109 protein-coding genes and 1 riboswitch (1 of these 110 cut by a window edge) are annotated in these 115343 nt (G+C 50.0%); of the genes, 44 read left to right on the top strand and 65 right to left on the bottom strand.

Annotated elements, in window-relative coordinates; genetic code table 11:
- Positions 1-182, bottom strand: partial view of a transcriptional repressor LexA gene (gene lexA / locus GA520_RS01565; RefSeq protein WP_240910103.1) — the beginning only. Its footprint begins 478 nt before the window's first position; the window shows 182 of its 660 coding nt (coding positions 1-182); it begins with the start codon at positions 180-182; its stop codon lies off the left edge, out of view.
- A gap of 218 nt (positions 183-400) precedes the next feature.
- On the opposite strand from lexA, the gene GA520_RS01560 reads away from it, so the two are divergent.
- Positions 401-904: a ferritin family protein gene (locus GA520_RS01560; RefSeq protein WP_163337270.1), complete on the top strand. Its 504-nt coding sequence runs from the start codon at positions 401-403 to the stop codon at positions 902-904.
- 95 nt (positions 905-999) lie between these two features.
- Positions 1000-1218 (top strand): amphi-Trp domain-containing protein, encoded by a 219-nt coding sequence (locus tag GA520_RS01555; RefSeq protein WP_163337269.1) that lies wholly within the window; start codon positions 1000-1002, stop codon positions 1216-1218.
- Positions 1219-1302: 84 nt separating this feature from the next.
- On the opposite strand, the gene GA520_RS01550 is transcribed toward GA520_RS01555, so the two are convergent.
- Positions 1303-1437 carry a hypothetical protein gene (locus GA520_RS01550; protein ID WP_255494319.1) on the bottom strand — a complete coding sequence of 45 codons (135 nt, stop codon included), beginning with the start codon at positions 1435-1437 and terminating at the stop codon, positions 1303-1305.
- Between the two features lie 157 nt (positions 1438-1594).
- On the opposite strand from GA520_RS01550, the gene GA520_RS01545 reads away from it, so the two are divergent.
- The 4 genes from GA520_RS01545 to GA520_RS01530 all read left to right on the top strand — a co-directional run bounded on the left by GA520_RS01545 (position 1595) and on the right by GA520_RS01530 (position 5729).
- Entirely contained in the window at positions 1595-2245 is a 651-nt protein-coding gene (locus GA520_RS01545) for a hypothetical protein (RefSeq protein WP_163337268.1), read from the top strand.
- A 268-nt stretch (positions 2246-2513) separates the two neighbouring features.
- Positions 2514-3902, top strand: a complete 1389-nt coding sequence (locus GA520_RS01540) for a sensor histidine kinase (RefSeq protein WP_163337267.1) — start codon at positions 2514-2516, stop codon at positions 3900-3902.
- A complete protein-coding gene (locus GA520_RS01535; RefSeq protein WP_163337266.1) occupies positions 3895-4548 on the top strand; it encodes a response regulator in 654 nt (217 codons plus the stop codon). Before GA520_RS01540 ends, GA520_RS01535 begins: the two co-directional genes overlap by 8 nt.
- Positions 4549-4700: 152 nt before the next feature.
- A complete protein-coding gene (locus GA520_RS01530; protein ID WP_163337265.1) occupies positions 4701-5729 on the top strand; it encodes an ethylbenzene dehydrogenase-related protein in 1029 nt (342 codons plus the stop codon).
- Between the two features lie 226 nt (positions 5730-5955).
- Here the strand turns inward: GA520_RS01530 and GA520_RS01525 are convergent, their stop codons facing one another.
- Positions 5956-6888 (bottom strand): DUF1566 domain-containing protein, encoded by a 933-nt coding sequence (locus tag GA520_RS01525; protein WP_240910102.1) that lies wholly within the window; start codon positions 6886-6888, stop codon positions 5956-5958.
- A 163-nt stretch (positions 6889-7051) separates the two neighbouring features.
- Between GA520_RS01525 and glgX the strand changes: the two genes are divergently transcribed.
- From glgX to GA520_RS01490, 7 genes are all read left to right on the top strand, one after another.
- Positions 7052-9193, top strand: coding sequence for a glycogen debranching protein GlgX (gene glgX, locus GA520_RS01520; protein WP_163337263.1), 2142 nt, complete (start codon positions 7052-7054; stop codon positions 9191-9193).
- 1 nt (position 9194) lies between these two features.
- On the top strand, positions 9195-9551 hold the full coding sequence (locus GA520_RS01515; protein ID WP_163337262.1) for a hypothetical protein: 357 nt from the start codon (positions 9195-9197) through the stop codon (positions 9549-9551).
- Positions 9552-9645: 94 nt separating this feature from the next.
- A complete protein-coding gene (locus GA520_RS01510) occupies positions 9646-10206 on the top strand; it encodes a GDSL-type esterase/lipase family protein (RefSeq protein WP_163337261.1) in 561 nt (186 codons plus the stop codon).
- A gap of 148 nt (positions 10207-10354) precedes the next feature.
- Positions 10355-11137: a DNA-binding protein gene (locus GA520_RS01505; RefSeq protein ID WP_163337260.1), complete on the top strand. Its 783-nt coding sequence runs from the start codon at positions 10355-10357 to the stop codon at positions 11135-11137.
- An 8-nt stretch (positions 11138-11145) separates the two neighbouring features.
- Positions 11146-12081 (top strand): ketopantoate reductase family protein, encoded by a 936-nt coding sequence (locus GA520_RS01500; protein ID WP_163337259.1) that lies wholly within the window; start codon positions 11146-11148, stop codon positions 12079-12081.
- Between the two features lie 7 nt (positions 12082-12088).
- Positions 12089-12682, top strand: a complete 594-nt coding sequence (locus tag GA520_RS01495) for a hypothetical protein (protein WP_163337258.1) — start codon at positions 12089-12091, stop codon at positions 12680-12682.
- An 18-nt stretch (positions 12683-12700) separates the two neighbouring features.
- On the top strand, positions 12701-13129 hold the full coding sequence (locus GA520_RS01490) for an NUDIX hydrolase (protein WP_163337257.1): 429 nt from the start codon (positions 12701-12703) through the stop codon (positions 13127-13129).
- Positions 13130-13288: 159 nt separating this feature from the next.
- On the opposite strand, the gene typA is transcribed toward GA520_RS01490, so the two are convergent.
- The gene (gene typA / locus GA520_RS01485) at positions 13289-15088 is read right to left on the bottom strand and encodes a translational GTPase TypA (protein WP_163337256.1); all 1800 of its coding nucleotides are present in this window, start codon (positions 15086-15088) and stop codon (positions 13289-13291) included.
- Between the two features lie 226 nt (positions 15089-15314).
- Positions 15315-16661: a DEAD/DEAH box helicase gene (locus GA520_RS01480; RefSeq protein ID WP_240910101.1), complete on the bottom strand. Its 1347-nt coding sequence runs from the start codon at positions 16659-16661 to the stop codon at positions 15315-15317.
- Positions 16662-16951: 290 nt separating this feature from the next.
- Between GA520_RS01480 and GA520_RS01475 the strand changes: the two genes are divergently transcribed.
- Positions 16952-17551: a hypothetical protein gene (locus tag GA520_RS01475; protein ID WP_163337254.1), complete on the top strand. Its 600-nt coding sequence runs from the start codon at positions 16952-16954 to the stop codon at positions 17549-17551.
- Between the two features lie 281 nt (positions 17552-17832).
- Entirely contained in the window at positions 17833-18234 is a 402-nt protein-coding gene (locus tag GA520_RS01470) for a hypothetical protein (protein WP_163337253.1), read from the top strand.
- A 63-nt stretch (positions 18235-18297) separates the two neighbouring features.
- Here GA520_RS01470 and GA520_RS01465 read toward each other — a convergent pair whose 3' ends face one another.
- From GA520_RS01465 to GA520_RS01400, 14 genes are all read right to left on the bottom strand, one after another.
- Positions 18298-18843: a DUF2058 domain-containing protein gene (locus GA520_RS01465; RefSeq protein WP_163337252.1), complete on the bottom strand. Its 546-nt coding sequence runs from the start codon at positions 18841-18843 to the stop codon at positions 18298-18300.
- A gap of 134 nt (positions 18844-18977) precedes the next feature.
- A complete protein-coding gene (locus tag GA520_RS01460; protein ID WP_163337251.1) occupies positions 18978-20387 on the bottom strand; it encodes a pyridoxal-dependent decarboxylase in 1410 nt (469 codons plus the stop codon).
- A 151-nt stretch (positions 20388-20538) separates the two neighbouring features.
- Positions 20539-21051 (bottom strand): iron-sulfur cluster assembly scaffold protein, encoded by a 513-nt coding sequence (locus GA520_RS01455; RefSeq protein WP_163337250.1) that lies wholly within the window; start codon positions 21049-21051, stop codon positions 20539-20541.
- Between the two features lie 212 nt (positions 21052-21263).
- Positions 21264-21713, bottom strand: a complete 450-nt coding sequence (locus GA520_RS01450; RefSeq protein ID WP_240910100.1) for an iron-sulfur cluster assembly scaffold protein — start codon at positions 21711-21713, stop codon at positions 21264-21266.
- A 43-nt stretch (positions 21714-21756) separates the two neighbouring features.
- Positions 21757-22116, bottom strand: coding sequence for a NifB/NifX family molybdenum-iron cluster-binding protein (locus GA520_RS01445; protein ID WP_163337249.1), 360 nt, complete (start codon positions 22114-22116; stop codon positions 21757-21759).
- Between the two features lie 191 nt (positions 22117-22307).
- Positions 22308-22688 carry a NifB/NifX family molybdenum-iron cluster-binding protein gene (locus GA520_RS01440; protein WP_163337248.1) on the bottom strand — a complete coding sequence of 127 codons (381 nt, stop codon included), beginning with the start codon at positions 22686-22688 and terminating at the stop codon, positions 22308-22310.
- 190 nt (positions 22689-22878) lie between these two features.
- Positions 22879-23784 carry a 4Fe-4S binding protein gene (locus GA520_RS01435; protein ID WP_163337247.1) on the bottom strand — a complete coding sequence of 302 codons (906 nt, stop codon included), beginning with the start codon at positions 23782-23784 and terminating at the stop codon, positions 22879-22881.
- 9 nt (positions 23785-23793) lie between these two features.
- On the bottom strand, positions 23794-24633 hold the full coding sequence (locus GA520_RS01430; protein ID WP_163337246.1) for an ATP-binding protein: 840 nt from the start codon (positions 24631-24633) through the stop codon (positions 23794-23796).
- A 26-nt stretch (positions 24634-24659) separates the two neighbouring features.
- A complete protein-coding gene (locus GA520_RS01425) occupies positions 24660-25037 on the bottom strand; it encodes a hypothetical protein (protein WP_163337245.1) in 378 nt (125 codons plus the stop codon).
- 192 nt (positions 25038-25229) lie between these two features.
- The gene (locus GA520_RS01420) at positions 25230-25646 is read right to left on the bottom strand and encodes a NifB/NifX family molybdenum-iron cluster-binding protein (protein WP_163337244.1); all 417 of its coding nucleotides are present in this window, start codon (positions 25644-25646) and stop codon (positions 25230-25232) included.
- A gap of 239 nt (positions 25647-25885) precedes the next feature.
- On the bottom strand, positions 25886-27259 hold the full coding sequence (locus GA520_RS01415; protein ID WP_240910109.1) for a sigma 54-interacting transcriptional regulator: 1374 nt from the start codon (positions 27257-27259) through the stop codon (positions 25886-25888).
- Between the two features lie 112 nt (positions 27260-27371).
- Positions 27372-28067, bottom strand: coding sequence for an arylesterase (locus GA520_RS01410; protein WP_240910099.1), 696 nt, complete (start codon positions 28065-28067; stop codon positions 27372-27374).
- Positions 28060-30552: an ABC transporter permease gene (locus GA520_RS01405; protein WP_163337243.1), complete on the bottom strand. Its 2493-nt coding sequence runs from the start codon at positions 30550-30552 to the stop codon at positions 28060-28062. Before GA520_RS01405 ends, GA520_RS01410 begins: the two co-directional genes overlap by 8 nt.
- Positions 30552-31241: an ABC transporter ATP-binding protein gene (locus GA520_RS01400; RefSeq protein ID WP_163337242.1), complete on the bottom strand. Its 690-nt coding sequence runs from the start codon at positions 31239-31241 to the stop codon at positions 30552-30554. The genes GA520_RS01405 and GA520_RS01400 overlap by 1 nt, the downstream gene beginning before the upstream one ends.
- A gap of 195 nt (positions 31242-31436) precedes the next feature.
- Here GA520_RS01400 and GA520_RS01395 point away from each other — a divergent pair, with 195 nt between their 5' ends.
- The 4 genes from GA520_RS01395 to GA520_RS01380 are packed head-to-tail and all read left to right on the top strand — an operon-like array spanning position 31437 to position 35689.
- Positions 31437-33230: an ABC transporter ATP-binding protein gene (locus GA520_RS01395; RefSeq protein WP_163337241.1), complete on the top strand. Its 1794-nt coding sequence runs from the start codon at positions 31437-31439 to the stop codon at positions 33228-33230.
- Positions 33227-35047, top strand: a complete 1821-nt coding sequence (locus GA520_RS01390) for an ABC transporter ATP-binding protein (RefSeq protein WP_163337240.1) — start codon at positions 33227-33229, stop codon at positions 35045-35047. Before GA520_RS01395 ends, GA520_RS01390 begins: the two co-directional genes overlap by 4 nt.
- The gene (locus tag GA520_RS01385) at positions 35037-35432 is read left to right on the top strand and encodes a HEAT repeat domain-containing protein (protein WP_163337239.1); all 396 of its coding nucleotides are present in this window, start codon (positions 35037-35039) and stop codon (positions 35430-35432) included. Before GA520_RS01390 ends, GA520_RS01385 begins: the two co-directional genes overlap by 11 nt.
- The gene (locus GA520_RS01380; protein WP_163337238.1) at positions 35429-35689 is read left to right on the top strand and encodes a hypothetical protein; all 261 of its coding nucleotides are present in this window, start codon (positions 35429-35431) and stop codon (positions 35687-35689) included. Before GA520_RS01385 ends, GA520_RS01380 begins: the two co-directional genes overlap by 4 nt.
- On the opposite strand, the gene GA520_RS01375 is transcribed toward GA520_RS01380, so the two are convergent.
- Positions 35673-37223, bottom strand: a complete 1551-nt coding sequence (locus GA520_RS01375) for a GGDEF domain-containing protein (RefSeq protein ID WP_163337237.1) — start codon at positions 37221-37223, stop codon at positions 35673-35675. The two genes, GA520_RS01380 and GA520_RS01375, sit on opposite strands and share 17 nt — an antisense overlap.
- Positions 37224-37488: 265 nt before the next feature.
- On the opposite strand from GA520_RS01375, the gene GA520_RS01370 reads away from it, so the two are divergent.
- Together GA520_RS01370 and GA520_RS01365 are read left to right on the top strand one after the other, a co-directional pair.
- Positions 37489-38232, top strand: coding sequence for a UPF0149 family protein (locus tag GA520_RS01370; RefSeq protein ID WP_163337236.1), 744 nt, complete (start codon positions 37489-37491; stop codon positions 38230-38232).
- Positions 38233-38238: 6 nt separating this feature from the next.
- Entirely contained in the window at positions 38239-40728 is a 2490-nt protein-coding gene (locus GA520_RS01365; protein WP_163337235.1) for a helix-turn-helix domain-containing protein, read from the top strand.
- Positions 40729-40766: 38 nt separating this feature from the next.
- On the opposite strand, the gene GA520_RS01360 is transcribed toward GA520_RS01365, so the two are convergent.
- Positions 40767-41873, bottom strand: a complete 1107-nt coding sequence (locus tag GA520_RS01360; RefSeq protein WP_205749225.1) for a Xaa-Pro peptidase family protein — start codon at positions 41871-41873, stop codon at positions 40767-40769.
- 140 nt (positions 41874-42013) lie between these two features.
- On the opposite strand from GA520_RS01360, the gene GA520_RS01355 reads away from it, so the two are divergent.
- Complete coding sequence (locus GA520_RS01355) at positions 42014-42412, top strand: PaaI family thioesterase (protein WP_163337234.1); 399 nt, start codon at positions 42014-42016, stop codon at positions 42410-42412.
- Between the two features lie 40 nt (positions 42413-42452).
- On the opposite strand, the gene GA520_RS01350 is transcribed toward GA520_RS01355, so the two are convergent.
- Both GA520_RS01350 and GA520_RS01345 read right to left on the bottom strand, forming a co-directional pair.
- Complete coding sequence (locus GA520_RS01350) at positions 42453-42908, bottom strand: hypothetical protein (RefSeq protein ID WP_163337233.1); 456 nt, start codon at positions 42906-42908, stop codon at positions 42453-42455.
- Between the two features lie 52 nt (positions 42909-42960).
- Entirely contained in the window at positions 42961-43542 is a 582-nt protein-coding gene (locus GA520_RS01345; protein ID WP_163337232.1) for a DJ-1/PfpI family protein, read from the bottom strand.
- 171 nt (positions 43543-43713) lie between these two features.
- On the opposite strand from GA520_RS01345, the gene rd reads away from it, so the two are divergent.
- Together rd and GA520_RS01335 are read left to right on the top strand one after the other, a co-directional pair.
- Entirely contained in the window at positions 43714-43875 is a 162-nt protein-coding gene (gene rd / locus GA520_RS01340) for a rubredoxin (RefSeq protein WP_163337231.1), read from the top strand.
- Between the two features lie 33 nt (positions 43876-43908).
- Positions 43909-44880: an NUDIX domain-containing protein gene (locus tag GA520_RS01335; RefSeq protein WP_163337230.1), complete on the top strand. Its 972-nt coding sequence runs from the start codon at positions 43909-43911 to the stop codon at positions 44878-44880.
- Between the two features lie 23 nt (positions 44881-44903).
- Here the strand turns inward: GA520_RS01335 and GA520_RS01330 are convergent, their stop codons facing one another.
- From GA520_RS01330 to GA520_RS01320, 3 genes are all read right to left on the bottom strand, one after another.
- Positions 44904-45440: a hypothetical protein gene (locus GA520_RS01330; protein WP_163337229.1), complete on the bottom strand. Its 537-nt coding sequence runs from the start codon at positions 45438-45440 to the stop codon at positions 44904-44906.
- 119 nt (positions 45441-45559) lie between these two features.
- A complete protein-coding gene (locus GA520_RS01325; protein WP_205749224.1) occupies positions 45560-46387 on the bottom strand; it encodes a hypothetical protein in 828 nt (275 codons plus the stop codon).
- 169 nt (positions 46388-46556) lie between these two features.
- A complete protein-coding gene (locus GA520_RS01320) occupies positions 46557-47036 on the bottom strand; it encodes a putative molybdenum carrier protein (protein WP_163337228.1) in 480 nt (159 codons plus the stop codon).
- A gap of 158 nt (positions 47037-47194) precedes the next feature.
- Here GA520_RS01320 and GA520_RS01315 point away from each other — a divergent pair, with 158 nt between their 5' ends.
- The 4 genes from GA520_RS01315 to GA520_RS01300 all read left to right on the top strand — a co-directional run bounded on the left by GA520_RS01315 (position 47195) and on the right by GA520_RS01300 (position 49621).
- Positions 47195-47953, top strand: a complete 759-nt coding sequence (locus GA520_RS01315; protein WP_163337227.1) for an NAD-dependent deacylase — start codon at positions 47195-47197, stop codon at positions 47951-47953.
- Between the two features lie 208 nt (positions 47954-48161).
- A complete protein-coding gene (locus GA520_RS01310; RefSeq protein WP_163337226.1) occupies positions 48162-48470 on the top strand; it encodes a hypothetical protein in 309 nt (102 codons plus the stop codon).
- Between the two features lie 12 nt (positions 48471-48482).
- Positions 48483-49418, top strand: coding sequence for a P-loop NTPase (locus GA520_RS01305; protein WP_163337225.1), 936 nt, complete (start codon positions 48483-48485; stop codon positions 49416-49418).
- Complete coding sequence (locus tag GA520_RS01300) at positions 49415-49621, top strand: SlyX family protein (protein ID WP_163337224.1); 207 nt, start codon at positions 49415-49417, stop codon at positions 49619-49621. Before GA520_RS01305 ends, GA520_RS01300 begins: the two co-directional genes overlap by 4 nt.
- Before the next feature lie 8 nt (positions 49622-49629).
- On the opposite strand, the gene GA520_RS01295 is transcribed toward GA520_RS01300, so the two are convergent.
- Positions 49630-50166 carry a nitroreductase family protein gene (locus tag GA520_RS01295; RefSeq protein ID WP_163337223.1) on the bottom strand — a complete coding sequence of 179 codons (537 nt, stop codon included), beginning with the start codon at positions 50164-50166 and terminating at the stop codon, positions 49630-49632.
- Between the two features lie 306 nt (positions 50167-50472).
- On the opposite strand from GA520_RS01295, the gene GA520_RS01290 reads away from it, so the two are divergent.
- A complete protein-coding gene (locus GA520_RS01290; RefSeq protein ID WP_163337222.1) occupies positions 50473-51336 on the top strand; it encodes a YitT family protein in 864 nt (287 codons plus the stop codon).
- Positions 51337-51398: 62 nt separating this feature from the next.
- On the opposite strand, the gene lpdA is transcribed toward GA520_RS01290, so the two are convergent.
- The 8 genes from lpdA to pspF form a co-directional block, all read right to left on the bottom strand.
- Positions 51399-52811: a dihydrolipoyl dehydrogenase gene (gene lpdA / locus GA520_RS01285; RefSeq protein ID WP_163337221.1), complete on the bottom strand. Its 1413-nt coding sequence runs from the start codon at positions 52809-52811 to the stop codon at positions 51399-51401.
- Between the two features lie 124 nt (positions 52812-52935).
- Entirely contained in the window at positions 52936-54231 is a 1296-nt protein-coding gene (locus tag GA520_RS01280; protein WP_163337220.1) for a 2-oxo acid dehydrogenase subunit E2, read from the bottom strand.
- A gap of 12 nt (positions 54232-54243) precedes the next feature.
- The gene (gene aceE, locus GA520_RS01275) at positions 54244-56901 is read right to left on the bottom strand and encodes a pyruvate dehydrogenase (acetyl-transferring), homodimeric type (RefSeq protein ID WP_163337219.1); all 2658 of its coding nucleotides are present in this window, start codon (positions 56899-56901) and stop codon (positions 54244-54246) included.
- Between the two features lie 183 nt (positions 56902-57084).
- Positions 57085-58149, bottom strand: a complete 1065-nt coding sequence (locus GA520_RS01270) for a hypothetical protein (protein ID WP_163337218.1) — start codon at positions 58147-58149, stop codon at positions 57085-57087.
- The gene (locus tag GA520_RS01265) at positions 58149-59909 is read right to left on the bottom strand and encodes a c-type cytochrome (RefSeq protein ID WP_163337217.1); all 1761 of its coding nucleotides are present in this window, start codon (positions 59907-59909) and stop codon (positions 58149-58151) included. The genes GA520_RS01270 and GA520_RS01265 overlap by 1 nt, the downstream gene beginning before the upstream one ends.
- Positions 59910-60045: 136 nt before the next feature.
- Entirely contained in the window at positions 60046-61008 is a 963-nt protein-coding gene (gene murB, locus GA520_RS01260; protein WP_163337216.1) for a UDP-N-acetylmuramate dehydrogenase, read from the bottom strand.
- A 33-nt stretch (positions 61009-61041) separates the two neighbouring features.
- On the bottom strand, positions 61042-61452 hold the full coding sequence (locus tag GA520_RS01255; protein WP_163337215.1) for an iron-sulfur cluster assembly scaffold protein: 411 nt from the start codon (positions 61450-61452) through the stop codon (positions 61042-61044).
- 125 nt (positions 61453-61577) lie between these two features.
- Positions 61578-62597: a phage shock protein operon transcriptional activator gene (pspF, locus tag GA520_RS01250; protein WP_163337214.1), complete on the bottom strand. Its 1020-nt coding sequence runs from the start codon at positions 62595-62597 to the stop codon at positions 61578-61580.
- Between the two features lie 208 nt (positions 62598-62805).
- Here pspF and pspA point away from each other — a divergent pair, with 208 nt between their 5' ends.
- The 4 genes from pspA to GA520_RS01230 all read left to right on the top strand — a co-directional run bounded on the left by pspA (position 62806) and on the right by GA520_RS01230 (position 66130).
- The gene (gene pspA, locus GA520_RS01245; protein ID WP_163337213.1) at positions 62806-63486 is read left to right on the top strand and encodes a phage shock protein PspA; all 681 of its coding nucleotides are present in this window, start codon (positions 62806-62808) and stop codon (positions 63484-63486) included.
- Between the two features lie 36 nt (positions 63487-63522).
- Positions 63523-63777: a phage-shock protein gene (locus GA520_RS01240; RefSeq protein ID WP_163337212.1), complete on the top strand. Its 255-nt coding sequence runs from the start codon at positions 63523-63525 to the stop codon at positions 63775-63777.
- Positions 63770-64147, top strand: a complete 378-nt coding sequence (gene pspC / locus GA520_RS01235) for an envelope stress response membrane protein PspC (RefSeq protein ID WP_163337211.1) — start codon at positions 63770-63772, stop codon at positions 64145-64147. The genes GA520_RS01240 and pspC overlap by 8 nt, the downstream gene beginning before the upstream one ends.
- 287 nt (positions 64148-64434) lie before the next feature.
- Positions 64435-64623: riboswitch (cobalamin riboswitch) on the bottom strand.
- 244 nt (positions 64624-64867) lie between these two features.
- Positions 64868-66130, top strand: coding sequence for a CsgG/HfaB family protein (locus GA520_RS01230; RefSeq protein ID WP_163337210.1), 1263 nt, complete (start codon positions 64868-64870; stop codon positions 66128-66130).
- Between the two features lie 31 nt (positions 66131-66161).
- On the opposite strand, the gene GA520_RS01225 is transcribed toward GA520_RS01230, so the two are convergent.
- The 5 genes from GA520_RS01225 to GA520_RS01205 form a co-directional block, all read right to left on the bottom strand.
- On the bottom strand, positions 66162-66695 hold the full coding sequence (locus GA520_RS01225) for a CsgG/HfaB family protein (protein ID WP_163337209.1): 534 nt from the start codon (positions 66693-66695) through the stop codon (positions 66162-66164).
- Positions 66696-66705: 10 nt separating this feature from the next.
- Positions 66706-68649, bottom strand: coding sequence for a redoxin domain-containing protein (locus GA520_RS01220; RefSeq protein ID WP_163337208.1), 1944 nt, complete (start codon positions 68647-68649; stop codon positions 66706-66708).
- 94 nt (positions 68650-68743) lie between these two features.
- Positions 68744-70621, bottom strand: a complete 1878-nt coding sequence (locus GA520_RS01215) for a serine/threonine-protein kinase (RefSeq protein ID WP_163337207.1) — start codon at positions 70619-70621, stop codon at positions 68744-68746.
- Positions 70618-71550, bottom strand: coding sequence for a serine protease (locus GA520_RS01210; RefSeq protein WP_163337206.1), 933 nt, complete (start codon positions 71548-71550; stop codon positions 70618-70620). The genes GA520_RS01215 and GA520_RS01210 overlap by 4 nt, the downstream gene beginning before the upstream one ends.
- 17 nt (positions 71551-71567) lie before the next feature.
- Positions 71568-72302 (bottom strand): Stp1/IreP family PP2C-type Ser/Thr phosphatase, encoded by a 735-nt coding sequence (locus tag GA520_RS01205; protein ID WP_163337205.1) that lies wholly within the window; start codon positions 72300-72302, stop codon positions 71568-71570.
- Positions 72303-72439: 137 nt separating this feature from the next.
- Between GA520_RS01205 and GA520_RS01200 the strand changes: the two genes are divergently transcribed.
- Positions 72440-73336 carry an FHA domain-containing protein gene (locus tag GA520_RS01200; RefSeq protein ID WP_163337204.1) on the top strand — a complete coding sequence of 299 codons (897 nt, stop codon included), beginning with the start codon at positions 72440-72442 and terminating at the stop codon, positions 73334-73336.
- A gap of 27 nt (positions 73337-73363) precedes the next feature.
- On the opposite strand, the gene GA520_RS01195 is transcribed toward GA520_RS01200, so the two are convergent.
- From GA520_RS01195 to GA520_RS01090, 22 genes are all read right to left on the bottom strand, one after another.
- A complete protein-coding gene (locus GA520_RS01195; RefSeq protein WP_163337203.1) occupies positions 73364-74134 on the bottom strand; it encodes a hypothetical protein in 771 nt (256 codons plus the stop codon).
- Between the two features lie 21 nt (positions 74135-74155).
- Complete coding sequence (locus GA520_RS01190; protein ID WP_163337202.1) at positions 74156-74935, bottom strand: hypothetical protein; 780 nt, start codon at positions 74933-74935, stop codon at positions 74156-74158.
- 23 nt (positions 74936-74958) lie between these two features.
- The gene (locus GA520_RS01185) at positions 74959-76428 is read right to left on the bottom strand and encodes a transglycosylase SLT domain-containing protein (RefSeq protein WP_163337201.1); all 1470 of its coding nucleotides are present in this window, start codon (positions 76426-76428) and stop codon (positions 74959-74961) included.
- A 51-nt stretch (positions 76429-76479) separates the two neighbouring features.
- Entirely contained in the window at positions 76480-76896 is a 417-nt protein-coding gene (locus GA520_RS01180; RefSeq protein WP_205749223.1) for a DUF4150 domain-containing protein, read from the bottom strand.
- Between the two features lie 77 nt (positions 76897-76973).
- Complete coding sequence (locus GA520_RS01175) at positions 76974-77855, bottom strand: DUF3540 domain-containing protein (protein WP_163337200.1); 882 nt, start codon at positions 77853-77855, stop codon at positions 76974-76976.
- Entirely contained in the window at positions 77852-79687 is a 1836-nt protein-coding gene (locus GA520_RS01170; RefSeq protein WP_163337199.1) for a pentapeptide repeat-containing protein, read from the bottom strand. Before GA520_RS01170 ends, GA520_RS01175 begins: the two co-directional genes overlap by 4 nt.
- On the bottom strand, positions 79684-81915 hold the full coding sequence (locus GA520_RS01165; protein ID WP_163337198.1) for a DUF2169 domain-containing protein: 2232 nt from the start codon (positions 81913-81915) through the stop codon (positions 79684-79686). The genes GA520_RS01170 and GA520_RS01165 overlap by 4 nt, the downstream gene beginning before the upstream one ends.
- Before the next feature lie 58 nt (positions 81916-81973).
- Positions 81974-84193 (bottom strand): type VI secretion system Vgr family protein, encoded by a 2220-nt coding sequence (locus GA520_RS01160; RefSeq protein ID WP_163337197.1) that lies wholly within the window; start codon positions 84191-84193, stop codon positions 81974-81976.
- Complete coding sequence (gene tssH / locus GA520_RS01155) at positions 84193-86832, bottom strand: type VI secretion system ATPase TssH (RefSeq protein WP_163337196.1); 2640 nt, start codon at positions 86830-86832, stop codon at positions 84193-84195. The genes GA520_RS01160 and tssH overlap by 1 nt, the downstream gene beginning before the upstream one ends.
- 91 nt (positions 86833-86923) lie before the next feature.
- On the bottom strand, positions 86924-87949 hold the full coding sequence (gene tssG, locus GA520_RS01150) for a type VI secretion system baseplate subunit TssG (RefSeq protein WP_163337195.1): 1026 nt from the start codon (positions 87947-87949) through the stop codon (positions 86924-86926).
- Positions 87913-89646, bottom strand: a complete 1734-nt coding sequence (gene tssF / locus GA520_RS01145; protein ID WP_163337194.1) for a type VI secretion system baseplate subunit TssF — start codon at positions 89644-89646, stop codon at positions 87913-87915. The genes tssG and tssF overlap by 37 nt, the downstream gene beginning before the upstream one ends.
- Before the next feature lie 6 nt (positions 89647-89652).
- Complete coding sequence (gene tssE, locus GA520_RS01140; RefSeq protein WP_163337193.1) at positions 89653-90063, bottom strand: type VI secretion system baseplate subunit TssE; 411 nt, start codon at positions 90061-90063, stop codon at positions 89653-89655.
- A gap of 19 nt (positions 90064-90082) precedes the next feature.
- Positions 90083-90574 carry a type VI secretion system tube protein TssD gene (gene tssD, locus GA520_RS01135; RefSeq protein ID WP_163337192.1) on the bottom strand — a complete coding sequence of 164 codons (492 nt, stop codon included), beginning with the start codon at positions 90572-90574 and terminating at the stop codon, positions 90083-90085.
- Positions 90575-90701: 127 nt separating this feature from the next.
- Positions 90702-92186 (bottom strand): type VI secretion system contractile sheath large subunit, encoded by a 1485-nt coding sequence (gene tssC / locus GA520_RS01130; protein WP_163337191.1) that lies wholly within the window; start codon positions 92184-92186, stop codon positions 90702-90704.
- A 15-nt stretch (positions 92187-92201) separates the two neighbouring features.
- Positions 92202-92696 carry a type VI secretion system contractile sheath small subunit gene (gene tssB, locus GA520_RS01125; protein WP_163337190.1) on the bottom strand — a complete coding sequence of 165 codons (495 nt, stop codon included), beginning with the start codon at positions 92694-92696 and terminating at the stop codon, positions 92202-92204.
- A gap of 52 nt (positions 92697-92748) precedes the next feature.
- Positions 92749-94398, bottom strand: a complete 1650-nt coding sequence (gene tssA, locus GA520_RS01120) for a type VI secretion system protein TssA (protein ID WP_163337189.1) — start codon at positions 94396-94398, stop codon at positions 92749-92751.
- A gap of 2 nt (positions 94399-94400) precedes the next feature.
- Positions 94401-98171: a type VI secretion protein IcmF/TssM N-terminal domain-containing protein gene (locus GA520_RS01115; protein WP_163337188.1), complete on the bottom strand. Its 3771-nt coding sequence runs from the start codon at positions 98169-98171 to the stop codon at positions 94401-94403.
- Complete coding sequence (locus GA520_RS01110) at positions 98171-98845, bottom strand: DotU family type IV/VI secretion system protein (protein WP_163337187.1); 675 nt, start codon at positions 98843-98845, stop codon at positions 98171-98173. Before GA520_RS01110 ends, GA520_RS01115 begins: the two co-directional genes overlap by 1 nt.
- A gap of 2 nt (positions 98846-98847) precedes the next feature.
- On the bottom strand, positions 98848-100233 hold the full coding sequence (tssK, locus tag GA520_RS01105; RefSeq protein ID WP_163337186.1) for a type VI secretion system baseplate subunit TssK: 1386 nt from the start codon (positions 100231-100233) through the stop codon (positions 98848-98850).
- Between the two features lie 9 nt (positions 100234-100242).
- Positions 100243-100773 carry a type VI secretion system lipoprotein TssJ gene (gene tssJ, locus GA520_RS01100; RefSeq protein WP_163337185.1) on the bottom strand — a complete coding sequence of 177 codons (531 nt, stop codon included), beginning with the start codon at positions 100771-100773 and terminating at the stop codon, positions 100243-100245.
- Complete coding sequence (locus GA520_RS01095) at positions 100770-101513, bottom strand: hypothetical protein (RefSeq protein WP_163337184.1); 744 nt, start codon at positions 101511-101513, stop codon at positions 100770-100772. Before GA520_RS01095 ends, tssJ begins: the two co-directional genes overlap by 4 nt.
- Positions 101514-101515: 2 nt before the next feature.
- The gene (locus tag GA520_RS01090; RefSeq protein ID WP_163337183.1) at positions 101516-103615 is read right to left on the bottom strand and encodes a hypothetical protein; all 2100 of its coding nucleotides are present in this window, start codon (positions 103613-103615) and stop codon (positions 101516-101518) included.
- Between the two features lie 354 nt (positions 103616-103969).
- Between GA520_RS01090 and GA520_RS01085 the strand changes: the two genes are divergently transcribed.
- The 10 genes from GA520_RS01085 (at position 103970) to GA520_RS01040 (ending at position 112282) form a co-directional block, all read left to right on the top strand.
- On the top strand, positions 103970-104494 hold the full coding sequence (locus tag GA520_RS01085; protein WP_163337182.1) for a hypothetical protein: 525 nt from the start codon (positions 103970-103972) through the stop codon (positions 104492-104494).
- A 211-nt stretch (positions 104495-104705) separates the two neighbouring features.
- Complete coding sequence (cbiM, locus tag GA520_RS01080) at positions 104706-105308, top strand: cobalt transporter CbiM (protein ID WP_163337181.1); 603 nt, start codon at positions 104706-104708, stop codon at positions 105306-105308.
- Positions 105305-105907, top strand: coding sequence for a hypothetical protein (locus tag GA520_RS01075; protein ID WP_163337180.1), 603 nt, complete (start codon positions 105305-105307; stop codon positions 105905-105907). Before cbiM ends, GA520_RS01075 begins: the two co-directional genes overlap by 4 nt.
- Complete coding sequence (locus tag GA520_RS01070) at positions 105904-106677, top strand: DUF4198 domain-containing protein (protein WP_163337179.1); 774 nt, start codon at positions 105904-105906, stop codon at positions 106675-106677. Before GA520_RS01075 ends, GA520_RS01070 begins: the two co-directional genes overlap by 4 nt.
- Entirely contained in the window at positions 106674-107423 is a 750-nt protein-coding gene (gene cbiQ / locus GA520_RS01065) for a cobalt ECF transporter T component CbiQ (RefSeq protein ID WP_163337178.1), read from the top strand. Before GA520_RS01070 ends, cbiQ begins: the two co-directional genes overlap by 4 nt.
- A gap of 12 nt (positions 107424-107435) precedes the next feature.
- A complete protein-coding gene (locus GA520_RS01060; RefSeq protein ID WP_163337177.1) occupies positions 107436-108170 on the top strand; it encodes an energy-coupling factor ABC transporter ATP-binding protein in 735 nt (244 codons plus the stop codon).
- 161 nt (positions 108171-108331) lie between these two features.
- On the top strand, positions 108332-109558 hold the full coding sequence (locus tag GA520_RS01055) for an ABC transporter substrate-binding protein (RefSeq protein ID WP_163337176.1): 1227 nt from the start codon (positions 108332-108334) through the stop codon (positions 109556-109558).
- Positions 109558-110475 carry an ABC transporter permease gene (locus tag GA520_RS01050; RefSeq protein WP_163337175.1) on the top strand — a complete coding sequence of 306 codons (918 nt, stop codon included), beginning with the start codon at positions 109558-109560 and terminating at the stop codon, positions 110473-110475. The genes GA520_RS01055 and GA520_RS01050 overlap by 1 nt, the downstream gene beginning before the upstream one ends.
- The gene (locus GA520_RS01045) at positions 110472-111263 is read left to right on the top strand and encodes an ABC transporter permease (RefSeq protein WP_163337174.1); all 792 of its coding nucleotides are present in this window, start codon (positions 110472-110474) and stop codon (positions 111261-111263) included. Before GA520_RS01050 ends, GA520_RS01045 begins: the two co-directional genes overlap by 4 nt.
- Positions 111263-112282, top strand: a complete 1020-nt coding sequence (locus GA520_RS01040) for an ABC transporter ATP-binding protein (protein ID WP_163337173.1) — start codon at positions 111263-111265, stop codon at positions 112280-112282. Before GA520_RS01045 ends, GA520_RS01040 begins: the two co-directional genes overlap by 1 nt.
- A gap of 18 nt (positions 112283-112300) precedes the next feature.
- Here GA520_RS01040 and GA520_RS01035 read toward each other — a convergent pair whose 3' ends face one another.
- The 3 genes from GA520_RS01035 to sbtA form a co-directional block, all read right to left on the bottom strand.
- A complete protein-coding gene (locus GA520_RS01035; RefSeq protein WP_163337172.1) occupies positions 112301-113164 on the bottom strand; it encodes a transposase in 864 nt (287 codons plus the stop codon).
- A 91-nt stretch (positions 113165-113255) separates the two neighbouring features.
- A complete protein-coding gene (sbtM, locus tag GA520_RS01030) occupies positions 113256-114812 on the bottom strand; it encodes a thio(seleno)oxazole modification radical SAM maturase SbtM (RefSeq protein ID WP_163337171.1) in 1557 nt (518 codons plus the stop codon).
- A 145-nt stretch (positions 114813-114957) separates the two neighbouring features.
- Positions 114958-115290, bottom strand: a complete 333-nt coding sequence (sbtA, locus tag GA520_RS01025; protein WP_163337170.1) for an SbtA family thio(seleno)oxazole RiPP natural product precursor — start codon at positions 115288-115290, stop codon at positions 114958-114960.
- Between the last annotated feature and the right edge of the window lie 53 nt (positions 115291-115343).

Below are 115343 nucleotides of genomic sequence, written 5' to 3'. Positions count from 1 at the left end.
GATCGACTATACCTCCCTTCCCGTGCCAGGAGTCCCTTACCTTCAAGCTGATGTATGAGCTGAGCCACGGCATTATGACTCACCCCCAGGTCGGCAGCAGCCTGCCGTAAACTCGGTGTTTTGCCCAATTCCCGGATTTTACTCTCCAGATAATCGTACAGTTTCCTTTGCTTATCCGTCATGTCCACACGACATCCTCCTTGAATGTAAATGTACATTTACCTTAATTGTACAAACACCCCGCTATTTGTCAATATACATTCCGACCACTTCTTTCCGTTTATCCCCTCTTCCTTGCGATAACCGGATAAAAACACTGTAATTCATGGAAAAATTAGGTATTCTGAAGAGAGTTGCCGCACACACTCCACTATCAACTATTCCCACGCTCGGATGCGCTATGTTCAGAATCAAAGATATTATTAATATTGCAGTACAAATCGAAAAAAACGGTGAGGACTCCTACCGGCAGGCAAGCGACCATGTCACCGACCCTGAGGTGCGGGAAATGCTCCTCTGGATGGCGGAAGAAGAGAAGAAACACAGACAGTGGTTTGAGTCGTTCGAGGACAATACCGAGATTGCCCCTGAACATGAAGAACTTGAGGCCATGGGACGCTCGCTACTGCAGGACATGATCGCCAACGAAACGTTTTCACTGGATCAGGACCGGCTCAACAACACGGACACCCTTAGCGAACTCTTTACTCAATCTAAAGCTTTTGAAGAAGACACCATACTTTTTTATGAGTTTCTGAAAGGGCTGATCGACGACCCGGAAGCCAACACCCGGATGAACCTTATTATTGCTGAAGAAAAAAAGCATTCCGAACGTCTCGACAATCTGGCCAGGACATATTGCCGACCTGCAGCCTGCACAAACGACACCCCGAACGGTAACTGACAAAACCGGGCATGGCCCTCTGGCGTGCACCCAAAAAGAGTTGAGATTACCTTGCTCCATGAACCCAGAACACCCATTATCCAAGGGAGGAAACAATGAAGGAAGAACGGGATATTGAAAAAACCTATGCCAATAAGGATTTCGTCGCAAAATTACGACGACTCGCCGATGCCATCGAGAATGGGAAAAAATTCGAGATCCAGATTGCCGGGGAAAGAATTTATGTGCCGGTACGGGCTGAGTTCACAATCGAGCACGAAAGAGAAGGCGCTGAAGAAGAGATCGAATTTCAGATTAAGTGGAAAAATGATTAATTATGGACACATATAATAAAGTCACCCATTAACCCTTGACGACTTGACAAGTCAAGGGTTAATGGTGCGGTCACAGCAGGGTCACTAATACGCTGCTGCACTTTTCAGGTAATAGACGGCTTCAGCAAGGCCAATCTTTCCATCACCATTTTGGTCCTGGACTGTTGTTGAGGGTGTCAAAACACCACCACGCAAAGGGAGCCCCACCGCAAAGTTCATTAATAAACTCAACAAACAAATAAATTCTTTGGTTCTTCGTAAAAACGAACTTATGCTACGTTCACGGTCAGATTTATCTACATGTTGTACAAGCTAGAATCAAAGTTAGAAACCTGAATGAAATGATGGGGAGACAGTCCCCATCCTGGTATTGCCATTGCTGTTGACGGCCTGTCTTGGCCGGATTCCCGAACCGGTCGATTACAAATTCTCGCAACAGCAGAAGATGCAGTCGGCCCATCACTGGCAGGTTCTCGCCGCAGATGTTGCGAACCGCGTCAACAATGAGCTGATTGTAAATGATTATCTGAAAGCCGCTGTTTTCGTGAGAGAGAGCTGTGGCGATGAGGACACTCCCTGCAAACCGAATGCAACCAGCAGTTTTGAAGAAGCGTTTCGCGATCTTCTCATAACAAACCTGGTGAATCTCGGGGTACCGGTACTCATTAGAGGTGGTGATGATGCCATCACGGTCAATTACAAGGTCCAGCTTGTCCATCACCGCGCCACACGTCTTTCAACCATGAAACCGGGCCTGATTACAGCTCATGCGACATTTATCACCGTGTTTCGTAACATTCCACATGAGTTGAAGACCATCGCTTCGGCAGCAACACTCGATCTCGCTAATCAAAACCTGGTGAGTAGTGGCCACAATGAGGTGATCATATCTACCTCAATAGTCAAAAACGGTAAGTACTTCTACCGTGGCTCAGACCTGTATTACATCAACGATAATGACTCCTTCCACTATCAAACAACCAGTCCCCGAGCATTATCCCTCCCTTTTGACACTCCGGATTCATAAAAATATCTGGGAAGGCAGACACTTCACCCCAAGAGTGCCCGGCAATAGACCCAACTTCGACAAGCTTAAAGCAGCTCAGCAGAAACTCTGAAAAGCGCCATAAGTAACGTTCAAAGAAATAGTATTAATTTGAAAGAATAATGCTTAGTTTCCTGATATTAAGATATTATCTCTTGAATTGCAGATACCCAGAACACAGATTTTGGAAAATAAAAGCTGCTACAATCATAACCATAATAGCTATAAACCGATTACTGCAGGATCATACATGGTCTGGAATTTTATACTTTATTTGTTGTACGGTCTTGCCTTTTTCACTTTGGGTGTCGCCATCCTGTCAAGAGACACCCGGCTGAGTGAACTTGGGATCGCAAGAATCCTTTGGTTACTCGCAGTCTTTGGTATTGTTCACGGTTTTCACGAATGGCTGGAATTACTCGAACAACTCAATCCTGATGTCATTTCGCCTGCTTTTTTCCTGCTCCGCCTTTTGTTGGTGAGTTCATCTTTTCTCTTTTTGCTCTACTTCGGGATATTTCTGAATTTAATATCCTTATACGGAGATCACGCCCTTAAGACTACTCCCGATATTACCAAAGTCATAATCGGCGCAGCTGCTCTGGCCCTGATACTACTGGCTATCTTTTTTGATTTTGGCAGTGGAACCGACATTAACATCAGGCGAATGGTTGGATTTCCTGGCGGATTGCTGTCCGGTATTGGCCTGATTATATATTCACGAACAGTGCGGACCTTCTCAAGAAAAGTAGCAGCAAATTTTATTTTTGCCGGTGGGTTCATGATCTGTTACGCAGTATTTACAGGAATCATTCCTTCCGATTATGTCATTCCGGCATTTAATACCAAAATAATCATGTTAAGAGGGGGAAGTGCTTTCTTGATTATGTTCTTTACCATAAAAGCCCTTTCTGTATTCAGCCTTGAACAGAGAAAACTCATAGATGAACAACTGCAGCGCTTTGCCCAGTCAGAAAAACTGACTTCAATGGGGATATTGGCGGCCGGAATTGCCCATGAAATCAATAATCCTCTCACGAATGCTTCACTGAACCTTGAAATGCTCAAGGATCTGGTTAGCGGGGAAGAAAAAGTCGACAAGAAGCTGGAATCAATAGACCGCAACATCTTACGAGCCTCTACCATCGCAAAGGAGTTGCTTCACTTTTCAAGAGAAAAAGAAACATCCTTTGAACCTGTAAACCTTAACGAGGTGATCAGGAGCAGTAATAACCTGATCAAAAACCAAAGGTTGAGTTCCATCATTCACCTGCAACTCAACCAAGTCCCTGATATTATGGGTATCCCCCATAAGCTTGAAGAGGTGTTTATCAACCTCCTGATGAACAGCATTGATGCCTGTGAGGAGGGAGACTTCATTGAAATTGAAACTTCGCACCACTTAAACCAGGTAACCGCGGAGATTACAGACACCGGTCATGGCATACAAGCCGATCATATCAAGCAGGTATTTGACCCCTTCTTTACGAACAAGGGAATTGGCAAAGGCACAGGCCTCGGCCTTTCAGTGTGTTACAATATAGTAAAACAGCATCACGGAGACATTTCATTAGTCAGTAGTCAGCATGGCGGTGCGGTTGTAACCATTACATTACCAGTGGCGGGAAATCATGAGTGAAACTATTTATGTCATCGATGATGATGATGACCTGCGTGAGAGCATTACTGAGATTCTTGAAGGCAATGGCTTCAAGGTGAGCTCTTTTGAGAACGCGGAAGCTGCACTTCAGGGAGTCACATCTCAAACCATTTCTTTGGCTATTGTTGACAACATGATGCCAGGCATGGGTGGCATGGCTTTCATCCCGGTCCTGAAAAAAGAACATCCACATGTGAAGATTATTATGATCACCGCTTTTTCGACAGTTGATAATGCTGTCACCGCAATGAGGAGTGGTGCAGATGATTATCTGGCCAAACCTTTTAAGAGAGATGACCTCCTCGTCACTGTACGGCGTAACCTTGAAGAACTCAAATTCGAACAACAGATTGCAGGACCGGGAATGGATGATGCTCTTGCCTGCCTGTCTAACCAGATCAGAAGACAGATTTTAGCCCTATTAGCCAGTAACGGCAGGATGAGATTTATGGATATAACACGCCATCTGAAAATCAGTGATCACACAAAGGTAAATTTTCATCTTAAAAATCTCAAAACGAACGGTCTTGTCTCCCAAGACAGAGTAAAAATCTACAGCCTCACACCGCAGGGCGATAAAATGGTTGATTGCCTTTCGTTACTGTCCCGAAAAATTCCCCATTAAATGAAGCATGTAGGTCCGGGTTGTGAACTCTGCTTCACAGAACAGGCCTGTTTGTGAGCAAGCTTTATCTGGAGATATTGTATTCATACTCCTACAGTGAAATTGTACCAATAAATAGCATAGAGAACGTTCATCTTATACTGGAGGAGATTATGAAACACCTAGGAATTCTTACAGTTGCGGGGATGGTTGCTTTAGCCACTTCAGCCATAGCTGCCGATCAGACACTTGTAAGCACCAAGTCTGGTTCTGCGATAGTCCTTGATGGTAAGGCAGACAAGGTCTGGCAGGATGCAAAAGGGATTACGGTGAAAGTTGATGAGCTTCCATATGAACCTAATAACGGTTACAAAGGAATGCAGGAAACTGATGTTACAATCAAATCACTCTATGATGACAAATATGTCTACTTCCTCTTGACCTACAAAGATCCAACGAAAAGCCTGGAACGTTTCCCATGGGTTAAACAGGCGGATGGGAGCTGGAAGAAACTATCAAACAAAGACGATACCGGACATGACAATACATATTACGAAGACAAGTTTGCTATGTTCTGGAATATTAGCACCAAAGGATTCGAAGAGGACGGCTGCATGATCGCCTGTCACCTCAATGAACCCGGAGATACTTCAGCTGGTCGAAAATATACCGAGTCAGCAGATCAGACCATCGATATGTGGCATGCAAAATATGTTCGCTCTTTACCGATGGGAATGTTTGATGATCAGTATATTGACAACAATACTGACCCCAAAAAAAATAAAGGATGGGGTAGAAAAGGAGATACCGGAAAAGGCGGTTACAAGAATAACGATAACGCCGACAAGTCCAGACCGGCTTTTATGAATCTTAACCCAACTGCGGATGAATTATATTATGTAATTCCTAGCAAAAAGGTTCCGTTTGTTGATAACTTCAAAGCTGGAGATGTCGTACCAGGTATCAGTATTGCGCCAATGATGGGTGGCCGCGCAGATATTCTTTCACGAAATGAATATAAAGACGGAGTATGGACACTCGAGGTAATGCGTGCATTGAAGACTGAGGGCGAAAATGCCGAAACTCAGGATATCCAGTTCACCGACAAGTCAAAGAGTTACCCGTTTGGTATCGCTGTGTTCGACAACTCTCAGATCAACCATCTTTTCCATACTGAAACGCTCGAATTAAAGTTCAAGTAAATCAAATTCAATTTAAACGGTGTACAGTATTGGGCAGATCTCGTTAGGCATGCGAGATCTGCCTTTTTTAATATTCCGGCTTTATCCCAGGGACAAGATGTAGCCCCCATTCCCTATCGATCTTTCGATGCGCAGGAAACATCCATACCCGCAACATTCCCTTATCCATTTCATTGGCATTACAAATCATCAAATGCAATTCCAGGGTAATTTACTAAATCATGTATCAAACAGAACGCACCAGACGTGCAAATCCGCCGGGGATAGTTCCCGATGACCAGAAGGCCCGTCCCTGCTTGTAATCAACAAACCAATAGCCGCCCGGTTTACGCTGGGCAGAGACAAAGATAAACGGCTGTTTTTTGGAAAAGCACGGGTGAAGATGTACACCTTTGTCGTTCTCCGTGGTCTCCATGAGTGACATGGCCTCTTCAATAGTGGGCAGACGCCAGTCGCTGTAACCATGCAGCCCCTGGTCGTTCAACTCAGAGAGAGACCTCTGGATTTTACGAATTGAGTTAATATCAAGACCGTCTCTTTGCCACATAAGACCAGTTCTCAGGTCTACCACCGTTTCTTCACTATGCCCATTGACTAAGCAGTTATCAAACCGACCATCAGGGTTGTGTTCGGTATCAAAAAAATTCCACTTGCGGATAAGCTCAGCAACCTCCTCTTCCTGCACATAACTGTGTTCCGAAGGAAGAGTTACTGGTTCCCCCATAAATGAAGCTGTATCCATACCAGGCAGGGACGGACCCATATCCTCGTTCTCGTCCTCTTCGACCACAGGTACCACAAGTTCTGAGTCCCCGCCGTCCAGAACGTTTTGAATCAGCCAGTCACGTATCTGGCTGTTAATGCCAAACGTCTGCTCAAAGCGGGCGGCCCAGCCCTGCTCAGCCACACAGTCTTCCACCATTTTCTTGGGTGCCTTGATCTCTGCCATTACTTTGGCATGTTTTACACCCCGCTCCATCAAATATAATTTCGGGTCACCGTCCCAATGATCGACATAGAAGTAGTATACCCGTTCATCATTGTTACGAACCCGCTCGCGCCCGCCCCACGACTCAAACGTACCGAAAGTAAGCTCCGGACACATCTCCCAGTCGATTGGACTAATGACCTTATCTCCTACTTTTACCTTGTGAAACATCCCCATAAATCACCTCGTTAGTCTTGGATGAGACCAAAATTCTTTCCTTTTGTGGCCAGTGCCGCTGTTAATGTATACTTTGTCTGTACGAATGCGCAGGCGCCTCATACGACCGAAATACCACATTGTAGTCTTAATTAAATATAATAATCATTATTAGATAATGTCCAAAGAAAAACTCCCATGCCCGATCAAAAGAGGGCACCCCCTCCCTCTTGGTGTTACTGACCATCAAGAGGGCCTGAACTTCGCTCTCTTTTCCCGCCATGCCGACCAAGTGATCCTGGTAATCGAGTGGCCGGAAAAAACCGGGATCAGGTCATTTCACAGCCATGAAATCCCCTTGCATCCAGAGCACAACAGAACCGGTGATATCTGGCATATATTGCTGGAAACCTGCGACATGGATATCACCTACGGCTATCGAATTTACGTGCAGGATAAAACGAGCGAACCCGGCACTATCTCAGCTCCTCAAAGCATCTTAATAGATCCATTCAGTCAATCCCTTACGCCCAGAAAGTGGGGAGAGGCAGCTGACTATGGCCGACGACCCTGTTGCCGTATCGCCAGAGACACGTTCAACTGGAGAGAAGACCGTCCCTTGAAAATATCCTTAAGTGACACGGTCATCTACGAACTCCATGTTCGTGGCTTTACCAGACAGGACACGCAACTCACATCATCACCGGGAACATACAAGGCACTAACCGAAAAAATCCCGTACCTTCAGGAACTCGGCATCACCGCCGTCGAGTTAATGCCGGTCACCGAATTTGACGAAAACGATAATGTTTTCCGAAATCCTCATACCGGTGAGACCCTCAAAAATTACTGGGGATATAATCCCGTCTCCTTTTTTGCCTTAAAATCAGGCTACGCTCACGACCCATCGAACCATATCAATGAATTTAAGGAGATGGTCTATTCATTTCACCAGGCTGGTATTGAGGTGTTTCTCGATATTGTCTACAATCATACAGGAGAAGGCGGATACGACGGCACAACGTCAAGCTTTCGCGGTATTGATAATTCCATCTACTATCTTCTTGACCCGACCAACAGGGAATACCTCAATTTTTCCGGTTGCGGCAACACCCTGAACTGTAACCATCCGGTGGTAAGGAACCTGATAATCGAATCCCTTCGGTACTGGGTAACGGTAATGCATATTGATGGTTTCCGATTCGATCTCGCCTCTATACTCGGACGTGACAAAACAGGTAACGTCCTCTCCAATCCTCCCATGATAGAGCTTATTGCGGAAGACCCGGTTCTCCGGGACACTAAGATAATCGCCGAAGCCTGGGATGCAGCCGGACTCTACCAGGTAGGTTCTTTCTCGACGGACTCCCGCTGGGGCGAGTGGAACGGCAGGTTCCGGGATGATGTAAGGGCGTTCATGGCCGGCCATAACGACACGGTAACCAAACTTGCAACACGTATGGCTGGCAGCTCAGACCTGTACCAGGCGTCCCAGAGGTCCCCTCTTTCCTCCATCAACCTGCTCACCAGTCACGACGGTTTCACCTTGTACGACCTGGTCAGTTACAACATCAAACATAATCTGGATAACGGTGAGAACAATCGCGACGGGGACAATCACAACCTGAGTTGGAACAGCGGTCATGAAGGAATTCCGGCACCCACCAAGGTGGAACAATTGCGTCATCGAAGAATCCGTTCGATGTTTACCATCCTGATGCTCTCCCAGGGAATTCCCATGATAACAGCCGGAGATGAGCTGGGACGAAGCCAGAGAGGCAACAACAATGCCTGGTGCCAGGATAATGAGACCAGTTGGCTCGATTGGCGGCTCCTGGAAAAAAATGCGGAGCAGCTTTCATTCTTCCGGTTTGTCATCAACCTGCGCAGAAAACATCAGTTATTCCGACGGGATGACTTTTTTCACCTGGGTAGAAAGAATGACAACGGTATACAGAAACAGGAAATTTCCTGGCAGTACCTCATACCGGGACAACAAAACTGGGAAAAGGAGACCCGGGGACTGGGAGTGCTCCTCCACGGTGAAACAGATGACAGCTTCCGAGACGACGATTTCTTCATAATGATCAATGGCCATAAAGAACGTTCTCTTTCCTTTACCCTTCCGCCGGTCCCTGGAAAAGACACAAACGGGCTGTGGCACCTCATCATCAACACAGCCGGTACAACCCTTCCAGACATTCTACCGGCTGAAGAAAAAAACTCCTTAAAAAGCCAGACCCGGTACACAGTTGCTCCTTTTGGGGTTACAGTGCTTCAGTCAGTGTCGATCCCAGCCCCAACATCTTTACGAGGGTAAGATGAAGCCGGAACGCCTGGTCGAGATATTTCTTCAATGCTGGTCAATTAAGAGCAGCACCAGATACCTTGAAGGTAACCCGGCACGCGGGCAATGTTCGGTGACGGCCTTGGTTATCCACAAATATTTTGGTGGTGAGATTCTCAAAACCAAAACCACAGAAGGTCCTCATTTTTATAACCGTATCAACGGTCGACGCTATGATATAACAGCAAGCCAGTTCGACAATCCGGTGACATACAGCGATCATGAATCAACACGGGATGAAACAATGAAGGATACCAGTCCGGACCAGTATCATTGTCTGGAAAAAGCCTTTCTCCACACCATCCGGAAAGAGGATCACAAAAATGAGTAAAAGCTTTTGCATCCCTCCTTTCCTATGATAGTATTCAGGGAATATATTTTATAAAGAACCTCATTTTATTACACTAATCCGACCAGCTGTCATCATGTTCACACCTTCACCCGACTATGTTCAGCACTTCGCCAACAGGGATTTTCTCCTGCTCGGTGATTCACTGATCGCCGACAACGACTGGCAACCCCGGATGCCGCAATTCACGTTACACAACCTCGGAGTTCCCGGGGCCAACACACGTGACCTTCTCATGTCCTTACCAGGACTAAAGCACCAGTTTTCCCAAGCTGGTATTATCATGGTCATGACCGGCATAAACGATCTCGCTGTCGGCAATTACCGTTTTACTGAGAATCTGAAAAAAATTGTGGTCACCCTCTCCCACGAGTATCCTTCTGCTGAATTACTCGTAAACAGCCTGCTGCCCATCCAGGTTCCACATTTAGGGCTGAGTGCCATCCCGCTGATCAACGATACCATTGCCGGCATCTGCCGTTTAACCGGCAGTTGTTATGTGGATATTTTCAGCAGGTTTCAACAGGCTGAAGGCGAATTGTTCCAAAATGACGGTATCCACCTCTCCACCAAGGGATATGAACTCTGGGCGCGGACAGTTCTCGAGCATATTGCCTTTCTTGTCGAAGATGATTAACCTGTGGGCGGTTTCACGTCTGCTTTTTTTATGAACATTTTGTCAAAACCACGCAAAACGTCGCTTAATCAGTCATATAGCATTTAGCCAACCTGACGATTTGTTCAAGAAAAAGTGGGGCGCACTGCTCAAATAAACAGGAGATATCATGCTTAAAAAACCACTCTTTCAACTTGCAGTTACTACTTTTTTTACTCTCTCCGCTGTCTCTATGGCCCAAGCCGGCTCTATAACCGGAACTGTGCTTGAAACAATGAACAGTGGCGGATACACTTATATACTTGTCGACAGCACTACCGCAAAACAGTGGGTTGCAATTCCCGAAACCACGATTGACACGGGAGCCCGCGTCACCTACCTCGAGGGTATGAAGATGCAGAATTTCCATTCCAAATCCCTTGATCGCACCTTCCCCACTATCATCTTCTCGGAAGGATTGAGTGACAAACCCGCCAAGGCAGCCCCTCAACAGGCAGCAGCCAGCAAAGACAACTCCTTTGCAGCAGCCGTCGCCCAGGAACAACAAACCGCTTCACTACCTCAACAACAACCCATGCTGGAACAGTCAACCGCCGGCAGCGCCGGGGCAATTGTACCATTCACCGACCTTACGGTAGATAAAGCCTCAGGTGACAACAGCTATACAGTCGAAGAAATTTTCTCAAAAGCAAAGGATCTTAACGGTAAAAAGGTTCGGATTCGCGGTCAGGTCGTCAAATTCAGCCCGAATATCATGGGCAAGAACTGGATTCATATCCAGGACGGCACCGGCAACCCTATGAAAAACAGCCATGATCTGGTAGTAACATCTGCAGATACCGTTGAAGACGGCAACATTATAATCGTCAGCGGCATTCTCGCCGCCGACAAGGATTTCGGCGCCGGGTATAAATACGAAGTTATTGTAGAAAACGCTGCCGTCGAACGCTAGGAGACGAAATGCACACCCTTGTCGTCGGTCCGGGAGCTCTCGGATCCCTGTTGATATCCCAACTCGGCAGAACAGATACCGAAAACAACCGGTATACCCTTATTGATCATAACAGCGAACGGGCTGCCGAACTGACTGCCAGAGGAATTCACTATTCCTTTCATGATGAGGAGGCTGTTATAACGGTAGAGGCTTCTTCAAACCCGAAACAGGTCGACCGGGCCGATGTCATCATTCTGTGCGTTAAATCCTATGATATTGAGGACTGCCTGAAATTCTGCGGCCCACTGCTCACCGAAAAAACCCTGCTTATATTTATGCAGAACGGCATTGCCCACCTGGATGTACAGCACCTTACCGGCAAAGCCGCCGCAGCCTATGGTACGACAACAGAGGGGGCAAACCTTTTAGGGCCAGGCAAAGTGAAACACGCCGGAAAAGGATTGACTCAGCTCGGTTTTTTACAGGAATCATCTCCGCAAGCGGCTCAGGCACTTGAAAAGGTTGCACAATTATTTAATCAGGCAGGATTGGCCACCAAGATACGCGACGACATCCTCTCCCGCTTGTGGACCAAGCTGCTTGTCAACACCGGTATCAACGGACTCACCGCGACACTTGACTGCACCAATGGTGAACTCCTGACCCTGCCGGGTGTGCAGGACAGAATGACGATCCTGGTCCACGAGGCTATGGCCGTCGCCCGCGCCTCCGCAATACCGGTGCCGGAAGATGCCCTTGAGATCACTAAAGGGGTCTGTGCCAAAACCCATGCAAATATATCGTCAATGCTTCAGGACGTGCGCGCCGGAAGGCGGACTGAAATCGAAGCAATAAACGGTGCTGTTATCAAGACGGCAAAGAAATTCAACATTGCAACACCTCAAAACATACGGCTGGTTGAAGAGGTCAGGAAAATCGAACAGACATTTGTTTCGTCGTAAGCAGAATATGACTTTTCATCAACAGATACGTCCGCACGAGATAGGTTTTGATCTCGATGGTGTCATAGCTGATACCGCCGCCGCATTTATCCGAATCGCCTGCGAACAGTACAACTATTGTTCCTTTTCCCTGGAAGACATCACCTCCTTTGAGCTGGAAGGCTGTATCGACATGCCCGTTGATCTGGTCGATTCTATTTTCAAGGGCATCATTGCCGACTCACTGGCCGCCGGCCTGCAACCTATGCAGGGTGCCATGGATGTTCTCACCGACCTGTCAGAACACCACCCGATAACAATCATCACAGCCCGACATCTCAGGCAGCCGGTAGTTGATTGGCTGGCCAAATATTTCCCCCGTGATGTCAGCCGCCATTTCAACCTTATCGCCACCAGTGACCATGACGATAAGCTGAGGTACATACAGGACCGGAAGCTCAAATATTTCGTCGACGACCGGGCCGAAACCTGCAAGATGCTCGCAGATGGTAATATCACCGCACTGGTCTACTCCCACCCATGGAACCGCAACGGCCACGGCCTGCCGGTTGTTAACAACTGGCAGGAAATAAGGGAACTGCTGCTCCTTGATAAATTATAAGCGCATCCACAACTTACAATGAAATGCCCCCATTGCAATAAGACGGTCCAGGTTTACAGAAACCCGACACCTACGGTCGACATCATCATCGAAGTGAACGACAAAATAGTGCTGATAGAAAGAAGCAACCCGCCGTATGGCTGGGCTTTGCCAGGAGGGTTTGTCGATTACGGCGAATCATATGAAACTGCAGCGGTACGCGAAGCAGAAGAAGAAACGGGGATGAAGGTGCGCAACCTGCGACAGTTCCACACCTATTCGGATCCTGATCGAGACGAAAGACAACACACGGCCTCAACAGTTTTCATCGGCCAGGCTGAGGGTGAGCCGGTCGGGGGAGACGATGCCGCCCGGGCACAGCTCTTCACCGAGGAAACACTCCCCAAGCTTGCCTTCGACCATGATCGCATCCTGGCAGATTATTACCAGGCTAAGCAAGAGTCTTAAGAAGGTAAAACGTTACAAGGCCCGAACCCACGGACCCATACAGCATCAGTCAGGGAATACAATCACTGCCGAATTTTCGGGAGATCAGGAAGAAGGTCCCGATCCCCACCAATCCGGATATCAACACAAAAAGAATATCCGTCATATTTTATTCATCCCTTAGATTTTCACCCGCACACCGGTCTTTTTCCTCAAACGTATCGACTTTGGTGTCACCTCTACCAATTCATCATCATTGATGTAGGCGATACACTCTTCCAGCGACATAACTGTGGGTGGGGTCAGGACCACCGCCTCATCCGAACCGGAGGCACGCATATTTGTTAGTTTCTTCCCTTTTGCAGGATTGACAACCATATCAACAGCACGGGCATTCTCGCCGACTATCTGCCCCATATACAGCGGCTCCCCGGCTCCGATGAACAGCTTACCTCGATCCTGCAGGTTGAAAAGGGCGTAAGCCACAGAGGTACACGGCTCCTTTACCACCAGCACACCGTTCACCCTGTTGACAATATCTCCTGCATGTGGACCATACTCAGCAAACACATAACTCATCATGCCAAGTCCCTTGGTATCGGTCATAAACTCGGAGCGGTAACCGAGAAGCCCACGGGTCGGAATCTTGAAAACCATCCGCACCATGCCGTTTTCGGTACCCATCTCTTCCAAGGTACCTTTCAGTTTGCCCAGTTTCTCAATAACCGGCCCCTGATACTGTTCATCTACATCTACAGTAAGCTCTTCATACGGTTCCTGCAACTTACCATCCACCTCTTTCATGATAACCTGGGGACGGGTGACCTGGAACTCGTACTGCTCTCGGCGCATTTTCTCAATAAGGATAGAGAGATGCAGCTCTCCCCTTCCGGAAACCTTAAAACCGACAGCATCGGTGAGTGGTTCGTATTGCAGGGCCACATCCGCCAGGATCTCGCGCTTCAGTCGTTCCTCAATATGACGCGAGGTTACAAACTTGCCCTCCTTGCCGGAAAACGGGGAGTCGTTCGGAATGAAATTCATGGAGATAGTGGGCGGGTCAATGGTAATGAGCGGCAGCGGCTTGGGATCATCCGCATCGGTAAAGGTCACGCCGACAGTTACATCCTCCATACCGGCAATGGCCACGATCTCGCCTACATTTGCCACATCCACGGCGACCTTCTCATCGCGCTCAAAGCGGAAAATTTTGGAGATACGGATAGGCTTCACCGAACCGTCCCGTCTGGCGACAGCAATGGGCTGGTTAATCGCCATCGCACCATTTACCACCTTACCGATGCCAAGACGACCGAGATATGGTGAGTAATCGATAGTACCAACTTGCATCTGCAACGGTGCGGCCGGGTCACCGACAGGTGCCGGGGTATGATCGATGATCATTTGCGAGATATGATCCATATTCGACTCATCGGTGATAGGATCATCTGCATTCATAAGACTTATACCCTGCTTGGCAGAGGCGAAAACAACAGGAAAATCGAGAACATCATCCGGAGCATTTAGCTTAACAAATAGATCAAACACCTGATCCACCACCCAGTCGCACCGTGCAGCCGGTTTGTCGATCTTGTTTATTACCACGATGACCGGCAGGTTGTTTTCCAATGCCTTCTTGAGCACAAAATAGGTCTGCGGCATCGGCCCTTCCTGGGCATCGACCAGCAACAGGGCACCGTCAGCCATACGCAAGACACGTTCCACCTGGCCACCAAAATCGGCATGACCGGGTGTGTCGATAATATTTATCCAGTGATCGCCATAGGTGTAGGAACCGTTTTTCGAGGTGATGGTAATGCCACGCTCCCTCTCAAGATCCATCGAGTCCATCAGCCTCTCGGAAACCTGCTGATTCTCACGGTACATACCGGAGGACTTGAAAAGCTGATCGACCAGGGTTGTTTTACCGTGATCGACGTGGGCAATAATTGCGACATTACGAATTTTACTCTGTTCCATTCTCTTCCTCGACAGACCGGAAACGATCTGATAGCCGGACGGACGCAACAGGTCACGACCGACAGTAATTTATTGGTTTCTGTCCGAAAACTGGCAGATATTCACCGACAGGGACATCACTTTAAGTGAAAAACTTCATATAATACCACAGACACAAAGATTGAGCAAACTATTCCGCTATAAAAGATCATCGTCCCGCCCGGATCATACTGACATTCCGTCTTTTTTACATATCGCTCAAGACCCTCTGGCGGATATTGGCAGATCTCTTCAGTGTATTGATTGAGTCATCCACATAATCATATACCTTTGGTCGTTTACCTTCTGCGGGTCGCATGATGCGCCCGATAACCTGAAGCAGTCTGCCTTCAAAGGTGATTGGCGTTGTCAGGAAAAGAGTGGAAAGTCCATGACAGTCAAACCCTTCAGAAATAAGTTGCAGGGTTGCCACAAGGACCTGCAGGTCACCCCGCTGTACGGCAGCGACAATCTCTGCCCTCTTCTCTGGCGGGATCTGCCCTGTCAGCAATTCAACCTTAATCCCTCGATCAGTCAGGAGTTTCAAAAATATTTCGCAATGTCCAACGCGGTCCGATACCACCAGAGAGGTTCCCGCCGTCCCGTCTGCTGCGACAGCAGCAATATCGGACACGATCTGCATGTTCCGTCCTTCATGCCTGGTCAGCGCCTTTATCAAGGCCTGGTAATCACCACGATACCCATAGCTAAATGACGTTTCCCTACGAATGAGCTCCGGCTTCAGGACGGCACCTGTCGCCTGCAGTTCTCCCTGGTCCACCTTGTGTATCCTGTCTCCCATAAAATAGTAGATCAGCCGGGTAAAACCGTCATCTTTCCTGAACGCGGTGGCCGACAAACCAAGCAGGTAATAGCAATCAAATCTGGAAACCACATCGGTAAATAAGGTAGCAGGAACCCGGTGACATTCATCAACCACCAGGTGTCCAAAATGCGGCACAAGTTCCTCCACCCTTTTACGAACGGTATTTACGATACCGACCGTGAAGGGCTTGACCTCAAAGTGACCGTCCCCGATCAATCCTGTTTCACAATCGAGAAATTCAGCTGCACGCTCCCGCCATTGATAGAGGAGCTCCTTGGTATGCACTACAACCAGCGTCGGCTGTCTTCGGGCAGCGATTGCGGCTAGCGCCATCACCGTTTTGCCACTGCCGGTGCCCGCCTCCAGCACCCCAAAAGAGCGCTTCACCGTCAGATCGAGAGCAACCCTCTGATAAGGCCGCAACTCTCCCTTGAATGGTATATCGAGTTCAGCAAGTTTACGCCGTTTATCTATTATTTCCGGATCACTGTCTGTAAACTCACGACATAGTAGCACCGCCTGGTTGGAAAACCCCCGAGGAAACCGCAGACCACCTACAACCGGCTCATAATATTTCAGGGTAGGCTTCAGCTTCTTACCAATCCACCGTCCGTATTTCTTTGCAGACAGGTACTGTGGATTATCTATGGTCAGCATCTTTTTCAACTCCTGCTCCAGATCGAGTTCTATTCCTTCCAACAGGCAATCTGCAGCAACTGTCATTTTCATTAGTCGGGCTCCCTGAGTGTTTTCCATCTGGCAATACTGCAATAATCAATACTCCCGGTACCTCTCGGCGCTACTCATCCAAACGTCTGGAAATCGGAGATATTCAAGAAACAGCTTCTAGACACAATATACTGATAATCCGTGATAAAAAGCAACATTACTCCACATTACCGATCACCTTTCAACAGGCCTGAAGTTCGGCCCGGAGAGCTTTTATGGCTTGCGCTTTACTGCGCCAATCGGTATTACTATCCCGTAATTTTTTCAGGTTCAGCAAAAGGATAATCACAATGAAACGGCTACTCTTCTTACTTCTGACTCTTGGTACATTTTTTACCACAAACTTGCAGGCAGGTGATCCGATCACCATGAGCCTTCCCCAGTCTGTAATCTCCGAGGCAATCGCCGCGACCCTGCCGCTCAAGGTTGATGCCACCTCAAAAACATTACAGGGATCCATCACCATCCTTGACATCAGCGAAATAAAGCTCACGGATGACCACCTTGCGTGCAGGCTGCACCTGGCAGGAAACCAGCTGCAGTTCCTGACCGAGGTGGCCGGTCACGAAATTCGCCTCAAGGTCGGTTCAGTCGAAATCGACTTCAAGGCCAACTCGGAAATGCGGTTTGATCCGAAACAACAAACCCTTTTTATCAAGCCGGTTATTGAAGAGGTTAAATCGAGTAAAGATGTCAGTGGTGGCGATATTGGTCATGCCCTTGTCTCCCTGCTGAACGCCAAGGAATTCCCGGTTAACATGCAGGATATCGACCCGATTATTGCCCGTACCGGTGCCAAGACCCTGACTATCAGCACTAAGATCGTAGATATACGTGCCAAAAAGGGGCGTCTCAAGCTCTACCTGGAGCCTAAAATCACTACCGACTGATCCCTGCTCAAACTATCCAGAAGCGCCATCATTTCTTTTCCGGGATGATGGCGTTTTTTTTTTGGGGACAACCAGCCTGCCACAGACAAACCCCTGATCACTATGCAATGGGAAATTTTTGCAACCTGAAAGGGAACTCATTGCACATCAGTGCGCTACCGTTGCCTGCTAACATCCTGAATTATTGTACTGCCCACACCCGGCACGGTAATTGCTACTCCAGGTTATTCGCAATTTTCAGAACAGCTGGAAACAAGCTGTACAACTTCAACAGGTGTGACATGAGTGATGCACATAAAAAATGCTGCCATTATCTGGGCACAGAGATCAGCCGCAAATGGTGGAGCCGATATAAGGAATCTCAATTCCTCCAATGCGGTATCGGGGATTTCTGGTTCGAAGATCATGCCTTGATGTTTCAGCGGTATAAAAAAGAAAAACCGATCGAGATCTGCTATGACGAGATCTTCCACATCCGCATTGGCAAGTGGCATTCACGACGCTGGGGAAGCGGAGCTCCGGTTGTAAAAATAGACTGGAATCATGGAGACATGGTGCTCAGCTCAGGTTTTATTTTCTCCAGGGACGGTCTTGAAACCGTCGGCATTCTCCAGAAACTGGAAGCTGCCTCAAAAAAACATCGTAAACCTGCGCTGGATTATATGCATGCGGAACCAGCCTGACCCGAATTTCTCATGAGTGCTGTATCGATTTGAGTACCAGAAAAATCCAGGCTCGGCACTTTTCTACCACATGAGATCATCAGGGACTTCGTAGTCAGCGTACGGGTCGTCTTCATCACCTTCGGTTTTCGGTTTCGACTCGGCAAGCTGCACGACAACTGCCGCATCTATCTGCTGAAGCTTCCGAATGACCTCTGCAGGGCAGATCTCATATTGATTGTTGAGACGAACAATACCCACCCGGCCCGCTTCAAGCTGGTCTATATACTCCTGATCAACAAACAGCCGAAAGATCTTCTTATTATCGACAAAACGGTAAGCGATGCCTTTATCGTTTTTGGGTAATCTGGTCGTCTCAATTATCTGCCGGATTGTACCATCCTGTTCCCGCTTTCTGAGCTTCTGCTCGCGTTCCAGGTTGAGTTGGCGGGCACGCTCCTTTTTCTTTGCCAGGGCCTGTTCCGCCAGGATTTTATTCTCGTCGACCGGGGGTTGCTTCTTCTTCCCACTCTTCTTCCGATTCTGGTGTTTGGACTTTTTCGTCTTATCCACCTGTTTTTTATCGACCAATCCCAGCTTTAACAGCTGATCCTGAAACGAACCGCCCATTGTCTCTCTCCCGGATTCCTACTGATTCTTCTTTTCAAGTACCACAATTAGTGAGATGCATTTACACATATTGTAACGGAACACTCACATCCTTAACAACCACTTCTTATCCCGATTGAGGAAAAAAAACACCTTCAGCTGACTGCTTCCAGCTGCCTGCCTTCTTCTACCAGGTCCGAGAAAAATCGGTCAATATCTCTACGCCCGACCGAGGTATTGGTAAGTAACAACCTCAAGGCCAGTATGTCTTTTATATAGGCGATCCCGACCAGACTTTTCCCCTTGTGATACAACCTGGTACGCAACTCCTCATTGAAGGTATTGGCATCCCCGAAATCTCCCGTGTAACGAAAGCAGATATTAAAAGACACCCTGGGACTCACCAGTTCCAGCTCAGGTATCTTTGCGACACACTGCTCTGCATACCGGCATAAATCAAGGTACGACTCCAACCGTTCTGCAAGGCCTTCCTGCCCGTAATATTTCCAGTCCAAAAACCATTTCAGGCTATCGACACGTCTCCCGCACTGAAGAGATACGGAGCCTAGATCACGAACATCGTTTTCAGCCGTATCCCGAAAAAGATAGCTACCATCCCCTCCGGCAAGAACATCCACAAACACCCGATTACTTTTGTTAACGAGTAGAAAGTTGCACATAAGCGAGGAGCCAAGCATTTTATGAAAATCACAGGTAAAGGAATCGGCCTGCTTCAGGCCCGGCACATACTTTTCTCGTAACCGCTCACTCATAATCACACCACCGCCCCAGGCACCGTCAACATGCAGCCAGAATCCGTACTTCTCTCGCAGGACCAGCAACGGCACAATAGCATCATATGCCCCGCGAACAGTAGTTCCCGCAGTTGCTGCCACAAAGAACGGAACCCCACCCTCCGAATGCACCCGGGCTATTGCCGATTCCAATGCCTCGTTCTCCATCTCGCCTCTATCATTAACCGCGACCTTGATCAGCCTGTCGGTCCCGATACCGAGGATGTTGGCCGCTTTGTCCATGGAGTAGTGTGCCTCCTCATTGACAAACCCATAAAGCGGCGACTGACCAAAAAGACCGGACAACTTTGTGCCTGCAGCAGCCCTGTTCCGGGCACACATCATGGCTATCATGTTGGCATTTGACGAACCGGTGGTCATCTGCCCTTCACCATCGTCAAACCCAACCAGTTGCAGCATCTGCCGGATCATGAAATTTTCCAGCACTGTGGATACCGGCGCTGACTCGTAGGTGCAGGCCGAGGTGTTGGACATCGCCACCACCATCTCTCCCAACATGGACGGTAGATTGGCTCCGGCCCACATGCGATTGACAAATGATGGCTGGGACGTTTTCACCCCATATCTGAGATATTGCTCTATCCAGGTAAAAACACTCTCCCAGTCTCCCCGGCAATCGTCTCTGTCCAACCTCAACAGATCGTATAGCTCGGAGGGTGACCGGTACTCAACAAAAGGACCTTCGCCACGGTCGTCATAGTATTTCCCGAGAACTGAAAAAAGCCTCTCAATTACCTCTTTATCCTTCATATATCCCCATCAATGGTGAATTCAATTTGATTTCAGGACACTTAATGCAGAATTCACCCTTTTTACAAGAAAAATTTGTCGCGGATATAGCTGAGGATATCTCAGGCCCAGATCAATACCCACCATCACCCCAAGGCCTGGAAACACAGAATTAATTATCGTATTGAAGATGTGGAGAATGCCCACCGGCAGAAATAAATAACGAAGATTTCATTGATTTTCTGGCAACAATCGTTCTATCGCCACTACCACTATGGACAGCGGCTGCCTTGTGCAGAGCCGCCAACGCGTGAATCGCACATTTTTCAACCTCCAGCCCGTTTTTGCCTAAACGGTTTATGATATCGGAGACGGTTATTTTCAACAACTCACTGCTGCTTTTTCCTATTGCCATGTTCGCCACACAAGAGCCGCATAACCGCACATCAGTTTCACCATCGGTCATATAGGTTGCTCTCTCCACCACCCCATGGTGGAATTTAAGATATATTTCCATTACATAACCACACTCATCGGCTATACATGACGCGGCATCAGCATCCACCATTCTCTCATTATACTGAGAACATCGTAAATGCTGAAATGCTTCGTCGGCGAACTTCTGGTCCGCATCATTAATTACCTGTTTTCTGATCCTGTCGATCAGAATCCCTATGTCATCCATTTAGCCCCCTCAAGTTAAATGTAAAAAAAATTATATCGCAACTTGAGGGCAGAATCCAAGGGAAACAGAAAAAAAATCAACTTCCCCCGGAGCATCCTTAAATATCTTTAGTTAAAGATAAATATTATTTATTATAAAAAAAAGACTGTGTTTTTTTAAAAAAACCACAGCCCCTGACGAACAGATTGCCTTATAACAGGTATTTACGATCCCTATTGTTTAGCAACTGATTGCACCATGTACTCATTTACAGCTTCATGAAGTGTCTCAATTGCCAAAAAAGCGCAATGGGCATCATCTTCAGGGAAGGTGCCAAGGGCCTCAAGCACATCCTGCCCTTCAAGTTCAAATACCGATTCAACTTTCTTCCCTATTGCCAGTTCCACTGCAAAAGAACCGCATAATCCACTTGAAGCACAGCCAGTGGTGACGAAAGCACCGTCCACGATGTGCCCATCCTTAATTCTGAGTGTCATCTCAATCGTGTCACCGCATCCTCCGGTCACTCGCGCAGTCCCGTCGGGATTTTCAAGTCGCCCATGAAACTTTGGGTTTCTCCAGCGATCGAAGCCTTTCGGGCCATAAGCATTTTTTGCTTCGGTAAATATTTTTTCCTGCAGGTTGTCGACGTAATCGTTAAATTCCTTTTCCGACATTGCCATTGTACTCTCACTCCATTCTTATCAATTTTCCGCTGCGGTGTGATTACCAGTGACCGTCCTTATTTGGTGCTTCACTATAGGCCAGATCCCCTGCCATCAGTGACTCGACCGCCTCTCTGACGGTCCCGGTTACATCCTGAACCACCTTGACGCCTCCCGCCTCCAAAGTTTTGAAAGCATTAGGTCCGCAATAACCCGTCATCAGGACTTCCGCTCCTTTCCTGCTGACGGCTGTTGCCGCCTGGATTCCGGCACCTTTGAATGCCTGGATATTTTTCTGGTTATCCAACGCCTCATACTTCATTGTTTCGGTATCAACGATCATAATGTACGGCGCCCTGCCAAAACGTGGATCAACCGGACCGTTGATGTCCTGCCCTGAGGCAGTTACTGCAACCTTCATATCTATTCTCCCAGCGTCCCGACTAGAAAATTCAGAGCCGGAGCGTTCTATATTCCATGATTATTCCATCAACTCAGACAGTGCCGTATTCGATATTCTGAAGGCACATCAGAAGCATATTGTATCTACGGCCAAACACTGCCGAAAGCGGCACTGGCTGAGCAGGCCTTTGATATAATGAGAATTTCGGGTTAATTCCCGCCACCACCGCAAACCTGATCATCTGAAATCATCGGCGTTTTGCCAGCGAGCATATCTTCAACCACCGGACCGATCTCAGGCTGTACCGCATCGTGATACACATCGATACCAACCTGTTTAAAGCCCATGAGCGGACGCATACCGATACCACCGACAACGAGCTTGTTGACATTATGGCTGGCCAGCAGTTGCACCGGCACCATACAGCCACCCTGTGCGTGGGGAGCATTTACAATAGTGGACACTTCTAATATCTGACCGTTTTCAACGTCAACCAACGTAAACACATCACAGTGACCAAAGTGTCCTGCACGCTTTCCTTCGAGTCCACCTTCACCTTCAGATGGAATTGCAATTCGTTCAGTTGTCATTTCTAAACCTCTTTTGATTTTATTATATGAGCGTAACAAGCCCGGTTAGGAGCGTATCGGGGAATTGCCATTTTGACTCTGATCGAGGCAATTGCAGAAAATTTAGCACAGCCATACAATTGATATTGCGAGCACAAATTTTCGGCAAATAACGAAGAGATGGGTCAAAAGGGCTTTCTCCGACTCGCTCCTAGATGATCACTTTTGAAAAGTCTTTGATCCCCAGGGGATTGAGAAAACTGCTCTCCACTATCTTCTGCCACACCGTAGCAATCTGCCTCGAGACGTCTGCCCCGGAGTCATATTCAATAACGCTTTTGCCCTCAACCATCGCCTGAACAAAGACCGGATCAAAGGAAATACGTCCCAATAACTGAAGATTTCGCTCTTTGGCATTTCGTTCAATCTGCGCAGTCATCTCCAGGTTGAGGTCAAATTTATTTACCAGCACCATCCCCGGCACCCGGAAATGAACTGCCAACTCAACCAGTCGTTCCATATCATGGATTCCGGAGAGTGTCGGTTCAACCACCATAACCAGCACAGTTGCACCACCAATTGCCGCAATCACCGGACAGCCAATACCTGGAGGCCCATCGGTCAGGATCAGGTTAAGCCCCTCATCTTCTGCCAGGTCTTTGGCCTGCTTCCGAACCAGACTGACCAGTTTTCCAGAGTTTTCCTCGGCTATACCCAACCGGGCATGAACCATTGGCCCGTTTTTTGTTGTGGAGCGAAACCATTCCCCGCATTTTTTTGTTGGAAAATCTATTGCCTGTTCAGGACAAAGATCGACACAGACCCCACACCCTTCGCAGCTGATATCATCCACCACATAGTCTTCTGATATTGCCCCAAATCTGCATAATTCACGACACCTGCCACATTCAACACAACGATCCGTATTGATAACGGCAATGCCTCCCCCCATAAATTCAGTGGTCTGCTGAACCTGCGGTTGTAAAAGCAAATGCAAATCTGCGGCATCAACATCCGCATCACAGATCACACTTTTTTTCGAAAGCTTGGTAAAAGCTGCAGTAATACTGGTTTTCCCGGTGCCACCCTTACCACTGACTACAACAATTTCTCTCATGGTTTCTCCTCAGCACTCGGCCAGCATTTCAATTTTTCGGTACAACCCTGCAAAACTCTTACGCCAGTCAGGGTTGATATCAGCCAACATATTTCCCCTGGAGTAGGCTTCTGCGATTTTCCTGTCAAACTGGATCTCAAGCAGAATCGGTATGCCCTCTTTCTGTGCATACTTATGCACTTTATCCGTGCCAAGATCGGACCGATTAATTACCAGCCCGCAAGGAATTTTCAGCAACTTGACCGCCTCAACAGCAAGTTGCAGATCATGCAGGCCAAAAGGTGTCGGCTCGGTGACAAGAAGTACAAAGTCGGCGTTGTTCATGGCCGCAATAACCGGACACGACGTCCCCGGTGGAGCATCGATAATGACAGCTCCTTGTTCATGCGCATGGTTTCGTACCGCTTTTATCAAAGGCGGGGACATCGCCTCACCAACACGTAACCGGCCGTGTCCGAAATCCACCGTTCCACACTTGCCAAGTTCCACCTGGCCAAGTTCACGTCGACCTTCAGCAATGGCCTGTTCGGGACAAACCTCAACACAACCACCACACCCATGACACAATTCCGGAAAGGTAAGTACGGTTTCACCCACCAATGTAATCGCACTGTATCGGCAGATCTCTGCGCATTTGTTGCAGTATGAACACTTTTCACTATCCACCTCGGGCACCATTGCATAGGCCGGTTCAGTGAACTCAATTTCCGGATTCAGGAATAAATGTGCATTCGGTTCTTCCACATCACAGTCGAGCAGCTGGACTTTCTCATCAAGACTGTATGCCATATTGGTGGCCACCGTGGTTTTACCGGTGCCTCCCTTACCGCTGGCAACACTGACTATCATTTTCTTCTCCTTAAACCGGGAACAAATCAACCCCAGATTACATGATAATGGGCAATAAGCTTTTCCGCCGACTCTCCATCCGGCGGACTGGGTAACTGCATAAGTACCCCAAGACCCTCTGTCTTTTCGTGAAAATCATTTTCGGATGAAGTACTTACGAGGGCCGTATTAACAAAAGGGTATTGTTGCGCAATACGAACCACCAGATCCAGTCCGCCCATATCAGCCAGTTGTTGGTCAACAGCCACAATCTGGATCGAATCTGTGGATACACGTTGTAAAACCGCCTCACCGGATTCATCCCGATGCAGGACGGCATTTTTTTTCTTCAAGGCCGCTTCAAACTCCTGGAACCTCGCGCCTCCACCTGCCAGTACAATCTGCAAATCCTGTCTGTCACTCATTAGAACTCCATCTTTTTATTTATCCAGGAGTGTGTCGTAAAATTACCATTTTCACTCACACCAAGGCATTGCCAGGAAATTGAACGGAACCATAGAACTGAAATTGCGAGCCTCAATTTCCTGATAATAACGCCGAGTTGGGGCTAAAGGGTTTTCTCCGACGGGCTATCAGTTCTCATCCTAAAACGACCTCTATTCTTCAGCCCGTTTTCCCTCTCGCAGGTCAACAAGTCCCCTGCCGCCTCTATACCAATCGATCCGGCCACAACGATTATTACCGCAGCAACCAGGCATCCGATAGGATTCTATGGTGTATCCCTGTGCATACACTTGCAGGACCGGATCCACCATTCCCGCAATAAATGGAATCAGGCGGATACCACTGTCTTCCACTACACTGGCGGGTCCTTTGGAAATGGCACCACAAATAAGTTCACCAATACCCTTTTCCTGCAACAGGTTAACAAAATCGCGGATTCTCGTGGGTGAACAGGGCAATAATTCGCGTGATACGGATTCGCACCCTCTAATTTCAACAACAAGAAGCATCCTTGCCGCATCAAAAACAGGTGATATGCGATCGCCCCAGACAGTTACTCCAACTTTCATCACTTTTCCTCCACGTTTACCAGAAGAGGAAAAGCAATTGTTGTGCCACTAAGTGAGCAGGAAAGGACTGGCAGATTTACACTTGAAATATCAGAAGATTACGAGATCAATGACCCAAAAACAGAGAAATGTAGACTGGAAGACAGTGTCGCGATATCGCGACCAAATGAGAAACAACAGTCGCACACAGTCGCATTCTTGCGACACTGCGATTGATTTAATGAACCAGGAACAATTGATCAGCGAACTGACCTGCCGTCCTGTTCCGGCAGGATAATGCCAAGTTTTTTCAGCTTTCTATAAAGAGTTGATTTATGCATGCCAAGATCGACAGCTGCAGCCTGTCGGTTGTTTCTGTTTCGCATCAAGGCCTCCAGGATTGCCGTTTCCTCTATGGAACGAACAACCCCGCCAAGTGTCTCGCCTCCTGCAGCCGAGATGGAGTTCAATGAGCTGGCATTTTGCGGACCTTTCAAAAGTGAAGGTGGCAGGTGCTCTGGCCTGATACTGGATTCCCCGCATAAGACAAAAGCATGCTCGATAATATTCTCCAGCTCCCTGATGTTCCCCGGATAATCATGGGAGAGTAACAACGCCATCGCCTCCGGTACCACACCCTCAATATTCTTGCCGGACTTAATATTCATCTTCTCCACAAAACGGTTGGTGAGCAGCACAATATCTTCCATCCGTTCGCGCAGGGGAGGCAAAACTAACCGGACGATATTGATCCGGTAAAAGAGATCCCGGCGAAACTGGCCCGACTCCACCATCTCTTCAAGGTTCCTGTGGGTTGCAGCGATAATGCGAACATCAGTCATTCTTTTCTCTACCGAGCCAAGGGGTTGAAACTCACATTCCTCCAGGACGCGGAGCAACCGCACCTGGAAGGCTGGGCTTGTATCCCCTATCTCATCGAGCAAAATCGTCCCACCGGCGGCAGCCTCAAACAGACCTGGCTTGTCCTTATCCGCACCGGTGAAGGCACCGGCCACATAGCCGAACAGCTCCGACTCAAGCAGATTGTCCGGCAACGCTCCACAGTTAATACCGGTAAAACTCTTGTCAGCCCTGTTTGAAAGAGAGTGTATGGTTCGAGCGAACAACTCCTTGCCGGTGCCGGTTTCACCATCAAGGAGCACCGTGCTGTCACTCTCCGCCACCTGGGGCAGGATTTTGAGCATATTGTTCATCACCTTACTGCGACTCACAATATCACGTACCTGGTACTGACCGGCCAGTTCCCTCCGCAACTCCTCTACAAGACGCTGATCGCGAAATGTCTCAACCCCACCGAGCACCTCTCCATGCTCATCTTTGAGCAATGCTGTTGAAACCGATATCGGCACGCGCTCCTGGCTGCCGGTAATTATATAGGTGGACGATGAGATAAGCGACCGTCCTTCCTGCATCGTTTTTTTCAGGGCACAGCTCGCCTCACACATGTTGGAGCGAAAGACCTCCCAACAGTAGCGGCCTACGGCCTCATCCCTGCCTATTCCGGTTATCTCTTCCGCTGCCCGGTTAAATGACATGATACGCCAGTTATGATCGACGGTGAAAACACCATCCGAGATACTGTCCAGGATTATTTCCTGGGCAAAATCGGCAATAGTGCCACCGGCTGCGTTATCTTTTCCCGAACTTTTTTTCTTCACACTCAGTGCAGCCCCCTCGGCACTTCACGATACAAATGAATATTTTACTGTTTAACAAAACTGCAATCTACCTGGAATTACGTTTCTTTTCCAGCCGGTCAATGGCCACTATCACATGTGGGTAAAGATTCTCCACAATCCGTTTATACCCCTCATGATTTGGGTGGAGACCGTCATCCAGATTCAACTCGGCAACCGTAGCAACATCCTGCAAAAAAAACTCCATAAACGGATAATCGAACTTTTCGGCCACATCCGGATACACCATGTTAAATGCGGAGGTATAGTCCTCTCCAAGGTTCCAGACCATCAGCATACCGGTCAGTACGACCTCGACATCCGCTTGCTGTAATTTCCGAAGGATTTTTTCCAGATTTTTTTGCAGAAGTTCAACATCCTGCCCCCTTAACCCGTCATTGGCACCGGTCTCAAGGATAACAATGTCCGGTTTCATGGTTAGTATCCAGTCAATCCGGCTCAAGGTACCGCTGGAGGTCTCCCCGCTCACCCCCGAATTCACCACCTGATAATTCCTGCCGTCTTTTTTCAACCTCTCAGCTAAAAGAGCGGGAAATGCCTGAGCTTCATCAAGCCCCAAGCCGGCCGTCAGGCTGTCACCCACAGCCACAATAAGCCCTGCTGTTTCTTCTTGAACAACGGATTCTGCTTTCTTTTGCTCCCCATTGTCGCATCCGCCTGTAAAAATGCCGCCCAGGACTAAAGAGAGACAGACCAACAGCCATAATCCATGTTTTTTATTCAACACTCTGCTCCCGTAAAAAAGATGCAGGTTTCTGGCGTATGATATTCACACAGCCAGCCGTCCCGACCACACTCACCACCACCAGAGTGGCAACGGCAAGCAGGAGGGAAGATACCCAGTGACTGTCATAGCCGATATCAAAGAAATAGGTACAAATGCCCCAGCCACCTATCTGGGCCAACACTATTCCCAAAAAAACACTGACCAGACCGAGGATAAGGTTTTCCGTTAAGAATACGGATAAAACAAATCTCGCCCCCCCGCCAAGGATCTTATAATAAACCGCTTCGCGCAACCTGGCAAACCGGGTAGCAACAATCGAACTCATCAGGATCAGCGCACCAGCACTCATGGAAAAGAGGGCGAGAAAGTTAATAACTCTCGCAAGTTTCTCCATGATACTTCCTATTTCAGAAGCGGCCCGGGCCATATTAATGAGGCTCACATTGGGATATTTACTCACAATCTCACTTTGCATCTTGCCAATTGAGGTCTCTTTTGCATGTAAAGCACCAAAAAATGTCTTCGGTGCTTTATCCAACACCCGTGTCGGAAAAACAAAATAGAAGAAGGGATACAACATGGAGCGATTACGGCTGCGGATGCTGGTGACTTCCGCCGTCAGTTCAACTCCCTGGATATTGAATTCCAACAGATCCCCTTTCTCCATATCCCCCATCTCAGCAACGCTATCAAGGATCGATACCGGCACCGGCGCATCTGCCCCCCTGACATCGCCAAACAGGCTATTCCCTTCTTCAAGCACTTCATCCTGGAGCAGATCATCGCGATAGGTCATGTTGAACTCCCTGCTCAAGCTGTCCCGAAAACGTTTTTTCTCTCCCCCCTTCACCCGCTCCCCATTGATTGCCTTCAGCCGTGCCCGGATAATCGGGTGTAACTCCAGCTCACCTCCGACCAAAACACGAACCCCGTCACGCTGTTCATCCTGGATATCAACCAGGAAAACATTGGGGGCATCGTCCGGATACGATTCGACAAACGTGGCCTGCAGATTGTACCGGACGAGAAAAATAACAAGCAGGATGGCGAGTGCTGAGGAGAGCGTTACGATGACGGCGCCGGACCTGTTTCCCGTACGCAACAAACTCCTGAGCGCCAGGCGCACCAGCAGCGGTCCATTATCAAGACGACGTAACAGGGTAAATAATAGATGGGTAAACAGTGCAACCACGACTATCAGCCCACCTGCACCGACCAGGAAATAGAGCCCGGATCGCACATCCTTCAACTGGCCGACAACCAGAACAGCTAAGAGAATCAGGCCGATAGCCATAAAGAAGTAGTACCCCATACCCTTGTGAACTGATTCAGCAGTCTTCCGGAAGATCCCGTTGGGCTTTATCCCTCGCAACCGGTACAGGGGGAGAAACGTAAAGAAGAGGGTAGCCAGCAACCCGAGACCGAGCCCCATGGTGATATCCGCCAGGGACAACCCTGTCAGTGATTCTGCCCCGACAAGGTCGCCGACAACAAGGGGCAACCCAAATTTCAGGGCAACCCCAAGACCTATGCCCAAAAGGCTACCCAAAAAGCCGAAGAACAAGACAAGCGCTCCGTAATGAACCAAGAGGAAACGTGAAGATCCCCCAAGGGTCCTGACAATAGCCAGGCTTTTCTCCCGCTGGTTCAATAAAGCGGAAAGAGAACTCTGCATACCCGCACCAGCCAGGAGAAGAGTGAAAACGGCAATCAGGGAGAGAAAGAACAACAGGTTGTCAAAAAATCGCTTCAATCCGGAGTTTGCCGATCGATAGGTTTCGACCCTCTCACTTCCGCTGACCGCTGCATCACGTAAGATCTGCACCATCTTCTCCAGGGAAGATGCCTTGTCGACCTTGATGCGCAGTCCGTACCTGACTCGTGAGCCACTTTTCACAAGCCCTGTTTTCTCAAGATCCGGTTCTGAAATGAGAATACGGGGACCGAGATTTACAAGCTGGATAGGTCGTGACGACTCGGCAACAATAATATCTGCGATCTGCAGTGCGTGATTTCCTACATGGAGGGTATCACCCAGTTCCAGATTCAGCCTCTGCAGCAGTGAATCTTCCACCACTGCGTACCCGGGCCGCAACTTCGATCGAAGTGCCCTGCCGGATTGCAAGTCAACTGCACCGTACAAGGGATAAGCCCGACCCACTGCCATGATATTGGCAAACAGGGTAGCATCGTTCTCAGCCCGCACTACCGAATAGAACCGCCATGTCCGAACCCGTGCCTGTTCATCAGGCTGCACCTTGGCAGCCGCTTGAAGAAGTTGCGCACTCAACGGATAATTCGAGCGTAAGATAATATCCCCGCCATGCAAAGCCTGCCCGTCCCCGATGATAGAGGTCTCAATATCACGGGTAAAACTGGAGACAGCCACCAGCATAGTGATGGAAAGCGCTGTACAGAGTGTGAAGATGAACGCCTGGCCACGGCTTGCCCACATCTCCCTGGACAGGAAACGCAGGTTCATTATGCCCCCCCATCCTGTTCACGCTGCAAACGACCGTCATGTAGATAGAGTATCCTGTCCGCCATAGCCGCGATTTCCTTGCTGTGGGTCGCCATAACCAGGCTGGTTGTTTGCTCCCGGTACAATTCAGTCAGCAAGTCTATAACAATTTTTGAATTTTCCGAATCAAGATTGCCGGTAGGTTCATCAGCAAAGATGATATCCGGTTCGTTGATCAGCGCCCGACAGATAGCCACCCGTTGTTTCTCACCCCCTGATAGCTGATCAGGAAAATGCGACCGGCGTTCCCACAGGTCGACCTTGCGCAGGAGTTTTTCTCCTTTTGCCCGGCCATCCCTATCACCCTTCAGGTCGGCAGGAAACATTATATTTTCCAGGGCACTCAACGAGGGGATAAGATGAAATGACTGGAAAACAAAACCGGTACTCCTGTTACGAATCACCCCAAGGTCATCTTCACTCAGGTCGGTAATATCCCGACCGCCGATAAAAACCCGACCCTCCGTGGGGCGCTCCAACCCGGACAACAAGCTGAGAAGTGTGGTCTTGCCACTTCCGCTCTTACCTGAAATCACGACAAATTCACCCTTTGCAACAGATAAGCTCACATCATCGACAATGCGCTCCATGGTATTGCCGATCCGGTATTCCCTGGTAAGGTCAGTTGCCTTGAGTATCTCTTCTTTCATTATATTCCCCGGAGATATATATAAACTTTGAAACTCCCTGTTGTTACAATATCGTACCACCTTACAATAAACATCCCTGGCAAAAAAACGAAGATGTATATTGGATCTTGGGTTTCACCTCACTCTCTGTTATACCTGTTAGCAGAAATAAAGTATTTTTTGCGCTCCTCCCAGCCCCTGCATGTTCGGCAAATCATGAAGAAAACCAAACCAGGCCATACGAAACCCCAGACCAGGATCAGCGAACTGCTGCGCCTATTGGCACCGTCTTTTGCCAAGCATCGGCTGCGATTACTGACCGGTTTTTTCGCCCTGCTCGGTGTGGACCTGATGCAATTGCTGATCCCACGGATCATTAAGAGTGGTGTTGACGGCTTGTCCCAGCAGAGTATTGATGAACCCCGGCTGCTGCAACTCTCCGGCCTGATCATTCTTTTCGGAATACTGGTTGCCGCCCTGCGCTTTAGCTGGCGATACCTGATAATCGGATTTTCACGTATACTGGAGAGAGCTGTACGGGATCGTATTTTCAGTCATATCCTTCAAATGGATGCACCATTTTTTGAAAAGCACACGACCGGTGACCTGATGGCCCGGTCCGGTAACGACATGAGCAGCGTTCAGATGGCCTGCGGCATGGGCCTTGTTGCCGCAACCGATGCGTTGATGATGTCCTCGGCAGCTATCTGCTTCATGATGTATATCCACCCCAAACTCACCCTGCTTGCCCTGCTGCCCATGCCGTTTTTGGCATTCTGTACCAGAATTCTCTCTTCCAAACTGCATCATCGTTTCAGCACTGTCCAGGAGGAGTTTTCCCTGCTCACGGAGTTTGCCCGTTCCACCCTTATCTCCATCAGGTTGATTAAGGCAAACACTATGGAAATATTCCAGACGGCCCGCTTCGGGGATCTGGGCGATAAATACGTCAAATCAAACCTTCGCGTCGCCGTCATCCAGGGGTTAATGCACCCCATCGCCACTCTTGTCGGCAACCTCGGCATGCTGCTGGTTCTTTTTTACGGTGGAAAACTGGTTATTGAAAACGAAATCACCATCGGTGATTTCGTTGCCTTTATCAGCTATCTTTATATGCTGGTATGGCCCATGATGGCTATCGGCTGGGTCACCAACCTGGTCCAGCGGGGACTGACCTCCCTCGGCCGGATCCATTCGGTAGTAACCAGTGAACCGACACTTCCCGTTGTTATAAACAGTGGATTCACATACCAAAATGAAGTCAGCATCCAGACTAAAGGCCTGGAATTCTCTTACGCATCATCGAGCCAACCTGCACTCTCGGATTTAAACGTCAATTTCACGCCTGGCCTGCACGGCATTACCGGCAGAACGGGCAGCGGCAAGTCAACCCTGTGCAAATTACTGGTCCGTCTCTACCCTGTACACAACAACCAGCTTCTCCTAAACAACAAAGATATCAATACGCTGCCAGTTGAATATGTGAGAGCCCACATCGGTTATGTCAGCCAGGAACCGGTCCTTTTTTCTGATACCATACGTGCCAATATCGCACTTGGCCGGCCGGATGCCACATCAGCGGAAATTGAAATGGTAGCCCATGCCGCTGCCATCTACGAGGATATTGCCGAATTTCCAAACCGTTTCGAAACACAGATCGGTGAACGGGGGGTAACGCTCTCCGGAGGCCAGCGGCAACGGCTTGCTCTTGCCCGGGCCCTGTTGTGCGACCGTCCAGTGCTTATAATTGACGACGGTCTGTCCGCCGTCGACGTGGCCACTGAACATGTCATCCTGCAAAATCTCCAGCAACAACTGACCGGAAAGACGGTAATAATCGTCTCTAACCGTATCAAGCTTCTCTCGTTAACCGACCGGATCCTTGTACTGGAAGAAGGACGTGTCATCCATGACGGCAACCACGAGCAGCTCTTTGACAACAGCGACCTGTACCGTTCCATGTATGACAAACAGATGCGCAGTGAGACGCATGGGGAGGTCGCTCGGTGAGGAATTTCGGTTACGAAGAAGACGGACACACTCGCTCAGTCGGTGATATGCGACTCTGGAAAAGGATAGTGCGCTACACCTCCGTCCACGGAGTTGCCTTTGCCGGCGCAGTCTTTATCTCCCTGCTGGTTACCGGTGCGACCTTGGCCCAGCCGTGGCTGATGCAGATCGGCATTGACCGCTACATCACCAACGAGACCCTTAATTTAGCAGGAAGGGTGGGAGGATTGAGCAACACCGCAGTCTGGTACGGCGCCATGGTGATCATGGTCTTTCTGTTCTCATTTTTCCAGATTATCCTGCTTGAGTATATCGGCCAGTCGATCATGCACTCCATACGCCAGGACCTGTTCAGTCATCTATTGCGGCTCGACCTTCCTTTTTTCAACGCCAACCCCACAGGGCGACTGGTAACCAGACTGACCAACGACATCCAGAACATGCACGAGATGTTCACCTCGGTCATGGTCACTCTTTTCAACGACTGCCTGAGGCTTTTAGGAATCCTCATCGCCCTGTTTATTATGAACAGTAAGCTGGCATTATTGATGTCTCTTTTCATGCCGATCGCTATCATCACCACTATCCTTTTTGCCAGGCTGGCGCGGGAGCGATTCCGGGCCATCCGCAGCCAGCTCGCAAAAATCAACAGCTTTCTGTCGGAAACGCTTTCCGGTATTACCATCCTGCAAATCTTCAACAGGCAGGACTACACCCGTGATCAGTTTGAGAAGCTCAATAAAGGTTACCTGCAACGCACCCTTTCGCAGATACGACTGTTCGGCACCTTCATGCCGTTAACGGAGTTTATGAGTTCTGCTGCCGTTGCACTTATCCTCTGGTACGGCGGCAGGGAAATATTGCATCAGCACCTCACTGTGGGAGAATTGGTGGCATTCATCTCGTATATGCGCCTCTTTTTTCAGCCGCTCAGGGAGTTGTCACAGAAATTCTCCATCGTTCAATCGGCCATGGCCTCGGCCGAACGCATTTTCCAGCTTCAGGATACCCAACCGGTTATTGAGGAACCGACACATCCAACACAGAAAAGGGACTTTGAAGGGCGGCTCGATTTCAATGGAATCACCTTCGGTTATGATGCTGAAACACCGGTTATCCACGATCTGCAGTTGACGGTAAAAGCGGGCAAGACAGTGGCCATGGTCGGCACCACAGGTTCGGGCAAAACCACGCTTGTCAACCTGCTGCTCCGATTTTACACCCCGCAACAGGGAGACATCTGCATTGACGGAATCCCCGTCTCCGAAATCTCCCACAATCACCTCAGGAACCTGGTGGGTGTGGTTCTGCAGGATACGCTGCTGCTCCAGGACAGCCTGCTGTCCAATATCGTAATGGATACGGGAAAGACCCGTGACGATGTACTGGAGATTATGCGCAAGACGGGCATGAAAAGGTTTATCGACAAACTACCGGAAGGATTGGACACTCAAATAGGTGACGGCGGCCAGGAACTCTCAACCGGTGAAAAGCAGTTGCTCTCCTTTGCCCGCATCCTATGCCGTGACCCCAGGGTTCTTATTTTGGATGAGGCAACCGCTGCCATCGATACGGAGTCTGAAAACATTCTCGAAGAGGCAATTACCGATATTTTCAAAGGCCGCACCTCACTCATCATTGCCCACCGGCTCTCTACTATTCGCAGAGCCGACCATATCGTGGTGATGAAAAACGGTCGAATAACGGAACAGGGCAATCATGAACAATTGATGCAAAAGCAGGCACACTACTACGAACTGGTCACCATGGATTTAAGCAGCGACATAGAGCAAAATACACAAAAAAATGAAAAATGAAGTAAGTGACAAAGAATTAAAAAAGGTTATCGGAGATTTCCTGGAAATGGGACATGTGGAGAACATTGTTGCCATGTTCAGGCGCTACCCCGACTACTACAACTGGGCAGGGGACATCCTAAACGATGAACGGCTGGCTGTGCGCCTTGGGGTCTCGATACTTTTTGAGGAATTAAAAGCAATACAACCGGATAAAATCCACCTGGCCATCCCCTCGCTCAAACCGTTGCTCAGTTCTGACTCTCCAATGATCCGGGGTGAAGCGGTAGGGCTGCTGGGTATAATAGGCACAAAAGAGTGTTTTGAAAGTATCCGGACGCTTGCCTCCGACCCCAGCCCTCAGGTACGGGAGATGGTCGAACTGGCCCTGGAGGACGACCAATGAGGTGGTCATGGTGGTTTTCCGTCCTGCTTTCAATCCTCTCCTACACCGGCCTGAAATACGGGCTGCCACTTATCGCCGGAGAAGACGTTCTACCTGAGGATTTCCTGAAAATGCTGGCCCCTCTTACCGCTATGGGGTTTCTTCTGTTAGCGGCCAAACAACTTTATGATATTCCCTCAATTGAAGGGGAATATCCGGATGAAAAGGAGAACCCGGCAGAGAACAACGGCGAGTCAAACCCTACCGATACGGACTGATACCTCCACGTTCATACCACTCTTTTTTGCTTTGATACATCCGTTGATCAGCAAGGGCAACGGTTTGGCGTGGTCCCTGTTCAAGGCTTGAGGCCATACCGAAGCTGATATAGACCTGTTCCTCAGTCACTTCACCGCTTACCTCGTCAACACACTCCACCACAAGCCCAGCCAGCTTGGTGTTGATCCGGTGCAACAGCTCCGCAGCCTGATCCAGATCGGTTGCGGGACAGAGGATAACAACCTCATCCCCCCCCATACGGAACACGAGATCCGAGTTCCTGACCTCATCCAACAAAAACTCTGCACAGGTACGAATCAACAGGTCCCCGGCATGATGCCCGTATGTGTCATTAACTCGTTTGAGCCCATTTATATCACCATAAATAATAGAGAAAGGCTTTTCATCCACAGCCTTTTTCTCCCAGGCATCTATAATCCGATCAAAATAGTTCCTGTTAAACAATCCGCTCAGGTGATCAGTGTTGCTATACCGTTCCAGCTCGATGGCCTGGATTCGGGTGCGTGTCATGCCGCGTATGGTTTCCAGGAATACGCCCAGGGTTTTTCGCTCCTCACTATCCAATCGGCGTCCCTTGACAAAGAGCTTAAAGCAATAGAGCGTCTGGCCTTTGATTGAAGAAGATTTAATTCCTCCACCGAAAACCTGCCAGTCATCCCCTTCCAATGAAGAAAGCTGTTCCTCATCGTGCCCGTCGCCAACGGAAGCAAATCCCAGCACATAAGGATGAACCTGCAACAGGAAGGTTGTATCTTTATGCTGGATTCCCCTGAAAGCCATGTAAGGAATAATCCTGGGCCTTGGTCCCTCGACCAGCAGGCCGAAACCGCGTCCCGGAAAGATTGTCTCAAAACGTTTAAGCAACAGGCTGAAGATCTCATCCAGGTCGTCAAACCGGGAGACCTCAACCGAGATATCGAGCAGGGCCGAAAAAATCTCGTTCTGCTTATCTGCCTCCTCTTTCAATTCAACCATGGCATTATGGGATGCCTCGAAAAAATCTTTCAGCACCTGGACCAGTATCAGTGCCATCAGTCCAATCAACTCGATCCTGAAAACTTCCCAGACATTATCGAGCGAGAGTGGCGTGATCGTATGTGAGGCAAAAAACGCCCCAGCTACAGATAATGGATAGAGCACCATTGCCACTTGCCACTTGGCAAACACACTATAGAACATCAGGATAAATATGAGGGTAACAGCCCAGTATGTCGTAGTATCGAGCATCAGCATATAACTGAAATAGGCGGGCATCGTAAGGGCGACAGTGAGCTCGAAATAGACTTTATGAGGAACCCGCCAATTGGCCGTCGGATAAAAAAGGAACGGGATATAGAGAGAAACTACTACCATACGGAGCAAAATCTCCTGCATATCAGAATCGACAAAATGAAGGGTGAAAAAGAAAAGCAGGTGGCAGATAATAGCCATCTTGCCAACCTGACGGACCACACCCTCAATAATTTGATAATTCCAGTTATACTCTGATAATTTTAAAATTCCCGGATACATGAACAGATCTTTGTGAAAGTTGTTTTTATCTTTGCATAGGACTTTTATGGCAGCTGCTGAAAGCCCTCATGAATCGAACATTTGAAGTATAGCGGAAAATGATTCTGTTTGGAATTTTTGCTTACAAAATAAAACAGTTGTTCTTTTCAGACGGTATGAGGAGAAGGAGGATGATGGTTTCCTTTTCAGCCAGATGAGGTATATTCATCTTTTAGTTTGCACTCTACGACCAAAGGCTTCTCCACCATTTTACATAGCAGGAAACATGCTCTCCCAAATAGAAGAAACACTGCTCAAGGAATTCCTGGCCCAGATCCCCTACCCAGAGCAGACCCTCTCGTTCAACGAGCTGATGGGGTTTATGTACGGTCTGGCGATCACACCGGTAGAAATCCCGCCGGAAGAGTGGCTGCTTACCATATTCGGTGACGACGTAGACAGCGTGCCCGCCGAAGCCCGGGCCAGGGGAATGAACCTGATCCTTAGCCAGGTATATGAATCGTTTATGGCCAGGAAAATGCGTGGCGCACTTCACTTTCCCTACCCGGTTGAAAACCTTCAGGATAAGAACCTGGAAGAGTTACTTGAGTGGAGTTACGGTTTTGAAGAGGCGCTCGCCCTGCGACCGGAAATATGGGAACCGGATGAAGACAACCCTGATCCGGACAACAAACAGGAAGAGCTGTTTTTCAGCATGATGGTTATCCAGGGCCTGAATGACCCGATTGAAATCATGCCATTTTTTGAAAAGATCCCGGCAGAAATATTCTCTGAGACCTTTGCCAGTTTCGACCCGGATGACGATGACCGTGAACTGCAGGTCCAGGCATTCCTCATTGCCACCCTGCCCCTTGCCGTCCAGACCCTGCAGGATTACGGAGCACGTCTGCAAAAAAGCGGTGTTCATGTAAGCAGACCGGCGACAACAAAAGCTCCAATAAACGAAAAGAACAAACCTGCAAAGGGAAAGGTTATACAGGTTGACTTCTCCAAACGCAAAAAGAAATAACCAACTGTGACACGTACTACAGATAATCCTGAACTGCTGCTCGCCCACGAGTTTGTCCGCTATACCAACTGCAACATCTTCCTCACCGGTAAGGCGGGAACCGGCAAGACCACGTTTCTGCACGACATTGCCCTACAATCGGAGAAACGGCTGATAATCACTGCCCCCACCGGTGTTGCAGCCATCAACGCCGGTGGCGTCACTCTCCATTCATTTTTCCAGATGCCGTTCAGCCCCTTTGTGCCCGGTGCCGAGATGTACAACGAGCAGCGGCATCATCGAATGAGCCGGGAAAAAAAGAACATCATCCGCAGCCTTGACCTGCTGGTCATAGATGAAATCAGTATGGTCCGCGCCGACCTGCTCGACTGTGTCGACCACATGCTGCGGCGCCATCGCCGCTCAGACAAACCATTCGGCGGTGTGCAACTGTTAATGATCGGGGATCTGCACCAACTCCCGCCGGTGGTCAGGGATCAGGAGTGGCAGTTGCTGCGCAACCATTACCAGTCGCCCTATTTTTTCAGCAGCACCGCCCTCTCTAAAACAGAACTGATTCCCATAGAACTCAAAAAGATCTACCGCCAGTCGGACCAGACCTTTATCGACATTCTCAACCAGGTGCGAAACAATCAGCTGGAGCCTGCCACCCTCAAAAAGCTCAATTCACGACTTGATCCCGATTTTTATCCGGCAGACGACGAAGGCTATATTACCCTCTGTACCCACAACAGCAGGGCCGATTCGATCAATGTCACCAAACTGGCCGAACTTACCGGTCCGGGCTCCTTTTTTAATGCCGAACTCGAAGGAGACTTCCCAGAACATGCGTACCCGACCATCGACACGCTCGAACTGAAAAAGGGCGCCCAGGTCATGTTTGTCCGTAATGATCCGTCGCCTGACAAAGAGTATTTCAATGGTAAAATAGGGACCATCATGGCCATTGATGATGAAGAGATTCTTGTTAAATGCCAGGATGATGCTAACATGATTACCGTTGCCCGCACCACCTGGCAGAATACCAAATACACTCTTGATCCCGAGACCAATGAGATCTCGACTGAGGTAATCGGAACATTTACCCAGTATCCGCTTAAACTTGCCTGGGCTATAACCATCCACAAAAGCCAGGGGCTTACTTTTGACAGGGCCATTATTGATGCCGAAGCTGCATTCGCCCATGGCCAGGTGTATGTGGCACTCAGCCGTTGCCGGACTTTCGAAGGATTGGTCCTCAGTTCACCCGTGGCCTCTTCGGGAATAAAAAGTGACCAGACGGTAAACCAATTTGTACGCCACGCTGAGCAAAACCCTCCTACCACTGACAAACTCGACCAGGCTAAAATACGATACCAGCAGCAACTGCTGCACGAAGCCTTCAGTTTTAATAATCTGCGGGCAGCCCTCAATAATTTGGTCCGCGTACTGGAACGTAACGCAACGGTTATTCATGTTACCGGTGTCTCTGATCCCGGTGAAATATACCGCAGGACCGAGGAAGAGATATTTCAGGTAGGTGAAAACTTCAGACGTCAGCTTACCGGGCTGTTCCAGGATTCGACCCTGCCGGGTGATGATCCGGCCATCAGGGAACGACTTGCTAAAGCCGCCAACTATTTCCGGGACAAAATCACCAGCCTGCCCGGTACTATCGCCAATAATCTGACAACCGAAACAGACAATAAGGAAATTCGTAAAAAGCTAAAGAACGGCCAAAAATGGTTGATGGAAGCAACTGCCGTAAAACTTGCGGCAGTTGAGAGCTGCGGTGAGGATTTTTCACCCCCCAGATACCTGCGGGCAATTTCCAATGTTGAGGTGGAACTCTCCAAACCTCAAAAGACGACTAAATCATCGATAAATTATTCCGAATCGGACATCGCTCATCCCGAACTGTTTGAGAAACTAAAAGCATGGCGAGCGCAAAAAGCGCAAAAAGATCGCCTGGCCCCTTTTCACATCATGCACCAAAAGACGCTCATACAGTTAACCATTCAGATGCCCGACACCCTGGCAGATTTTCAGAAGGTCAAGGGAATAGGCAAAAAGTTAACGGAAAAATATGGAGCAGAGCTGGTAGAGCAGATCAGCATGTACCGCAAGGAACACGGTATATCTACAGTCATACTCCCTGATAAAAAAGAGCAAAAAGATACTCCGGAAGAAAAGAAGCTGGATCCCCACAGGGGCAAAACAAAAGAATACACCCTCGAACTTTTCAGGACCGGCCTGGACATTAAACAGATTGCCGATAAAAGAGAACTCACCACGACAACGATTGAAGGACATCTCGCCCACTGGGTAAAGTCAGGGGACGTTGCCGTTGGGGACGTTATTGAAAAGACAAAGATCAAGCCGATAACTAAGGCTATCCAGGCCAACCCGGGCTCCACCTTCAAGCAAATCAAGGAGGCTCTGGATGATGAATTCTCCTATGGGGAGATAAAACTTGTTTTCTCCCACCTTTCCGCAACCGGAGGCATCAGTTCATGAGAAATTCCGTCTCATCTCACCGGGTTCTCTCCTGAAAGCTAACCGATGGTAGTTAGTTCTCTTGACATGGTGGAGAGTGACTCAGCGCCTTTTTCGGTGATAATGACATCATCCTCGATACGAACCCCGTTTTTACCGGCGATATAGATACCTGGTTCAACAGTGTAAGCCATACCGACCTCTAACACCTGCTCGTTTTCTCCATGCATATATGGGTCTTCATGGCATTCCATGCCAATGCCGTGTCCGGTACGGTGATGGAAAAGTGAGCCATATCCACCTTCTTCGATCACCTCACGGGCTGCCCTGTCAACGGTGGCACACGGGACACCAGCTCGTCCTGCTTCCCGGCCCGCCCTGTTGGCCCTGTGAACAAGATCGTGTATTCTCCGACTTTCCTCGTCCACTTCACCTATGGCAAATGTTCTGGTCAGATCCGAGACATAGCCGTTGAAACTTGCACCCCAGTCGATAATTAACAGGTCACCATGCCGAAGTATTCTCTCTCCCGGTTTCGCGTGGGGGTTAGCCCCATTGGGCCCTCCTGCCACAATCGGAGAAAACGGCAGTGTCCCCTCCGAGCCGTTGCGTAGAAGCTGTAACACCAGCTCTGAGGCGATATCCTGTTCACGAACACCGGCCGCAATCATCGGCAGGGTCGCTGTCAGCGCATCCTGGGCAATACGTACCGCTTCCCGCATATTGGCGATCTCGGCCTCATCCTTTTGCATTCGCAAGCGAGCCGAGACCCCCGAACCATCCGTATAGTCGGCCGCGATCGCTCCTTTCAGGTAATTGTATTCCAGAAGACGCATCCTGTTGGGTTCTACACCAACTCTCCGACCGGCCAAGCCCAGATCGGCCAGGGCTGTTGCAAACACCGCCTGCCATCTCTCTGGATTCTCGTCATAGGTAAAGACCCGGGGATCCCAATCAAGATCCGCAAGTTTACGCTGTTCCAGTTGGGGCAGGATAATGGTGGGAGCATCACTGGTTGTTAAAATCATCACAACGGGTCGTTCCATCAGGTGAAATTGCAACCCACTCAGGTAGGTCATCGTCGGACCCGCATTGATAGCCAGTGCATGCAACCCGGCCTCTTCCATATAGCTATATAATCTGTCCAGTCGTGATTGAGCCATCATTACCCCTTTATCTCATAAAGACATTGTGTTAACCATGAAGATGCAGTTTTGCCGCTGACGCCATAAACAGTTAAGAACAACCATTTATCATGTCTTCAGCAAAATTGAAACGAAAGACGATCCTTACAACAGGAAATGAAATGAATACGGAACAGGCCAGGGAAATCTTTGCAAGAGACCGCTACGCCGCCCTGACAGGTATAGAGATTGACGAGGCCGCACCAGGCTACTGCAGGGCGCACCTCGTACTTGAAGACAAACACATGAACGGTGCCAATGTAGTCCAGGGTGGAGCCATCTTCACCCTGGCCGACCTGGCCTTTGCCGTCGCCTCAAACAGCCACGGCCAATTGGCCCTGGCCATAAACGTCAACATCTCCTTTTTACAAAGCAAAAAGACCGGTACATTGTTCGCCACAGCACGCGAAGTGAAGGAACCGGGGAGAATCGGGGCCTACGATGTACTGGTCACCGACGAGCAGGACGATGTTATCGCCAGGTTTAATGGCCTGGCCTATCGAAAAAAGGAACCGTTCTGACCCTATTTCTTTTTGCTCCGATACCGCTTGAGTAATTGATTTACAGTTGGTTGCCCGAAGTGAAATCGGTAAAACTGACGAGCAGGTCTTTTTTCTTGAGACCGACGACCCTGCCGCTTTTCTCCTTGATATCCTTGGATTCATACAACAGGTAGGTATCGCCATCCTGGATAATAAAACCGCAGGTCTGGCCCTGCCGTCTCCGGCTCAGACTACGGCTAAAACACATCCTACCGTCGTCTGCCACATTCCAGGCACGGGTTTGGGAGCTGTCGTCGTAAACCGTCTTGGCAATACCCATACTTGAGGTAAAAGCCTTGAACGGTTCCTCCCTGGTGTTCTTGCCACTCTTCCGCTCATTCTGAACCGTCATGGTTTTATCATTGAACAGGTTTTGTACTTCCCTGGCTGTCAACAGCTTTTCCGCACTGCAGTTTACAGCTCCGATGGTAAGCATCAACATAGATACACCAATAACTGCCACAACAGATTTCATCAAAAGCCCTCCCTGGGATAAAAGTTATACGATTTTTTTAGCAGCAATACTTTTAGATCTCTATTTTTGCACCCAAGGTGGCAACAAACTTTGCCAACCAGACCGGGTGTGCCGGCCATGCCGGTGCAGTCACCAAATTATCCTCAACATGGGCGTCATCGATTTCAATTTCCACATATTTTCCGCCAGCAGCAGCTACTTCCGGTGCACAGGCGGGATAGGCAGAGCACTCACGACCGGTCAAGACCCCTGCCGCAGATAGAAGCTGCGCCCCATGGCAGATGGCCGCCACCGGTTTTCTGGTTTCGGCAAAATGTCTGACGATATCCAAGACTTTCTCGTTTAAACGAAGATACTCAGGTGCCCGACCGCCCGGAATAACCAGCCCGACATAGTCCCCCACCGAAATCTCCTCAAAATCAGCGTTCAGGGTAAAGTTATGCCCCCGTTTTTCACTGTAGGTCTGGTCGCCTTCAAAATCGTGGATAGAGGTCCTTACAAATTCACCCGCCTTTTTATCCGGACAAATGGCGTCAACCTGGTAGCCAAGCATGGACAGGGCCTGAAAAGGTACCATAACCTCATAATCCTCAACGTAATCACCGACTATCATCAATAATTTTTTTGCCGTCATAACATTTCTCCTGGTATTTTTAGTGGGTTGAATGGATGGTACACTCATGTTTGTATCGTAATCATGGAGGAAAAACAACCGTCCCCTCTCGATTATTTTGCAGAAGACTTTTCAGTCAGGGTAGTATATCTATAAACGATTACCACAACTTCACCCCAAAAGGAGAACATCATGAAAAAATATGTGTGCGATGTATGCGGTTTCGAATATGACCCGGCAATTGGCATCCCCAACAAGGGCATAGAGCCAGGCACGGCCTTTGAAGATTTGCCGGATGACTTCACCTGCCCGGTCTGCGGGGTTGATAAATCCGAGTTCAGCCCGGTTGATTAAAATAACAACAGACCTGATATTGGTTTTGTGTCCATGATTGTTGTTGCAGCCGCTATCGTCAGGAAAAACGGCTTGATACTCGCTGCTCGAAAGAAAAGAGGGTTGCACCTTGCCGGATACTGGGAATTTCCCGGCGGCAAGGTGGAACCGGGCGAATCCCCCCGTTCCTGCCTGCAACGAGAACTCAAGGAAGAACTGGATATAACGTGTAAAATTGGGGATTTTCTCGGGGAATCTCTGCACGACTATGGCTCCAAACATATCCGTCTGCTCGGATATTACGCTGTTGCCGATGACTCGCAGGTCCGCCTCAGCGATCACGACAGAATCTGCTGGCTGCCACCGGATAAGCTCCACACACTCAATTGGGCCCCCGCCGACATCCCGCTTGTTGAAAGAGTTGAAGCCGACGGGATCAACTTATCAACAATCCGGTATTACGACAATAACGCCTACGATTACATTCTGAAAACAAGGGATCTGAACATGTCATCCCAGTGGCGGTCATTTATCGCCCTGCTCCCGGATAGAGGATATATTCTCGATCTTGGTTGTGGCTCCGGCAGGGACAGCCGCCATTTCCTGGATCAGGGTTTTCGGGTTACAGCGGTGGAACCTTCACCGGTGCTGGCTGCTGCTGCAGAAGATTTTCTCGGCCAAACCGTCGAAATATACGGTGCGCAGCAGGTGTGTGCAGAGAAGCAATACGATGGGATCTGGGCATGTGCCAGCCTGATTCACCTTCCGCACCAGCACCTTTCTGCTTCCCTGACACGATTGGCGAAGGCCCTTAAGCAATCAGGAATTCTGTACATCTCCTACAAGCTGACAGCAACAGAAGACCGGGATAAAAGTGACCTGCATATCAACATAATTTCACGAGATGAACTCATATCCATCCTGACGGAGCTTTCTTTAATATCAGTAATCAGATGGTGGAAAACCACTTCCAACATTCCGAATTCAGACGATATCTGGCTCAACATCCTTTGCCGCAGAAATTGAGTATCGGGTCAAGCCTCTCTCAGTTATAATTTCTTTAAGACAGCCTCTGCAATTTGTTTGCAAAAGGCCAGTTTTTCCTCTTCACTTTTGGTTGGCTGCATTACCGAAATAAGCAACATGTACGTCCCCTCAAAAACGGTAAGTTGCCCCGTCTGCCCATCCCAGGTAGCCTTTGTACCAACGCCTGAAATCGTGCCCAACTCATAATCAGGCAGACTTGCCTTCAATTCGGCCACGTATTCATCATATACCTGATCGACACTTCTCCCTTTTGCAATAGGCCGAATGAGTATTCCGGACGACTGGTTCGTCTCGGGAGCAAAATAATTGCACATGGACATCCAGCTGCCATTCTGCTCATCCACCTTGTGGGTCTCTCTTGGTGGATTGTCGACTTTGGTACCAAAAAACGTTTCAATTTCATCATGAGTAAACAGACTGCACGCTTGTATCGGTTCACTGAAAAGAGTATCCGGCTCGCTACTGCAACCGGGACAAAAGAACAACAGAAGCAAAAAAAGATGAAATAGGACTGTCCTTCCTGTAAACATTCTTATCATAACACCCTCTTTCAACATCGACGTATTGAGTGCTTAACCATGCACTTAAAACCATCTCCATTTTGATAACGGCTTATTTCCCTAGTTACACTTCCCGACAAAATGAGCAAAAAAAAGACTTACATCTTGAATTGAAAATTCAGGCCTGCAAATATCTGCCAGTCTGGCCATGTGCCACCATCATCTGCAATGGACACCTGGGGTTCTACAAAAACATTCATGACCACTTTTTCTGTGGGAATAACCTTACCGACACCAAGCCCCAAGGGAATCGAATAGGTATCATTTTCAAAATTATAGGCCCATACCGGGGTACTGCGCAGATACCAGCCGCCACCAAGCTGGTACAAGGTAAAATACTGGAACGCTGCCAGACTCACGTCGTCCCGGTCATCTTCACCGGCAAAACTACCCATCCAGGTGAGGAGGTAACCGTATTGGAACCTTTGGGAAGAGGCATTAAAGAGGACATTGGCAAACCCTCCGGACCACTTCTCACTTCCCAGCACATCTTCAGATGCCGTTGGGGCGTTCAGCATCGGACCAATCCCAAAGCTGAGAGTGGGTTTACCTGTATCAAAGAGATAGGCGGCAAGAATATTAAAATCACCAAGCCCTGTTTCAGTATCTCCATCCATACCAAACGGGAAACTGTTCACCGGCAGGGATGCACGCATCAGCCAGTTCGTTTTCCCGATGGAAAAAGGCTGGGCGTATCGTAACCAGAACTGGTTCCCGTCTTCATCCATGCCGGTATACTCCCCTATATAATAATCGTGGAAATTCAGCGCTCTCATGTTGGCGAGTGGATTATTGGCCTGGGCATAGCATCTGCATCCTCGGCCTGAACAGAGCAGACCGGTGCGGACAACACGAAACAACAGAGCATCACAACCAATATCAAGCTCTTCATTCTCACTCCTCCATGATCGTAGGTAAAGACACATTCCGGCCGAGAAAAGACCCGAACAGGCTATTGGCCCAAAACCAATAATGATATTGAGCTAGCCCCCAAAATAAAACAACTTCCTCCCCCCCTCAACAGGGTACATCTACAAAAGTAGTATTCACAGAAGAAAGTCGAAAAATCAACTATTTCATCCCCTCGTCACCAGCTCAGGAGGACGGGGACAGGACTTCTTCAATCAACTCCCGCACCGCCTGGTAGATCACGGGATCACCACTTCGTCGGGGACCTGCTACGTTAAGCACCTCGACCCGATTCTCCCGCAACCACTCCAACACCTCCGCCAGACGGCGCTCGTCAGAACCGGAAAGACAGTCAATGTGTAAGCAGGGACGCTTGTGCTTTCCTGCAAAAATACGAGTCAGGAGTGAACCACCGGTTAACTCCCCGTGGGAAACGATTAAAGTGCCATCGGAATCGAGAACATTTTTCTCGGTACGTTTTCTATAGTCACCGGAACCCATCTCAGACATAATATACCTCAGAGGAAGTGGTCCGTTCTCTGTTTTACGACCCTTGGGAAGCCAGCCTCCGTACGGGCAACCTTTCGCTATTGCGGCATCAAGAGCGGCCTGATCGGCCCCACTCTGCCCACCTGAAATTATTTTTTTGATAGCGGGTCGGCTCATAGGCTGAAAGCTGGTTCAAAGAGAAGGCGATAAAAAAACATAAAGTAATCGTTCAACTAAAGGACATTTGCGTATAATATTACACAAGCTGATCACGAAGTTCAAGGGGTGGACAAGACCCCACTCGCACCCATTCGCTAAACGCCAGAGGAATGACTATGAAGACCATTGTACCTGGCAGGGAAGATCAATTCCTGCAAGAGGCAGTTGAAGCATTTTCCTCCGCTCAAAAGGTGGTAGCACTCACCGGTGCTGGCATATCCGTACCAAGCGGTATTCCTGATTTCAGAAGCCCTGGTGGGTTGTGGACTCTTTTTTCTCCAGATGAGTACGGCACCATCGAGGTCTTCAGGAACGACCCGGAAAAAGCGTGGCAACTCTACCGAGAGTTAGGCAAAGGCCTTCAGGATAAAAAACCGAACCGCGCCCATCAGGTTTTGGCCGAGTTTGAAGCAAAGCAGATGCTGCGGGGAGTCGTCACCCAGAACATAGATAACCTGCACCAAAGTGCCGGAAGTAATAAGGTGTATGAAATCCATGGGGATCATCAACACCTGCAATGTATCAGGTGCGAATATCTCATTGAAGCGGAGGAAGACCATTACAATACAGATACCATCCCGCTTTGTGCAGACTGCAACGCCCCCTTAAAACCAAATGTTGTCTTGTTTGGGGAGGCAGTCAGGCGGCTCGACGATATCCACGATTTTATAGCCGGCTGCGACCTGCTTATGGTCATTGGCACCTCAGCCCAGGTGTATCCTGCAGCTGCCCTCCCCACTATAGTCAAGCAGCACGGAGGAAAAGTTTATGAGTTCAACATGGTGGAGGCACTCACCCACGGTATATCCGATTTCTTCTTCAGGGGTGACCTGAGCAGTACTTTACCCGCTTTCAGGGAAGCGATTTTTACATAAACGATTTGAAATTGCTAATGTTTTGAGGACATTTCACCGATACAGAATGCCAGATACAGTAAAAGATTACACACCCGGCAGATGTTTTATCAGCCCCAGCTTTGGTAAACCGTTCTTTTTATAGTATCCTGAAAGTGTATTCACCCTTTTTATGCAGCACAAAAACGGCGGAAATTTTTTCATCATCGTTCCATAAACCGGTATCGAGATGCAATTTTGTAAATCATGCGGCGGCGTTCTCAACATCTTTGAAACCAACGACGAGCAGATATGCCGCGCGTGTGAGAAGAAAACCCCGCCAGAACCGGCAGCTGCATCAAAGCCAGTACCGGCAGACCATGATGATCTCTCAAGTGCCGTGCTCAGCGTGGAAAATGATACCATTATATTAAAAGCAGAAGAAGGCTGGGTGCTCTGGAGCGGTCCTACTGATAAGCCGACAACATTGGGGTCAATCCTGAAAAGAGCCCACCGTATTCACCAGATTCGCTCAAAAAGAAACCGGCCGAAGAATTAAACACGAGTCCCCATGGCAATAACTATTTCAGTAGGTTCAGGCAAGGGTGGCACAGGAAAAAGTATGGTTCTTTCAAACCTGGCGCTGCAGCTTGCCCGCTCTGGCAGGAAGGTCTGCCTTGTGGACCTTGATCTCGGCGGCCCGGATGCCCATATCCTCTACGGGTTGTTTAAACCGAAGCGAACACTTACCGACTTCTTAAACAGAAGAGTCGACAGTATTACCGACACCATCCACACCTTCCCGGCTTTCGGTGGGTTACAGATAATTCCGGGCACCGGCGACACCCTGCAGACCGCCAACATGACCTACCAGCAGAAACAGCGACTGTTGAGAAGCCTTTCCCGGATTGATACGGATGTACTGCTGGTCGACGTCGGTGCGGGTACCAGTTATCACACCCTCGATTTTTTCATGTTCACCGACATCCAGATCTGTGTCACCAGCCCGGAACCAACGGCAATACTGGATTTTTATAATTTTCTGCAGCTTGCAACCATCCGGAGAGCCCTCTCCAGTTTTCTTTCACAAGCTGATGTGGCCAAGGAAATTCGGGAAAAAAAGTTCGATTCCCTCCTTGAAGTACTGGACATGGCCGAAGAAGTACAGCCGGGAGCAAGAGAGAAGGCACAACTCGCGCTGGCAACTTTCAACCCGCTATTGATAGTCAATAAAGTAGGTGCAGGTACCAGGCTGAACCTGCTCAAGTTGCGCAAGATGGCCTCACAATACCTTGGCATCTATTTGCCCGATCTTGGTGAAATCCCATATGATATGAAGGTCTACGAGGCAATGCGGGCTTACCTGCCGGTGAGTGAACTCGACCCTGCTGCACCCGCCTCAAAAGCACTTATCGAAGCGAGTATTAAACTCGGCAAGGTGATCGACCTGTTTATCCGCAAACAATCTGAACAACAAACGATACAGGAAAACGAGAAACAGTTATGAGTCAAGAGCTTGAAAACAGGATACAGCTCCTTGAGGAAAAGTTCGAATATCAGGACATGACCATCGAAACCCTCAACGAGGTCATCATCCGGCAGCAGCGATCCATAGACAAACTCCAGACAGATCTACAGTTGCTTAAGGAACAGTTACTCGCCAGCAGCCACAACCTCGAAGATGTCAACGAGCCGCCACCGCACTATTGACCCACCTCTCACAGCGACTTCCCGCCAAATTTCTCCCAGTGTACCCGATCATACAGCAAGGACTCTTTCGGGTGACCATCTTTTTCTTCTTTTGGATAACCAACTGCAACAATGGACTCAACCACCATATTGTCAGGCAGACCGAGCAGTTCACTAATATATTCTTCAGCCATTTTCGAACCGTCATGCTCCCTGAGGCGAACCTGCACCCAACAACTGCCAAGACCAAGTTCTGTAGCCCCCAGATGTAAAAGAATGGAGGCTATTGAACAATCCTCGACCCAGACGTCGCATTTTTCCGGAACCGCACATACCACGATGGCCAGAGAAGCATTCTTCACAAATGATGCGCCGTGGGGTTTGGCCTTGGACAGTGCCTCGAGTACCGCTTTGTCCTGCACAACCACAAACTCCCATGGATTACGACTCCTTGACGAAGGTGAACGCAGCATGGCCTCTATCAAATAGTCTATTTTATCCTGCTCCACCGGCTTGTCTTCAAACTGCCTTATCGATCGTCTCTTCTGTAATGTTTCGAGCAACATTGTTTACTCCCTCTCTGCTGAGTTCCACCTGCTTGTCTGCACAATAATTTTTCCCTGATTCCCCAGTCCCCTGGTAACATGAGCGGAGTGTGGCCATTCGTTTCAACGGATCACCATAAAACCAGCCCTCCACTGAAGAAGCTGAGTTGTTGAGGTAATCAGGTTTTTTTAGCTTACCTGATATTTCCATTGACCGGAACGAAAAATGAGTATAAAAGAACCTCCTTTTTTTATAAGACGATATAATTGTTTTTACTTGAAACTTTCTCCGCTTGATCCTTAAATAAATTGTCAGAGGCAACTATCATGGGTCTGAAATTCAAAGATCTCAGGTTTTCCATACCGTGGAATCTCTTTTTACTTACCGTCGGCTCCATTCTCTACATTACCGGAATGAATGGAGTAGTAGTTCACCACAGCTTTATACCCGGCGGCCTGTATGGTCTCGTACTTTTTATCTACTACCAGACCGAGATATTCTCACCCGGGATCTGGTACGCGCTCCTGAATATTCCCCTGTGTATCCTCGGCTGGATTTTCATCAGCAGGCGATTTGTACTTTATACCATCTATGCCGTTGCCATCATGTCGGTCTGCTCCGAAATCATTACCCTCGATTTTGACATCCACGAACAACTGTATGCGGCCATCGCCGGGGGCGCGATTATCGGTATAGGATCCGGTATTATTCTACGCTCCATCGGGTCGGCCGGTGGTCTTGACATCATCGCCATCATCCTGAACAAAAAATTCAACATCGGCATCGGCAAGACCTTTATGCTTTTCAATTTTGCCCTTTTCGGCCTGGTCCTGGTAAGCTACGAGATCGATGTCGTGATAGCCTCAGTCATTCTTACCTTTGTTATATCCAGCGCACTGGAATACTCGCTGGCCATGTTTAACCAAAGAAAAATTGTCTATATCATCAGTGAAATGTCGGATGCCATTACAACAGATATAATGGACAAGATGAAACTCGGGGCGACCCTCATTCAGGGCAAGGGGGCTTATTCGGGTGAGGATAAGGAGATCATCATGACGATAACCAACAACATCATGCTTAAACGCCTTGAAGAGGCCGTATTCAGCATTGACGACAAGGCGCTTTTCATTGTCGAGAACAGCTTCGACGTGATTGGTTCCAGCTTTAAAAAGAGAAAGATCTACTAACAGGCAGGCGGGGTCAGACCTGAGGTCTGACCCCGGATTTTGGGCAGGAAAACTGCGAAATACTATTTCTTCTTCGGCGGCAAACCGTCGGTAATTGAACCATCCACAATTTCCGCAGCAAAGGCAAAAGTCTCAGCGAGGGTCGGGTGAGCATGTACCGTCTTGCTGATATCCTCGGCATCAGCACCCATCTCAAGCGCCAGGACCGCCTCGTGAATCAATTCTCCCGCGTTCATTCCACAAATACCCGCACCAAGAATCCTTCCCGTCTCCTTATCAAAGAGGGCCTTGGTGGCACCCGCGCCTGCTCCGGAGCTGAGTGCTCGCCCGGACGCCCCCCAGAGGAACTTGCCCTTGTCATAGGCAATATTTTTTGCCTTGGCCTCTTTTTCGGTCAGTCCCATCCAGGCAATTTCAGGATTTGTATAGGCCACTGAGGGAATAGTCATCGGCTCAAAAGCCGACTTATGTCCGGCAATAACCTCCGCTGCAACCTTTCCTTCGTGGGTTGCCTTATGGGCCAACATCGGCTCACCAACCACATCCCCAATACCATAGATATTGGCAACCGCGGTCTGTTGCTGCTTATTGACCTCGATGAAACCATGCTCATCAAGGTCAAGACCAATATTTTCCCGGCCGAAATGTTCTGTATTAGGTCTTCTTCCCACCGCCACCAGGACTGCGTCATACTCCGCATTCTCAGGAGCCTTTGCCCCTTCGAACCGGACCTGTATACCGCTCGCTTCGGCTGTTATCTCCGTCACTTTGGTCTTGGTGAATATGGTGTATTTTTTCTTTATTTTCTGCAACAGGGGCTGGACAAGGTCTTTATCCGCTGGCGGAATAATCTGGTCGAGCATCTCCACGATAGTAATTTCAGACCCCAGCCCACTGTAGATTTGTGCCATCTCCAGACCGATAATACCACCACCGATAATCAGGAACCTTTTAGGCACAGTCGACAACTCCAGGGCATCACTCGAATCCCAGATCCGTGGATCTTCCGGTACGCCCGGCAGACGAAACGGATGAGAGCCGGTTGCGATAATAGCGTCGGTGAAGGCCACCTCCTGCTCACCCTCCGGCCCTTTTACAGCCAGGGTGGATCCATCCTTAAAGCTGCCCTGGCCAGTGAGACGGGTTATCTTCCGTGCGGTACAAAGTTTATCAAGCCCGTCAGTAAGTTGTTTGATAACGCTTTCCTTGTGGGATCTAAAGGCATCGATATCTATTTTCGGTGGTTCAAAGGTGATGCCGAAATGCGACGATTCGGCCGCCTCCTCGATAACTGCCGCCCCATGCAGGAGGGTCTTCGACGGTATACAACCGACATTGAGGCATACGCCTCCCAATCGCTCGGATCCCTCCACCAGACAAACAGACAAGCCAAGGTCCGCGGCCCTGAACGCCGCAGTATACCCACCGGGGCCACCACCTAACACGACAACATCACACTTGATATTCTCAGACATACCTATTCCTCCACTGTTACGGAATCAAACAACACACTCACAAAATTACGATTTCAATATTTATATTCATATATTTTATCGTATAACGCAATAAAAGCCACACATTTTGTCAACATTGTGGATTTTACAGCAGTGCGCGTCGAAGATCCTCAATAGATTCCGATAGCGCCCGACAGAATCGTGCCGCATCCGCGCCGTCAATAACGCGGTGATCGTACGAGAAGGAAAACGGTAAAGTCAGACGCGGCATAAAAGCTGCGGCCGAAACATCCCAGACAGGTTTCATGTAATTCCGGGACAGGCCGAGAATAGCCACCTGGGGACTGTTTACAATGGGCGTAAATCCGGTCCCGCCAATGCCTCCGAGACTTGAGATGGTAAAAGATGCCCCCTGCATATCTGCAATCGCCAGTTTCCCCTCCCGTGCATCACTACTCAAACGACCAAGTTCTGAAGCAATAGAACGCATGCCTTTGGTATCTGCATTCTTGATGACCGGGACCACCAGTCCGTTCGGAGTGTCGACCGCAATACCGACATTGTAGTAGTGTTTCACCACCAGTTTTTCACCACCGGGTACCAACGAACTGTTCACAAGAGGGTGCTCTTTCAAGGTGGCAACCACAGCTTTGATGATAAAAACGAGGGGACTAAAGCGAACCCCCTTCTCCCCGGCCTCGGAGTTGATCTGTTTACGGAACTCTTCAAGCTCGGTTACATCTGCCTCATCAAAATGGGTCACATGGGGAACGGTGGTCCAACTCCGCTGCAGGTGTGGTCCGGAAATTTTCTTGATGCGACTCAAAGAGAGCTCTTCCACATCCCCATAAACTGTGAAATCCTCCAGTGGAGGTTCTGTCGGTAAGGACGTCGAACCACCCGGCGAGTCAACCTCTTTTTTCACCGCTCTCTTCACCAGCGCCTGCACATCCTCTTTCCTGATCCTGCCCTTTGGCCCGGTGCCGGTCAACATGCCAAGGTCCACACCAAGCTCCCTGGCATAGGCCCGCACCGACGGCGTGGCATGATACAGGCCTGAAGAATCATCCTGCTCTTCTGCCATTGCCTTCGTTACCGGTTCCGAGGAGGCATCTACTTCAACCTCCTCCACCTTTTCCGGTTCACCCGCCTGTTCAACCTCCTCTTCAACCGGTTCAGCTTGACTGGCTTCACCATCAGCGGCCTCCACCTCGAGCAGGGCTATCAGGTCCCCGGTACTGACGGTATCATCTTCCTGAATGTGTACTTCCTTTATTACACCTGCCAACGGAGAGGGAATGTCCATCACCGCTTTTTCGCTTTCCAGGGCAATAAGCGGACTCTCCACCTCCACCACATCCCCGACACTGATATACACCTCAACAACATTGATTTCCTGGACATCTCCAAAATCGGGAACAACAAGCTTCTCGACTGCCATGAACGTCTCCTCTTAGCGGGTTATTGGATGTGGAGCATCAGGTTGTATGCCATAACGGTTTATCGCCTCGCGAACTGCCGAGTAGTCAAGATCCCCCTGATCAGCAAGCGCCTTCAGTGCGGCAATGACGATATGATATCGATCTACCTTAAAGAATTGCCGTAAAACTTCACGCGAATCGCTACGGCCAAAACCATCCGTACCCAGTATGGTTAACGGGTTTGGGATAAGGCGCCGTAACTGTTCACTATAGGCCTGGACATAGTCAGTACTGATAACAGCAGGTCCGTCATAGCCACTCAGTACTTCCTCGACATACGATATCCTTGGCGGCTGATCGGGATGCCCCCTGTTCCAGTCCTCCACAAGCATGCCTTCCCTGTGCAGTTGGTTAACACCAAGTATGGACCAGATATCCGCCTGGACTCCATGATTTTCACCAAGCAGGTCGGCTGCTGCAATAACCTCACGAAAAATCGAACCGCTGCCCATGAGCTGGACACGACGAGCACCCTCACCACCTTTCCGGTAGAGGTACATGCCCCGGTTGATACCCTCTTCCACTCCCTCACCCATTTCTGGCTGTGCATAATTTTCGTTGAGAAGAGTGATATAGTAGAAAACATCTTCACCTTTCCCGAACATACGTTCTATACCTTTTTGAACCAACACTGCGACCTCATAACTAAAGGTTGGATCATAGGCCAGACAGGTAGGATACGTAGAGGCCAACAGCAATGCCTGCCCATCCTGATGCTGTAAGCCCTCTCCGTTGAGCGTCGTCCTCCCGGCCGTGGCTCCCATCAGGAACCCTCGTGCCCGACTGTCTCCAGCTGCCCAGAGCTGATCGCCGATCCGCTGGAAACCAAACATGGAATAAAAGGCATAAAACGGGATCATCGGGACCCCATAATTGGTGTGCGCCGTGGCTGCTGCCAGCCAGGATGAAATGGCACCTGCCTCTGTTATACCCTCTTCCAGGATCTGCCCTTTCGGGTCTTCGCGATACCAGGAGATTGTCTCCGAATCCTGCGGCTCATAAAGCTGCCCGGTAGGTGCGTAGATGCCCAATTGCCGAAAAAGTCCTTCCATGCCGAATGTTCTTGCCTCATCGGGTATGATCGGCACGACATTTTTGCCGATCTGCTTATCCTTGACCAGTGATCCCAACAAACGTACAAAAGCCATGGTCGTCGACAACTCTCTGTCTTTTGAGGAGGCAAGCAATCCTTTAAAAACAGTTAGAGGTGGTGCCTCCAATGGCTCATATGAGGTCTCCCGGTATGGTACAGGACCGCCCATGGCGCTGCGCCTCTCTTTCAGGAACAGGTCTTCACGACTGCCCTCCTCCGGCCGGATGAACGGCAACTGTTCCAGTTTCGCATCTTCCAGGGGCACATGAAACCGGTCACGGAAGGCCTTAAGCGATTCCAGATCCATTTTTTTGACGTTATGGGCTACCATCACCGATTCACCGGCCTGTCCCATACCAAAGCCCTTGATGGTTTTTACCAGGAGAACAGTCGGCTTACCTTCAAACTGAACCGCAGCCGAAAAAGCGGAATAGACCTTGCGAGGGTCATGCCCTCCGCGACTCATCTGCCACAATTCGCGGTCACTGATATCCTCTACCAGAGCTGCCAGACGAGGATCATCGCCAAACACCATCTCCCGCAGATACTCAGGGCCCCGGGCTCGAATTGTCTGAAAATCCCCGTCCACCATGGTGGCGAACTTCTTTACCAGCAAACCCTCTTTATCCCTGGCCAGTATTCTATCCCACTCACTGCCCCAGAGCAGCTTTATCACGTGCCAACCGGCACCCCGGAACCGGCCCTCAAGCTCCTGGATGATCTTGCTGTTGCCGCGCACCGGCCCGTCCAGCCGCTGCAGGTTGCAATTAACAACAAAAATCAGGTTATCCAGATTTTCCCTGGCTGCCAGTGAGAGCGCACCAAGTGACTCCGGCTCGTCCGACTCTCCGTCACCCATAAAAACCCATACCTTCCGATCCCCGCAAGGCTTTAATCCACGGGAGTCCATGTATTTCATGAACCGCGCCTGGTAGATGGCTGCCATTGGTCCCAGTCCCATCGAAACAGTGGGAAACTGCCAGAAATCGGGCATCAGCCACGGATGAGGATAGGACGAAAGGCCATGACCTCCAACTTCCTGGCGAAAATTATCGAGATGTTCTTCATCGAGGCGCCCCTCGACAAAGGCACGTGCGTAAACACCTGGTGAACTGTGCCCCTGGAAGTAGACCATGTCGGCACCAAACTCCGCCTCCGGCCCCCGGAAGAACCAGTTGAATCCTACCTCATACATGGAAGAAACCGAGGTGTACGTAGCGATGTGCCCACCAAGCCCCTTGCCACCTTTATTGGCCCGGGCAACCATGGCCATGGCGTTCCAGCGAACATAGGCTGCGACATTCATGGCGGTCACCGAGTCACCGGGAATCGGCTCTTCATGTTCAGGAGCAATGGTATTGGAATACGGGGTGAGCACCCCGGGAGACGTGGACACCCCTTTTTGGCGAGCGCGGTCAGTCAGCTCCCGTAAGAGATAATCGGCCTTTTCGTTCCCTTCTCTTGCGATAACGCCGTCGAGCGAATCAATCCAGTCCTTTGTTTCCCGGGGATCCGGATCATTATAATATGAACTCATAGACACACCTCGATATCTTTTGAAACATTGGCGAACAGCTCTAATTTTATCTTTCCGCTTTATAATTCAGTATATCGGTACAGATAGGAAGTCAACCGATATTGGTACATTGCAGAAGACCGCTAAAAGAGGTGCTGATGGTTGAACCCGTTTCCCCAAAGACAGGAAACGGGTGTATAGATATTAAAGATGGGCCATTGCTTTTGAGGTCTTTTGCCACAACCAGACCAGGGCAGCGATACCAATAACAAGGGTGACAAGAAAGAAAACCAGTGGAGAGTACTGAGGGACAACCTGCAACTGATCGAGTGTAAAAACATCTCTCAGGTATGAGGAGCGCAGCCAGGCACGCATGAAAACCATAAGATACACAAGAACAACGACATGTCCCACGGTCAACCACAATTTCTTCTTCCAGGAAACAATCAGGACTGCAATGGCGAGTAAAAATGCGAGCGAAAATACTATCGTCGCAGCCATGTCTCCACCCATGAAAATCATCATATCCTTTTTGGGCAAGGTGGCCAGGTAAACCAGGCCGACTACAGTATTGATCAGCGTACAGATAAAAAATACACGCAGGCCGAGGTTTTCGGCATACTCCATGAGTTGGATATCCCGGTCTCCCTTAAACCTGCCAAGCAAGGCAACATAAAGACCGCCAACCGCCACCGCCCCAATCATCATGTGCAAATAGCGGGGGAGGTATTCCGGATGATCGAAAATCAACAGGGTACCGGCCATATTACTGAAATATTCACCAAACCGATGCGGCAGGGTCATTAGCAGCATGTTGTTTGAAAAAAAGGAACCAATAGCCAGAAACAGCAGAAAAGATACCAAACCGACCAGGATACCGGCCTTACCTAGCTGCTCAAATTTAAAATCATAGAGGTAAGCGCCATAGTATGCGGTTATCAGCATGGGTATCACCAGTATCCAGAAAGTCCCCATAAGTATGGAACTGGTATAATTGAACTGGCCGTACAGCACCTGAACAAAGAGAAAAGGGGCCACACCGAGATTGACGACTGTAGCGACAACGAGCGGGAGAGCCAGGGCGATTCGATGGGCTAAACGTGACTGTACCTCCCCCCCACGAATATGTTGCGCCAGGCCCAGGCCGAGACTGCCAACCATGGCATTCATAGCCAGGAGATGGAGAGGCAGCGTGAGCAACAACAAAAACTGAAACCAGCCCCAGGCCACAGGGATAACATCGGGTTGCGGAATAAACAGGGTATCCATCAGTTTCCTCCTTTCAGCGCGTTGAGGTAATCGGCCAGCGCAGCAGCCTCGGCCTCCGACCCATCAAACGGCACCATCTCGTCGGATATTTCATCAAGGGTTGCAAGCGTGGTTCGTATCTCTTCCTGCTCAACACCACCAAATGAGTCTGTGAGGTCTTCAGCTGCGTGACAGGCAGAACAACTATCCTCAAATACGGTTTGTCCGTTTACCGCCGGTACCGGTTCCTCACCCGAAGATGCCATTTTTAAAAATCCTGCAAGCAGACCTCTCTCCTGGTCAGTACCGCTAAAGGCTTCCATCTCATCGGAAATTTCGCCGAGTGTCAAAAGCACTTCGCCAACCTCCTCATTTTCCATATCAACAAACGTACCCGAGATGTCCTCGAGGGCATGACAGGAGGAACAGGACTCCTCAAATAAAACCTTACCCTGGGCTACCGGATCATCAGCAGCAGGTTTCTTATCCACAATTTCTTTACCATGTATACCACCGGCGATATATGCTGCCAGAGCTCTTGCTTCAGTCTCGGTACCAACAAACGGTGGCATAAAATAGCGGACCTCGTGAATTCTCAGGATATATTTGGAGAGGGCCGAATAGCTCATATTTTCCGTCAGCCCGGCAATATCATTATTAGATCCGCCAAGGGTGTGGCAGGCATAACATTGCTGGATAAACAGCTCCTTGCCGGCTGACACCTTGTTTTTCCCAGTCAGCTCCTTATTACGCACCCAGATAGCTGAGGTGAGGAACCCTTTTTCACTTACCGGAGCCACATCCTTTTTGAATATGCCATTCGAGTAGATCACTTCATTAATTACATAAGGTCGGCGGGCCGCCTCACGAACCCACTCAAAAGCCCCTATCGTCATCAAACCACAGATCATGGCGACACAAGCGACGGCCTTGTTATTCAGACCGGGACGTGCAATTCCCGCAATAAGGGTGATAACAAGCAGAAGACCGACACCACCGGCTCCCCATTGCAATGCCCAGACGATGGTCGGTGATTTCCCCAGCACCAGTCCCTGAGCCGGAGAGGGAAGCACCGCGACATACCAGATCGCAGATGGAACTGCACCTGCAAAAGCGATCAGAGCCCAGATACCGGAAAAGCGGGTCATCGACCTTTTCACCTCCTGATCCTTGCTCCATGAAGCACTCAGGTACCCATAACAGCCCGCCAGTAAGACCGCGATAAAGGTCCGGAACAAGAGAGACGGGAAGAACGACGGATTAAAGAATCCCTGCCAGAAATCACCCGTTTCCGCCCATTCCCCTGGTGTTAACATGGCACAGATGATGCCATTAATCAGGAACAGAGACATCCAGGCAGCGATAAAATAGAGCCAGCCGACTTGCAGGTGATCCTTCCATTCCATCTTGCCGAACATGTAATAAAAGACAAAGGCGGCTGCAATTTCAACCATGAAGAAGACCCATTCCGCCGCCCAGCCAAACACGAAATTGTGGATCAGGAACGATGTGGCCGCCGGATTGACAAGGGCAATAATAAACCAGATGCCGACGCCGGTTATCGAGCCAAACACCATGGTCAGCAGCAGGAAAAACCGGGCATGCATTTTAACAAAATCCAGAATAGCCTGGTTGCTTTCCCGCAGACCTTTTTTCTCGGCATAGATCAGGTACAGACCGCCGCCCACTGCAAAGTGTGACACAAAGACATGGAGCACCGCAATCAGGGCGATGAGTGTACCGCCGCCGATTTCAGGTAAATACCAGACGGGATAGTTCATATATTCTCCTCATGTGGGAATTTTTGAAGAAAACAAAAAGAGCGCAGCGATCTCTCGCCATCAAATAGGTATGATACTCAAAACTATGACCGACGGCAATTACGACATTGTAGGGCTATCGACTTGATAGTTCACATCAAGAGAGCACTTCCGCCAGGGGAGCCAGCTCCTCATCACTCCATTCGCCGACAAACCGCACTTCCGGTTCGAGTAGAATATTTAGTTTCGACCTGGCAGTTTCTACCGACAATACAATAAGATCCAAAATATCGACCGCTTTGGCGCTACCGTTATTAATAAAAATATTACCGTGAAAAGGTGCAATTGCTGCCCCGCCTGAAACACGGCCACGCAAGCCGAGTTCATCAAGAATCTTCCCTGTCGGGGCCCCAAAATCACGATTATTCTTGAATAACGAACCGGCTGAGGGTGCTTGAAAATGGCCTTTCTGAACCCTGTCGTCATAATTTTGCTGCATCTCGGCCCGGATAGCCTGCTGCTCACCTTTATGAAGCTGCAACACAACATCGGTAATACACCCATCCATCAACTGAAATGGTGATTTTTTGTAGGAGAAATCACTTTGGCCAGTAGCAATTCGGCGCGACTCACCATTTGGAGTGAGCAGTTGGGCACTCACGCACAGCTCTGACATTTCACCACCATAACAACGGGCGTTCATCCAAAGCGCCCCACCGATGGTCCCCGGCAAGCCATACAGGAACTCCATGCCACTCAGGCCATGGTCAGCAGCGACCTCACACACCTTTTCAACTGATGCCCCGGCAGAGGCAATAATCTGCAGACCCTTAACACGGACTTCGGCCAGCCCTGTCAGGAGCAGGACAACTCCACGAATTCCCCGATCCGATACCAGCAGGTTAGTGCCTCCGCCGAGCAGGAAGACATCCAAACCTTCCTGTCTGCACACAGTGAGGCAATCAGACAACTCGCCAACAGAACGGGGTATGAGTAGAATATCAGCCGGTCCCCCCACCTGAAAAGAGGTAAATCCTGACATCGGTTCGTCAAAACGTACTTCCACAGCTGCCAGAAGGCGCTCAATATTTTGCTGAAGTTCTTTTATTTTACGTGGCATAATAAATGGCAGACTGCCATTTTATGACCTGTGTCAGGACGTTGGCCGCTGCCCTGCTATGTAATTCTTAAGGGCATGCTGGAGTGTTGTTTCCGCAAGTTGAGCACAGTGCAGGTGTGAGTCGGGCAACTGACCGACCAGGTCCATGATGTGCATCATATTTATCTTCCTGAGTTCTTCAGGTGACTTCCCTTTCGCCAGCAGCGCGGCACCCTCAATACACTTCTTACTGATACCGCAGCCATCAGAAACGTAGTGCACATTTTCAACCTTATCGTTCAAAAAGCGCAGTCCGATCTCCATGGTATCGCCGCAATTGCCGGTTATGCGTGCCTCAGCGTCGGGTTTGTCCATGGGGGGATTGGCCCAGTAATGCAAACCGAACCAGCACAGCCCGAGTACCAACAACACCCCAAAAGCAACTAAAATTCCTGTGAATTCCATACAACTCTACAATCTCATATTTACGATAAGACAACATATACTCCCGATAAACTGGAGTCCATCATACCCTTTCTTACTGTAACTTGCAGCAGCATCCCTTACCAGAGTCAAAAAAGGCCGGGACATCAAGAAAGGCCAAGCAAAACCGCACCGTGCTTTCTGATCAAACCACGAAGCTGATCATAACTAAGACCAAGCTGTTCCGCCGTCTTTTTACGATTATACCTGTTTTTCACAAACGCTCTACGGAGGATCTCCTGCTCATAGTCTATTATTGCCTGCTTCAGGGATTTTTCTACCACAATATCCATCCGATCGCTCTCTCCGTCTTTTTTTATCTCGTCTGCCACATTTTCTATAAAATGCGCATAAGGAGAAATGAAAGGATCGAAAACAATCGTCTCTATCGTATCATTATGGGTCGAATAAACAGCTCGTTCGACAACATTTTTCAACTCACGTATATTGCCCGGCCATGCGTAGGACTCCATTTCTGCTATCGCCTCATCCGAAAACTCCGGTGGGAAATCACGTCCTAACTCATAGGACATTCTTCCTGCAAAATGGTGCGCAAGCAGCATGATGTCTTCATCGCGCTCACGTAGCGGTGGCAGAAACAACACCTCAAATGACAGTCGATCCAGCAGATCCTGTCTGAACTTGCCTCTACGTGCCATTACCGGTAGATCAGCATTGGTTGCCCCAACAATGCGCACATCTACCTCAATCGGTGTTGAACTCCCTACCCTCTCAAAAAAACCATACTCCACCACCCTCAGAATCTTTTCCTGAGCCTCCTTGGGAATGTTACCTATCTCATCAAGAAACAAGGTACCGCCATCGGCCGCCTCAAAGCGACCCGTCCTCTGACTCTCCGCCCCGGTAAAAGCCCCTCGCTCATAACCGAAAAGTTCCGCTTCTATAAGAGTCGGAGACAGGGCTGCACAGTTGAGGGTTATAAAGGGTTTTTCCCATCGCCTGGACAGGAAATGTACCCGGCCTGCGGCAAGCTCCTTTCCCGTCCCTCGTTCGCCGATAAGCAAAACAGGACGATCGACCTCCGCTACCCGTGACAGCTTCTCCTGAAAGTGTAAAAAAGGCTCTGATTGACCAAGCGCCTCTGTTTCCCGTGATACTGATGTCATCTGTTCACCATTTGCTCCTGCGCTAAGAATATTTTAACCAAATATCGGTATATATAACCACAAATAGACTATTGTCACCACATATCTCTAACGCCGTTATCGATCATCACCTTGTTATTCCGTAGCTTAAACATCTTTCATTTACCTGGCACACTTGGTGCATTAATAAAAATCAAAGTGACCAATTCATATCTATGGAGGATATATTATGGGTATTTTTACACGGTTCAGGGATATCGTCAGCTCTAACATAAACGCCATGCTTGAAAAAGCTGAGGATCCTGAAAAAATGATCAAGCTTATGATCAGGGAAATGGAAGACACACTGGTCGAGCTCAAGGCCTCCTGCGCCGGCGTTATTGCCGAAAGAAAAAAACTGGACAGGAAGCTTGACGAGATTGCGGAAAGACGTGAGCTCTGGGGTGAACGGGCCACCTTAGCCGTTAACAAAGGCAAAGACAACCTGGCCAGGGAAGCCCTTATTGAAAAACGGCGTTTTGCAGAACTGGCTGACGCCCTGGCTGAAGAGATTTCAGAACATTCCGTCATCATCGAACAATACCAGGAGGACATCCGTGAACTTGAGCAAAAACTTGCCGGAGCAAAGGAAAAGAAGCGAGTTCTTGTCCAGCGCCACAGACAGGCCAACGGGAAGAAAAGAGCCCAACAGGATATTCGCAAAGCTGATAGTGCCGACACCATGTCCCGCTTTGACAGCCTTGAGCGACGAATCGATCAGATGGAAGCGGAAGCGGAAATGGTAAACATCCATAAGCCAGCAACCCTGGACGAGGAGTTTGAAAATCTTGCCAGTGATGACGAGATAGAAACCGAACTTGAAAAGCTCAAACAATCTCAATACAATACCAAAACCAAACAAGAAGCGTAAATATATCAATTAAGCCGCAGCAGGAGCGCAAACATCATGACATCGGTACTCGTTGTAGCCTTGATTTTCGGCTCAATCCTCACATTCGCTGCACTGATCTGCGGCACCATCCTGGCACTGGCCAAGATGCGCCAGTCCGGACTTTCGAAGGGAACCAAAAACTCCCGAACGGATGAGGCAAAAATCATTCAGGAAATCTACCAGGGCCTCTCAAAGATGGAACAGCGCATTGAGGCCCTGGAGACAATTCTGATGGACTCACAGGACAAAAAGGAAAACAGAAATGAATAGACATAGACAAAGAGGCGGGTTGTACAGATCGAGAAGCGGAGTTTTTCTTGGTGTATGTAAGGGCATTGCCTCACATTATGATTTCTCGGTATTCTGGGTGCGAATGGGGTTTATTGTGGTTTTCCTGCTCAGCGGCTTCTGGCCGGTGATAGGAATCTACATCGTGGCCGCCCTGTTGATGAAGCCCAAGCCGGTGAAACCTATAGAAACCGAGGACGAACAGGAATTCTATGACAGCTACGTGAACTCGCCCCGTAGCGCCGCCCAGAGGTTACGCCGGAAATTCGAAAATCTTGAACGACGCATTCGCCGGATGGAAGACAAGGTGACGACACGGGATTTTGAATGGGAGCGCAAGTTTAACGCCTAACCCGAACTTCTCATGAACAATGTGCCGATTTGGTTCTGACCCCGCCCATGGCGTGGCCTTTGGCAGCTTGGTGCCGATTACCACATCCTATTCACAATGTTCATCAAAGGTCAGTTCAAAAGAAAACCACGGCCCCGCCCTGGTATACAGATCTGGGTGGCGTTTGGGCAGGGCCGCGGGGAGGCATAAGTTCAAATAAAAAAACCCCGGACCAATGTAGCTGTTGATCCGGGGATGCCCTGTTATGTCCACTCAGATATATATCAGGATTCTCTGGTCCGCGAAGAATCATCTTTTGCTGTTCAGGCAGGTCTTCTGACTTCCGGATCATCCTACTTGCAGTACCTTCCCCTTCACGCATACAAAGAGTGGTATCTTACTGCTTTCGTCCCCGGTTACAGCGGCGGGCCCGTTCCGGATTCACACCGGATTCCCTTTTTTTCCACATAGGTGGAACCTGAACTGTGCCTACATAGTAACGTTGTTATCCGTGGGATGTCAACACTTCTTTGGCTTTAATTCACACCTCTTTTTTCGCAAAAAATAGAAAATAAATAAGAAAAAACAATCTGATGAAGACTCATTTGTCTTTTTTGTTGTATACTGTATTATCTTCAGTTTACCAGCCAGCTCGAACCACCTGCCACCCTGCCCAAGGGTGACAGGCTGCAATCAGCAGTAAATAAAGGATCCAACATTACAGACTCCGGGAGGGAAGTCATGAAACGGAAACCATTCTTCAAGTTTCTCTGCATGGTCACCATCTTGTTCTATAGTTCAGCAACCGTTATGGCCGGACAGGTTATAACCAATTCAGAAAGGGACTGGGCGAAAAAAGCCATTAAACAAGAAGCAGATCTCGGTCTGCTTGACAGCACCAACAGCATTGCCGTTCTCAACTATCGCAATCTTACAGGAATCAAACAATTTAATGGTTTGCAAAAAGGGCTCGCCCTGATGCTGATCACCGACCTCTCAAAAGTTGACAACCTGTTCGTGGTAGAACGAATCAAAATGCAGGCACTTCTCGATGAAATGGATCTCGGCATCTCCGGCATAGTTACCCCGGAAACCGCCCCGGCAGTTGGTAAACTCTTAAAAGCAGCCTATGTCACAACCGGCGATATTGGTGAAGGTGGACTCGACCAGTTACAACTGACCCCGTCCCTGCTGGACGTCCCTTTTGAAAAACAGTCAACCCTGCCGGTTGCAGCTGGTGATATTGATAATATTGTACAGCTTGAAAAAGAGATCGTTTTCAATATTACGGATAAACTGAGTATCTTTATTCCGGAAGAGAAACGAAAAGAAATCTTGGTGCCGCTGTCGCTCTCCACTGCAGCTCTCCTGGCCTTGTTCCTGGCTGTGGACTATTCCGACAAGGGCATGTATGAAAAAGCTGCCGAGCTATACAGTGAAGCGCTGGCCGAAGACCCGGGACTTGAACTGGCCCGGGAGTCGCTTGTTGAGCTCCAAGATATGGGACTCATTGCACGGCAGGATTTACCCGTTGTTGAAGAAACCGTTCCTGCACCAACTGAAGGCGGATCGAGCATGGGCACGATTATCGGTGTAGGGCTTGGTATTGCAGCCATCGCCGGTGTTGCAGCAATTGCCGGCGGTTCTTCCTCCAGCTCTGACGATGGCGGGAGTACAGATCAGAACACGGACACGCCAAGCGATTCGAGCCTGCCAACCGTAAGCACCAGTGACGAAAACCTGAAATGTTACGACGACTACGTAACCTTCAATTTCTCTGAGTCGATGAACACCAATGCAAACTACCAGGTGGTACCCGACCAGTCCGTCGAACTCAGTGCAAATTGGCAGACAGACAGCAGACTCCTGGTCAGCCCCGGAGACTCCACACTGTGCGACACAAAGGGCCCGGACACTCTCACCCTGCAACTTTCCGGCTTCAGCTCACTGGAGGGAGAAGCCCTAAGTGGCCAGACGTCATTCACATTCGGCATCACAAAATAATAACACGACACAATCTTCAGGGGAGTGCACCTTACTCCCCTGAAGGAATCAATTGCACTGCCGCCTGTTCAGCAGCACCCAGCCAACCCTCCATATCGGCAGAAACAACTGTCGATTCCGCAGCCCTTAAAACAACTCCCGATGCAACCTCCACCATCCTCAGATCAACCCGGAATTGCTTCCCTATCAGCTGATAGCCCCCAAACACCATCAGCTGGGCTCCTAACACCCTGCCCACTTCCAGACGACTGGACTGGCTCGCCAGTGACGAACTGCCAAGGCTGAGTTCCTCCAGCGCCAGGATCAGCTTCTGGCGCTCGACAAGCTCAAAGCCACCGGTGGTTGAGAGTGTTTCGCTGATTCTGGCAGATAAAAATTCCTGCATTGCACCTAAAGCCGGGTGCACCGTGACGCTCATATCTTCAAGATCCCATACCGCAATAACGCTCCCCTCGCCATAGGTCTTGGGCACGGGCGCGGTTTTTTCGGCAACACAGGCGAGAAGAACAAACTGGAGAAAAAACAGGATCCAGGGAAGATAAACCACACTCACTGCCCTCTTCATCGTAACCTCCTCAACCACCCACAATGCCCGGTACTTCCCGGATCTTATCATCAGTTTTCAACGGCCGACTCTGCTCCACCACACGTACGGTACACATATCCGGTTCAACGCGCACAGCCTCCACTTTACCTATCTTCGCAGGCATACCGCGCATGGTCTTGCCTTTGTATTTAATGGGTTTTCCTTCCTCAATTACCTCGAATACGGTTCCGGCAACAACCCCCTGCCCTGAGCCAAGATTAATAATCGCTTCCTCGCCACTGGACTGGACGATATAACCCCGCAGAGGATATTTGGTGACGATGGTTTCCAGTATTTGCCTGTTCAACCATAGCATATCCTCTTCAAAATTGGCTCCGCTCTGGGGGAGTTTTCGGGTGAGTACCTTAGGGATTGAAGTTGTCTCAGAATCGATAAGCCGCATATTGAGCAATGATGAATCCGGCAAGTGCAAAAGGGTCCCGGTAGTCACCAGTTTGGCTGCCATAATCCGTCCGAGCTTCAACGCCGTCTCAGGATCGGCAAGTTCCGAGCTGCCGATATTCAATTCTTCCAGCAGGCGGTCCATTATCACCCTTTCAACAACCTGGACCCTGCCGGTCTGGTTGAGCTGTTCTGCGAGTTGCGACGTCAATACGGAAGAAATACCGTCTCGTGGAGAGAGCCCGCCTTTCTCCTGAAAATCAACAAAGGTGACAATCATCTGCTGTGAGGTCCAATCATCCTCTTTTTGAAAGAGGGACAGAAAGCTCTTGTTGCTCTTATATCTCTGGGCAAGTTCCTTTACCAGCCGGTCAACTCTTTCCTTTTCGGCGATATTCTTTTTCAGGCTGAGCAGCTTTTCTGTTTTGGCCGCAAGGACACGAGCGTATTCATCATTCTTATTTACAGTCAATGCCTCCTGGAAAAGCTCCAGGGCCTTCTCCAGCTGCCCCTCCTTCTGGTATGTCACCCCCTTGTTGGACATAGCCACTAAATTGTACGGGTCAAAATCTATTGCCTGATCATAATGAATCCTGGCCTGATCGAAATTACCGAGATCCGCCTGCAACCTTCCATACTGGTTATGGGCATAGGCCTTCTGGAAAGAGGCTCCGTCTGTTTTGGCCACAGCTTTTTCATATTCCTGCTCCGCTTGCTGTTCCTGATTCTGGCTATAGAGAAAATCCGCTTTCAACACATTCACATAGCCACGGTCCGGCGCCTGCTCCTCCACCATATCGGCAAGCTCCATGCCCTTCTCTCCATCACCCTTATCAAAGTTAACTTTGGCCAGCCCCTCAAGACCAGCAATTTTGGCATCACCTGTCTCACCGGCAAGCTCCATAAACACATCCTCTGCCTCATCTTGTTTATGAGACTTGAGGGCAGCATAGCCATAGAGCGCCTTTGCCTCATGACTATCCGGATTTTTTTCCTGAATCTCCCGGGTCAGGGCCAGGGCCACAGGCAACTCCTCCCGCTGCAACTCCTTCTCTGCCAGGGCCAGCAGCATCTTTTCTGTTGATTCACCTCCGCCCTGGAAATAATCGACAATCTTCAGGCCCGGTCCGAGTATATACGTAGTAGGGAGTATGAACTCCGCCCCGTATTTTGCACTGACATCCTGGCTATCGATCATCACCGGGAAACCAGCGTCGTGGGCAACGATAAAATCAGAGACCTTATTTTTCGATGAGGTTGTAATCCCCCATATCAACAGGTCCGCCGTCGGGAATTGTGATACCAGCTTATTAAGACTTAACAAGCCTTCCTGGCTGGCAGGTGAATCGGTATCGAAAAAATAGAGAATGATAAGACTATTATCCTTAACTGATGAAAGTTTGTGCTTTCGTCCGTACACATCCTCGAGAGTAAATCCGGGAGCCTCCTCCCCGGGCATGAGCTGGGCATTGACAAAACTCCCTGTACCAACCACCACCATCACCGCTAACATCCAGATCAATGTTCTCATAAGAGTCCCCATGTCGCATCTCCGATTGTAGTAAACATGCTTAGCTGACCCGCAAATACAAACCCCTTTCACGCTCATTGGTTTCATCCTGAAACTATTTAGGAAAAAGCCGGACAGACAATGGCGCCTTCATATCCCCCTTACTCAGGTCCAGTTGCCCCTTCCAGTCCCCGTACCCATCAAGCTGCAGCATAATTTCATGTTTTCGGGCACTCAGACTTTCCTTGAAAGGTGTCTTTCCCTTATACTCACCATCCACATAGAGTCTCGCACCTTCCGGTCGGCTGGTCATATTCAACACGGCCAGGGCTTCCTGTTTCTCCTGCGCCTGCGGGGGAAGCGAGGCAACGACTGTTTTTGGGGCCTGATCCGACACATCTTCAGTGAGTTCTTCCGGCTTTCTCTCCAGTATTTCCGTCAATTCCTTCTCGTCGGGAAGATCCTCGACCTGCACTCCTGCTGACTGATCACCCTCTGGTTCAGTCGATGTGCGATCCTCTACCAGCGTCCAACCTTCCGGGCCCCCCCCCTGCTCCTGTTCCTGCCCTGTGCTTTCAACCAGAACAGCAGGAGCACCAGTCTCCAACTCTTCATCCAGCTTCTCATCTCTTCCATCACCAAAGGCAGGATTGGTAAAAATGTCAGTCATTTCTGTTTCCGGTGTATCGGCAGTATCTGTCTCGCCGGTAACGTTGAAATTGGCAGCGTCGTCTTTTCGTTCGTCCGCAGTTACCGTCTCAGACTGTTCAACCTGGTGGACCACAACATTTTTGGCCTTCACCTCATCGACCGTTATGTGTACCGGTTCACCTGGTATCTCCTGCTCAACGACCATTTCCTGACTACTCTCACCCCCACTGCCATCACCTTGTTCTACAGGTTGGATTGCTGGTGGTGCAACCGGTTCTTCCACCCTTTCTCCCTCCACCACTTTTGCTTCATCCATTCCTACCGTATCTGCCTCTTCCGGGGACAAATGACCATCCTTGACTTTCATTTTAGCTGAAATCGAGTTCAGAAGAGATTCCGGGGTTGGCAGGCCGGGAATTATCTGTTTCGATGCCAGAAGATACGCCCCTCCCAAGAGGATACAAAAGAGAAACAACAGGGTTGCCACTTTACCGACGCCGGTTCTATTTTTTGTTCCAGCAGCTGAGTACCCATCGACGGATGGCGGAGGTTCCATGGCGTCAGCAAGAGCCGCTCCGCTCGTATAGCGATCAGCTGGATCACGAGCCATGGCCTTCATGATTACCGTTGATAGCCATACCGGCACCTCGGGATTCACGTCCTTTGGCGTCATAACCTCCGCACAGGTTATGGCATTAAACAGGGCTCCGAGGTTTTTCCCCTTGAAAGGACGCTCGCCTGTTGTCAGTTCATACATGATCACACCAAGCGAATAAATATCCGACCGGCCGTCCACCGGCTGCCCCGTCACCTGTTCTGGGCTCATATACACCGGGGTCCCGAGAATCTCACCAGCCTGGGTCATCTGCTGTCCGTCCGGATCATCGATATGGGCGATTCCAAAATCTGTGACCTTCACCTGGCCGCTTTCAGAACAAATAATGTTGGCCGGTTTGATATCCCTATGAACGATACCTTTCCGGTGTGCATAATGCAGTGCGTCAGCCACCCGCCGACCAACCTCAACTGCCTGGTCGACACTGATCCTGCCCGCCTTGAAGAGTTCATCGACCGGGGTTCCCTCAAGCAGCTCCATGGCGATATATACGGTGCCATGATCCTGGCCAATATCAAAAACGGTCACGATGCCCGGGTGGGATAACCTCCCCACAGCCGTCGCTTCTTTGACAAACCGCTTCACGTAATCATCAGAGGATACGCGATCCTGTCGTAACACTTTCAGGGCCACAAGCCGATCGATCTGCGGGTCGTGAGCCTTGTAAACCACGCCCATTGAACCCCGGCCAATTTCAGAAACAACACTGTATCTACCGTATTTCACTGGTCAAAATACTCCTGTAAAAAATCAACAATCGCCTCTAACGGAAGTATAAAGCCGAGATCGCCCGCCTCCCTGTGCCGCCCTTTAACCACCCCTACCAAAGAACCGTTTATATCGAAAACAGGGCTGCCGCTCCCGCCGGGCTGCACCTCAATACCCGCCTGCCAGAGAAACGACTCTCCGATCTTTCGTGGTGGCCCGTTGATAAATCCGGTATGAATTGTCCCCCTCATATTCATGGGGCAACCGATAGAATAGACCCGCTCCCCAACCACCAGCAGATTACGCCCTTCCCCGACCCGCACGGCTTCCTCTTTTACTGCATCTACCCGGATCAGGGCCAAATCCTTTTCAAAGTCAGCTTTTACGACATCTCCTTCATAAAAAAGACCGGTATTCGACATCACCTTTACCCGTTCATGCTCAAGCAGGTCGTGGGCAGTACACAGGATCAACCCTTCGTCATCAATAAAGAAACCGCTAAACTGTACACTTCGCCCAGCCGCTTCCGCGTGAATGCAGGCGACATGTTCAATCTGGCCGAGGACTGGCGACGGCAGAACGGACGTTTCAGAAACATCCTGAGTCCCTCCAGCCTTGCCACTCTCAAGGGCACTCCTCATAGCGGCGACAAGCACCTCATCGACACCACCCGTTATTTCCACCGACACTTCTGAACCCAAGGCTGAATAGGGTGAGACAGTTACCCGCCACTCCTGCCCGTTCTTTTCTTTTGGAATCCCGGTCACCAGCACCTTACCGTCCTGCAGATCTTTCTTTTCCACCCCCAAACCAGAGTCCGCCATCCAGCTCATCACCTCGTAAAGGGTCTCTGATACCGGTCGTACCACCCTGACGTGCCACCTTATGCCTTCAGTTTCCGGTACAACAGCCCCTACAGGCATAACCGGCCATAATAATAAGAGCACTAGAATCAATTTCCTCATCAGGCTACACCCACCAGTGCTACCGTAATATTATCACGTCCCCCAGCCCTGTTGGCCATAGCCACAAGCTGTGCTGTTTTTTCCGGCAGATCTCCATCACGCCCGAGACACACTGTTATCTCCTCCTCTCTCACCATGTCGGTCAACCCGTCGGAGCAGAGCAGGAAAAGATCCCCCGGTCGGGTCCTGCCTCGAATAATATCGACATCAAGTACTTCGTCGTTGCCAACTGCCCTGGTAATCAAATTCCTGTATCGGTGTTTTCGGGCCTCTTCAGCGGTCAACTCGCCCTTATCAAGTTGTTGCTGAACAAAGGTGTGATCGCTGGTAAGCCGTGTAAGACTCTTGTTCCTGAAGCGGTAACTGCGACTATCCCCTACATGTCCCACCACGAATCCTCCAGAAGAGACAAGCAGCAGTTCAGCCGTACATGACATACCATGGCATTCCGGATGGATACCGATATGATGTAGAATCATTTCGTTGGCAGTGGAAAAAATCTCCTTTATAGCTGCAACACATGCCCCTTCGGACCAGTCCTGCATCTGATTTATATATCTAGCGACACTTGAAATAAACAACCGGCTGGCAACCTCACCAGCTGCGGCTCCGCCAACGCCATCAGCCACTGCTGCACAACCTTGATCAGGATACACTGCACAGGCATCCTCATTATTGCTGCGCTTCAAACCGGGATCTGTAACTGCAAAGGCAGTAATGGCTGCACTCTTCACGGCGTATACTCCATACAGGGTCATGATGGAAATAATCGGAAAACATGACAGAAACGATCAATATCTGTTATTATACCATGATATACTTCCCGATATCCTACAATTACCTCATATCATTATTGTGTTGGCCACCTGTTATGAAAGCACCTGTTATTAAAGTTGAGATGATTCATATCGACGGCCCGTCCAAAGGGGCTATCCAGGAATTTTTCGAAGATTTTATCTCCATCGGCAGGCATCCCGACTGCCATATAACCTTTCCCCCTTCATTGACCACCATCTCCCGTCATCACGTTGAGATACGAAGGGAGGGAAACAGGTTTATCGCCACCGACAAAAGCACCAACGGCACACTGGTCAATGGCAAACCCATTGAGGAAGTGGTACTTCGGAACGGGGATGTATTGACCATCGCCGAAAATGGCCCCAAAGTAAGTTTCATTGCTACCATCATGCAGGACGGGACACCGAGCCACGAACCTCCCGCCGATCTTTCTCAGCCTGATGTTTTGCCTGAAGCATCCGCAGCTCAGGCCAAGCCAGGTCCTTCCCCTGAGAGCATCGTCGAACAGGTTATTGAGCCTTCTCGATCCCAGGAGAAACCACAGCCACCACCCCAACCAACCCCGCTACAGGCAGTTTCAACGCCTTTTATCATCCAGTTCGGGCCAGTCATCAAAAGCTATTCAGCGCTCCCTGTAACACTGGGCAGTGGGCCCGACTGTGATTTTACCCTCAGCCACCCGGCCGTGCAGCCCCGGCACGCGCAAATTTTTCATTCAGAAAACGGTTACAGCATCAAAGACCTGACCGACCGCGGCCTTGTTACCATCAATGGAAAACCGGTTGGTACCGAAACTCTACTCCCACCCGATACGTGCATCGCCCTCTCTCCGGGCGGACCGTTCTTCCAGTTCCTGGGTGAAGGCCGGCTTGCGGAAATCGAAGCAAGTGAAACCTCCCCGAACCAGGAGAGTGGGCAGACCAAAGACGGCTCTGGAAAATCGTTCTGGCCCTTCAAAAAAAACAGGTAGTTTTTGGAGGAGAACCAGGTAACTCACTCACCCAACCATCATCTCCCCCAGGGAATCACGGAAAGCATCTTCCATATTCACCACCGCGTCCGGATCAACTATTTCCTGAAAAGCCGGAATTCCGGATAATTGTGTCACCTCCATTATAAAAGTATCATTGGGGAGGAAGGTACCGAGCGGTACAGAGAGCAACATAACCGGCAACCCTCCGAACTGATCAAGTTGTATCACCTCCACCCGATAGCGGAGATCTTCCAGCAACATCTGCAGGGATGGAAACGTTTTAAAGAAAAGAACCAACGTCAGGTGGCAGAGAAGTGCCTGGCGCATCTCATCCGGTTGCCGTGCCTCGTTGGCAGCCATTATATTCTGCAATCGTTTGAGCGGACACTCTGACTGGTACGAGAGAACAAACTTCGTAGGTGAGGTTATAGTAACAGTCTTCGTTGGATCTCCCTCAATTTCGAGGCTGTATTCAAGAGGCAGACACTCTATCGTTCCAGCTATCGGGGGCATCGGCGGCTGGAGTTTCTTGGGCAGCTGAAAAGGGTCCTCACACAAACCACTGTACATCTCCTGCAGCTCGGCAAAGGCCTTCTCCGAGCCATTAATTTCCTGTTGGGAAGAACTTTTCACATAGGTACCCAAAAGTTTTCGGGGAATGAAGAGTGGACGCAACGTTGTCAGATGTCTTTTCAACCGGGCACCAAGATCTGCCCCGATCTTTGCCGTGGCCTGACGAAGCTTCAGAAATTCCTGATTGTCGAGATCCTTGCGGGTAATATTCGGTTCTGCCATGTTGTTCCCCTTCTTCTGCATTTATGATAAACGAATAACGTACGCCTCCGCTTCATCCTCCTGGCTGTATGGGCAGAACATAACGGCCTTGGGCGCCCCTTCCACTTTCACAAAATAGGAAGTATCCGCATCCAGCACATTCTGGACAGCCCAACCGTCAAAACTTACCTCACCCATATCTATCTTGAGGCCCTGCTGCGCATAGTTGAGAACGGACTTCTCCGGTAACTGGCCGGAATTGCCCACCGCATGCATCTTGATAGTTTCTCCTTCGGTCGCAAAAATCACGCCCTGCCAATCCTTTCCCACCGGCCCGACTTCAAACCACTGGCCAATCTGGGGAATACCGTACACATCAATCCGGTAAGGAAGTGTCACCTTCGCTACCGGTTTATGCAGTGCTGCAACAATCTTGGCCCCGTATCCACTTGGCTCGCCCTGGTATACAACACAGTTACTAAACCTTTCAGGAAGAGTATCGGCTGTAACGGGAGGGGTACCCGCCTGCACCACAACAATGGGAAAAGCGATTCCCTTTTGGGCCTGTGTGGTCAAGGCCAACATTGAAAGACCATATCGAACGGACTTTTTTACCAGAGATTCTGCCGATCCATAAATAATCCACATCTTCACATTCTCATCGACCAATTCCCCGCGGGGTTTGCACCAAGCCATCTTCTCAAGATCATCTTCCCAGAAATGACCGTCGATTTCCAGACCGTACTTTTTCAAACTGGCCATGATATGCTGAACAGCGTCCTGCGCTCCCTCAAGCGATGTAAGCCATATCTTTTTTTTCATGCCTGTTTCCTGTAGCAAAATTGTTACGATTCGACAAAGCCGAGTGGGTTATCCATATCGAACCCGAAAAGTCTGGGGTTCTCGCCAATTACGGCGGCGGAAAAAATATAAAAAACGTAATCGTAGGTCTGTTGCGGGATCTTCTCCCGATATTTCTCCAGGAATTTCCAGAAATTCCTCTCTTGCGGGTTCTCCGGCATTTCCCTGAGCAACCTGTTCACCCTGGTTTCACCCCAGTTGTATGAAGCCATTACCAGCAGTCCCGATGCCTGTGCGTCCGTATCATAGATAGTGCGCAGATATTTGGCAGCAGCCCGGGTGGATTTATAAAAATTATGCCGATCATCATTGGGATCCGGTTTCCTCACTTCGGCGAGCGGCCCCGTCTGTAAACCATAGTATTTTGCCGTCGACGGGATAAACTGCCACATCCCCTTGGCAATCCCCCACCGGGTCTTGGGTCCGCAGGCATTGACGTTGAAATTGCTCTCCTGCATGGCAAGGTAATAAAACTGCGGCGGCAGATTATAGGTCAGCATGGCCCCGGCAATGGGCTCGCTGTACCCATTCTGCCGGGCCCTGGCTACCGCATTGGCAAACCTTCTGGTCGATTTCCACTTCTCGATATAGCGCATCACCTCATCCGCAAAATCCTCGGGCATGAAAATCTCGCACTCACCAAAGGTGCGGGCCATCCTGAGTATCAACTTCTCCTCGGGACTGATGCTCTTTTCATAGATATCCAACTGTTCGACAAAATGGGAATAACTTTTCTCCAGTTCCTTATTCCGCTCCTCAAACTGTTTCACCTTGGCTATTGTTACCGGATCCTTCGACTTCCTGGCACTCTCCAGCAATTCGGCAAATTCCAGTTCCAGGGCCTTCATGGAGTAGAATATTTCCCCGGCAAGCTCCCGCTGTTTCGCTACCTGCAGATGTTTGTACACCGCCACCGAACCGGCTAGCACAAACAGGAGAGTGACCACCGCAATGATCGAACCGTACCTTTTTTTCTGCTTCTTCTGCACCCTCTTGTACGCCTGGCGCATCATCATGGTGTGTTCGCCGGCTTCTTCTTCGCCGTCGTCATCAAAATAGCGTTTCTGGTACTGGGTAACGGTCAGCGGGTCTTCCTTTTCGGCCGCGGTCTCACGCGGATAAGAGACCTGGATCAACAACCCGGGACCACCCTCACCAAGCTGAACCCGGATATCTCCCTCTAACTCTAACCGATTAATCCGCCTGTCATTAACAAACAGCCCGTTCGCGCTGCCCTCGTCAACCAACCACCAGCGATCAGCCAGCAACACCACCTCGGCATGCTTTCGGCTTACTACGGGATCAGCAATACAGATCTCACATTCGGCAGCGCGACCGATACGAAATGACCGGGAAAGCACCTTCGTTTCCTGCCTGCCCTGCGCATTGGTGAAAGTGAGCTGCAAACTCACCTGTCTGCCGTGCGTGGAACCGTTTGTCGATTTCCCTGTCATCGATCACCACTAATCCGATCCATCATTCCGGTTTCCTTTTCCGTCTGGCGATTATGGCGCCACAAGGACCTTAGTCTGGCTTGGTGCAACCTGAGCTCCGACCGGCATATTGGCGTTCGTACCGTTATGGCCGGTTATCGAGCCTAGGTAGCAGACCTGCTGTCCTTGGGCCTTAACCTTACCACTGCCCTTCTTGTAACAAATTTTGCCCATATTCATGCCCGACATTACCCCTTTGTTCACACCCGCTTCATCCCCCATCGACCTTGATATTTCCGACTTTTTAGTCACTGCTTCCTTACCGCAAAACTTCACCTTTGTTGCCGTCTTCTTTGCCTGGTTAACCATTCCCGTATTCGGATATGGAGTGGGCACCGGTGGCGCAGGGGGAGCCGGGGTCAGGCAGACATCCGGCATGGCAAAGCATTGACCGCCTCCTTTGGTGGCTGCTGGCATTATTCCTGGCATTTGTCCTCCTTCCGTTTTCTAAACCAACCCTGGAGTATGTCGGAGAATTGAGGCAAAAAGCATTCTCGGACAGGCTCCTAGCCGAGATGTATTTTCTCGGCCTTAACCTTTACGTCTTCTTCTGCTTTCAATACTGTGCTCCGACTTTTTTGAAAAAATGTCGTATCACTTAACAACCTGAGACGTCCGGATTTAATCTGGACCAGGTTGGTTGCTGTCTGGTACCAGTCTTTGACCCGGCTGATCACACTCACCGACGTTGTCTCAACTTTTTCTGCAAAAAACCTCACTCGCAGAGCTTTACCGATAAATTCCCTGGCAACCATCCGGTACTCACCAAAATGAAAGCTGCCCCGTTGCCCGGAAAGATTAATGTCCCTTCCCCGCAACCAGACCTGCCGTTCATTAATGGATACCTGCCCGGCGATATCATCCTGTTCCGGGCCTGCTGACAGAGCAACGGAAGTCTGCCCCCTTATCGACACCTGACTGCTCTGAAGCGCAATTTCCCGCTCGGCAGCAAGTTCTATCCTTCCTGCCGGGGCGTTGATCTCAATATCTCCTTCACCAGCAATGCATGTTTTCCCGCTCTTGCAATCGTATTCCACCATCAACCGGTTATCCGGCGAAAGCACCTGGATAACGCAGACCTCATCTTTAGTAACAAGGCGAACAGAAGCACCGTCCGGCGCAACCAGACGACGCTCTTGCTGTGCGCTATTCAGCAGCCCTATGATAAACAGGTTTTCGGGAGCTTCACCACTCACCAGAACCCGGTCACCGGCATGAAGGTGACCGGGATACTGTAAAGCGATGACAGCATCAAGTCTCTCGACGCCGCTGTCACAGGCATAATACAGCTGAGCTGTCCTCCCTCCTTCATCGACGGACAAAACAAGCGCGGGGCCGAAAATACTCGTTGTATCCCGCATAACTGTGGTTGCTATATCATCTTTCATAGATCACCCCGGGTTGATCGTAAAGGCGGCAGAGGAGGCCTCCATTGCTCGGCTCTCAGCCTTTCAGGATCGGTACGTTCTGCCAAATCGAGTATGGCTCCCCGCCATTGCACTGACTCTTCCCGCATCCCGTGCAGGAGGGTCTGGGTCAGGTCTGCATTGGAAAAATCGGTAGCTTTAAGGCGGGCATGGGAAAAGTCGGCAAATTTAAGCTCGGCATTCGTAAATATGGTGCGTTCGCATTGAGCAGCGCTGAACTCACAACGCTCCATTCGACAGGCAGTAAAATCGGTGTCCCCAAGGTCAGCCTCCCCAAAGCATGAACAGCGCAGATCACTCCCTGCAAACGTTGCCCCGGCGAGCACTCCTTTTCGAAAATCGACCGTATGCCCATTTACCTCCTTCAATGAACATTGACTCAAGTCGGCAGAACTCAGATTGCATTGACACAAGCACCCCTTATCCAGAAGTGCCGAAGACAGATTTGCCATTTCCAGATCTGAATCAGAAAAATTGCAGCCGCCCAGGTCCATCCCCGCAAAAATAGTGTTCTTTAACGAACAGTAATTGAAAGACACCCCGTCAAGCACTGTCCTCCTAAAATCAACACCGTCAAAATCAGTTGATACAACTCGTGCGCCGCTCAAAATTGACTGCTTGAGATTGGCCCCTCTCATTTCACAGAACAATATTTCTGCGCCTGACAGATCCACAGCCGACAGGTCACCGCCACTGAATCGACAATTATCAAGGGTGGCCCCTGCAAAACTGGCATGCGCTAAACAGCCTTCACTAAAATCACAGTCTTGAAGCTGAGCCCCGCCAAACGCTGCCTGGCGCAAATCCATCCCGGAAAAATCAACGTTTATGAGTTGTAGCCCGCCAAAATCAACTCCCGAAACATCTGACTCCTGAAACATCAGGGAAACCAAAGACGAGTCACGAAAATCTGCATTGCCAAGAAGACAACCGGAAAAAAACACGTGGTGAAGCTTTTTCCCTGAAAAAGAGACGCCATTGGCATCACAATTGATAAAAGAGCAGTCCTCCAGATCGTCCGGCAGGACCGACATCAGCCTGGTAAGATCAAGCTGTTGAAAACTCGCTTCGTTAATGTCGGCCTCCCCCAGGTCAACTTCAAGAAAAGACATGTCGGTAAACGTTGCCATCCTGAATGACGCCTGCTTAAAAACACCACCCCGCACAAGACAGGAATAAACGGAACTGGATATGAGCGACGCCTCGGAAAAATCGATTCTTGTCAGCGAACAGGAATGAAACGACAGTTCCGCGCCATCTATAGCGCAAAAAGTACTATCCTCTAACTCCGCTCCCTGGAAAAGAACTTCGCGGAGTGAGGCCCCTTGAAAGTCAGCCTGTTCCAGTCGAAAAACACCACTTGCATAGCCGACGACCCCTTGCTCCTTAAGCACCGGAACAGTAGACTCAGACAAACCAAAATCCTCAAGGGTGACCTGCACATTCTCCTGCTCCGTCGTTGGCACATTGGCAGATGAAAAAACTGCGCCATCCAGGCATGTTTCACGGAAGAGGGTTCCGTACCCGAGAGCATTTGCAAAGACAGTTCCCTTCAACTTCGCCCGTGAGAAATTGCAGTGATCCAGGCAGCAGTCAAGTATCTGCACGTTCTTAAAAATGGCCTCCTGAAAGTCAACCCCTGCCAAGTTGCATGCGGTAAACACCACATCGGTAAAACTACCCCCGCGTAAATCCGCTCCCTCAAGGTCGACACCATCCAGACAGACACGCTCAACAGCAGTCTTCCGGGTGACAAGTTCTTTCAACTCATCTGCTGAGACGAATCCACTCATACGGTTCTCCCGGCAAGTTTTGACATTGTCAGATTCGCCCCGGAAAAATCAGAGTTGGTAATCTCGGCATTAAGAAATTCGGCACCGTAGAGATTCGCATCCCTGAAAACAACCTCCGTCAGAACACTCGACTCAAAACTACTTTCGAAAAGATCCATCGATCCACATTGCGCTCTCTTGAAAACAGCTCCCAGAAATCTGCCAAATCGTACATCGGCACAGAAACAATTGGTGTTGTCAAAGGACGCACCTGAAAAATCGGCAGATTGGAGGTGGGTATATGAAATATCCGCATGATCCATTATGGCGTTTTCCCATATGGACTCCGGACCCGTCGCCTCGCACAAAATTGCGCCAGTAAAGTCTGCCCCCTCCGAGGCCCTCAATTCTTTAAGGTCTGCACCAGTCAGGTTAATGCGCTGAGCATTGGCACCCTCCATTGAAGCTTCCCCAAGCTGGGCTTGCCTGAAATCCGCCTGTTCAAGCAACGCCCTAGAAAAATCCGCCCGTTGAAACTGACTGGCAACAAGACGAGCCTGCTGCAGGTTGGCCCCACTAAAAAGGGCATCCTCACCGTTTGCCCCTGAAAGGTCAGCACGCACCAGCAAGGCCTGGTCAAAAGTGGCATGCACAAGCGATGAATTGCACATCAGACTGTTCGTAAAGATTGCGAAGCTGCAATCACATTCATCAAAAACAGTGCCTTGAAGATCTGCACCTGAAAAATCTGTCTGTTCACAGTTGGAGCCCAGGAACACAGCCTTTGCCAAACCGCACTCCCTGAAGTTAACTGATTGAAGGTACGCATTGCTGAACACAGCCTTATTTAAGTCGAGACCTGAAAGGTCAAGCCCTCTCAGGTCCTGGTCGGCAAATGTCCCCCCCTCCAGATAATGAGCAGCAACCCGCTCCCTTGTCCAATCATGCCGGTCTTCATCAAATATACCGTGTTCCTTGAGCAGCCGTTCTTCCAATTCCCTGTCGGCACTGCTGTCAGTTGGTGCAGGAACTACCGCTTCGGACTCAATACCGGCAGCCTCCAGCGCTTTTTTGAGTAGATCAATCTCTGCATCGATATCCTTTTGGGCAAGAGACAACGCACCATCGATATCCAGATCAGTAAAGGATACCTCCTCACTCTCCTCTTCTTCGAGATTCTCCTCCAAAAGTGCTGCCAACCCTCTTTGAAAACGTTGTTTTAAATTTTCCAGGGAATCAACGGGCTCTTCCTCATTTTCTGTACAAAGGAAGATATGCTCAATATCTTCTCCCCCCGGCTTTGCCGTTTCAATGACTCCGCGCCAGACAAGTACCAGAGTCTCTTCATCCATATCAATCCAGAGCGTATCAAGCCGTAATGCAACCTCCTGGCACTTCCTTCTTTCTGCTGCAGCCTTATCTGGCTTACTGACCAGACAGCGCACAGAAACACCTGGTAATCTGCTGGAATATTTGGAATGTTCTGGATGAAGATATTCGAAGGCCAGCATTTCATCACCTTTCAGGTATCCTTCCATCCTCAGCTCATCCTGGGCGGTATTATAATAGGTCCAGTCAAAATCTGCCGGAAACCATGGCCAGCGTCCCTGCACCCATTCCTGATCATACGTTCCCAGTTTGTCCACTCGCTGCGTCCATAAACTGTGCAACGGACCGAAACCGGCCGGGCCAGGCTGATCATTGCGGCTGACTACGAGGCGATGAAAATGTTCGATATTAGGCAATACATTTTGCCCGGGTCTCACTGCCCCCTGACCGCTAAAACCTCTTCCAACAGGGTTGTTACCGTAACCTATTCCCCCAAAGCTCTTCTCATAACGCAGTTCCATTTCTCGAAATGGCCGGGGATTGGAAATTCCACCGCCTGCACTCCAGTGTCGATCGCCAAAAAGCGCGAGCGTCTTGCTCTTCCCGCCGACCCTGAAGCTCACATGGCAGGCAGGCACAGACTCTCCCCCTGCTGGATAGCAGGTTCCGACCAACAGCAAATCAGCCGACGGTTTATAATGTGCAAAATCACTTGCATACCGGAGGCTCCCCACCCCATCCTGGTCATCGGGATAGAATTCATCTCCTGTGGGAAAGAGCTGTTCATCAGCAATGACCGCTGTTTCCCCGTGGCGTATCCTGAAAGTCCCCTTCACTATCAAAGTAAGAGAATTACCCGGGAAATTTACTTGTCCGGGGAGCGTGATACAGGGAAAAGGAGTGGTGTTCACAAATTCCATCAGTTTGTCGGGAAGAGTCCGCCTCCGTTAAATTCCGTTCAGACAACAGCGCCAATTATCATAGCGACGTTAAGTTCTTTGCATATATCGCCTTATCGAAAAACGAATCCTTGTTCGATTTCAGTCCGTCCTTGTTTTGAATATTGCCATACAAACGTACCAATCCCCCTTTGATATCAATCTTGGGAGACTTAATGGTGATTCCCCCGGGGGTAAGATCGATTGAACTGCCTCCACAGGATATTTTCACCCCAGCTTCGCCCTTGATCTCATTCAACGGTGCTTCACTAAGATTCTTCACTGCCGATTTACTAATTGATGCCCCTGCCGCTGTGGAGATCTTCAGCCCGGCAAAGTTATCATTGGCGATCCCTCCCACACTGGAACTTTTCGCACCACCGAACAATTCAACGGTTACAGATGCGTTCTCAGAATATTTGGCCCCGACAGTAAGCTCTTTAAACGCACCAAGATTGGCCGTATTTTTTGCGCCGACAAACGTTTCGTCTGTTGATGCAACGGTCTTTGATGTTTTTGAACCAATGAACAGTTCGTTGGTGGTTCCCATTGTCGTACGCAATACATCGGATCGATACGTAACCTTGAAGGTGCCATCCACATCCTCTGTAAATTCGCCGCCAAAATGACGAACCGTGTTTCCTAGCTGTTGGATTTCCTCAGGCCCTACAACATGCCGGACAATATTTCCTGTCGTGTTCATGAAAATATTGCCTCGATTCGGTGCCCCCAGGCTTATTATTGAGCCTTCCGTCGGTGATGAGAGATGAATTTGCTGCCCCCCTTCACTGTCTTCTATCCGAATCTGGTTACCGCCGCCCGTTCGTATCATAGACTGGCTTTGATTCCCTCCCTTTACCGGGCTCCCGGTCTCAGGGTTCGGTACCGAACCAGCGATAATCGGTCGGTCAGGGTCTCCATCCACAAAGGTGAGCAATACCTCTATCCCCTTATGCAACGGAAAGTGCATACCATAATCTGCTCCGGCATAGGGTTGAGCCATACGCACCCAGCGCGAGGCCTTTCCGTCACAGTTACCACTCTGGTCGAAGGGCAGGATTACCTTATAACGTCCCTCATCGTCTATTTCGGCATACTGGCCGTCACCGGCAGCATCGACCTTGGCATTCAATGTACCGTCGATCCTCGATTTCGGGGCATTACGCTCCGGACGGTACTGGACACTTTCCAGGATGCAGCCAAAACGATTCATATAGGCGGGGCCTTCAAGATCGGTAATACGGGAAGTGTCTGCCGACATGGCCAGGAACTCATCCTGAACGCCCTGATGGGTAATCTCTGTCAACAGATATTTCTGGTTGTAACTTTCCCGATAGTGTTCCTCCAGTTCAAACAAATAACCTGAGACAAAGGGAGAGACGGTGCTCTCTCCATAAAATACGGCCTCACGGCAGAGCAATTCCTCTGATCGTATCTTAGCCAGACTGTTTCCCTCTTCCGGGGTCTTGAAATGCTCGCCGTAGATATAGACATTGCCACGGCCCTCGGTATCTACATCGGCCTCACCCTTGAGATCCAGTGAGGGCTTTCTATAATTATAATCCTTAAGAATCACTTTCTTGGGCAGAATCTGCTGGCGGCAGGCAAACTCCATCACCTGCTCATACACAGAAGGAGTCGCCTCTCCCCGGGGGGAATACGTAACCGGCTCACCCTCTATGGGTTGATGGGCCGTGGAACTGTCGGTGATAATCAGTTTTTCTGCATCACCGCTCTGGTCAAAATAGTAATAGATGCCCTCCCTCTCCATCCAGCGGGAGAGAAAATTAAAATCCGTCTCATTGTATTGGCAAACGTATTCCCAGGGTTTATAGGACGAGGTCAGTTTCAGTTCATAATCCTGGGAGGTCAACCCCGACTGTTTAAGAACCTCCTCAATGATGTCAGGCACACTTTTCTCAAGAAATAGCATGTTTTCATGGTACTGGTCGGCCAGCCAGTACCTGGGCACCAGCTTCAACCGGTAGTAGATATAATCGTCATGCTCCTGCAGTTGCTCAAACAGGGCGGGGATGCCGTGGATTTTCCTCTCATCGGCACCTTCCGGAATAATGGTGAGCGTAGCCTGGTTTTGCAATACCGCCTTGAGGTCTATTTCCGGATCATCGGAATAGAGCATGATCTCGAATTCATAGAGCCTGGAAATCCCCTCACTGCCCTTAAATTCAGCGACCGTGAACGTGTCCTCGGGTACAGCTTTGGATACAAATGTGAAACTGAAACTTTCCTCGCGACTCATCACTCTTCTCCTGTGAACTCGATAACAAAACTGTTATCGTCTCCGACCGCCAGATTCAAACCACCCGGCAGGACAGTACCAGCCATCCTGCTGAGGATCTCCTGGGATATCTGCGGCAGCACCGTCCCGTTCATGATGTGGTCGATATTACGGGCACCGGTCTCAACCTCCGTGCAGCGGGCACTGATCTGCTGCACGACTTCCTGGCTGTACGTAAAGTCAATTTTGTGCGTTTCCTGCATCCGCCCGGCCAGCTTATCAAGTTTAAGAACCACGATATCTTTTAAGATGTCGGTTGGCAGGGTCAGGTAGGGGATGACCGTCATCCGAGCCAGGAGAGCAGGTTTAAAATGATCACTCAGGATTGGCCTGACAGCCTCCAGCAACACATCATAAGGGACAGGGTCGTCCCCCGTGGTCATTTCGGTAATAACATCAGTAGCAAGATTGGAAGTGAGAAAAATCACCGTATTCTTGAAATCGATGGCACGCCCCTCACCATCAGAAAGCACGCCCTTGTCAAACACCTGGTAAAAGAGGTTCATAACCTCCAGATTGGCTTTCTCCACCTCGTCAAGGAGCACCACCGAATAGGGTCGCTGACGCACAGCCTCAGTCAGCACCCCGCCCTCCCCATACCCCACGTAACCGGGAGGTGAACCAATAAGCCGGCTCAGGGTATGCTGCTCCTGGAATTCACTCATATTGATGGAGGTCACAAATTGTTCTCCTCCGAACATGGTGTCTGCGAGGGCTAAGGCCGTTTCCGTCTTACCCACGCCACTTGGCCCTACCAACAGAAAAATGCCCAGTGGCTGTCCGGGGTCCTTAAGCCCTGCCTTGGCCGCCTTGATAACCTCTGTAATTGATCGAAGCGCGGGAGCCTGCCCTTTTATACGATCTCCAAGCTTCTCGTCCAGGCTCAGCACGCCGGAGGCTTGATCGCGCATGACACGCCCAAGCGGTATGCCCGTCCAGTCCGAAACCACTTTCGCCACCACATCGGGATCTACCTCTATTCGGACCAGCATGGAATCTCCCTGGACCTCTTCCAACTCCTGCTGTGCCTGTTCCAGCTCTTTTTTCAACTCAGCCGGGTCTGACGTTGCCCCTGTCTCATCCGACTCGATTTCACCAAAGAGCTGCTGTCTGAGTGCAATGATTCTATTGCCAAGCGCCTGTTCCTTTCGCCACCTGTCAGATAACCGAGCGACCTCTTTCTCGAGCGAGCCCAGTTCCTCAGCAATTTCCTCAAGCCGGTCCGTATCCACCTCAATACCATGTTTTCTGTCCCTCTCCATGGCATCACGCTCGCGTGTCAGCGCCTGCATGGAACGCTCCCGGTCCTCGATCACATCCGGTTTGGCGGTCAGCAGTATCTTTACCCGGGCCGCACTGGTATCGAGCAGATCCACGGCCTTATCCGGCAATTGCCTGCCGGAGATATAGCGACTGGAGAGCTCTGCAGCGGCCAACACCGCGTCATCGCGCACAATCACCCCATGGGCCTGTTCATACTTGGTTTTGAGGCCGCGCAGGATCAGCGCCGCCGTCTCCCGGCTTGGTTCATCGAGTTTGACCAGCTGGAATCTCCTGGCCAGCGCAGGATCCTTCTCGAAATATTTTTTATATTCCGACCAGGTGGTAGCCGCCACGGTCCGCAGCTCCCCTCGTGCCAGGGCAGGTTTCAGCAGGTTGGCTGCATCGCTGCCACCGGCTGTTCCACCTGCACCAATCAAGGTATGTGCTTCATCAATAAAAAGTATAATCGGCTGGACAGAGCTCTTTATCTCATTAATAACCGACTTAAGCCTGTTCTCGAATTCACCTTTCATTCCTGCACCGGCCTGGAGTAATCCCATATCAAGCCCGAGCAGGGTCACGTCCCGCAGCAGTTCCGGAACATCGCCCTCGGTGATTCGGAGTGCCAGCCCTTCGACGACTGCCGTCTTACCAACCCCCGCCTCGCCTACTGCAATCGGGTTATTCTTCCTCCGCCGGGCAAGAATATCTATCATCTGGCGGATTTCCTTATCTCTTCCAAAAACCGGATCGATATCCCCCTCAGCCGCCTTGGCCGTAAAGTCAATACAATATTTTTCGAGGGCCGTCGTACCTGTCGGAGCACCGTCGCCCGCAGTCATTTTCTCACCCGGCTCCGGTGTTTCCACCGAACCTTTCACAATCTGCCAGAATTCTTCCTGCAGGTCGTCGCGATTCACAACCTGGAGATGGTCAAGGTAGGCGCCAGTCGCATAGCGACCCGGGCTTTTCAAGAGGGTCAAGGCAATAATACCCGAACGAATCCTTCCTTCCTCAAGATCCACTGAGCCGATAAGCCACGCCTCCTGCAGTAACTCCAAAAGCATTGGAGAAAACACCGGTTTCGATGCATTTCCTGTCTGAAATTCTTCCATGGTATAATCGAGGGATTGGACAAGACGTGCCGGCTCGATCTCAAACCGCCTCAGGATCATGGGAATATCCGCCTGCGGCTCCTCAAGCAATTTTGCCAGCGTATGTTCGATGGTTACTTCATAATGTGTGCGTGCGACACAGAGCCCAACTGCAGCTTCCAGACAACGGGTACAGAACGGATTCAAACGGGACAGCAATGACTTGATATCGACGGAAACCATAACAATTCTCCTTCATGACGAATGATGTCAATCAAAACTCGCAAATCGTACAATGGTAATGTTTCCCTATCTATAGGAGGTTACAGACCCCTTACTGTACTCCTCCTCTCGACTGTGGATAAAACGTCGTGCTGGTAACACCTATCTCCTCCCCGGAATAGAGCCAGGTATCGACCCCCAGGCTTGACCAGCGTGGACCACCCAGACATACAGTACGGGCCTGCTGTTCCTGCATGGAGACCCGGACCTCAAACTCCAGGGGATCCTGCAGGTAAAGTTCGGTGAGGAGCACCAGCCTGTTGTAGGAAACACTTCCAGGAAAAAAATCCCTGTACTGCTTGGCACTCAGGGGACCGACCTCGATACGAAACCGTCCCATCCTGTCATCAAGTTCCTTCCCGAGTACGCAGTCCTCACCGAGAACACCACCTGAAATACCGAGACGTAGCAGCTGGTCTTCTGGTATTCGCGCCTTCCTTCGGACACAGGATACAATATCAACAGGATAGCCAAGACCATCTCCCAGCAAAGTTTTCAGCCCGGAAGCAGAGCGCGGCCGCTGTGAGAACAACCCGAGATAGCGCAGGAGTTCATCGGCTGCCGGAATATCCCGGACATGTTTCTCGTCCCCAAAACCACCGAGACAGAATAGCCGCTCCTTATAGGGACCCCGGCCATTTTCCATAAGATGGTAAAACGGCCTGTATTTCTGGAGACACTCAAAAAAAAGCAGGTAAAGCCGGTGATTCAGTGAGTCGACAAACTCCCGGACCGCTGACCCATCCTCACTGGCCTCATCAAGAAGATCCTCTGTATAAAAGGTGGGCAGTGGAGAGGATGGTCCGTATAAGCCGAGAAAGTTTGCGATCACCTCATAGGTAGAATCCCCAGATTCCTCCTTTTCAGATACCTCCTTCACATCCGCCTGTGGGAAGGCTAATGAGAGATGCGGCCGGATACGGACATTCCTGGTTTGCTCGGACACATCCAGCTCAGCCCGTGCCCGATTATCCAGACAACCGAGAAGCCGAACAACCTGAAAAAAGGAGTAACCGGCCCCATTTTTCAACAGGTCCTGCTTTAAATAAGCGGGTGTTCGCCCGTCCTGGCCGGCCATTGATATGTCTCTCCTCTAAAAGAATCGTAAAGCGTAAACCTGCTGTACGCATTCAGTGATGAATACAGACCGAAAAATTCATCCAGCACACAGCCAAACAGGTAGAAATCGCCTTCCCCTGCAAAATGATCGGATCTTGCCTTCACCGAAATATCCTGGCCGCGAAGGATCAGGGCAGACACCAACCTGTTGGCCGGCTTGGCTGTCACCTGCTCAATACCATCTATTCGTTTCTTGTTCGCCAGCAATCCTGTCCGGTCCCTGGTTTCCGGAAAGAGATAAATATCCAGCAACGCTTTTAAGTTGTCGGCACTGCTCAGCGACACGTAATTCAGGTTTAGATGCGCTAACAGCCGCCACAGCAGATTCCTGCCGAACGGTGGATAGACCCCAAAAGTCGGCTGCATGATATTGCTAAACTCAGCAAACTCCGGGGAACTGCTGGTCGCCTGGGAGATATCACCTACCCGCAGGTTTTCCGGAAGATCACCGTTGGTACAGACCAGTTTGAGCGACAGTATTTCTGTAACCGGCAATCCCCCGTCCCGGGGATAGGAGACCTGCAGATAGCTGTCTGCCCCCGGCCGCACCGGCGATTTCTTTAAAGACAACTGGTACACCAGACTGTTCTTGCCATCATGATTGAAGCAATTAAAATGGCTATATTTTCTCTCCTGTGCCGTCCCCTGGACATGGCCTACAACATCCTCTACACTATACACCTGGTAATGACGCGTATTGGACGATGCGGGTCGAACGAGATATTCACTTTGCTTATGATCCGCCCGTATCGGATCGGCCTCAAACGGGAACAGGTTGATGACAGGGGTGGCAAACAGCCGAAGACTCTCCGTCCTGATCCTTGGTCGTGCCTGAGGTTGCTTCTTGAGTTCAAACAGGATCTCAAATGCGCTTGCATCTCCGGCATAGTGTATATCTCCCAGTCCTTCCAGATCGAAAAAGAGGAATTTCTGGGGAAAAATAAAGTACTCCTGCAGAATCCTGTACGGCTGGAAAGAATGCGACGGATAAGGAATAACCCCCTCACCTTCAGCAAAACCCACAGGCCTGATTGCCTCAGGCCCCAAAACCTTGAGAACACGACCGTCAGCGGTCCGTATCACTATGCTTTTGACATCTCGCCGAAAGAGCAGGTTGTTTCCCGCCGCCTCACCATAATTCCCAGCAAGATGAAAACGCAGCTTCCCGGGTCGCCAGTTGGCAAGGTTCATTCCTTTTAACTGAAAGGTTGTCCGGATTGCCGAAGGCTTCCCGGACGGTTCGATATATTCCGCGCCTGTCAGCTCAAGCGGGTGTATCTCCGTTTCGAAACAGGTCTTAAACAAACAGACAGTCCCCTCGACAGGCAAAGAGGCCACCTGGACACCCGCCTTGACCAGCAACGATTGCTTCAAGGCAGGTTTCGGCCTAAAGGTTATAATTGAGCAGGAGGGTACAGGCCGCAGATAATGAGGCCAGACAAGCTGTATCAACTCATGGATAATCTCAGGGAATTCATCATCGAGCTTCTCACGAATCTGGCCGGTAAGAAAAGCAACCCCTTCCAGCAACCTTTCCACATCAGGATCGGAAGACGGCCCGCTCAACATCGGCGCCAGGGCCGGGTGCGCCTCTGCGTACTCCGCCCCCAGCTCCTTTAAATAAGACAGCTCCTGCTGGAAGTATTTATTGAACATTATTTGTCATGAAATAAGTACCTTGCCGTCCTGGTCCACGGTGCTTTCGAGCACCACCGGCAGTCTCTGTTCCCGCGTTACCAGGCGGGCGGAAACCTGAAATCGCAAAGTCATAGGATCTTCCTCATTGGGGACAAGCTTCACCCTGACCGATTTCAACCTCGGTTCATATGTCTGGATAGTCTGCCGGATAGAACGTTCGTAATCTCTCAAGGAGTCGGGATAATCACGGAACAACTCAAAAAAGTCCGGCAATCCGTAATCTTCCCCGATAGGTACATTCCCCTGTTTGGTGTTCAGTATTTTTTGAAGATGTTCGCGGACAGAATCCATAACCCTGCCCGAATCCTCCCGGGTTCTGCGCTGCGGTTCACGCTCCCATGAGAGGATTCTCTTCAGCAGCCTTTCCTCGTACATTGATCACCGTTATCAGAAATCAGGTTCTCTGGCTCCAATGGTCGATATGCTCAACCCCATCTGGCTCATAGGTCCAGCGGACATAACCAAAGACAAAGCTGACCTCCTCGGTGGCTGGTGCCGTCGCTTCGGCAGGGTCAATCACATCGGGACTTGTTCGCCTGATGGCTGAAATCCGTCCTTCCTGGATCTCAATTGTAAAAAAGTGTTGCGTGGTACCGTCACCCTCAGGATTCGGACGATAAAACTTAAATTCCCCCTCTACAACTTCATTATTACACAGTGCCTTGGCCAGCAGGGGGGAACTCTTATCGATGCGCTTGGAGATCGTTATCGGCTCATAGGTTCGCTCCCCGGAAGCCATTCCCGATGAAGCCTCACGGGCCGTTCTCACCGAGTCGGAAAAAGCCAGGCACTCGATTGTATTTTCCCTTTCCATGGATGTTATGGTGGAATCCCCCTGAACATCTGCCCCATTTGCTTTCAACGCTAAATGCACTGTCATTGCCATAGCTCTATCCTCCAGAATAGGTAAATAAAGACTCTTCGTGATCTTCTGTTACATCAGGGCATCTTGAAAAAGGTGGATGCACCGACAGGTTGAGCGAAGTAACTATTTTACTAAAGGGAACCAGCACTTATTCCTTATCCAGCTTACCCACCAGGGACAGGGTAAAAAACGCTCCCATATACTTAAAGTGCGGACGCACTTTTAAACCGACCCGGTACCAGCCAGGTTCACCTTCCACATCTTCCACTGTTACCTCAGCCGCTCTGAGCGGCCGCCTGCTCCGGACCTCCGGTGCAGGATTATCCATATTGACGACATACTGGGTTATCCAGGTATTCAACTCCCTCTCGAGATCTGCCCGCTCTTTCCAGGTTCCGATATTCTCCCGCTGGATTACTTTCAGGTAATGGGCCAACCTGTTCACAACAAACATATACGGCAACTGCAGCCCGAGTTTATAGTTGAGCTCCGCCTCCTTGCCTTCCTTGCTGATCCCGAAAAATTTTGGTTTCTGCACGGAATTGGCAGAGAAGAATGCGGCGTTGTCGCTGCCCTTTCTCATAGTCAGACCGATAAAGCCCTCTTCGGCCAGCTCATATTCCCTTCTTTCTGAAATGAGGACCTCAGTAGGAATCTTGGTCTGAATGGCCCCCATCGCCTCGTATTGATGCAGGGGCAGGTCTTCCACAGTGCCACCACCCTGTGGACCGATGATATTGGCGCACCACCGGTACTTGGCAAAACTGTCGGTCAAGCGGGCTGCAAACGGGAAGGCTGAATTACCCCAGAGATAATCGTTGTGATCTGCCGAGACGTTCTCTTCGTAATTAAACGATTTCACCGGCTGGGTGTCCGGGCCGTAAGGAAGCCGCAGCAGGAAACGAGGTGCAGTCAGGCCGACATAACGTGCGTCCTCACTCTCACGAAACGACTGCCACTTGGTGTACTGCGGCCCCTCAAAAATAGATTTCAGGTCTTTCAGGTTCGGCACCTCGCTGAAATCCTCCACCCCGAACATTTCCTCCCCGGCTGCGGCTAGAAACGGCGCATGAGACATTGCACCCACACTTGCCAGGTCCTGGAGAAGTTTGATATCCTGTGGTCCTGGTCCGAAATTATAATTACCAACAATAGCCGCATAGGGCTGGCCGCCGAATTGTCCGTACTCAGCCGTATAGGCCGTTTTGTACAAACCGGACTTGACAATTTCCGGCGCATCCTCAAAATCTTCAAGCAGGTCTTCCTTGCTGACGTTGAGAATCTCCAGTTTGATGTTCTCACGAAAATCGGTGTTATCCACCAGGTATTTCATTGAGCGCCAGGCAGATTCAAGTTTCTGGACCTCGGGATGATGCAGGATTGCGTCTAGTTGCAGACTCAACTTTTTGTCGATTTCAGCAATCATCTCATCGACCACGACCTTGGAGATTTTGGGCATCTCCCTACCCGGCTCGATCAACTGTGCTATCAAAGCTTCCAGACCTCTCTTGGTCAGGTCGTACGCTTCGTCAGCCGGTTTGAGTTTAGTGGCATTCACCACCTCATCGAGTATGGACAGCTCCTCGGTTTTCTCAGTTGTCGCCTCAACTGTTGCTTTTTGTTCTTCAGCCATAAAAATACCCCTTTCCTAACCTTTTTTCTCGCCCACACCGATTTCTTTGAGCAACTTCTCCCGAGCCTCATCATCCTTGACCAGTTCCTGAATTTTCTTCCTGAACTCAGGGATATTGGATAGCGGCCCTTTCAAGGAGCCAAGTGCCTTACGCAGTTCAAGGAGTTTTTTCAGCTCTGGCGTCTGCTCGGCAAGAGACTCCGGCCCGAAATCCTTGAGGGATTGGAACTTGAGGTTCACCCCCATCTCGTCTTCGGGATCCTCGGACAATTTATTTGGTACCGTCACGGTAACATCGAGTCCCTGGCCCTCCATCACATCGCTGAAATTGTCCTTATCGATGTTGATCGGCTCCCTGTCTTCGAGCATCCGGTCATCCTTCTTACCGGTAAAATCACCAATCACCAGGAGTTTCAGCGGAAGCTCAATTTCTTCCTGGGCATCGCCGGTAGCCGGACGATAGACTATGTTGACCCTTTCCCGTGGTGCTACGGTTATTTCTTTTGCCATACCTCCCTCCTTTATGTTGATCTGCCTTTCCCGCAGGCTCTATAGACCTGTTTCATTTTCTTTCAAGATTCATCGCTTCAACCGGATCAATCCGGGCAATCCGGGCCAGGACACCATCCGCCCTCTCCCGCGCCGACTTCTCATTTTTAAATCCAGCCCAGACCACCCTTAATGCCTGGATGGCGAGAGCCGGGTCCCACTCTTCAAGTCGAAACTCCCTTACTTCATCCATTATCTGTTCCAGATGCGGCAGGGCATACCTCATTTGCCTGTTGTTCATCAGCAAACGAGCAAGACCGATCCTCCAGAGCAGCCGGTCACGACCTCCACTGTTGCTTTGCAATTCTTTTGTTAAAAGTGCAATAGCCTCCGGAAGCTTTTTTGCTGCAGCCAGGTTCTGGGACTTTTCAAAGAGTTCTGCCATCATGGCACCACCATGAGTCATCGTCTGCATTGCCGGCATTGCCATGGTTGTACTCTGTGCCCCACTCAACCCCTCCAGCCACTGTTTTGTATCCGCATCGGCCATGGGTGAACCATCAGCAAACGTCAACTTAGCAAGCCCCGGCAGGCGGTTCAGTAGACTTGCTGTTTCCTGGCAGACTGCATCATGTGCCTCTCCGAACTGCAGCCCTAATCCAGCCAGGCTTTCAGCGGCAAACCTGTTCAGGTCGAGCCAGAGCAATGCGCCCTTGAATTTTTGTTCCGCTTCCCGAAGAAGTTCTGTCCACTTTTCCAGGCTCCTGAGCTCATAGAGGTACAGTTTCACCTGCTCAAACTCTCCCGGTGGCGGTATCTGAGTCCGATATTCCTCTGCAGGGGGCAACACCTGAATCATAGACCAGCCTGCCACCCTCCGGCATCGGTACCCTCTCGGGTTGGCAGGATCTTTATCAAAATAAAAATCTGCCGCCTGCCGCACTGTCTGAAATGCTCCCCGCAACAGTTTCTCCACCTCAGCAGCCGACATCCTGTCTGTTGTCTCTACAGCAGCAGCCGGGGCAACACGAACCGTTTGTTCAGCCTTTTTTTCCGGTTCTTCTGCAACTTCGGGGACCGCAGGTGGGGGATTCTCGTTTTTTTGCACCTGCAAAGCCGCCTTATTTTCCAGAGCGGGCTCATCTGTTTGCTGCTCTTGCCCTACCGGCATCTCCTTTTCAAAAATTTCCTTTACCGGCAGGTTCTCGACGACACGTTCCAAAGGCCTTAAAAGCGGTGCCTCGTCGAGATACTCCTGTAACCTGCCGTCGATACTGCTGACCGACTCACGCAGGGACAAGAGAAAATCGGGCTCACAAGGTTCCGGCTCAAAGGCCTCAAAAGCAGCTTCACTTTTTTCAAGCAGCCACACCACTGCCGCCACCCTGCCCCGCATCCTCTTTTTTGCCGGATAGAGAGTATCCCAGTACTCTGCGAGCAAACCGTCGAAAACCTGTAAACCGTCGGCAAACCCTTTAATCCTGTTCACATGGATACCGGCAATGGTAAAATAGGCCGCGACCAGCAGGTCTTTACTCCTGGTACTCAGGATATCTGAGGAAAGCTGTCTTACCAGATGCCAGTCCACCCCCGTTGTCGCCGACGGGAGCGACATCTTATCGATCTCGGCCTGCAATTGCTCAAACTCCGGCTCATACCGCACATCAATCCCTGCCGGTTTATCTTCGTTGATTGGTTGCAATTCAGGATATTGCGTATCCATTATCAATCCCAGCAAACGGTGATGTCCCGGGGGACATTTGGGAGACGGGCCTCCCACTGTCTTTTAATCTCAGCAGCCCTGGCAAGTTGCTTTGCCTTCCACGCCTTTTTCATCGCCTCATTTTCCAACTCCTCTGCCTTCCGCTTATCCTCAAGCGACATCAGGATCTCAGCCACATTGGGTTCCTTCTGCCTGCCCTCCTCATCCAGCCCCAGGGCCTTTTTCCTCGCCTCCAGCTGTTCCATAAAGGCCAACAAGGGCCTGCCGCCCTTCGTAGCCCTGAATTTCACCGTAATTGTCCGGACATTGAGTCGTTTGAGGTATTTTTGCTTATCCGGAAAATCAAGCGGTGTATAGGTCACGGAACCATTTCGGTAATCCTGGAGAAACCTGGCAAATGAATGATTATCCTCCCACCTCTTTTCCAGCATCAGGCTGCCAAGCTCTATCTTCAGTGAAAGCTCCCGGCATTCTTCTGGTTTCCAGACAAACTTCTGTCTCACCGGATACTGGAGGTTCATCAGCCGAGTCACCTCCGCGCCGCATACCATCTCAAGCGAAACAGCATGCGGAATCATCTTAGCCCCTTTGTTGACACCAGTAGGACTTGCCTGCACTACCACAGCGTAACTGCTCTTCAGGACAGGTTCGGGAGGAATGGCAGATGCCCGCTCGTTTTTCTTTTTCATGGCCAGCGGCATTTCCTCACTGATACGTAAATCCGGTTTATATTTCGCCAACCGGATCCCATCCGTCATAAATGTAAGGAACTCCTGCCTGAAAGGGACCATCCTGCCAAGGGCCTTGTTTGGATAAAACCCCTGCTCAAGATTCCTTCTTAAAAACGGTTTGGCACTGGTATTCACAAACTCGATGGCCAGGCCGTTCTTTTCAAAAAACTGGTCGTTGAGCTTGGTTTTGTCTTTCACATCCTGCACCTCAACGAGCACCTCTTCCTCCCACAAGGTATTAAGTTTACAGGACGCTTCCAGATAGGAATAATCACGCAGGAACGTCAGCGGCCCGGCCACCAGCCGCCAGATGACCATGGTCTCTTTTGCGGCAGCCGGTTCACTGAGTTCGTTCCGCAGTTTAATCAGGCTTCGCTGCGCCTTGTACATCGGCGTATCGGAAACCGCAGGATCGCTGGTAAAAACCTCCGATGCCAGGGAGAACGATACGTCCCTTGACGAGGTAGCAAGAACCAGTTCGGAGAGGGCATCCCTATAGTTATTAAAGAAAACACCGCTCGCGAGACCAGTTTCCAGCAATTTCCCGGTGGTCTCGGTACCGATTCCCTTCTCGATCTTGCTTAAAGCCTTCTTGCCCTTTTTGGCGACCTTGGCTATGACTGATTTATTTTCCCTGATCGCCTTCTCTCCCTCTGCTTCAAGACGGCTGAGGCCAATCAGATGAAGCAGATGAATCCACTCTTCATCTTTTTCATCAAGAATTTTAAGCTCCTTCTCCATACGGGAAAGAAGGTTGAAATAAGGACCGGTATCAAGCGCCATGGCAGAGGCGGCCTGCTGCCAGGCCAGCTTGTCCTCCAAATCCTGCTCGGCCTGAGGGAATTTTCGGGCAAAATCATACCAAATCTGTTTATACGCCCGGTTATACCAGCTTGCAAACCTGGCCTTATTGGCTGTCAACAGAAGCTTGTCCGGTAATGCCTTCTCGATTGCCTTTATAAAATGATCAATTATCCCCTTACCATCACGGGTAAAGGCAGGAAGAACAGCAATATCCCCCTTGCGTGTAAGGGAGGGCCCCCAAAAGTGAGCTAACGTGAGCTGGTCGCTGCCACTGTTTTCATTGGCCCAGCTGACCAGCCAGTTCAAACTGCTGTCCGGCTGACTCAATACATGGTGCAGGAGCTTTTGCAGCTCCTGCAGCTCTGCTCCCAGTTCCCCCTCATCGGCCTGCCAGGTGAGATAGTGCAGGTACTGGGTTGAAACTCTGCTGCTCAGTTGCGCCACAAGCTCAGAATCTGCAGCAGAAATAAGGGACGCAAACGAAGGCTGGTTCTGTGACACGAGATCATCCAGACTCTCCCCCGCCAGACGTTTCTGAAGCAGGTTGATCCTGTAGGTAAGATGCCCGACCAGATCGCCGATCCGTTCATCGGGTGATGTCGGTGTAATCGAAACGGTATTCCGCTGAAGCTGTTTATCAAAAGGTATTGCAAACTCGCTACGGTAACGCCTGCAGTATTTCTCTTTTATCCGTGCTTCAACCTCTTCACTTTCATTAAGGCCGAGGTGTGGGAACCACCACGTGCTGTTTACATCTTCAATGATCGCAACCCCATTCTGAAACCGCTCCATAATGGCGGTATCGGTTACGATTTCCCCCTGCAGCGTCACAGGATCGGCAAACTCATCTGCTACAGTGCGGAGCGTAGTCAGGTTCTTTACAAAAGAAAAACTGAGCAACCCGCAAATCGAGAGGACGATAGCCGCCCACGCCACAAGACCGATGTTTCGAGTCAACCTGTGCCAGCTTAAGGCCTTGGTCGTTGGACTATAAAGGTTCCTGTCCCTTGCCATGACATCGGCAAAGAGATCGTAGATGAAAAAGCTCCGCTCAACGGGTGGCGGTACGTCCTGAGTCTTTACCAGTCCGAGAGCGCCCAGGAAGCTGGAATACGGGTTTCCTTCCTGCTTGCCGCTGCTGAAATAAATTCCACGCAGGAGAGGTGTCTCCTGATAGGGATTTTCTGAAAACGCACTTTCAACAAACTGGTGAAGATTACCATCTATTACGCCGAATTCATTGGGGAACAACAGCAATTCGGCTCCGGGATCGCCACCTGCAGGTCCGACGCCTTCGGCTGAAAACAGCAGGAGACGAAGATCACGTAGTTTTTTCTGGAGAGAACTGCCGAGTTGACTGAGAAGCCCGGTCACATCACCGGAAAGATCCCGGTTCATAAAGCCCATAACCTGCTGCAGTGACTTTTCAGGCAACCTTTCACAGAAGCTGGTCATCCCCTGGATGAGGTCGCATTTTGTCACCAGTACATACACGGGGATCTTCATGCCGAGTACCCGCATTAACTCATCTACCCTCTGGCGTATCTGCTGCCCATCATCGGCAATACTCTGGGGGTCGGACCTGAGCAGTTTATCGGCGGCGACAGTTACCACCAGTCCATTAAGGGCTTCCCGTTTTCGATATTTCACCAGCAGCGACAGGAATTTCTGCCATTCCTGCCTGTCACGCCCCTCATCAAGGGGAATAGCATACCTACCTGCCGTATCCAGGATAACGGCCTGCTCAAAAAACCACCAATCACAGTTCCTGGTCCCCCCAATGCCTGAGACACTTCGGGTTTCGGCAAACGGGGCAGCCAGACCGGCGTTCCTTATAGCTGTTGTTTTACCGGAATGACTCTCGCCGATAACCATGTACCACGGCAGGGCATAGAGTGGGTTACCCGATCTCCCGAGTTTTGATTTCTGGAGAGTGTCAATGGCCTGCTTCCAACGGTTCTGCAGGTCGTGAGCGGCTACGGAATCACCGGTGGAACCCTGAACAGCCCTATCCTGGGCGATAACATCGTTAACAAAATTTTTCTCCCGCCGTCGCAACAGGACCTTCCTTACCAGCAACCAGATACAGAACAGGCCGAAATATCCGAGGATAAAAAAACAACCGATCCACCATGGATGCTTCAGCCATATCACCAGACCAAAGGTGCCAAGGCCGATAACCAGGATCAGCATGGTCCAGAAAAAAAACTTCAGCAATGAAATGAAAAAATTTTTCATCAGTGTATCGATTTAAGTAGATTCTCACCGACGTTACTCAACACAAATCGGTAAATGTAAAATAGCAGTCCAAAAAGCAGAAGCGGCACGGTTGCCCCCACTACAGAAAGAGCGGTAAACCTGCCCCCTTGATGTGTTGTCCCCCCGGTTTCCCCATCACTGTACCCATCAGGAAACAATCTGGACGAAAGATATTCATCAGGATCTACCGATCCTACGCCCAGTAATTTCAGGTTTGAACTCTTCAATTGCCCAAGCAGGAATTCATCACCCGGGTTGCAGTATCTTCCCGAAAACCCCAAAGCCAGGCAGATATAATAGACCTCCCGTACCTGGAGCTGCTGCGGCTGCAATTCATTTAATTTGTCAAAAAACTGCACCCCTGCATCCACTGTCTGGTAATGCACCCGCTGCAGCTGTTCCCCTTGCCAACGCTGTCTGTCTGGCCAACCCGAACCGAGCATGGTCTCGTCGATCCAGGCAAATACAGCAAACTGTGCCAGATCGAAATCGGTGGTGGACAACCGGTTCACCCTGCACAACTCCTGGCTTTGGGCGATCAACTCTGCCAGATCTCTCTGTACTCTCTCAAAACCCGGCTGTTCACCGGGCGGGAGTTGCCGGAAGTAACTGACATAACCAATGAGTTCTACAAAACAGTCGATCAACACCATGACTACCTCCTACCTGCAATCATCAGCTCTGCTTTCAGGTCCGCCGGTGCACTGTCCCAGAAAATTGCCAGGTTTCTGCCGCTTTGCACCTGCTGCCAGAGGTTGCCGGAGAGATCGATCTGGTAATACACCGCCCCGGTCTTTCGGGGAAGTTCCTGCGGCGGGTTTTCCAGATGGACGGTTTTCACCCCGGGAAGTGCGCGGGCAATAAGGATCGGCAGCGACTCCCTGGCACCCATTTTGGCCATACCGGTGAAGCCCTGCAATTGCGCCACATCCTCGTCGGCCGCCTGCAGTACCAGGTAGAATCGGTTTTGTCCCTCAAAAACAGAAGGGTGCAGGTCCGTCGTATAATACGTCCCGTCATAGATCAGCTCAAAGACATACTCCGGACCCGCTGTAATCTCGTCAAGCAGTCGTATCAGGGTCTTCTGGACTGAATAGAAGCAGTCTGACAGTTTACGATGGTTGTAGACCGGCACAAGTTTCGTCCCGTCTTCCAGCTCACCAAGCACGTTGATCCCTTCCGAAAACGACGACAATTCCCCGACAATCTGGCGCAGGACGCCATATACCGCCCAGGGGTGAACCATTGGGCTTTCGGTAAGATGAAAAAGCAGCGGCACGTATCTATTGAGTGAGCGTAAGGCAAGCAGGTAAACCGTATCCCTGGCACCGAAATCAGCCGTATGAATACCTCGTGAACGTTTATAGGCTTCGAGTTGATGGGTCCGCGCCGTCAGCTGATCCCGGATTTCAACCACCAGCTTATGCAGTGAATCGATGGCGGCGATGTTGACACAAGGAGGGAAGAAACGATTCGCCCGCACCACCTCTTCACCACTTCGGGTCAAGAGAACGACCGGTACCAGCTCAAAATCACCAAGCTGTTCCACCTCACTTTCCCAAAATAGTTTGAGGGCGAAATACATCGACCGTACCTGTGCTTCCGCCCCCCCTTGATGCAGATCGACAATTTCATCCGATTCGGTCGAGGTGACATAGCGAGTTGTCACCTCACCCAAACTTTCCAGGTCGGGCAGGACAGTGACGTTCTCCCCGGCGGGATTCCACTTGCGTAAACCGATGTAAGCCCCCAGCGGCTTCCCTCCCTCAAAAACCCCTTCGTTAAAGGCACGGGAGTCAAGCAGGCTATTCCCCGGAAATGTTGCGACCGTCCCGTCCGCGAACAGGAACTCCCCCTGCTGGATGGAAAGCGACAGGTTACCGAGTGACCCTTCATGCAGTCTCATGGAAGCAACGCCCCAGTAGTGAGGCTGGAGATAAGAGGAGGATGATGCCGCAAGCGACTGCACATAACGGTCTTGCAACTGGAGATGCTGCGGTTGTAAAAACAGCCCCTGATGCCAGAAAAGGGGTTTTTCCATGATTGCCCCCTAATATTTCTGAATAGCAGCAATTTGCTCGGAACCGAGATTGACGATCGCCTTCATCTCGGTGGCCACCGCAGACTTATTATCCTTGGATACCAGCACCGGGATATCGACAACCCGCACCATCCTCATCTTGTCCAGCTTTGCGTATCCGGCGACAAAAGCAATTTTCTGCGTACCGGCAAGCCGATCCATGATAAAGGTCAGATCCTGCTCGGGATGGATGATCAGACGCTTTGCGTTGCGGACACTGGAATCGTAATGTTCACAGTCCAGAAGCTGATATATACCATCCTCGTTCGAAGCCAGTTGGCTCATCATATTGTCATTCGACAACTGATATACGCAAACCATCAGAGTGTGGGGCGACCCCTCACTCATGTTAAGAACACTGTCCGCCTTGAATCGGAGGGTTATTGCATCTTTCTGATACAGCCACTGGGGTTTCGGGGGAGGAGCTTTCTTGGAAGCACAGGATGACAGCAATACCAGGAAACAGATAACCAGCAGCAGATAAAAAATATTCCTTCTCAAGATTTCCCCTCCTCATGTTGACGTGTTGCCCTGTTGCAAACACCTTCAAAACGTTCAAGATATTCGGCAATCCCTCTTCCTGAAGTATGCCACTCCTTCAGGGATGCATAGACCTGGCTGTATCTTTCAAATGCGTCCGCCTTCCTGAGCGGTCCTATCTTCAGACTTCCGGCACAATCTTCAAGAATCCTGTCCGGCGCAAGTTCAGATAATACCTTTTCCATCACCGCAGCATGCGACTCCTTGCCCGATTCATAAGACAGGAGAAAAGCGTGCCTCACACGGTCGATAACCTCACTCAAAGGTCGTTGCGTTTCATCGTCAAGTTGCCCTCCCACCATGGACCGGATTGTCCTGTCAAGAGGAATTTCCCGACCCAACGTACTGTCTATGGCACGCAACAACCGGTTGATACCGTTGAAAATATCGGTAAGCGCGTTAGAGAGCCTCTCTTCCAGCAGTTGCTCATCAAGGCTTTTGGAGGTCGCACTATCACCAAGGATCAAGCGGGTAAAGCGGGTAAGTTCTCCCCCCGAATGCTGAACTGCACCAGGAGTGACTGCAGACGACCGGTCATCAATAATGCTCGATAACTCGTCGAGACAGCTTATTTTCTCCTGCGACGACATTGAGCCCAGCCTCTTTTCGAGATACTTCTCAACCACTTCGCTACCGTCACCTTCCGCTTCACCGACAATTTTTCGGAGCTCGTCTCTCAGGCTGTGCAGCGAATCAACCATTTTCACCCACCTTCCCTGCGCGGCTTAAGAACGACGGTTTCGGTCATGAAGTCCTCTTCATCTGTTGTAACATCAGGCTGTTTGTCGCCGTCTGCCCGACCCGATTCGGCTTTGCCAGCCTTCCGGGTGGCTGGCTTACCGCCCCCTAAAACTACTGTTTCCTCAAGAAAAGGCTGCCCCGTTTCCTCATCTGGGGCCTGAACCTGCTCCCCAACAGGTTTCGGTCTCAGGCGGAGGGTTTCTTCCATCTCCGCAGGTGCCGAAACCTTATCTATTTCTGGTGAAACAACCGTTGCTGGCGTCTGCCCAACAGACGCTGTCTGTATAATAACGGTTTCATCATGATGGATATCGCTGTCATGTACCGGCGCATCCTCTCCCGTCAACACAACCGTTTCGGAGTGAAAATCATGTCCGGTGCTAAAATCACCATTTATGGTTCCATTCTCCCCCGTTGACGTATCGACCTGCCCCAAAGGGGCAAACACTGCTGCCTGAGGCACCGGGTCCACCTCCACCCCCCATTTTTTCTTCAGGCGTTCAATAGCATTCCCGATCGCCCTGTCTTCTTTGCTAAAATCTCCCCTTTCACTACCACCCTTGCCGGTGATAACCAGGGAGCGTAAGGAGTGAAGGCAGGCCTCAATGCGACTGCAGACCTGAGTGGCATCCGGTTGCTGCCCGGTGCAGGCTGAAAGGAGAATATCCCACCCCAACTGCAGGACCTCCCGATAGTTGGTTTCGCTCCCGCCATCAACCTGATAATTTTCAGGTTCCCACAAGACCTGGGCCGGCGGCATAAACTCTAACAGGCCGTCTATATTTATTGTTGATCCCGAATCACGCTCCAATAGTAAAGCCAATTTCCTATATATATCTGACTCATCCTGTTCACTGTTGATACCAAGAACTAAAAACCAGAACATCCCGAACATATGGAAGCTGCCGATCTCTGGAGGCTTAGGCCTTCCATTCAACATATGCGGGTTGCACAACCCAGGAAACACGACAGAAAAACTCCAGAATTTCTGAAAAGAAGAGAAGGGGTCGAATTTCACCCGTACATCGGCAGCAGAGAGGTAGCTTCCTGCCGGAAAAACCAACTCCTCACCGGATAACAACTGGCGTGCCACCTCCCACAAGAAATGTACCTTCAGGTAAAGAACTTCTGTAAAAGCTGCTCCTTTTTCCCATGGCCGTAAAAAACCATTTCCCGGTGTAATAGAGGAAAGTATCGAAACCGGCGACTTCGCTTTGGCCCCGGATCTTTCACGGTCATGGGTTGCCGCCTGGTCAACCGTTGCCCCTGATATCCGAACCAGAAAGTCGCTACCATTGCAATCAGTGGCATCCAAAAGCAGGGCATGGAACGGATAGAAGGAAAATACGGCAACGGTCTGCTCCACTCCAAACCTCTCGCCGAAACACTGCTCCTGGAAGGGGCAGTCACAACACGGAAAACCTGTCCCTGCCTGTGCGGCAAGAGACACCGCACCCAGATCGGCAAGAAGTTGTTTCTCATCGCCAACCTCTGCCACACCCTCTGATTTCCTGACTTTTACGTACCAGGGAGAATCTGTTTGTAGAGAGCAGGACCGGCAATAAAGGTACCGGACAAGCGATTTTGAGTAGAGTGGTAATCCTCTCTGTTGCAGCAAGGTATCATCCCGGCATAACTGAAGAGGTTCCAGGCATTGCCTGCAAAGAGGGCTGAAAAAAACATTGCGCCTGTTACAAAACAGAAGCGGGGAAAACTGTAGAAACCGGCCGACCTCATCAACCTGCTCATTAAAAAGAATACACGTGGAAGTCTCTTTTTGGGAGTGCAGTCGATAGGCGTTCTGCCAGGCTGTGTCTATCTCGATATTGGTCCATGAACCCGCAATATTGCTCTGGCCCGAGACAACATCGGGCTGGATAAACAGATCGACCTTACGGATCAGCGACCCCGCATTCGTCCGCATACCGACCTTAAAGCAGTCGGCCAGCAAACCGCCACTGTAGGCAGGGCAAAACAGTCCCTCGACAAGTGAAGCACGCAGGTCCAGGTAAAGATTTGAGTCCGATCCCTGCAGGTATGTAAGAAGCGATGGTGTCTGCATAACTATTTTTACACAGCGCTGGATTTTGTCTTTCCTTCACACATGCGGCTGACCAAACCCTCAAAACAACAATGCGTGAAAAGCAACAATCTTCTGCTATTACAACACATAACAACGCCAATAGTCAAGACATCTCTTGTTCTTCAACAGCTCAAAATAGCGTTCATTTTTCACATTATCCGATTCCAGGCCCACCCCTTTACCGGAAAATGCCTGCATAACACCCTTTCTATTTCAATAACGGGTTAATTTTGTGTTTTAATAGAGTCATCACTCCTTCTCAAAACTGCTTGCGACAACTTGTATTTTCACGGCAGTACAAACCATTCAACCCCAGTAATAAGGAGAACGACCATGAAAAAGATGTTACTCTTTCTGTCGCTTACTTTCCTGCTTTTCCCCCTCCTGGCGATGGCCAAAACTTTTAACAACCCACAGGTCAATGGCTACGGACTCGACTACTGCAGGGAATGGGGCAAAAACTGCGGAATGCCCGCGGCTACCGCTTTCTGCAAATCGAAGGGGTATGAAAAAGCGGTGAATTTTGAAGTTGTCGAAAACAACCAGAAGACGCGGGTTATTAATGGAGGTATGGTTTGCGACGCTCCCTCCTGCGACCGGATCAGCAGGGTAACCTGTAAACCGAAGCAGGTTACTATCAACAACCCGAAGGTTAATGGCTACGGACTCGACTATTGCAGGGAGTGGAGCAAAAACTGCGGAATGCCTGCAGCCACAGCTTTTTGTAAATCCAAGGGATATCAGAAAGCGGTTCACTTTACCTATAAAAAAGATAACCAGAAAACACGGGTTATTAACGGAGGCCAGGTCTGTGACGCTTCCTATTGCGACCGGATAGACATGGTTGTCTGTCAATAAAGCACCTCAACCATCTTTTGCACTTTCCAGGCATGGTGCGTGCTTCCATGCCTGGAATTGTATTGTCACAATAACAATAAATAGCTTGACAGCATCCCTGAAATAGGGTCAAAATGTTACGCATTGTGGATTTGTGTTACCGCCTTCGAGCGGTTTTTTTCAGCTCACCCGGTAACACGAATCTGAAATTCATATTAAACAGTAGGGTTTCATGCATATTTCAGAAGGTGTATTATCGGCACCGGTGCTCATTGGTGGTGGAGCGTTGACAGCAGTCGGAACGGCGATCGGGCTCAAATCGCTCGATTACGATCGGATAATGATGGTCGCCATCCTCACTTCGAGTTTTTTTATCGCCTCGCTCATCCATGTACCGGCGGGACCAGCCAGTGTTCACCTGGTACTCAACGGGCTGCTCGGGCTACTGCTTGGCTGGGCCTGTTTTCCTGCCATCCTTGTGGCTTTGCTGCTTCAGGCTGTTTTTTTCCAGTTTGGCGGTATCACGGTAATTGGGGTCAACACCCTGAATATGGCTGCCTCAGCACTCCTTAGCTATTACCTTGTCAAACCCTGGCTGGCCAGACAAAAGACCCGGGCCATTGCCGGTTTTGTCGGCGGGTTCCTGGCCATCCTGCTGGCGGCTCTCATGATGGCCGCATCCCTGGGCCTTACAGATCAGGGGTATATAAAGGCGGCTATGATCTCTATCGGTGTTCACCTCCCCGTCATGGTAATAGAAGGTTTTGTCACCATGTTCGCCGTCTCGTTTATTGGCCGGGTACATCCCGATATCCTTGAAGGTATTAAAAAATGAAGAACCTTATCCTGCTCCTGATCCTGCTCCTTTTACCATTCACCGCCAGTGCACATAAAATCCGGGTATTTGCCTACGCAGAGGGAGATACCATTAAAGGTGAGACCAGTTTTAACGGCGGCAAAAAAGCCAGAAACATTGAAATTCTGGTAACGGACAACAAGACTGAGGAAACCATTCAGACAGTCCGGACTGATGACTCCGGAGAATTCTCCTTTCCCATATCAGGCGCCATGAAAGAGGCACAGCTCGATCTCCTCATCATCGCCAATGCGGGAGAAGGCCATCGTAACGAATGGTTACTGCAGGCTGCAGACTACCTTCCGGATGTAGCAGCAACAGATATTGCCCAACAACCTTTAGAGAGATCACAACCAACAACAACACCAGCAACAGGCACAACCGGCGTCGATGAAACAGTTTTAAAAAAGATCGTTGATCAATCCGTTGCAGAACAGCTTGGCCCCATCAAGCGTATGCTTATCGAGATGAATGACAAAAAGGTCTCGCTGCAGGATATCATCGGCGGAATAGGCTACATCATCGGGCTCGCCGGGCTGGCCGCAATTATGAAATCAAAAAAAGGAGACGCGTCATGAATTTGAAGACCATTGCCGCATCAGTTCTCGGCATCTTTGTAACTTTTCAATATAATCCTGCGGCTGCCCATTTCGGCATGGTGATTCCATCAGAAAACATCGTCACCCAGGCCAAAAAACAGGTCGAGGTGTCCCTCTCTTTTTCTCACCCATTTGAAATGGTTGGCATGGACCTGGTACAACCAAACAAATTTTATGTGAAAAGTGGTGATAAACAAACAGACCTGCTCGGGACACTGAAGCACACAAGCATCATGAATCATAAGGGCTGGCAGTCATCTTTTGCCGTTAAACGGCCAGGTGTCTATCAGTTCGTTATGGAACCGCAACCATACTGGGAAGAGGCGGAAGACCTCTCCATCATCCATTACACCAAGACCATCGTGGCCGCTTATGGAGACGACATGGGCTGGGATGAACCTGTTGGTTTACCAACGGAAATTATTCCCCTCACCCGCCCGTTCGGCAACTATGAAGGCAACAGCTTCTCCGGCCAGGTATTGATGAACGGTCAACCGGTTCCCCAGGCAGAAATCGAGGTTGAACTTTATAACACCGAATCATTTAAAGCCCCCAGCGATTATCACATAACCCAGGTCATCAAGGCCGACCGGAACGGGATATTCACCTTTGCCTGTCCGCAACCGGGCTGGTGGGGATTTTCCGCCTTAAACGAAGCGGATTACACCATAAAGAATCCCGCAGGTGAGGACAAAGGTGTTGAATTAGGTGCCGTATTATGGATTTACATGAACAGGTACAGTAAGTGAATTTCGAACGTTTCAGTGGCGGCAACAGCCTGCTCCACCGCCTCGACACCAGGGTCAAGCTGATCATCGCCATGATTCTGACCCTGGTTATCGCACTGAGTCAGGATATGCGTACGGCCGCAGCAGGACTGGTGATCAGCCTGTTGCTGGTCAGCCTTGGACGACTCGGCTTCAAACCGGTACTTCTTCGTCTGCTGGTGGTGAACAGTTTTACAGTCTTCCTCTGGTGCACCCTGCCGTTCACATACCCCGGTATCCCAATAATGACAATCGGCCCCTTGAGTGCCAGCGCAGAAGGTCTTCACATTGTCTCCCTGATCACCTTAAAGACCAACACCATCGTTCTTCTCTGTATCAGCTTATTGGCCACTTCACCCGTCTCAGACCTCGGCCACGCCATGACCAAACTGCGGATGCCGGTCAAACTCTGCCTGCTGCTGCTTTTCTCCTACCGCTATATTTTTGTCATTCATCAGGAATTCAGCCGTCTGAACCGGGCAGCAAAGCTGCGCTGTTTTTCACCGAAAACCAACCTGCATACCTACCGAACGGTCGGTTATATGTTTGGCATGACCCTTATAAAAAGCTGGCATCGTGGGGAAAGGGTCGCCCAGGCAATGATGCTCCGTGGGTTTAACGGCAGGTTTTACACTCTCAACGATTCAACTCTCACCATGACAGATATGTTGTTTGCGGTTACAATGGTTGTCGCTGCATTAGTTCTCGGCACCATTGAATTCCTCTAACCGTAAACGATAATGACAATACGCCCAATAGTTGAACTGCAGGACATAACATTTCGATTTTCCAATCGGACCGAACCGATACTCGATGGTTTCTCCCTGTCGTTCAAGGACCACCAACGTCTCGGCCTTATTGGCCCCAATGGCTGTGGCAAGACCACCCTGTTCCACATTATCATGGGGCTGCATACCCCGGAGTCGGGCTCACTGCTGTTCCGGGGCGTTCCCGTCGACTCAAAAGAACAGTTTCGGTTACTGCGCAGGGAAGTAGGCTTACTGTTTCAGGATGCTGACGACCAGCTTTTCTCCCCAACCGTCCTTGAAGATGTGGCATTCGGCCCACTCAACCTCGGCCTTTCCCCTGCCGAGGCCAGGAAAAAAGCACTTGAGACCCTTGAAAGCCTTGGCCTCGCTGACTTTTCAGAACGTATCACCCACCAGCTGTCCGGTGGAGAAAAGAAACTCGTTTCACTTGCCACCATCCTCGCCATGGATCCCAGGGCCCTTTTGCTGGACGAACCGACCAACAACCTGGACCCAAATACCCGGCATCAGCTCATCCACATCCTGCGCGACCTGGATCTGGCTTATATGATTATCTCCCATGACTGGGATTTCCTTTCCGATACCTGCAATGATGTCTACGCCATGAGCCACGGCAAGGTTAAACAGTGCGGCAAGGCCCACCTCCACAACCACAGCCACGCCCATCCGCACGGTGAACAGCCACATCAACACGGTCATGGGTAGCTGCCCAGGTTCCACACCCGTCAGACTCAACCACAATGTGCAGTCACTGGACATGACCAGCCTGATGTAATATAGTGAATTTTCACTTTTAATGTTCGGTTACCATGTATCTTCAGTAGAACCGACATCATTCACATTATCCCCCTAAACTGGTTACGGTCATGCGCTCGCTCTTGAAAAGTCTACTTCTCCTGGTCTTCATGCTATCCCTGCAGGGATACAGCCCTGATGCCACCGCCGCACAATCGGTGGACTGGAACGATACAATTCAAAAAGCACGGGGAAAAACTGTTGATTGGTACATGTGGGGAGGTTCCCCCGCCGTAAATGGTTATGTAAACGGCTACCTTGCCGGAGAGTTAAAAAAGCGGTACGACATAACCCTTCGTCAGGTGCCGGTCAAGGATATCGGGGAAATCGTCTCAAAACTCCTGGTCGAAAAACAGGCCGGAAAAAATGATGGGGGAAATGCCGACCTGCTCTGGATAAACGGTGAGAACTTCCGCACCTGTAAAAACCAGGCCCTGTTGTACGGTCCTTTTGCCAATCAATTGCCCAACTCACGCTATGTGAACTGGGAGAACTCCGCCGTTAAAAATGATTTCGGAACCCCGGTGGAATACCTGGAATCGCCCTGGGGCAGTGCTCAACTGGTGATGATTTACGATAGCGCCCGTTTCCAGGAAGTTCCTCGCTCAATCCCCACCCTGCTTGAATGGATTGAAACACATCCGGGAAGATTCACCTATCCCGCACCACCTGATTTTACGGGATCCGCCTTTCTACGGCAGATCTTCTACCAGCTCTCGGGTTCGCCACTTAAATGGCAGGAGGAATACAAGGAGCAGGAACTTGATGAGGCCTTACAAAAAACATATAACCGACTTGCCGGTTTAAAGAAGTCACTCTGGAGACAGGGAACAACCTATCCAGACTCCCCGGTCCGGTTGAACACACTTTTCGTCGATGGTGAGATCGACTTCTCATTTTCTTACAACCAGGGGGAAGCATCACGAAATATCCTGGACGGACTCTTTCCCGACACCGTCCGCACCTATGTGTTTGACGAAGGCACCCTTGCAAACACCCACTTTGTGGCCATCCCATTTAACGCCGGGGATAAGGCTGCAGCCATGGTTGTTGCTGACTTTTTACTCTCACCCGAGGCGCAGCTGGAAAAATCAAAACCGGAAGTCTGGGGTGATTTCCCTGCAATCAGCGCCTCCAGGCTGGAGCCTGCAATGCAACGTGAATTCGCGAACAGACCGCAGGGAATCGCAACTCTAGGCGATGCAGAACTTCAGGCCCACCAATTACCGGAACTGCCTTCATCCATCCTTACGCGCCTCGAAAAAGGCTGGCAACAACATGTATTAAAAGGCAGGTGATGCAAAGGTCCTCCCTCAGAGCGGCAGATTCCACCGCGCCGGGAAGGCAGACACCGGTTCGGAACCTGCTTGTTATGCTGCTTCCCGCATCCATTGTAATTGCTCTTCTTTTTGGCGGCGGCTTACTGCTCGGACTGTTCCAGGCCCTGGAACAGACTCCCGGTAACGGTTATGACAGCCTTAGCCCGAACATATTCATGAAGGTACTTCAGGATCCGGATTTTATCAGGAACCTGCTCCTTACCCTCTATATTTCTACGACTTCAACACTGCTGGCAGCTATTTTCAGTATACTGCTGGCGGTATCATTTTTACGATGGTCCGAAAACAGCCGGATACTCCTTTTTCTCCTGCAGATTCCCCTGGCCGTTCCCCATCTGGTGGTAGCCATCGCCATCCTTTTCCTGCTCTCCCCCACCGGATTTTTTTCCAGGCTATTGGTCTCAGCCGGTCTGGTTACGTCCCCAACCGCTTTCCCGCTGCTGGTGAACGATCCTCTCTGTTTTTCCATCATTCTGGTTTACATCTGGAAAGAAATTCCTTTCCTCACCTTCATGATCCTCTCAATTTTGAAAAACAGCGGCCCGGAGTTACTCGAAGCAGGGGCAACCCTCAAGGCCGGTATTCTGCAACGCTTTTTCTACATAACCCTCCCCCTGATCACTCCAGGGCTGGCCGGCGGCTGCCTCATTGTCTTTGCCTTCACGTTCGGTGCCTTCGAAGTCCCCTACCTGCTCGGACAGACATACCCAACGTCCCTGCCGGTGTGGGCCTATAAAAGTTACAGCGACATCGACCTCCTTGCCCGCCCCGAGGGTATTGCCATCGGTTTGATCATTGCGGCAATAGTCATCGGCACTGTCATCCTCGCCCAGACCTTGCTCCGGATAAACAGGAACCGTGGGGCACTCTCATGAAACCTGGCAAACTGATCCTCCTTACATCTGTCTTTGTTACAGTGGGCCTCCCGTTTATTCCGCTGCTGCTCTGGTCGTTCAGTGAAAAATGGTTTTACCCGGCCGCCCTTCCTCTCGACTACGGATTCCGCGCTTTCGATTATATTTTCAAGACGGCATCAAGCCAAATTTTGAGCGGGCTTGTGACCAGTGGCATGCTGGCGGCTGTTACGGCCATTGTTTCACTATTACTTGGCATACCTGCCGGCAGGGCCCTGGGCCTCTATAACTTCAGTGGCAAAAAACTGGTAACCCTGCTCTTTACCTTACCCATCATCGTCCCACCACTTTCTGTAGCCATGGGCCTACACCTCTGGTTCATCAAACTGAACCTGACCGAAACCTTCTGGGGAGTGGTTCTCATCCACCTTACCTTCTGCCTCCCCTATACTATTTTTGTCATATGGGGTGTTTTCACCGACTACGATCCGGAAATCGAGGAACAGGCTCTCTCCCTCGGCTGTAACAACTTCTCTCTCATAACGAAGGTTATGGTCCCCATGATACTGCCAGGTATTACTGTATCGGCACTTTTCACCTTCCTGCTCTCATGGTCGCAATATCTCTCTACCCTCATCATCGGCGGTGGTAAGATGCTGACCCTGCCTATCCTGCTCTTTTCCCTCATGGATAGTGGTGACCGGCCGGTGGCAGCAGCCGTCAGCTTGCTTTTTATTGTTCCGGTTTTTGTGGCACTTATGGCCAGCGCCCATACCCTCGGGCGGGCAGGCATAAAGGGGATACGCTGATGGGACACTTAAAACTGCATGATGTCTCTATCAGTTATAACGGCTTGGCCGTTGTAGAAAACCTGAATATGGAGATTTATGATGGGCAGATCAGCTCCATGCTGGGCCCGAGCGGTGCCGGTAAAACGACAATACTCAAAGCCATCGCCGGGCTCCTGCCAATACAATCCGGGGAGATATCGATCAATGACCGGGTGGTCACCAGGGTACCGGCTGAAAAACGGGATACTGTACTCATCTTCCAGAAACCTCTACTCTTTCCGCACCTGAACGTGGAACAGAATGTCGGTTTCGGTCTGAGGATGCAAAAAACAGACAAATCGATTGCCCTGAAGAAAATAGAAACCCTCATCGAGATCACGGGCCTGACAGGCCTGGAGCAGCGTAAAATCCACCAGCTCTCCGGAGGCCAGCAACAGCGGGTCGCCCTGGCCCGGGGCCTGGTTCTTGAACCATCCGTTCTGCTCCTCGATGAACCGCTCTCCAACCTGGATGCACAACTACGCCAGCAGATGCGCGAACTGATCATCAACGTCCAGGAGCAGACGGGCACCACCATGCTCTTTGTCACGCACGACCAGGGCGAAGCGCTGGCCATCAGCCACCGGATATGTTTGCTGCTTAACGGAACTCTCCGTCAGACCGGCACCCCGTCAGAGCTTTTCTACCATCCTTCCGATCAGGATGTTGCGCGCTTTTTCGGCTCAACAAATATCTTGAGAGGGGCTATTAAAAACGGCATCTTTGCCTGCCATAACATATCACTTCCGACACATATCAAGGACACCGGGGATGCCAAGGCGACCATCCGCCCGGAAGATATCTGCACCCATGACGAACCGGGCACAAACACCATAGGGGCTGAAATTATCTCAACCCGATTTGAAGGATCGACAACCGCTCTTGAAGTACAAACGCCCACATCTCATTTTACAGTCAGATGCTTTCGAACCGGTTACCGGACCGGTCAGCTCATCCACCTCAGCTTCCCCACCAACAAGATTCACATATTCCCCTGATCGTTTTACCGGAGGTCATTAAAGGGTCGATTTTTCTGCGGCAGCGATCACCTTGCTCACTGTCGTATAATGAACACCCAACAGATCGGCGATCTGTTTCAGAGTATACCCATGCTCGATATGGGCAGTGATAATGGCTTTATTCCTTTTTGGCTTATCAGCACGAATGAGTTTCGGAATGATTTTCCAAAGAGCGGGCCGTCCCAGGTGTTTCTGGTATTTCGGAAGATCTACGGGTTTCTCTCCCGCTTCAAGATACGCCTTAATCTCCACCGCAAATGTATCACTGCCAAAAGCGATCTGCCCCTTTACCCGTCTCCATGGTGCCGGTTCGTCCATTCCGTCCTCCACAAACCCTATATAAAGTTGTCTGGCCTTTTTTTTCTGGCGGGAAAACTGTTCTAACACCCATTCACTCGTTAAAAAATCGGGACAACCGCGTCCAAGGGCGAAGGACCGGTAGCTGCTCCACTCCCAGTCACCCGGGTGGTCGACAAGTCTTCCACGCACCGGATTCAGTACGATATACCTGCCTAATTCCAACAGGTGTGTATCTTTCTCGACAAGAATAGACTTGAAGCGCCCCTGGAACAAATGACCTGTCTTATCATGACTCCTGTTAAAATACTGGGTATAGATGCCGTTGAGTTGCCGCATCCCTAATGAAAGATTGGCGTCCGGGGTTTCGATGAGCAGATGAAAATGGTTATCCATCAGACAGTATCCGTGGCAGATCCAGTTATAGCGATGGACTGTACGACCCAATATTTCCAGGAAATAAATCCGGTCCTCATCCTGAAGATAAATGTCTTCTTTCCTGTTGCCGCGGGCCGCAAGGTGATAAAGCGCACCTGGATATTCTATTCGAAGTGGTCGTGCCATAATGAAGCTATTCTATCGCATATTCTTAATAATTCAAGACTTGACCCCATTTGAAATACCAGCTTCTGCATGCCATGAGAAATTCTGCCTATCAATTGTCAGGCTGGCCAATAAAGCAATAGGGGTCGACGGTAGTAAAAATATCATTGCCAAGGCCGTAGTTGACTGCAGGGCAACCACCACAGCAATGACGTATCCGACAGCCCTCACAACTGGCACTGCCGGTGCGATATTTCCCGGCCTGGACGCCTTCATAAATGGCAGACAGGCTCTTATCAAACAAATTCCCGATAAAGGAAGGGAACTTTCTGCATGCATGTACCTCACCGTCGGGCAATAGCGACACGAAATTAAATGCTGCACCACAACCGAAACCCGTGCAGCCGCCTGTCAGGGGTGCATTGTCCCTCTCCTGCAGGATATTAAAAAGGTTGTCTTTGCAGCCCATTATGGGATTATCGGCAGCCTTCTGCCGGTACTCCACCAAAAACGATTGATACTCCTTGAAAGGAACTGTCTTTAAGGCTGCACCTTCGCCCACTGAAGCCAGTCGGTTGAAATTGAACAAATCAACCTTATCCCGCAAACTCTCCGTCAACCGGAACACATCTCCCATATTATCCCTGGTAAGTGTCAGCATGACCATGCGATAAACACCAACCTCCTCTAATCGGTCGAGAAACGCCATGACCCTGTCAAAGTGGCCTTCTCCTCTGATATAATCGTTATGAGCAGCCAACCCCTCCAGGCTCACCTGGAAGTATTCCGGTCTTTGCATGGAAACAATTTCATCGAGACACTTGCCGGAAACAGGATTGCCAAGGATGGCCGTTAAAAAACCTCTTGTAACGGCCTGCCTGTACACCTCTTGGAAGTGTGGGTACAGTATGGGATTTCCGCCGGTAAAACTGACTTGCCCGCGCACGTGATTCTGCTCGCAAAACTCATACAACCGATCCAGCACAGACAAGGCCTGCTCAAGAGACATCTCTTCGCGTGTGCTTCTGTCATAACAGTGTTTACAGTGCAGATCACACTTCTGGGTCAGATGCCATTGAAGGGTAAACACCTCGGCCCGATTATACGGTTCGTCGACCTGCTCCTCCCTTCGCACCTCACTGATTCGGGTAATCCTTGAACTCGGCGAAAAAATGAGCCCCTTCCTCTTCGCCTCATATAAAATAGCGTCAATTTGGGAAACAGAGGTCTCCCCTTCTGCGGCCACCGCTCTTCTATCACGTTTCTCCGCGACAATTTTCAGTGCCAGCAAATCATGGCCGGTTGCCTGCTCAATCCGCAGCCCCTCTTCCCCTTGCTTTCTGTAAACCAGCACAATACCTTCTTGCTGCTTCGGCTCTACCATTGAACCGCCAAGAAGATCAGGCAATCCAGACCAGTTTACCTTGATGAGCTCGAGAACCGGATTGACTGTTAGTCGCTCGACTTCACCTATAAGCTCATCATGATCTAAGCCAATTCTGTATTTTGCCTGTTCAACAGCCGCGAGATCATTAATAAACGGAGCAGATTTCACTGGTAAAGGTTCCCCCCCATCCAACAGTCCTGTTTCGACTGACTCCGGCCAGATAAAATCATCGGGAAGAAAGGTTAGGGTAACTGGGTATATTTCTGATACGTTTTTTGTCATCGAGACATCATTGCCAGAGAACTGCCTGATAAGAGCATCTTTAGCTTTGAGTTCAAATAAAATGAGACCGATACCATTGATTACGGTAGCGGCCTCGTTGACTCATCCTGATTTTCAGCGTACGACCGTACGCTCTTTAACCGCCTCAACCACTTTTAGCAGGTTTTTTCGGAATAATTTTTTCCGCAGCTTGTTCTGCCTCAGTTTTGGCCTCTTCCACAGTCTCCTCAACTGCCTCTTTAGCCTTTTCCACTGCTTCGGTTGCCTGTTCTTCTGCAGCACTCACGGTGCTGCCATTTGAGCCACTTCCACCACTTGCCGCAGCCGGCTTTTTTACCTCAGCACTACCTGTGCTGGTATTCGCACCTCAGCCACTGCCGCTGCCCGTTGCGTGAGCCCCCGGTACGGAGATCCCTCCCGCACTGAGAAGCCCTGCAACCCCAAGTCCCGCCAATAATTTTTTCACATCTTTTTTCATTGGATCCTCCTCTTGAGGAAAACATGGACTATAGATCAGCCTTTCCGATAAAA

Source organism: Desulfopila sp. IMCC35008 (assembly GCF_010646885.2).
Classification (GTDB): Bacteria; Desulfobacterota; Desulfobulbia; order Desulfobulbales; family Desulfocapsaceae; genus Desulfopila.
The sequence above is the reverse complement of the archived record's forward strand: the minus strand, read 5'-3'. Positions and strand labels throughout refer to the sequence as shown.

What these genes read in the sequence shown, in the direction of transcription:
- GA520_RS01435 (WP_163337247.1), bottom strand. Translation starts at nt 23,784, where the DNA reads ATGAGAGAAATTGTTGTAGTCAGTGGTAAGGGTGGCACCGGGAAAACC.
- tssF (WP_163337194.1), bottom strand. Translation starts at nt 89,646, where the DNA reads ATGTTCAATAAATACTTCCAGCAGGAGCTGTCTTATTTAAAGGAGCTG.
- GA520_RS01305 (WP_163337225.1), top strand. Translation starts at nt 48,483, where the DNA reads ATGGCAATAACTATTTCAGTAGGTTCAGGCAAGGGTGGCACAGGAAAA.
- GA520_RS01090 (WP_163337183.1), bottom strand. Translation starts at nt 103,615, where the DNA reads ATGCAGACACCATCGCTTCTTACATACCTGCAGGGATCGGACTCAAAT.
- pspF (WP_163337214.1), bottom strand. Translation starts at nt 62,597, where the DNA reads ATGACATCAGTATCACGGGAAACAGAGGCGCTTGGTCAATCAGAGCCT.
- cbiM (WP_163337181.1), top strand. Translation starts at nt 104,706, where the DNA reads ATGCATATTTCAGAAGGTGTATTATCGGCACCGGTGCTCATTGGTGGT.
- typA (WP_163337256.1), bottom strand. Translation starts at nt 15,088, where the DNA reads ATGGAACAGAGTAAAATTCGTAATGTCGCAATTATTGCCCACGTCGAT.
- GA520_RS01490 (WP_163337257.1), top strand. Translation starts at nt 12,701, where the DNA reads ATGAAATGCCCCCATTGCAATAAGACGGTCCAGGTTTACAGAAACCCG.
- GA520_RS01040 (WP_163337173.1), top strand. Translation starts at nt 111,263, where the DNA reads ATGGGACACTTAAAACTGCATGATGTCTCTATCAGTTATAACGGCTTG.
- glgX (WP_163337263.1), top strand. Translation starts at nt 7,052, where the DNA reads ATGTCCAAAGAAAAACTCCCATGCCCGATCAAAAGAGGGCACCCCCTC.
- GA520_RS01180 (WP_205749223.1), bottom strand. Translation starts at nt 76,896, where the DNA reads ATGCCAGGAATAATGCCAGCAGCCACCAAAGGAGGCGGTCAATGCTTT.
- GA520_RS01195 (WP_163337203.1), bottom strand. Translation starts at nt 74,134, where the DNA reads ATGGCAGAACCGAATATTACCCGCAAGGATCTCGACAATCAGGAATTT.
- GA520_RS01425 (WP_163337245.1), bottom strand. Translation starts at nt 25,037, where the DNA reads ATGAGTGACAGACAGGATTTGCAGATTGTACTGGCAGGTGGAGGCGCG.
- murB (WP_163337216.1), bottom strand. Translation starts at nt 61,008, where the DNA reads ATGCCACGTAAAATAAAAGAACTTCAGCAAAATATTGAGCGCCTTCTG.
- GA520_RS01335 (WP_163337230.1), top strand. Translation starts at nt 43,909, where the DNA reads ATGATTGTTGTTGCAGCCGCTATCGTCAGGAAAAACGGCTTGATACTC.
- GA520_RS01315 (WP_163337227.1), top strand. Translation starts at nt 47,195, where the DNA reads ATGAAGACCATTGTACCTGGCAGGGAAGATCAATTCCTGCAAGAGGCA.
- GA520_RS01160 (WP_163337197.1), bottom strand. Translation starts at nt 84,193, where the DNA reads ATGAGTCGCGAGGAAAGTTTCAGTTTCACATTTGTATCCAAAGCTGTA.
- GA520_RS01535 (WP_163337266.1), top strand. Translation starts at nt 3,895, where the DNA reads ATGAGTGAAACTATTTATGTCATCGATGATGATGATGACCTGCGTGAG.
- tssA (WP_163337189.1), bottom strand. Translation starts at nt 94,398, where the DNA reads ATGGATACGCAATATCCTGAATTGCAACCAATCAACGAAGATAAACCG.
- GA520_RS01070 (WP_163337179.1), top strand. Translation starts at nt 105,904, where the DNA reads ATGAATTTGAAGACCATTGCCGCATCAGTTCTCGGCATCTTTGTAACT.
- GA520_RS01050 (WP_163337175.1), top strand. Translation starts at nt 109,558, where the DNA reads ATGCAAAGGTCCTCCCTCAGAGCGGCAGATTCCACCGCGCCGGGAAGG.
- GA520_RS01200 (WP_163337204.1), top strand. Translation starts at nt 72,440, where the DNA reads ATGAAAGCACCTGTTATTAAAGTTGAGATGATTCATATCGACGGCCCG.
- GA520_RS01325 (WP_205749224.1), bottom strand. Translation starts at nt 46,387, where the DNA reads ATGTGTCTTTACCTACGATCATGGAGGAGTGAGAATGAAGAGCTTGAT.
- pspC (WP_163337211.1), top strand. Translation starts at nt 63,770, where the DNA reads ATGAATAGACATAGACAAAGAGGCGGGTTGTACAGATCGAGAAGCGGA.
- GA520_RS01400 (WP_163337242.1), bottom strand. Translation starts at nt 31,241, where the DNA reads ATGAAAGAAGAGATACTCAAGGCAACTGACCTTACCAGGGAATACCGG.
- GA520_RS01480 (WP_240910101.1), bottom strand. Translation starts at nt 16,661, where the DNA reads ATGAAAATGACAGTTGCTGCAGATTGCCTGTTGGAAGGAATAGAACTC.
- aceE (WP_163337219.1), bottom strand. Translation starts at nt 56,901, where the DNA reads ATGAGTTCATATTATAATGATCCGGATCCCCGGGAAACAAAGGACTGG.
- GA520_RS01355 (WP_163337234.1), top strand. Translation starts at nt 42,014, where the DNA reads ATGAATACGGAACAGGCCAGGGAAATCTTTGCAAGAGACCGCTACGCC.
- GA520_RS01095 (WP_163337184.1), bottom strand. Translation starts at nt 101,513, where the DNA reads ATGGTTGATTCGCTGCACAGCCTGAGAGACGAGCTCCGAAAAATTGTC.
- GA520_RS01405 (WP_163337243.1), bottom strand. Translation starts at nt 30,552, where the DNA reads ATGAACCTGCGTTTCCTGTCCAGGGAGATGTGGGCAAGCCGTGGCCAG.
- GA520_RS01500 (WP_163337259.1), top strand. Translation starts at nt 11,146, where the DNA reads ATGCACACCCTTGTCGTCGGTCCGGGAGCTCTCGGATCCCTGTTGATA.
- GA520_RS01495 (WP_163337258.1), top strand. Translation starts at nt 12,089, where the DNA reads ATGACTTTTCATCAACAGATACGTCCGCACGAGATAGGTTTTGATCTC.
- GA520_RS01045 (WP_163337174.1), top strand. Translation starts at nt 110,472, where the DNA reads ATGAAACCTGGCAAACTGATCCTCCTTACATCTGTCTTTGTTACAGTG.
- GA520_RS01220 (WP_163337208.1), bottom strand. Translation starts at nt 68,649, where the DNA reads ATGAGAACATTGATCTGGATGTTAGCGGTGATGGTGGTGGTTGGTACA.
- GA520_RS01265 (WP_163337217.1), bottom strand. Translation starts at nt 59,909, where the DNA reads ATGAACTATCCCGTCTGGTATTTACCTGAAATCGGCGGCGGTACACTC.
- GA520_RS01475 (WP_163337254.1), top strand. Translation starts at nt 16,952, where the DNA reads ATGAAACGGCTACTCTTCTTACTTCTGACTCTTGGTACATTTTTTACC.
- GA520_RS01555 (WP_163337269.1), top strand. Translation starts at nt 1,000, where the DNA reads ATGAAGGAAGAACGGGATATTGAAAAAACCTATGCCAATAAGGATTTC.
- GA520_RS01530 (WP_163337265.1), top strand. Translation starts at nt 4,701, where the DNA reads ATGAAACACCTAGGAATTCTTACAGTTGCGGGGATGGTTGCTTTAGCC.
- GA520_RS01445 (WP_163337249.1), bottom strand. Translation starts at nt 22,116, where the DNA reads ATGAAGGTTGCAGTAACTGCCTCAGGGCAGGACATCAACGGTCCGGTT.
- GA520_RS01420 (WP_163337244.1), bottom strand. Translation starts at nt 25,646, where the DNA reads ATGAAAGTTGGAGTAACTGTCTGGGGCGATCGCATATCACCTGTTTTT.
- GA520_RS01525 (WP_240910102.1), bottom strand. Translation starts at nt 6,888, where the DNA reads ATGTTTCACAAGGTAAAAGTAGGAGATAAGGTCATTAGTCCAATCGAC.
- GA520_RS01115 (WP_163337188.1), bottom strand. Translation starts at nt 98,171, where the DNA reads ATGAAAAATTTTTTCATTTCATTGCTGAAGTTTTTTTTCTGGACCATG.
- rd (WP_163337231.1), top strand. Translation starts at nt 43,714, where the DNA reads ATGAAAAAATATGTGTGCGATGTATGCGGTTTCGAATATGACCCGGCA.
- GA520_RS01300 (WP_163337224.1), top strand. Translation starts at nt 49,415, where the DNA reads ATGAGTCAAGAGCTTGAAAACAGGATACAGCTCCTTGAGGAAAAGTTC.
- GA520_RS01295 (WP_163337223.1), bottom strand. Translation starts at nt 50,166, where the DNA reads ATGTTGCTCGAAACATTACAGAAGAGACGATCGATAAGGCAGTTTGAA.
- GA520_RS01270 (WP_163337218.1), bottom strand. Translation starts at nt 58,149, where the DNA reads ATGGATACCCTGTTTATTCCGCAACCCGATGTTATCCCTGTGGCCTGG.
- GA520_RS01185 (WP_163337201.1), bottom strand. Translation starts at nt 76,428, where the DNA reads ATGACAGGGAAATCGACAAACGGTTCCACGCACGGCAGACAGGTGAGT.
- GA520_RS01175 (WP_163337200.1), bottom strand. Translation starts at nt 77,855, where the DNA reads ATGAAAGATGATATAGCAACCACAGTTATGCGGGATACAACGAGTATT.
- GA520_RS01085 (WP_163337182.1), top strand. Translation starts at nt 103,970, where the DNA reads ATGAAAAAGATGTTACTCTTTCTGTCGCTTACTTTCCTGCTTTTCCCC.
- GA520_RS01375 (WP_163337237.1), bottom strand. Translation starts at nt 37,223, where the DNA reads ATGTATCCGGGAATTTTAAAATTATCAGAGTATAACTGGAATTATCAA.
- tssC (WP_163337191.1), bottom strand. Translation starts at nt 92,186, where the DNA reads ATGGCTGAAGAACAAAAAGCAACAGTTGAGGCGACAACTGAGAAAACC.
- sbtM (WP_163337171.1), bottom strand. Translation starts at nt 114,812, where the DNA reads ATGACAAAAAACGTATCAGAAATATACCCAGTTACCCTAACCTTTCTT.
- GA520_RS01230 (WP_163337210.1), top strand. Translation starts at nt 64,868, where the DNA reads ATGAAACGGAAACCATTCTTCAAGTTTCTCTGCATGGTCACCATCTTG.
- GA520_RS01460 (WP_163337251.1), bottom strand. Translation starts at nt 20,387, where the DNA reads ATGAAGGATAAAGAGGTAATTGAGAGGCTTTTTTCAGTTCTCGGGAAA.
- GA520_RS01395 (WP_163337241.1), top strand. Translation starts at nt 31,437, where the DNA reads ATGAAGAAAACCAAACCAGGCCATACGAAACCCCAGACCAGGATCAGC.
- GA520_RS01035 (WP_163337172.1), bottom strand. Translation starts at nt 113,164, where the DNA reads ATGGCACGACCACTTCGAATAGAATATCCAGGTGCGCTTTATCACCTT.
- GA520_RS01505 (WP_163337260.1), top strand. Translation starts at nt 10,355, where the DNA reads ATGCTTAAAAAACCACTCTTTCAACTTGCAGTTACTACTTTTTTTACT.
- GA520_RS01510 (WP_163337261.1), top strand. Translation starts at nt 9,646, where the DNA reads ATGTTCACACCTTCACCCGACTATGTTCAGCACTTCGCCAACAGGGAT.
- GA520_RS01190 (WP_163337202.1), bottom strand. Translation starts at nt 74,935, where the DNA reads ATGAAAAAAAAGATATGGCTTACATCGCTTGAGGGAGCGCAGGACGCT.
- GA520_RS01330 (WP_163337229.1), bottom strand. Translation starts at nt 45,440, where the DNA reads ATGATAAGAATGTTTACAGGAAGGACAGTCCTATTTCATCTTTTTTTG.
- GA520_RS01455 (WP_163337250.1), bottom strand. Translation starts at nt 21,051, where the DNA reads ATGGATGACATAGGGATTCTGATCGACAGGATCAGAAAACAGGTAATT.
- GA520_RS01440 (WP_163337248.1), bottom strand. Translation starts at nt 22,688, where the DNA reads ATGACAACTGAACGAATTGCAATTCCATCTGAAGGTGAAGGTGGACTC.
- GA520_RS01255 (WP_163337215.1), bottom strand. Translation starts at nt 61,452, where the DNA reads ATGGAATTCACAGGAATTTTAGTTGCTTTTGGGGTGTTGTTGGTACTC.
- lpdA (WP_163337221.1), bottom strand. Translation starts at nt 52,811, where the DNA reads ATGTCTGAGAATATCAAGTGTGATGTTGTCGTGTTAGGTGGTGGCCCC.
- tssE (WP_163337193.1), bottom strand. Translation starts at nt 90,063, where the DNA reads ATGTACGAGGAAAGGCTGCTGAAGAGAATCCTCTCATGGGAGCGTGAA.
- GA520_RS01240 (WP_163337212.1), top strand. Translation starts at nt 63,523, where the DNA reads ATGACATCGGTACTCGTTGTAGCCTTGATTTTCGGCTCAATCCTCACA.
- GA520_RS01380 (WP_163337238.1), top strand. Translation starts at nt 35,429, where the DNA reads ATGAGGTGGTCATGGTGGTTTTCCGTCCTGCTTTCAATCCTCTCCTAC.
- GA520_RS01320 (WP_163337228.1), bottom strand. Translation starts at nt 47,036, where the DNA reads ATGAGCCGACCCGCTATCAAAAAAATAATTTCAGGTGGGCAGAGTGGG.
- GA520_RS01465 (WP_163337252.1), bottom strand. Translation starts at nt 18,843, where the DNA reads ATGGGCGGTTCGTTTCAGGATCAGCTGTTAAAGCTGGGATTGGTCGAT.
- GA520_RS01165 (WP_163337198.1), bottom strand. Translation starts at nt 81,915, where the DNA reads ATGGAATTTGTGAACACCACTCCTTTTCCCTGTATCACGCTCCCCGGA.
- tssG (WP_163337195.1), bottom strand. Translation starts at nt 87,949, where the DNA reads ATGGCCGGCCAGGACGGGCGAACACCCGCTTATTTAAAGCAGGACCTG.
- GA520_RS01075 (WP_163337180.1), top strand. Translation starts at nt 105,305, where the DNA reads ATGAAGAACCTTATCCTGCTCCTGATCCTGCTCCTTTTACCATTCACC.
- GA520_RS01560 (WP_163337270.1), top strand. Translation starts at nt 401, where the DNA reads ATGTTCAGAATCAAAGATATTATTAATATTGCAGTACAAATCGAAAAA.
- tssK (WP_163337186.1), bottom strand. Translation starts at nt 100,233, where the DNA reads ATGGAAAAACCCCTTTTCTGGCATCAGGGGCTGTTTTTACAACCGCAG.
- tssD (WP_163337192.1), bottom strand. Translation starts at nt 90,574, where the DNA reads ATGGCAATGACAGTGCATTTAGCGTTGAAAGCAAATGGGGCAGATGTT.
- GA520_RS01170 (WP_163337199.1), bottom strand. Translation starts at nt 79,687, where the DNA reads ATGAGTGGATTCGTCTCAGCAGATGAGTTGAAAGAACTTGTCACCCGG.
- GA520_RS01055 (WP_163337176.1), top strand. Translation starts at nt 108,332, where the DNA reads ATGCGCTCGCTCTTGAAAAGTCTACTTCTCCTGGTCTTCATGCTATCC.
- GA520_RS01540 (WP_163337267.1), top strand. Translation starts at nt 2,514, where the DNA reads ATGGTCTGGAATTTTATACTTTATTTGTTGTACGGTCTTGCCTTTTTC.
- GA520_RS01280 (WP_163337220.1), bottom strand. Translation starts at nt 54,231, where the DNA reads ATGGCAGTCGAGAAGCTTGTTGTTCCCGATTTTGGAGATGTCCAGGAA.
- GA520_RS01515 (WP_163337262.1), top strand. Translation starts at nt 9,195, where the DNA reads ATGAAGCCGGAACGCCTGGTCGAGATATTTCTTCAATGCTGGTCAATT.
- GA520_RS01310 (WP_163337226.1), top strand. Translation starts at nt 48,162, where the DNA reads ATGCAATTTTGTAAATCATGCGGCGGCGTTCTCAACATCTTTGAAACC.
- GA520_RS01430 (WP_163337246.1), bottom strand. Translation starts at nt 24,633, where the DNA reads ATGATAGTCAGTGTTGCCAGCGGTAAGGGAGGCACCGGTAAAACCACG.
- GA520_RS01060 (WP_163337177.1), top strand. Translation starts at nt 107,436, where the DNA reads ATGACAATACGCCCAATAGTTGAACTGCAGGACATAACATTTCGATTT.
- GA520_RS01350 (WP_163337233.1), bottom strand. Translation starts at nt 42,908, where the DNA reads ATGAAATCTGTTGTGGCAGTTATTGGTGTATCTATGTTGATGCTTACC.
- tssH (WP_163337196.1), bottom strand. Translation starts at nt 86,832, where the DNA reads ATGGTTTCCGTCGATATCAAGTCATTGCTGTCCCGTTTGAATCCGTTC.
- GA520_RS01225 (WP_163337209.1), bottom strand. Translation starts at nt 66,695, where the DNA reads ATGAAGAGGGCAGTGAGTGTGGTTTATCTTCCCTGGATCCTGTTTTTT.
- tssB (WP_163337190.1), bottom strand. Translation starts at nt 92,696, where the DNA reads ATGGCAAAAGAAATAACCGTAGCACCACGGGAAAGGGTCAACATAGTC.
- GA520_RS01450 (WP_240910100.1), bottom strand. Translation starts at nt 21,713, where the DNA reads ATGGCAATGTCGGAAAAGGAATTTAACGATTACGTCGACAACCTGCAG.
- GA520_RS01345 (WP_163337232.1), bottom strand. Translation starts at nt 43,542, where the DNA reads ATGACGGCAAAAAAATTATTGATGATAGTCGGTGATTACGTTGAGGAT.
- GA520_RS01360 (WP_205749225.1), bottom strand. Translation starts at nt 41,873, where the DNA reads ATGATGGCTCAATCACGACTGGACAGATTATATAGCTATATGGAAGAG.
- GA520_RS01290 (WP_163337222.1), top strand. Translation starts at nt 50,473, where the DNA reads ATGGGTCTGAAATTCAAAGATCTCAGGTTTTCCATACCGTGGAATCTC.
- GA520_RS01385 (WP_163337239.1), top strand. Translation starts at nt 35,037, where the DNA reads ATGAAAAATGAAGTAAGTGACAAAGAATTAAAAAAGGTTATCGGAGAT.
- pspA (WP_163337213.1), top strand. Translation starts at nt 62,806, where the DNA reads ATGGGTATTTTTACACGGTTCAGGGATATCGTCAGCTCTAACATAAAC.
- GA520_RS01470 (WP_163337253.1), top strand. Translation starts at nt 17,833, where the DNA reads ATGAGTGATGCACATAAAAAATGCTGCCATTATCTGGGCACAGAGATC.
- GA520_RS01550 (WP_255494319.1), bottom strand. Translation starts at nt 1,437, where the DNA reads ATGAACTTTGCGGTGGGGCTCCCTTTGCGTGGTGGTGTTTTGACACCC.
- GA520_RS01110 (WP_163337187.1), bottom strand. Translation starts at nt 98,845, where the DNA reads ATGGTGTTGATCGACTGTTTTGTAGAACTCATTGGTTATGTCAGTTAC.
- GA520_RS01370 (WP_163337236.1), top strand. Translation starts at nt 37,489, where the DNA reads ATGCTCTCCCAAATAGAAGAAACACTGCTCAAGGAATTCCTGGCCCAG.